The sequence below is a fragment of the Isoptericola croceus genome (assembly GCF_029382255.1).
GTDB classification, from domain to species: domain Bacteria; phylum Actinomycetota; class Actinomycetes; order Actinomycetales; family Cellulomonadaceae; genus Isoptericola; species Isoptericola croceus.
Window position 1 is genome coordinate 1195989 of record NZ_JARLLG010000001.1, and the last position, 86312, is coordinate 1282300.

89 protein-coding genes (1 of these 89 only partly in view) are annotated in these 86312 nt (G+C 70.0%); 30 read left to right on the plus strand and 59 right to left on the minus strand.

Features of this window, described 5'->3' with window-relative positions:
• Positions 1–625, plus strand: partial view of an FG-GAP-like repeat-containing protein gene (locus tag PZC42_RS05525; protein WP_277209138.1) — the end only. It extends 3542 nt beyond the left edge of the window; 625 of the gene's 4167 nt are visible here — the last part of the coding sequence; its start codon lies beyond the left edge, outside the window; it ends in the stop codon at positions 623–625.
• A gap of 81 nt (positions 626–706) precedes the next feature.
• On the opposite strand, the gene PZC42_RS05530 is transcribed toward PZC42_RS05525, so the two are convergent.
• Positions 707–1735, minus strand: coding sequence for a LacI family DNA-binding transcriptional regulator (locus PZC42_RS05530; protein WP_277209141.1), 1029 nt, complete (start codon positions 1733–1735; stop codon positions 707–709).
• Positions 1736–1891: 156 nt separating this feature from the next.
• On the opposite strand from PZC42_RS05530, the gene PZC42_RS05535 reads away from it, so the two are divergent.
• The 7 genes from PZC42_RS05535 to PZC42_RS05565 all read left to right on the plus strand — a co-directional run bounded on the left by PZC42_RS05535 (position 1892) and on the right by PZC42_RS05565 (position 8106).
• Complete coding sequence (locus PZC42_RS05535) at positions 1892–2272, plus strand: FCD domain-containing protein (protein WP_277209143.1); 381 nt, start codon at positions 1892–1894, stop codon at positions 2270–2272.
• 93 nt (positions 2273–2365) lie between these two features.
• Complete coding sequence (locus PZC42_RS05540; RefSeq protein WP_277209145.1) at positions 2366–3340, plus strand: tripartite tricarboxylate transporter substrate binding protein; 975 nt, start codon at positions 2366–2368, stop codon at positions 3338–3340.
• Entirely contained in the window at positions 3340–3846 is a 507-nt protein-coding gene (locus PZC42_RS05545; RefSeq protein WP_277209147.1) for a tripartite tricarboxylate transporter TctB family protein, read from the plus strand. The genes PZC42_RS05540 and PZC42_RS05545 overlap by 1 nt, the downstream gene beginning before the upstream one ends.
• Complete coding sequence (locus PZC42_RS05550) at positions 3843–5369, plus strand: tripartite tricarboxylate transporter permease (RefSeq protein ID WP_277209149.1); 1527 nt, start codon at positions 3843–3845, stop codon at positions 5367–5369. The genes PZC42_RS05545 and PZC42_RS05550 overlap by 4 nt, the downstream gene beginning before the upstream one ends.
• A 38-nt stretch (positions 5370–5407) precedes the next feature.
• Positions 5408–6508, plus strand: a complete 1101-nt coding sequence (locus PZC42_RS05555; protein ID WP_277209151.1) for a sialidase family protein — start codon at positions 5408–5410, stop codon at positions 6506–6508.
• On the plus strand, positions 6505–7362 hold the full coding sequence (locus PZC42_RS05560) for a dihydrodipicolinate synthase family protein (RefSeq protein ID WP_277209153.1): 858 nt from the start codon (positions 6505–6507) through the stop codon (positions 7360–7362). Before PZC42_RS05555 ends, PZC42_RS05560 begins: the two co-directional genes overlap by 4 nt.
• Before the next feature lie 435 nt (positions 7363–7797).
• Entirely contained in the window at positions 7798–8106 is a 309-nt protein-coding gene (locus tag PZC42_RS05565) for a hypothetical protein (RefSeq protein ID WP_277209154.1), read from the plus strand.
• A gap of 61 nt (positions 8107–8167) precedes the next feature.
• Here PZC42_RS05565 and PZC42_RS05570 read toward each other — a convergent pair whose 3' ends face one another.
• Positions 8168–8893 (minus strand): SDR family oxidoreductase, encoded by a 726-nt coding sequence (locus PZC42_RS05570; protein ID WP_277209155.1) that lies wholly within the window; start codon positions 8891–8893, stop codon positions 8168–8170.
• Positions 8894–9029: 136 nt separating this feature from the next.
• On the opposite strand from PZC42_RS05570, the gene PZC42_RS05575 reads away from it, so the two are divergent.
• Together PZC42_RS05575 and PZC42_RS05580 are read left to right on the plus strand one after the other, a co-directional pair.
• Positions 9030–9476 carry a MerR family transcriptional regulator gene (locus PZC42_RS05575; RefSeq protein WP_277209157.1) on the plus strand — a complete coding sequence of 149 codons (447 nt, stop codon included), beginning with the start codon at positions 9030–9032 and terminating at the stop codon, positions 9474–9476.
• A 139-nt stretch (positions 9477–9615) separates the two neighbouring features.
• Positions 9616–10563, plus strand: coding sequence for a GlxA family transcriptional regulator (locus tag PZC42_RS05580; protein ID WP_277209159.1), 948 nt, complete (start codon positions 9616–9618; stop codon positions 10561–10563).
• Between the two features lie 31 nt (positions 10564–10594).
• Here the strand turns inward: PZC42_RS05580 and PZC42_RS05585 are convergent, their stop codons facing one another.
• Both PZC42_RS05585 and PZC42_RS05590 read right to left on the minus strand, forming a co-directional pair.
• Positions 10595–10888, minus strand: coding sequence for a DUF1330 domain-containing protein (locus PZC42_RS05585; RefSeq protein WP_277209161.1), 294 nt, complete (start codon positions 10886–10888; stop codon positions 10595–10597).
• Between the two features lie 46 nt (positions 10889–10934).
• Positions 10935–11942, minus strand: a complete 1008-nt coding sequence (locus tag PZC42_RS05590; RefSeq protein WP_277209162.1) for a zinc-dependent alcohol dehydrogenase family protein — start codon at positions 11940–11942, stop codon at positions 10935–10937.
• 455 nt (positions 11943–12397) lie between these two features.
• On the opposite strand from PZC42_RS05590, the gene PZC42_RS05595 reads away from it, so the two are divergent.
• The 4 genes from PZC42_RS05595 (at position 12398) to PZC42_RS05610 (ending at position 16607) form a co-directional block, all read left to right on the plus strand.
• Complete coding sequence (locus PZC42_RS05595) at positions 12398–13660, plus strand: TadA family conjugal transfer-associated ATPase (protein ID WP_277209164.1); 1263 nt, start codon at positions 12398–12400, stop codon at positions 13658–13660.
• On the plus strand, positions 13660–14304 hold the full coding sequence (locus PZC42_RS05600; protein WP_277209165.1) for a type II secretion system F family protein: 645 nt from the start codon (positions 13660–13662) through the stop codon (positions 14302–14304). The genes PZC42_RS05595 and PZC42_RS05600 overlap by 1 nt, the downstream gene beginning before the upstream one ends.
• A 243-nt stretch (positions 14305–14547) precedes the next feature.
• Positions 14548–16047, plus strand: coding sequence for a recombinase family protein (locus PZC42_RS05605; RefSeq protein ID WP_277209166.1), 1500 nt, complete (start codon positions 14548–14550; stop codon positions 16045–16047).
• Positions 16048–16352: 305 nt separating this feature from the next.
• Entirely contained in the window at positions 16353–16607 is a 255-nt protein-coding gene (locus tag PZC42_RS05610; RefSeq protein WP_277209167.1) for a hypothetical protein, read from the plus strand.
• A 328-nt stretch (positions 16608–16935) separates the two neighbouring features.
• On the opposite strand, the gene PZC42_RS05615 is transcribed toward PZC42_RS05610, so the two are convergent.
• On the minus strand, positions 16936–17754 hold the full coding sequence (locus tag PZC42_RS05615) for a hypothetical protein (protein ID WP_277209168.1): 819 nt from the start codon (positions 17752–17754) through the stop codon (positions 16936–16938).
• Between the two features lie 52 nt (positions 17755–17806).
• The gene (locus PZC42_RS05620; protein ID WP_277209169.1) at positions 17807–20389 is read right to left on the minus strand and encodes a M15 family metallopeptidase; all 2583 of its coding nucleotides are present in this window, start codon (positions 20387–20389) and stop codon (positions 17807–17809) included.
• 302 nt (positions 20390–20691) lie between these two features.
• On the opposite strand from PZC42_RS05620, the gene PZC42_RS05625 reads away from it, so the two are divergent.
• On the plus strand, positions 20692–21384 hold the full coding sequence (locus tag PZC42_RS05625) for a hypothetical protein (protein ID WP_277209170.1): 693 nt from the start codon (positions 20692–20694) through the stop codon (positions 21382–21384).
• 9 nt (positions 21385–21393) lie between these two features.
• Complete coding sequence (locus PZC42_RS05630) at positions 21394–21903, plus strand: hypothetical protein (RefSeq protein ID WP_277209171.1); 510 nt, start codon at positions 21394–21396, stop codon at positions 21901–21903.
• Positions 21904–21920: 17 nt separating this feature from the next.
• Here the strand turns inward: PZC42_RS05630 and PZC42_RS05635 are convergent, their stop codons facing one another.
• The 4 genes from PZC42_RS05635 to PZC42_RS05650 form a co-directional block, all read right to left on the minus strand.
• Positions 21921–22646, minus strand: a complete 726-nt coding sequence (locus PZC42_RS05635; protein WP_277209172.1) for a hypothetical protein — start codon at positions 22644–22646, stop codon at positions 21921–21923.
• Between the two features lie 288 nt (positions 22647–22934).
• Positions 22935–23894, minus strand: a complete 960-nt coding sequence (locus PZC42_RS05640) for a RelA/SpoT-related domain-containing protein (protein WP_277209173.1) — start codon at positions 23892–23894, stop codon at positions 22935–22937.
• A gap of 2 nt (positions 23895–23896) precedes the next feature.
• On the minus strand, positions 23897–24892 hold the full coding sequence (locus PZC42_RS05645; RefSeq protein ID WP_277209174.1) for a DUF262 domain-containing protein: 996 nt from the start codon (positions 24890–24892) through the stop codon (positions 23897–23899).
• 639 nt (positions 24893–25531) lie between these two features.
• Positions 25532–25723 (minus strand): hypothetical protein, encoded by a 192-nt coding sequence (locus PZC42_RS05650; protein WP_277209175.1) that lies wholly within the window; start codon positions 25721–25723, stop codon positions 25532–25534.
• An 853-nt stretch (positions 25724–26576) separates the two neighbouring features.
• Here PZC42_RS05650 and PZC42_RS05655 point away from each other — a divergent pair.
• The 4 genes from PZC42_RS05655 (at position 26577) to PZC42_RS05670 (ending at position 30382) form a co-directional block, all read left to right on the plus strand.
• On the plus strand, positions 26577–27524 hold the full coding sequence (locus PZC42_RS05655; protein WP_277209176.1) for a NaeI family type II restriction endonuclease: 948 nt from the start codon (positions 26577–26579) through the stop codon (positions 27522–27524).
• Between the two features lie 70 nt (positions 27525–27594).
• Complete coding sequence (locus PZC42_RS05660; RefSeq protein WP_277209177.1) at positions 27595–28902, plus strand: DNA cytosine methyltransferase; 1308 nt, start codon at positions 27595–27597, stop codon at positions 28900–28902.
• A 49-nt stretch (positions 28903–28951) separates the two neighbouring features.
• The gene (locus tag PZC42_RS05665; protein ID WP_277209178.1) at positions 28952–29896 is read left to right on the plus strand and encodes a hypothetical protein; all 945 of its coding nucleotides are present in this window, start codon (positions 28952–28954) and stop codon (positions 29894–29896) included.
• 54 nt (positions 29897–29950) lie between these two features.
• Positions 29951–30382: a very short patch repair endonuclease gene (locus PZC42_RS05670; protein WP_277209179.1), complete on the plus strand. Its 432-nt coding sequence runs from the start codon at positions 29951–29953 to the stop codon at positions 30380–30382.
• 3 nt (positions 30383–30385) lie between these two features.
• Here the strand turns inward: PZC42_RS05670 and PZC42_RS05675 are convergent, their stop codons facing one another.
• Positions 30386–31288, minus strand: a complete 903-nt coding sequence (locus tag PZC42_RS05675; RefSeq protein WP_277209180.1) for a hypothetical protein — start codon at positions 31286–31288, stop codon at positions 30386–30388.
• A gap of 203 nt (positions 31289–31491) precedes the next feature.
• Between PZC42_RS05675 and PZC42_RS05680 the strand changes: the two genes are divergently transcribed.
• Positions 31492–32187 (plus strand): hypothetical protein, encoded by a 696-nt coding sequence (locus PZC42_RS05680; protein WP_277209181.1) that lies wholly within the window; start codon positions 31492–31494, stop codon positions 32185–32187.
• A gap of 109 nt (positions 32188–32296) precedes the next feature.
• Here PZC42_RS05680 and PZC42_RS05685 read toward each other — a convergent pair whose 3' ends face one another.
• The 20 genes from PZC42_RS05685 to PZC42_RS05780 form a co-directional block, all read right to left on the minus strand.
• A complete protein-coding gene (locus PZC42_RS05685; protein WP_277209182.1) occupies positions 32297–32464 on the minus strand; it encodes a hypothetical protein in 168 nt (55 codons plus the stop codon).
• A gap of 50 nt (positions 32465–32514) precedes the next feature.
• The gene (locus PZC42_RS05690) at positions 32515–33813 is read right to left on the minus strand and encodes a hypothetical protein (protein WP_277209183.1); all 1299 of its coding nucleotides are present in this window, start codon (positions 33811–33813) and stop codon (positions 32515–32517) included.
• A gap of 33 nt (positions 33814–33846) precedes the next feature.
• Complete coding sequence (locus tag PZC42_RS05695; protein ID WP_277209184.1) at positions 33847–34518, minus strand: hypothetical protein; 672 nt, start codon at positions 34516–34518, stop codon at positions 33847–33849.
• A gap of 24 nt (positions 34519–34542) precedes the next feature.
• Positions 34543–37479 carry a hypothetical protein gene (locus PZC42_RS05700; protein ID WP_277209185.1) on the minus strand — a complete coding sequence of 979 codons (2937 nt, stop codon included), beginning with the start codon at positions 37477–37479 and terminating at the stop codon, positions 34543–34545.
• Positions 37476–38102, minus strand: coding sequence for a hypothetical protein (locus tag PZC42_RS05705; protein WP_277209186.1), 627 nt, complete (start codon positions 38100–38102; stop codon positions 37476–37478). Before PZC42_RS05705 ends, PZC42_RS05700 begins: the two co-directional genes overlap by 4 nt.
• Positions 38103–38115: 13 nt before the next feature.
• Positions 38116–38406 carry a hypothetical protein gene (locus PZC42_RS05710; protein ID WP_277209187.1) on the minus strand — a complete coding sequence of 97 codons (291 nt, stop codon included), beginning with the start codon at positions 38404–38406 and terminating at the stop codon, positions 38116–38118.
• 106 nt (positions 38407–38512) lie between these two features.
• On the minus strand, positions 38513–38899 hold the full coding sequence (locus PZC42_RS05715; RefSeq protein ID WP_277209188.1) for a hypothetical protein: 387 nt from the start codon (positions 38897–38899) through the stop codon (positions 38513–38515).
• 46 nt (positions 38900–38945) lie between these two features.
• Positions 38946–39983, minus strand: a complete 1038-nt coding sequence (locus tag PZC42_RS05720; protein WP_277209189.1) for a hypothetical protein — start codon at positions 39981–39983, stop codon at positions 38946–38948.
• 158 nt (positions 39984–40141) lie between these two features.
• Positions 40142–40903 carry an HNH endonuclease family protein gene (locus PZC42_RS05725; RefSeq protein ID WP_277209190.1) on the minus strand — a complete coding sequence of 254 codons (762 nt, stop codon included), beginning with the start codon at positions 40901–40903 and terminating at the stop codon, positions 40142–40144.
• Between the two features lie 51 nt (positions 40904–40954).
• Positions 40955–41770, minus strand: a complete 816-nt coding sequence (locus tag PZC42_RS05730; protein WP_277209191.1) for a hypothetical protein — start codon at positions 41768–41770, stop codon at positions 40955–40957.
• On the minus strand, positions 41767–42252 hold the full coding sequence (locus PZC42_RS05735; RefSeq protein WP_277209192.1) for a hypothetical protein: 486 nt from the start codon (positions 42250–42252) through the stop codon (positions 41767–41769). Before PZC42_RS05735 ends, PZC42_RS05730 begins: the two co-directional genes overlap by 4 nt.
• A 45-nt stretch (positions 42253–42297) precedes the next feature.
• Positions 42298–42468: a hypothetical protein gene (locus PZC42_RS05740; protein ID WP_277209193.1), complete on the minus strand. Its 171-nt coding sequence runs from the start codon at positions 42466–42468 to the stop codon at positions 42298–42300.
• Positions 42468–43547, minus strand: a complete 1080-nt coding sequence (locus tag PZC42_RS05745) for an ArdC-like ssDNA-binding domain-containing protein (RefSeq protein ID WP_277209194.1) — start codon at positions 43545–43547, stop codon at positions 42468–42470. Before PZC42_RS05745 ends, PZC42_RS05740 begins: the two co-directional genes overlap by 1 nt.
• A 292-nt stretch (positions 43548–43839) precedes the next feature.
• Positions 43840–44328: a hypothetical protein gene (locus tag PZC42_RS05750; protein WP_277209195.1), complete on the minus strand. Its 489-nt coding sequence runs from the start codon at positions 44326–44328 to the stop codon at positions 43840–43842.
• Between the two features lie 22 nt (positions 44329–44350).
• The gene (locus tag PZC42_RS05755) at positions 44351–45124 is read right to left on the minus strand and encodes a deoxynucleotide monophosphate kinase family protein (protein WP_277209196.1); all 774 of its coding nucleotides are present in this window, start codon (positions 45122–45124) and stop codon (positions 44351–44353) included.
• Positions 45125–45213: 89 nt separating this feature from the next.
• Positions 45214–45717, minus strand: coding sequence for a hypothetical protein (locus tag PZC42_RS05760; RefSeq protein WP_277209197.1), 504 nt, complete (start codon positions 45715–45717; stop codon positions 45214–45216).
• Positions 45714–49043 carry a hypothetical protein gene (locus PZC42_RS05765; protein ID WP_277209198.1) on the minus strand — a complete coding sequence of 1110 codons (3330 nt, stop codon included), beginning with the start codon at positions 49041–49043 and terminating at the stop codon, positions 45714–45716. Before PZC42_RS05765 ends, PZC42_RS05760 begins: the two co-directional genes overlap by 4 nt.
• Before the next feature lie 162 nt (positions 49044–49205).
• On the minus strand, positions 49206–49913 hold the full coding sequence (locus PZC42_RS05770) for a hypothetical protein (protein WP_277209199.1): 708 nt from the start codon (positions 49911–49913) through the stop codon (positions 49206–49208).
• A 37-nt stretch (positions 49914–49950) separates the two neighbouring features.
• Positions 49951–50487 carry a hypothetical protein gene (locus PZC42_RS05775; RefSeq protein ID WP_277209200.1) on the minus strand — a complete coding sequence of 179 codons (537 nt, stop codon included), beginning with the start codon at positions 50485–50487 and terminating at the stop codon, positions 49951–49953.
• Positions 50480–50950, minus strand: a complete 471-nt coding sequence (locus PZC42_RS05780) for a hypothetical protein (RefSeq protein ID WP_277209201.1) — start codon at positions 50948–50950, stop codon at positions 50480–50482. The genes PZC42_RS05775 and PZC42_RS05780 overlap by 8 nt, the downstream gene beginning before the upstream one ends.
• A 94-nt stretch (positions 50951–51044) precedes the next feature.
• Between PZC42_RS05780 and PZC42_RS05785 the strand changes: the two genes are divergently transcribed.
• Genes PZC42_RS05785 through PZC42_RS05795 form a run of 3 tightly spaced genes read left to right on the plus strand, consistent with a single transcriptional unit; the run spans position 51045 to position 52430 of the window.
• Positions 51045–51404, plus strand: coding sequence for a hypothetical protein (locus PZC42_RS05785; protein ID WP_277209202.1), 360 nt, complete (start codon positions 51045–51047; stop codon positions 51402–51404).
• 16 nt (positions 51405–51420) lie between these two features.
• Positions 51421–51612, plus strand: a complete 192-nt coding sequence (locus PZC42_RS05790; RefSeq protein WP_277209203.1) for a hypothetical protein — start codon at positions 51421–51423, stop codon at positions 51610–51612.
• An 8-nt stretch (positions 51613–51620) separates the two neighbouring features.
• Positions 51621–52430 carry a TPM domain-containing protein gene (locus tag PZC42_RS05795; RefSeq protein WP_277209204.1) on the plus strand — a complete coding sequence of 270 codons (810 nt, stop codon included), beginning with the start codon at positions 51621–51623 and terminating at the stop codon, positions 52428–52430.
• A 10-nt stretch (positions 52431–52440) separates the two neighbouring features.
• Here PZC42_RS05795 and PZC42_RS05800 read toward each other — a convergent pair whose 3' ends face one another.
• The 9 genes from PZC42_RS05800 to PZC42_RS05840 all read right to left on the minus strand — a co-directional run bounded on the left by PZC42_RS05800 (position 52441) and on the right by PZC42_RS05840 (position 65207).
• A complete protein-coding gene (locus PZC42_RS05800) occupies positions 52441–52761 on the minus strand; it encodes a hypothetical protein (protein WP_277209205.1) in 321 nt (106 codons plus the stop codon).
• Between the two features lie 41 nt (positions 52762–52802).
• Positions 52803–53621, minus strand: a complete 819-nt coding sequence (locus tag PZC42_RS05805) for a metal-dependent hydrolase (RefSeq protein ID WP_277209206.1) — start codon at positions 53619–53621, stop codon at positions 52803–52805.
• A gap of 75 nt (positions 53622–53696) precedes the next feature.
• A complete protein-coding gene (locus tag PZC42_RS05810; RefSeq protein ID WP_277209207.1) occupies positions 53697–57890 on the minus strand; it encodes an FtsK/SpoIIIE domain-containing protein in 4194 nt (1397 codons plus the stop codon).
• Positions 57891–57919: 29 nt separating this feature from the next.
• Positions 57920–58642, minus strand: a complete 723-nt coding sequence (locus PZC42_RS05815) for a nuclease-related domain-containing protein (RefSeq protein WP_277209208.1) — start codon at positions 58640–58642, stop codon at positions 57920–57922.
• A complete protein-coding gene (locus tag PZC42_RS05820) occupies positions 58639–58788 on the minus strand; it encodes a hypothetical protein (protein ID WP_277209209.1) in 150 nt (49 codons plus the stop codon). The genes PZC42_RS05815 and PZC42_RS05820 overlap by 4 nt, the downstream gene beginning before the upstream one ends.
• A 55-nt stretch (positions 58789–58843) precedes the next feature.
• The gene (locus PZC42_RS05825; protein WP_277209210.1) at positions 58844–60208 is read right to left on the minus strand and encodes a T6SS phospholipase effector Tle1-like catalytic domain-containing protein; all 1365 of its coding nucleotides are present in this window, start codon (positions 60206–60208) and stop codon (positions 58844–58846) included.
• Positions 60205–62634 (minus strand): type IV secretory system conjugative DNA transfer family protein, encoded by a 2430-nt coding sequence (locus PZC42_RS05830; RefSeq protein WP_277209211.1) that lies wholly within the window; start codon positions 62632–62634, stop codon positions 60205–60207. The genes PZC42_RS05825 and PZC42_RS05830 overlap by 4 nt, the downstream gene beginning before the upstream one ends.
• Positions 62635–63424: 790 nt before the next feature.
• Positions 63425–64348 (minus strand): hypothetical protein, encoded by a 924-nt coding sequence (locus PZC42_RS05835; RefSeq protein ID WP_277209212.1) that lies wholly within the window; start codon positions 64346–64348, stop codon positions 63425–63427.
• A gap of 160 nt (positions 64349–64508) precedes the next feature.
• A complete protein-coding gene (locus PZC42_RS05840; protein ID WP_277209213.1) occupies positions 64509–65207 on the minus strand; it encodes a DUF6308 family protein in 699 nt (232 codons plus the stop codon).
• A 181-nt stretch (positions 65208–65388) separates the two neighbouring features.
• Here PZC42_RS05840 and PZC42_RS05845 point away from each other — a divergent pair, with 181 nt between their 5' ends.
• The gene (locus PZC42_RS05845) at positions 65389–65775 is read left to right on the plus strand and encodes a hypothetical protein (RefSeq protein WP_277209214.1); all 387 of its coding nucleotides are present in this window, start codon (positions 65389–65391) and stop codon (positions 65773–65775) included.
• 78 nt (positions 65776–65853) lie between these two features.
• Here the strand turns inward: PZC42_RS05845 and PZC42_RS05850 are convergent, their stop codons facing one another.
• The 9 genes from PZC42_RS05850 to PZC42_RS05890 all read right to left on the minus strand — a co-directional run bounded on the left by PZC42_RS05850 (position 65854) and on the right by PZC42_RS05890 (position 71864).
• Complete coding sequence (locus PZC42_RS05850; protein WP_277209215.1) at positions 65854–66324, minus strand: helix-turn-helix domain-containing protein; 471 nt, start codon at positions 66322–66324, stop codon at positions 65854–65856.
• Positions 66325–66444: 120 nt separating this feature from the next.
• Positions 66445–66768 (minus strand): hypothetical protein, encoded by a 324-nt coding sequence (locus tag PZC42_RS05855; protein WP_277209216.1) that lies wholly within the window; start codon positions 66766–66768, stop codon positions 66445–66447.
• The gene (locus PZC42_RS05860) at positions 66765–67010 is read right to left on the minus strand and encodes a hypothetical protein (RefSeq protein WP_277209217.1); all 246 of its coding nucleotides are present in this window, start codon (positions 67008–67010) and stop codon (positions 66765–66767) included. Before PZC42_RS05860 ends, PZC42_RS05855 begins: the two co-directional genes overlap by 4 nt.
• Positions 67000–67887 carry a hypothetical protein gene (locus PZC42_RS05865; protein WP_277209218.1) on the minus strand — a complete coding sequence of 296 codons (888 nt, stop codon included), beginning with the start codon at positions 67885–67887 and terminating at the stop codon, positions 67000–67002. The genes PZC42_RS05860 and PZC42_RS05865 overlap by 11 nt, the downstream gene beginning before the upstream one ends.
• Positions 67884–68336, minus strand: coding sequence for a hypothetical protein (locus PZC42_RS05870; protein ID WP_277209219.1), 453 nt, complete (start codon positions 68334–68336; stop codon positions 67884–67886). Before PZC42_RS05870 ends, PZC42_RS05865 begins: the two co-directional genes overlap by 4 nt.
• Positions 68333–69370, minus strand: a complete 1038-nt coding sequence (locus PZC42_RS05875; protein WP_277209220.1) for a hypothetical protein — start codon at positions 69368–69370, stop codon at positions 68333–68335. The genes PZC42_RS05870 and PZC42_RS05875 overlap by 4 nt, the downstream gene beginning before the upstream one ends.
• A 58-nt stretch (positions 69371–69428) precedes the next feature.
• Positions 69429–69989: a hypothetical protein gene (locus PZC42_RS05880; protein ID WP_277209221.1), complete on the minus strand. Its 561-nt coding sequence runs from the start codon at positions 69987–69989 to the stop codon at positions 69429–69431.
• Positions 69979–70347 carry a WhiB family transcriptional regulator gene (locus PZC42_RS23590; RefSeq protein ID WP_306574024.1) on the minus strand — a complete coding sequence of 123 codons (369 nt, stop codon included), beginning with the start codon at positions 70345–70347 and terminating at the stop codon, positions 69979–69981. Before PZC42_RS23590 ends, PZC42_RS05880 begins: the two co-directional genes overlap by 11 nt.
• Positions 70245–71864 (minus strand): nucleotide-binding protein, encoded by a 1620-nt coding sequence (locus PZC42_RS05890; protein ID WP_277209223.1) that lies wholly within the window; start codon positions 71862–71864, stop codon positions 70245–70247. The genes PZC42_RS23590 and PZC42_RS05890 overlap by 103 nt, the downstream gene beginning before the upstream one ends.
• A gap of 197 nt (positions 71865–72061) precedes the next feature.
• Between PZC42_RS05890 and PZC42_RS05895 the strand changes: the two genes are divergently transcribed.
• From PZC42_RS05895 to PZC42_RS05905, 3 genes are all read left to right on the plus strand, one after another.
• A complete protein-coding gene (locus PZC42_RS05895) occupies positions 72062–72934 on the plus strand; it encodes a hypothetical protein (RefSeq protein ID WP_277209224.1) in 873 nt (290 codons plus the stop codon).
• Between the two features lie 996 nt (positions 72935–73930).
• Positions 73931–77020 carry a toprim domain-containing protein gene (locus PZC42_RS05900; protein WP_277209225.1) on the plus strand — a complete coding sequence of 1030 codons (3090 nt, stop codon included), beginning with the start codon at positions 73931–73933 and terminating at the stop codon, positions 77018–77020.
• Between the two features lie 43 nt (positions 77021–77063).
• Positions 77064–77486 (plus strand): BRCT domain-containing protein, encoded by a 423-nt coding sequence (locus PZC42_RS05905; RefSeq protein WP_277209226.1) that lies wholly within the window; start codon positions 77064–77066, stop codon positions 77484–77486.
• A 292-nt stretch (positions 77487–77778) separates the two neighbouring features.
• Here the strand turns inward: PZC42_RS05905 and PZC42_RS05910 are convergent, their stop codons facing one another.
• From PZC42_RS05910 to PZC42_RS05935, 6 genes are all read right to left on the minus strand, one after another.
• On the minus strand, positions 77779–78966 hold the full coding sequence (locus tag PZC42_RS05910; protein ID WP_277209227.1) for a PIN domain-containing protein: 1188 nt from the start codon (positions 78964–78966) through the stop codon (positions 77779–77781).
• A 127-nt stretch (positions 78967–79093) separates the two neighbouring features.
• Entirely contained in the window at positions 79094–79462 is a 369-nt protein-coding gene (locus tag PZC42_RS05915; RefSeq protein WP_277209228.1) for a nuclear transport factor 2 family protein, read from the minus strand.
• 109 nt (positions 79463–79571) lie between these two features.
• Positions 79572–79793: a helix-turn-helix domain-containing protein gene (locus PZC42_RS05920; RefSeq protein WP_277209229.1), complete on the minus strand. Its 222-nt coding sequence runs from the start codon at positions 79791–79793 to the stop codon at positions 79572–79574.
• A gap of 146 nt (positions 79794–79939) precedes the next feature.
• Entirely contained in the window at positions 79940–80335 is a 396-nt protein-coding gene (locus tag PZC42_RS05925) for a hypothetical protein (protein WP_277209230.1), read from the minus strand.
• A gap of 68 nt (positions 80336–80403) precedes the next feature.
• Positions 80404–80643 (minus strand): helix-turn-helix transcriptional regulator, encoded by a 240-nt coding sequence (locus PZC42_RS05930; protein ID WP_277209231.1) that lies wholly within the window; start codon positions 80641–80643, stop codon positions 80404–80406.
• Positions 80644–80872: 229 nt separating this feature from the next.
• A complete protein-coding gene (locus PZC42_RS05935; protein WP_277209232.1) occupies positions 80873–81613 on the minus strand; it encodes a SprT-like domain-containing protein in 741 nt (246 codons plus the stop codon).
• A gap of 261 nt (positions 81614–81874) precedes the next feature.
• Between PZC42_RS05935 and PZC42_RS05940 the strand changes: the two genes are divergently transcribed.
• Positions 81875–82258: a DUF952 domain-containing protein gene (locus tag PZC42_RS05940; protein ID WP_277209233.1), complete on the plus strand. Its 384-nt coding sequence runs from the start codon at positions 81875–81877 to the stop codon at positions 82256–82258.
• A 38-nt stretch (positions 82259–82296) separates the two neighbouring features.
• Here the strand turns inward: PZC42_RS05940 and PZC42_RS05945 are convergent, their stop codons facing one another.
• The gene (locus PZC42_RS05945) at positions 82297–82809 is read right to left on the minus strand and encodes a GNAT family N-acetyltransferase (RefSeq protein WP_277209234.1); all 513 of its coding nucleotides are present in this window, start codon (positions 82807–82809) and stop codon (positions 82297–82299) included.
• Positions 82810–83006: 197 nt separating this feature from the next.
• Positions 83007–83663 (minus strand): hypothetical protein, encoded by a 657-nt coding sequence (locus PZC42_RS05950; protein ID WP_277209235.1) that lies wholly within the window; start codon positions 83661–83663, stop codon positions 83007–83009.
• 360 nt (positions 83664–84023) lie between these two features.
• Here PZC42_RS05950 and PZC42_RS05955 point away from each other — a divergent pair, with 360 nt between their 5' ends.
• Entirely contained in the window at positions 84024–84584 is a 561-nt protein-coding gene (locus PZC42_RS05955) for a recombinase family protein (RefSeq protein ID WP_277209236.1), read from the plus strand.
• A gap of 137 nt (positions 84585–84721) precedes the next feature.
• On the opposite strand, the gene PZC42_RS05960 is transcribed toward PZC42_RS05955, so the two are convergent.
• Positions 84722–84976, minus strand: a complete 255-nt coding sequence (locus tag PZC42_RS05960; RefSeq protein WP_277209237.1) for a DUF3892 domain-containing protein — start codon at positions 84974–84976, stop codon at positions 84722–84724.
• A 663-nt stretch (positions 84977–85639) separates the two neighbouring features.
• Positions 85640–86312: hypothetical protein (locus PZC42_RS05965; protein WP_277209238.1), on the minus strand; the 673-nt coding region annotated here is incomplete at its 5' end.

Here is an 86312-nt window from a genome sequence, read left to right on the forward strand (position 1 = left end):
CGTGGGGGACTCCCTGACCGACGGGCTCGGTTCGAGCGTGGGTGCGGAGCACACCTGGCCGGACGTCCTGGCCGACCGGCTCCTGCACGCCGGTGCCGACACCGCGGTGCTCAACCGCGGTGTGGCGGCCGGCCGGCTGCTGCGCGACGCCGCGCCGCCGGAGTCGAACCCGCTGTCACTACCGGGCGGCCTCCGCCGTCTGCAGCGCGATGCCGACGACGACGGGGTCTCCACGGTGATCCTCTACCTCGGGATCAACGACATCATCCGCGGCGGCGAGATCCCGTCCGAGGCCGTCACCGCCGAGGACCTCATCACCGGGTACCGCGAGTACGCCGCGCAGGCGCGCGAGCACGGCGTGCGGGTGATCGGGGCGACCCTCACGCCGTACGGCTCGTCGCGAGCCTGGACCCGGGCGGGCGAGGATGTCCGGCAGGAGGTCAACGCCTGGATCAGAAACAGCGGTGAGCTCGACGGGATGGTCGATCTGGACGCGGCGGTCCGTGCCCAGGACGACCCGTCGCGGATCGACCCCCGGTTCGACTACCGCGACGGTCTGCACTTCAACGATGCTGGCTACGCCGCCATGGCGGAAGCCGTCGATCTGGCACTGCTGGCCGGATAGAAGAGTCCGGGTGGCGAGCGCGGGAACGCTCGCCACCCGGACTTCTTGCCGGCACCGCTCAGCCAACCGGACGGAAGCCGGTCACCGAGCCGTCCGGGCGGACACCGTCGCGTCCTCGATCTCCTGGACGATGTGCCGGGCCGGAGCGTCGTCGCCGGCGATGCGCCCGAGCAGGAGCCTGGCGGCGGTCACGCCGAGGCTGCGCGGGCTGAGAGGGACCAGTGTGACGTCCGAGGTGCGTGAGGTCGCGAACGGCAGGTCACCGACGACGCCGACACCGAGCTCCGGACCGGTGACCTTGCCGCCAGCGCCGGCGCCCGGGCTCGGGAGCGGCCGGCCGTACCGGTCCGCGAGGGCGCGCAGCACCCCGACACCGGCGAGGTTGTTCGTCGCCAGGACCGCGTCGGCCGTCGGCGAGCGATCGAGCAGCACGCCCAGCGCCTCGTAGCCGCCGTCGACCCGAAAGTTGGCGTGGACGAGCAGGTCGTCGTCCGCGGCCAGGCCGGCGTCGCGCAGCGCGTCGCGCCAGCCGTCGGCGCGATCGACCGCCGTGCTGGTCGCCGCGGGGCCGGTGATGCACGCGATCCGGCGAAAGCCCCGATCGGCGAGCGCACGGGCGGCGCGGTAGCCGAGGGAGCGGTTGTCGAACGTCACCTGGTCGACCGCGTGCGTCACGCGGCGGTCGAAGACCACGACGCTGCGGCCGTGCCCGACCAGCTTGTCGATCGACGGTGTCGATGTCGCGGGAGCGAGGAGCACGCCGGCCATCTTCTCGTCGTGCACGACGGCGAGGTAGCGCTCCTCCTTGTCCGCCCGATCGTCGGTGTTGCAGAGCACGACGGACAGCCCTGCCTCGAGCGCCACGTCCTCCACACCGCGCGCGACCGCGGTGAAGAAGGGGTTCTCGACGTCGGGCAGCACGAGGGCGATCACCTCGCTGTGGCGCCGCCGCAGGGACCGTGCCGTGCGGTCGGGCGAGTAGCCCAGTTCCGCGACGGCGTCCCGGACCGCGGCCGCGAGCTCGGGCCGGACGTTCTTCCCGTTGAGCGCCCGGGAGACGGTCGCCGTGGAGACGCCCGCTCGGCGCGCGACGTCGACGATGCGTGCCATGAGAGCTCCTCCTGTTGGGCGCGCGGACCGGTCTGCGCCATCGCCGCCCACTGTACGGCGGCTCGACCTGGTGTGTTGCGCAGCTCGGCACGACGGCGTATGTTCGCGGTCAACAGTGAGCAGCAATCGATTACAGCAGGAAGGCGAGGAGGTCCGGTGAGCTCCACCGATGGTCACTGGCGACGCACGGCGATGAGCGTCCCAAAGGGCTCGTCGAGTCGCGCCGCCGCCGAGGCTCATCAACCGACCGCGTTCGCCACCGCCGACCTCGACTTCCACTCCGCCTTCTACGCCGCGTCCGGCAACCGCCGCCTCGACGCGATCTGGCTCCAGTACCGCCCCACCTTCGCGGGCATGCTCGCCGTCACGAACGCCGAGAACCAGGACCTGGCACCGACGTTCGACGATTACGCGGCGCTTCTGCGCTCCGTCCGGAGCGGCGACCTCCGCCACACGCTCGAGCTCATCGAGGAGCACCTCGACGGGTCGCACCGCCGGATGCTCACCGCCTACTCGCGGTTCGTCGCTCCACCATGACCCGAACCTGACCTCTCCCGGCGCCGTCGCCCGAGGTGGTCACCGAGGAATCCAGCACGAACCCCGCAGCCACGACAAAGGAGTTGTCACGACATGAACCGACGCAGCACGCACCTGATCACCGCCGGGGCGGCGGTAGCCGCCACCGCGCTCGCACTCTCCGCCTGCTCCGGAGGCCAGAGCGAGGGCGGCGGTGACGCCGACTACCCGAGCGATGACGTCACGCTCATCGTCCAGGCCGCTGCCGGCGGCGGGTCCGACCTCACGTCCCGGGCCCTCTCGAACGAGCTCGAGCCGATCCTCGACACCTCCATCGTGGTCGAGAACCGGCCTGGTGCCTCCGGGTCGACCGCCATGCAGTACGTCGCCGACCAGGAGCCCGACGGGTACACGATCGGCTTCGTCCCGGTCGAGATCGCGATGCTCGGCCATCAGGAATTCGACGTCGACCCGGCCGACTACGACTTCCTCGGGCAGCTCATGCTCGCGCCGGGCGTGCTCGTCGTCCCGGCCGACAGCCCGTACGAGACGCTCGACGGCTTCATCGAGGGCGCGAAGTCGGAGCCGGTGTCCGTCGCCAACTCGGGCGCAGGAGGGATCTGGGAGGCTGCGGCGCTCGGGCTCGCGGACGCCACCGGTGCCCAGATCACGCCCGTCCCGTTCGACGGCGGCGCCCCGACCGTCGCAGCGGCCATCGGCGACCAGGTCGACGCCGCCGTCGCAGGGAGCGGCGAGGTCTCGGCAGCGGTAGCCGAGGGCCAGGTCAAGGCGCTCGCGATCTTCCACTCCGAGCGGCACCCCGACCTGCCCGACACGCCCACCGCCGCCGAGGAGGGGTACGACGACCTCGAGTTCGGCGGCTGGGGTGGCATCTACGCGCCCGCAGGCCTTCCGGACGACGTCCGCTCGACCCTCGAGAGCGCGATCGAGGAGGCGGCGACCTCCGACGGCTTCGTCGACACGATCACCGCGTCCGGCGCCCTGGCCGTCTACAAGTCGTCCGACGAGTTCGCCGACTTCGTGAGCGCGGAGTACGACCGCTTCGGGCCGATCCTCGGGAACGGCTGATGGACTCCACCGGTGCTTCGCGGGTCACCCCGTCCTCCTCGGACGGGGTGATCCCCGCGCCGACGTCGAAGGCACTCGAGATCGCGTCGGCCCTCGGGGCACTCGTGTTCCTCGGCGCGCTCGCCTTCCTCGCACGGCGGATCGAGCTCCGCACGGAGACCGGTGGTATCGACCCCCGGTGGTGGCCCGAGCTCCTGGGGACGTTCGGCGTCGTCGTGGCCGTCGCCCTGCTGGTGGTGTCCGTCCTCCGGCGGCCGACGCCGCGAGAGGACGTGGAGCCATCCACCCGCGCCGGCTTCGTGCGCGTCGTGATCACGATCGCGCTCACCGCGGCCTTCCTCCTTGCGTGGCCGTTCGTCGGCTTCCTCGTCGCCGCCGCCGTCTTCCTCCTCGCGGTGACGGTCGTGTTCGGCGGCCGCGGATGGCGGGTGCTGATCCTGTTCCCGCTCCTCACGACCGCATTCATCTACCTGCTCTTCGACACGCTTCTCGAGGTGCCGCTGTGAACGTCGTCCTCGACGGGCTCGCCCCGCTTCTCGACCTGACGGTGGTGTTCTGCCTCCTGGCGGGGCTCCTCGTCGGCACCCTCGTCGGCACCTTCCCCGGAGTGACCGGGTCGATGGCGGTCGCCATCGCCGCCGGCTTCACGCTCACGCTCGAGCCGGTGCAGGGCCTCGCCGTCCTCCTCACCATCTACGTCGGCGCCAACTACGGCGACCGCATCCCATCGATCCTGGTCAACACGCCCGGCACGCCCGCCGCGATCGCCACCACGTTCGACGGCTACCCGCTCGCCAAGCAGGGCAAGGCCGGGCTGGCGCTCGTCGCGTCGTCGTTCGTCACGACCGGCGGGATCCTCGTGTCGATGGCCGTGTTCCTCCTCGCGGCTCGGCCCATCGCGCAGTTTGCGCTCAAGTTCGGACCCGCCGAGATGTTCGCGCTCGTGGTGTTCGGGCTCACCGTGATGATCTCCATCTCGTCGAGATCGCTCCTCAAGGGCGTCATCGCCGGGATCGTCGGCCTCGCGATCGCTACCGTCGGTCGCGACCCCGTGACGGGCGACGCGCGATTCGTCTTCGGCGTCAACGACCTCAGCTCCGGCCTGCCGTTCATCGCCGTCATCATCGGCCTCTTCGGCATCGCCGAGCTGTTCGACCAGCTGCTGACCCACCATCAGCACACCGTGCGGCCCATCTCGTCGCTCGGCCGGTGGTGGCCGACTCGCGGTGAGATCAAGCAGATGCGAGCGCCCTTCGCCCTCGGGTCGGTCATCGGCACGTTCGTCGGCGCCGTGCCCGCGGCCGGCGGCGACATCGCCGGCCTCATCGGCTGGGACCGGGCCAAGCGGATGTCGAAGAAGCCCGAGGAGTTCGGCAAGGGCTCCCTCGAAGGGCTGGCCGCGGCCGACACGTCGTCGAGCGCGACCCTCGGAGGCTCCCTGACGACGACCATGGCGCTCGGCATCCCGGGTGACTCGGTCATGGCCGTGATGATCGGGTCGATGGTGATCTGGGGCCTGCAGCCCGGACCGTCGCTGTTCAGCAACAGCCCGGACCTCGTCATCACGATCGCGGCGATCATGATCGTCGCGACCCTGCTGTCGCTCGCGATCAGCCTCGTGCGGATGCGCGGGATGGTGCGGCTCCTCGACCTTCCCGTGCACTACCTCTGGGCGGGCATCCTCGTGTTCTGCGCCGTCGGCACATACACCACCACGAACTCGATGTACACCGTCTGGGTCATGCTCATCTCGGGCGTGGTCGGGCTCGTCATGAAGCGCACCGGCTTCCCCGCAGGACCGGTCGTGCTGGGCCTGCTGCTCGGTCCGCTCGCCGAGGCGAATCTGCGCCGCGCGCTGCTGATCGACGGCCCGGCGTCGTTGGTCACCCAGCCGATCGCGGCCGTGCTGCTCGGGCTCGCACTCATCGGGCTCGTGACACCGCTCATCGCCAAGGTCCGTGTGGCGCGTCGTCGAGGCACCCACTCGGGAGGCGCGCGAGACACGGCGTCGAGCGGACTCGGTCAGTGAGTCCTCGTGGTGGCGGTAAGCGAGGCGTGCATCCGCGCGTGCGTCGCCGGTGGGTCGCGGTCGACCACGACGGGTGGAGCCAGGCGCACGGGTCGACGGTCCTGACGCACGCAGGCGACGTACTCGCCGCCTGGTTCGCCGGCACGCGCGAGGGCACGGCAGACAACCGGGTGTGGCTCGCGCGGCGCGGCCCGCGAGGCCCCTGGGAAGAGCCCGTGGTCGTCGACGCGGGCGACGTCGCGCGCTGGAACCCCGTGCTCGCGCACGGCCCCGCGGGCGACCTGTGGCTGTTCCTGCGTCGCGGCGCGCGAATCTCCGCGTGGACCACGTGGGTGCGCCGCTCGTCCGACGGCGGGAGGTCCTGGGTGGAGGTGGCCGAGCTCGTCACGGGCGACGTCGGGGGTCGGGGTCCCGTCAAGAACTCTCCTGTCACTGCCCCCGACGGCGCCTGGCTCGCTCCGGGGTCGACCGAGGAGTGGGGCGATCGGTTGCAGTGGCAGCCGTTCGTCGACCGCTCCGAGGACGGCGGGCGCACCTGGCAGGCGGCGCCGATCCCGCTCGACCGTTCCCGCCTGCGGGGCGCCGGTGCGATCCAGCCCGCCCTGTGGGTGCGTGACGGGCGGGTGCACGCGCTCCTGCGAAGTGCCGAGGGCCGGGCGCTCAGCTCGTCCTCGACGGACGGGGGACGGACCTGGTCGGTCGCCGACCTGACGGGCCTGCCGAACAACAACTCCGGGCTCACGGTGGTCTCCCTGCCCGGTGGTCGGGTCGCGTGCGTGCACAATCCCGTCGCGGGGGACTGGGGCGCACGGTGCCCGCTGGTGGTATCCGTCTCCGACGACGACGGGCAGACCTGGCGGCAGATGCTGACCGTCGAGGACGGGGTCACACCGATCGACGACGACCCGTTCCTGATCCCGTCCGCTCCGCCCCCGGGCCCGGCCTTCGAGCCCGCCGACCGCGGCGTCGGCACTGACGGCACCGGCGAGTACTCCTATCCCGCAGCCGTTCTCGACGGCGACACGCTCCTCGTCACCTACACGTGGCAGCGCCGGGGCATCGTCGAGGCCCTCGTCCCGCTCAAGGCTCTCGCGACGTACCCGACCACGTCCCTCCCGCCGACAGAGAGAAGACCATGACTGCTCGCATCATCAGCGCCGTGCCCGTCCCGTTCACGCAGGCAGGCGACCTCGACCTCGCGACCTACGACGCCGCTCTCGCCGCGATCGCTCCGCACGTCGGAGGCGCCCTCGTCGCCGGGACGACGGGAGAGTTCCCGGCGCTCGACGACGGCGAGCGGGTCGAGCTGTTCCGGCGGGCCGTGGAAGCGCTGGGCCCGGGGCGCGTGGTCGCGCACCTCGGGCACGGCAGCACGCGCCAGGTGCTGCGCCTCGCCGACGCCGTCGCTGCGCTGGGGATCCGCCGCCTCGCACTCCTGAGCCCGTACTACCTGCCGACCGACGACGCCGGCGTCATCGCCTTCTTCCGCGCGCTCACGGAGGCGCACCCGCAGGCCGAGGTCTATGCCTACCTCTTCCCGGAACGCACCGGCATGAACGTCTCGCCGACGGCTCTCGCAGCCGTCATGCGGCTGCCCGGGATGGTCGGTGTGAAGCTGTCGGGCGGAGCAGCGGCACGCCTGCCCGAGTATGCGGCCGTGCTCGCCCCGGGCCAGGAGCTCTACTCGGGCGACGACGCCACGCTGCCGCAGGTGCTCGCCGCGGGCGGGACCGGGGTGGTCTCGGGCGTCTCGAGCGCGTTCCCGGTGACCTTCGCCGCGCTCGCGCGGGCGCTCGACGCCAACGACCCGGCCGCGGAAGGCCTCCAGCAGGTCGTGCGGACGATCGTCCCGCTGGTCGGGCCGACCATCCCGCGGCTCAAGGCCGCGATGGCGGCCCGTGACGGCGCCGCCTGGGCGTCGCGCATGGCGCTGCCCGCCGTCGACGACGCGACGCTCACGGCGATCCGCGACGCCATCGCGGCGCACCACTGAGGGAGGTTGAACGGGTCGTCGATGCTAGTCAGGTGTCGCACCAGCTCGAAGGGCTCGGCGCGGTTCTGCGACCGGACATCCGCCAGCCTGGTGCCCGAGCGCGACCTCGCTAGCCGACGATGGCATCGATCGGTTGAACCCGCCCAGTTCGGATCTTGGGCCTTCACCACACGAGCCAGGGCCTCCAACCTCGTGCCCTCGATGGGATCGATCGGCGACTGCTACGACGATGACGTCATCGAGTGCCTCTGGTCCCGCAGGCAGGTCGAGTTCCTGAACCGCCGCCGCTGGCACACCCGCCTGGAGCTGGCCAACGCGATCCATTCCAGCAATCCGACCTCACGGAAGCCGGGGCACACCAGAGCCTCCACCGAACCCGGGGCGCAACATGCGGCGGCGGTTCGGTCGTGGACAGGTGGCGATAGCGTGCGGGCCATGGACGAGACCCACGCGGAGCAGGTGGTCGTCGACCGCCTGCTCGGACCCCAGGCCGTGCCGCTACGGCTACACCAGGGCGCCTACGTCGACGAGGCGGAGGTCGCGGAGCTCGTCGAGGCGCTGGCGTTCCTCGTGCAGGCGTACCGGGGTCGCACCATGGTCCCCAAGCCGATCGCCCTCGCTCTCGTGGACATCTCCGCCCGGTTCGAGAACCGGTTCTACACCCAGGAGCAGCAGGAACGGCTCGAAGACATCGCCCACGAGCTGCAGCGGCTCGCGGAGGAGCTCTTCGACCTGTCGGGGTAGGTCGACCCGCGCAAGAGGCGGCCCAGGGAATGCCGCCCGACCAGGATCGGGGCCGCGGCTCTCAGCTGGCCCCGAGCAGCGCGCCGAGCTCTGCGTAGAACGCCGCGGGGTCACCGGCGAGCGACGCCTTGACCATCGCGGTCCAGTCATCGACGACGACCTCGATCGAGCCGGTGGCCAGGCCGTCGAGCGACCTGCGCGGCACCTCGCGCGCGTCGATCTTCGGGCCGTCGTACCCGGCGGCGATGTCCGTGTCGGCAGCACCGAGGAGCACGCCCTGGACGAGCGTGCCGTGAGCGGCGAGCTCGAGGCGCACGCCGTTGGTCATGTTCCACTCGGCTGCCTTGGCGGCGGCGTACGAACCAGTGCCCGGGGCGACGAACCAGGACAGTGCCGAGAGGATGTTGACGATCGCACCCCCACCGTTGGTGGCGAGGACGGGGTGGAACGCGCGGATCATGTCGAGTGTGCCCCAGAAGTGGGTGTCCATCTCGCGGCGCACCTCGGCGCGGTCCCCTGTCACCAGGGACGCGCCGGTCGCGATACCGGCGTTGTTGACGAGCAGCGTCACGTCCTGCGCCACCGCTGCGGCCTGGGCGACGGACTCGTGGTCGAGCAGGTCGATCCGCAGCGGTACCACCCGGCTGTCGTCGAAGTCGAGGCTCTCGGGTCGGCGGGCCGTGGCGTACACCCTGCTCGCGCCGCGGTCGAGCAGCTCGAGCACGAACTGGCGGCCGATGCCGCGGTTGGCTCCGGTGACGAGGGCGATCTGACCGGTGACGTCCATGGTTTCCCAGCTTTCTGCGTGTGGTTTCTCGGGTGCCGACCGGTGCGTGGTCGGACCGGCATCGGCTACGCTAAAACCTGACGTTGACGTCAAGGGCAACAGCGCTTCAGGAGACATGGATCACGGGAGGGCACGTATGCGGATCGGCGACGTGGCGCAGCGGGCAGGCGTCAGCACCAGAGCGCTCCGCTACTACGAGGAGCAAGGGCTTCTCACGGCGGAACGGACCCCCGGCGGCCAGCGCACCTACCCTGAGTCAGCCGTCGAACGCGTCCGGCTGATCCAGCAGTTCTTCGCCGCCGGTGTGCCCAGCCGCACCATCCTTCAGCTGATGCCCTGTGTCGAGACCGGGCAGGGCACGCCCGAGGTCTTCCGGGTGCTGGCAGCCGAGCGGGACCGCATGACCGCTGCGATGGCCGAGCTCGCCGCCGCACGCGACGCCCTGGACCACATGATCGACATCGCCAGTCATCCGACCCCCGAGCACTGCCCCGGGCTGCGCGAGCCCGCCTGGTCCCCGTACGACCCGTCGGGCGTGACGGCGGATACCGGCAGCCCAGTCACCGCGTCCGCCGGACGATGACGGTGCGGTGCTCCGCCTCAAGCCACACGAGGGCGAGCGCGCCGTCGACCTGACGTGAGGCGGAGGCGGCCGATGGCGGTCATGCCCACCTGTGCAAGGATATTGACACGATGGGCACGCGTTGGATCGGAGTCGGGTGATGCAGCGACCGCACCGGGTGGTTGTCCTCGTGCTCGACGGGGCACGTCCGCTGGACGTCGGGATCCCCACGGAGGTGTTCCATCCGGAGACGGGGTTCCCCTACGAGGTGTCGACCTGCGGGGTCACCGCCGGGACGGTGCCGTCCTCCGGGGGCTTCGGCTTCGCGGTCCAGGGGGGCCTGGACGCGCTGACCGACACGGACACGATCATCGTCCCGGGGTACGCCCCGGCGGGTCGGCCGATACCGGCGCAGGTGTGCGAAGCGCTCCAGATCGCCGCGACCCGCGGGACACGCATCGCGTCGATCTGCTACGGCGCGTTCGCGCTCGCGGACTCCGGTCTGCTCGACGGTCTGCGGGCGACGACGCACTGGGACGCGGCGGAGAAGCTCGCGGCGCGACACCCGCAGGTCACGGTCGAGCCGAACGTCCTCTTCGTCGACGAGGGACCCATCCTCACCTCGGCAGGAGCCGCCGCCGGTCTCGACCTGTGCTTGCACATCGTCCGGCGTGACCTCGGGGTGAGCGCGGGGAACGAGATCGCCCGCGGGCTCGTCACCGCGCCCTACCGGACCGGGGGGCAGGCCCAGTACCTGCCACGGACCAGCTCCGCAGCCCGCGGCGAGACCCTCGCGGGGACGCGCGAATGGGCCTTGGCGCGGCTCGGCCAGCAGATCACGATCGCCGAGCTCGCCGCGCACGCGCGGATGTCCCCCCGCACGTTCCTGCGTCGCTTCACCGAGGAGACTGGCAGCACCCCGCTGCAGTGGATCCTGCGGGCAAGGGTCGACACTGCCCGCGAGCTCCTGGAGAGCACGAGGCTGTCGGTCGACCGCATCGCGGAGGAGGTCGGCCTGGGCACGGGGTCGAACCTCCGGCTCCACTTCCGCCGGCTGCTGGACGTGTCCCCCTCGGAGTACCGCGCCACCTTCACGGGGCGGAGCTGACCACCGCACCCACGCGGACCGTGCGCGTGGACTACGCGTCCGCACCGTCGACGAGCACGGCCCGGTAGGTCGCGCCGAGGAAGCGGTCCTGCACCACTTCCTGGTACTGCTCGCCGCGATACCACTCCCGTGCCGCGGCCGCGTCGGGGAAGCGCAGGACGACGACGCCTTGGATCGGGGGGCCCTCGAGCACCTCGAACGTGCCGTAGTCGACCAGAGCCTGCACGTCGTGGCCCGCGAACGTGCTGTCGGCGCGCTCCATGTAGCGGTCGAGGGCCTGCTGATCGGTGGTGGTCTCTCGCTGGAACACGATGTACGCGCTCATGTCTCTGTTCCTCCGTGGTTCCGTGGTCCTGGGGGTGAGGGTTCTGCTATGAGATGCGCGGGGGAAGCGTGACGGTCTCGCCCGCCACGTCGATCGCGACCTTGCCGCGGAGCGCGTACGACCGCCTGTTCTCCAGGAGCTCATGCGCCTCGCCCGTTCGAGCGAGCGGGAGCGTCGCGCCGATGACCGGCTTCACGAGACCGCGCTCGACCAACCTGGTGAGCGCGTCCAGCTTTCCTCGGTTCTGTCGTGTGAAGACGAAGTGGTAGGCGGCGTTCTTGCCCCAGGCCTCGAGGAGGTTCTGCGGCTGCGCGAGGTCGACGATGCTCACGACGCGTCCGGAGTCGGCGAGCGTCAGCGGACTGCGTGTGAGCGTGTCGCCACCGATCGTGTCGAGGACGACGTCGACCCCCTCGCCTCGCGTCATCTCGGCCACGGCATCGACGTAGTCCGTCGAGGTGTAGTCGAACGCCGCATCCGCTCCGAGAGAGCGCACGAACTCATGGTCACCGGCTCTGGCGGTGGTGATCACGCGTGCACCCATCGCCTTCGCGACCTGGATCGCGATCGTGCCGACGCCGCCGGTTCCTCCGTGGACGAGGATCGTCTCCGCCACGGTGAGCCTCGCTCGTGTCACCAGGGCCTCCCAGACCGTGCCTCCGACGAGAGTCAGGCTCGCTGCCTCCAGGTGACTGACGTTCTCCGGCTTCCGACCGACGAGCTCGACGTCGACGACGTGCTGCTCGGCGTACGAGCCGGGGCCGCCGAAGATCCGAGGCGTGTAGTACACCGCGTCGCCGACTCCGAACTCGGTCACGTGGGATCCGACCTCCTCGATCACGCCGGAGACGTCGTGCCCGATGATCGCCGGGAGCGGCACCTGGTCTACGTAGTCCCCGCGGCGGATCTGAAAGTCCAACGGGTTGACGGCGGTCGCATGGACGCGCACCCGCACCTGGCGGGGGCCGACGGGCGGTACGGAGACGTCGTGCAGCTCGAGAGCGTCGACCCCTCCGAAACGGGTGAGCACGACGGCCTTCATCTGATCTGACATGGGGTCTTTTCCTCATCGTGGTGGGGGAGGTGTGACCCGCCGGGCGGGCGGTTCCTCAGTGTTGCCCGCACGATCCACGCGCCGCCAGTGGCAACAACGCCACTCTTCGCGAGGATAGTGACACGACGGTCCGATGGTCGCCTGGCTCCATGCCGAAGACGGCGCGCCACAAGCAGGGGAGCGAGGTGCCGTCGTCGACGACTCGACCGTGTCCACGATGCGGACCGCGGGCGGGAGCCGGCCCCGGCGACGGCACTGGCCCCGGCGACGGCCGTCGGACCGTCGACCACGGCGCTGACCAGGGGTCTTGTCGCCCCGAGAGCGTGGCGGCGACGGACTGACCCTACTCGCGCGAGGTTTGTCCACAGGGCGGCAGCGCCACGACGGCGAAGTTCGCTACGCTCGGCGACGCCTGATGGAAGGCCCGGAATGTCCCCGAGGGAGAGGTTCGCCCGGTGACCATCGACGTGCCGCTGCGCGACGACGCCACGAGCATCCTGCAGCACGAGGTCCGCGAGCTGATCCGCCGCCGCGGCCTCGACCCCGTGACCGACCGGGCGGGTCTCGACCGGCTCGTGGCCGAGGCGGCCGCCGACTACGCCGAACGGGTGTCGTTGGGTGTCGTGCCCCCGCTCGCCGACGCCACGGCCTCGGTGCGGGCCGTGGCCGATGCGCTGGGTGGCCTCGGGCCGTTGCAGCCGTACCTCGACGATCCCGAGGTGGAGGAGATCTGGATCAACGCGCCCGCGCAGGTGTTCGTCGCCCGGCGAGGCGTCAGCGAGCTGACCACCACGCTCCTGACGGCCGACCAGGTGCGCGACCTCGTCGAGCGCATGCTCACGTCCAGCGGTCGGCGGCTCGACCTGAGCAGCCCGTTCGTGGATGCCACGCTGCCGGGCGGCGAGCGCCTGCACGTCGTGATCCCGGACATCACACGCGAGCACATGGCCGTCAACATCCGCAAGCACGTGGTGCGCGCCCATCACGTCGATCACATGATTCGGCTCGGCTCGCTCACCCCGCACGCGGCGACGTTCCTCGACGCCGCCGTCCGGGCAGGACTGAACATCCTGGTCGCGGGTGCCACGCAGGCCGGGAAGACCACGATGCTCAACGCGCTCGCCGGGTCGATCCCGGCCGGGCAGCGCGTCGTGTCCTGCGAGGAGGTCTTTGAGCTGAGGCTGCCCGTGCGTGACCACGTGGCGATGCAGTGCCGCCAGCCGAGCCTCGAAGGAACCGGAGAGATTCCGTTGCGGCGCCTGGTCAAGGAGTCCCTGCGCATGCGGCCCGACCGCATCGTCATCGGCGAGGTGCGCGAGGCCGAGAGCCTGGACCTGCTCGTCGCGTTGAACGCCGGGATCCCTGGCATGTGCACCGTGCACGCCAACTCCGCCCGTGAGGCGGTGACGAAGATGTGCACCCTGCCCCTCCTCGCCGGCGAGAACGTCTCCGACCGCTTTGTCACACCCACCGTCGCCTCCGCGATCGACCTGGTGGTGCACCTCGGGGTGTCGGCCGACGGCGTCCGGCAGGTCCGCGAGATCGTCGCCGTGACGGGGCGGGTCGAGGAGAGCCGGGTCGAGACCGCCCAGATCTTCCAGCGGCGCCCGGTCGCGCTGGGAGGCGAGCTCGTCCGCGCTGACGGGTTCCCCCCGGGTACGGAGCGCTTCGAGCGCGTCGGCATCGACGTCAACGCACTGCTGGCCGGTGATCGCTGATGGGTGTGCTGATCGGCCTCGTGGCAGGTGCAGGCCTCGTGCTCGTGTGGCTGTCGTGCTGGGAGCGCACAGTGCTCGTCTCGCGCCGGAGCCGGCGTCATCAGGCGCTGCAAGACGTGCTCGTCCAGGCAGGGGTGCCGACGGTCGGCCCGGGGGCCCTCTACGCGTTCAGCGCCGGGGTCGGCGTCATGGTGATGCTCGTGGGTCTCGCCCTGACCCGATCACCCGCGATCGCCTGCTGCTTCGCGCTCATGGCGGCCGCCGCCCCGGAGGTGCTGCTCCGCGTCCGGGCGCGACGTCGGCGAGAGGGGTTGCGGGACGTCTGGCCGGACGCCGTCGACCACCTGGCCTCGGGCGTCCGGGCGGGACTGTCCCTGCCGGAGGCGGTCGCGCAGCTCGGGGAGCGCGGCCCGGCGGAGCTGAGGGAGCCGTTCGCACGTTTCGCCGCCGACTACCGGGCCACGGGCCGGTTCAGCGAGTGCCTGGACCTGCTCAAGGCGCGGCTCGCGGACCCCGTGGCCGATCGCATCATCGAGGCGCTCCGCCTCACGCGTGAGGTCGGGGGCACGGATCTCGGCCGGTTGCTCAAGAGCCTCTCCGAGTTCCTGCGCGAGGATGCGCACATCCCGTACACGGTGAGGTGAAGTCGCAGGTCACCGCGTCGTACGGAGGTGGACGGTGACCATGGCGGCTCACGTATCGGCTTCACGCACCTGCGCTCGATCCATAGAGCAAGATGTGAACGGACTTGACGACGCTCAGCGGGCCGACGCACGCGAACTGGGACGCCGGCTTGGGCTCGACGAGCCACTGGACGACGCAGTCGCGCGGCGGATCCGCCAGGCGATGACTCGCCCTGATGCCAGAGATGACGATCGGGCGGCGTCGTGACGCGACACCTGCAGGCCGTCTCGGCTTCGACTCCGGCCGCAGAGCCCCTGCGGGCCGTGATCTACGCCCGCACGAGCCGCGACCGCCACCTACGGGCACGCTCCACGTCGAGCCAGGTCGACCACTGCCTACGCGACGCCGACGCCAACGGATGGGACGTCGTCGAGACGATCGTCGACGACGACCGGTCGGCATCGGAGCGGGCACGAAAGGCCCGCCCGGGATGGGACCGCGTCGTCCAGCTCCTGGACTCCGGGTCGGCAGACGTCTTGCTGATGTTTGAAGGGTCGCGTGCGACGCGCGCGCTGGACGTGTACGTCGACCTCGAGCAGACCCTACGGCGCCGTTCGGTGCTGCTGGCGTACGGCGGCGACGTCTACGACCTGTCGAGAGCATCCGACCGGCGCCGTGCCCGGCAGGACGCCGTCGACGCCGGGTACGAGGCAGACCGCACCTCGGAGCGCATCCTGCGAAGCAAGACGACGGACGCGGAGAGGGGATGGGTCGGTGGCCCGACCCCGTACGGGTACCGAAGGGTCTACGACGAGCGCACGGGCATTCTGCTGCGCCAGGAGCCAGATCCTCACCAGGCGGCCGTCGTGCGCTTCATGGTCGACGCGGTGCTGATCGAAGGACGGTCCTCGCACTCAGTCGCGATGGAGCTCAACGAACGCGGCGAACCGACACCGAAGCCGCCACGTTCCTCGCGGTCGGTCGGGTGGTCGTCAAAGACTGTCCAGCAGGTTCTTCGCGGCCCGGCGATCGCGGGCCTTCGACGGCATGCTCGACCGGGCCAGGAGGCCCGGCTCTACGAGGGTTCGTGGCCGGGGATCATCTCGACGGCGGAGCGTGATGCGCTGCTCGCTGCTACCTACGTACCGGCGCGCCGGACCCACGAGTCGAACGCGCCACGCCACCTGCTGAGCTGGATCGCGCTGTGTGAGTGTGGACGGCCTGCGCGCCACAAGGTCAAGCGCCAAAAGGGCGTCGCCTACGAGGCCTACGCGTGTTCCGATCCACGCTGTTCGAGGCTGTACATCGCGCAACCACCGGTTGACGAGTTCGTCGCGGAAGCCGTCATCGGATTCCTCGCGGTGCCGGCGAACCGGGCGGCGGTGGCAGGTGTACGGCCGTCGACGGGGCGGCTCGACGCGATCGAGGCCCAGCAGCGCGAGATGGAGCTCGAGCAGCGCAAGGATGAGCTGATGGCTGCGTTCACCCGCGGAGAGGTCTCGGCTGCCACCCTCGGCGAGGCATCCAAGGTCCTTGACAGGGAGCTCGCTGAGATCGCGGCAGCTCGACAACCGGCTCGCCCGACAGACCCGGCGATCCTGCGACTCGCGGGCGCCGACGACGTCGAGCGAGCCTGGGGCGGCCTCGGGCTCTTGGATAGACGTGCGGTCGTACGGGAGCTCTTCGAGATCGTTCTGCACCCCGCGCGGTTCAAGGGAGCGCGCCGGTTCGACCCAGACCGTATCGAGATCCGCCGCCGGTGACCCGGTGCGGCCCGGGCAGGCTCAAGCACCCGCCTGCAGGCCGCCTGATGGTCCACCGTCCGCGCGAGCGAACATCTGACTGCACACGAAAGGAAGTACGAATGGCACGGGCAGGATCAGCGCGGCGAGGGCTGTTCGAGCGCACACCCAGGAAGGCGCCCACTGAGAGGCCCCAGCGCGCCGACGTCGACGATGCTGGGGCACCTGGTACCAGCCAAGCGCAGGGCGACGCGCCTGCCGGCCGCACAGCGCCCACACCGGAACGTAAGACGAAGAGGCCCAAGCGTTCCGTGGTGCCTGGGCCTATGCCCTTCGCCGACGCGGTCGACCCCCGGCTGCTGCCCGCGCCGAGGGTCGTTGCGGCAGCGAGAGTCGCGTTCAACCACCGAATCTCGCCGGAGCTCAAGGCGCGTGTCGAGGACCACTGTGAGCGGACAGGCGAGTCGCAGGTCGATCTCGTCACCCGTGCGCTCGACGTGGTCCTCGAAGCATCCGAGATCGCATCGGGCGCCAGACCGCCGGGCGGCGAGGGTCTGCCCAACGAGGCGCACGGCAAGTAGCGGTTTGCGCTTCATCCTGTGCGGGCGAGCGCTGTTCGCACGCTCGTGCTGCGTGCGCGCGCGGTGGCTCGCATCACCAGCGAGGCCCGCCAGATTGCAAGCACGCCGAACGTCCGCGGGAAGGTATCTGCGCAGGCCAGCGCGATGTGCTAGCGCCGCCCATTCGAGCCCGCCCCGACCATCTGGCGGGGCGGAATGCGAAAGCCGGGACCCTCGAGAAGACGCCTGGACGTCGCTGTGCTGGACGCAGCCAGACCCGCGGGCACGGGAGGGCACCGGAGGCAAAAGAGGCCCTCAGATCGCGTTGCACGGAAGTGGTGGTTCGGGGTCAGCAGGCGCCCTCAAGCTCCTCGGAGACCTTCCACCCGTCGTCGGTGAGCTCGACCTGGAGGTAGGTCGCCGTGGCCGTCGGCTCCATCTCGTCGTTCGACGAGCTACCCGCGTGCGCCGTGATGGTTCGCCACGAAGCCAACGCGACCGCGTGCGTCTCGTCGACCGTGCCGCAGTAGCCCTCGGCATACAGCACGACGCTGTCCGCCGATCCGTTGACCTTCTTGATGTCCGAGTCCAGGAAGCCGGCTGACGGTCCGTCTCCGATGGCCCGGGCGTGTTCGGCGCGGTCGAGCAGCATCGTGCGCATCGGATCGATCGCGTACTGCGCGGCGCGCTCGTCGGCATCGTCGAGCCAGCTCTCGGCGGAGTAGGTGTTCAGGGTCTCGACGAAGTCGTTGCTCACGCGCGCGGCGGCGACGAACGTCTCGGAGTCCCAGCCGTAGAGCTCGGCGGCCTCGTGCTCCTCGAGGATGACCTCGGCGTTGTGCAACAGGTACTCGCTGGTGTTGTTGTTGAGCACGTAGATCATGCCCTCGGGAGGATCGGGCACGTCGTCGCCGAGTCGGTAGCTGCTGTCGTAGTCCACGTCGCCCGTGTCGTCGAAGCCCTCATCCCCGTCGGCGTCCGCGTCGTCGTCAGGGGTTGGCGACTCGTCGTCGTCGGGGTCCGGCGTCGCGTTGCCAGCCGACGGCAGCGAGGCGGACGCCGGCGGGGAGGTGCTCTCAGGCTCGGGCTCGCCGGTGCAGCCGGCCAGCGCGGTGACGGCCAGCGCCAGCGCGCACAGTGCGCCGACCCGCTTGGTCTTGATCTTCATCGGACTCTTCCTCCAATGTGGTGGTACTTCCCAGGACACGTTGGAGCGGCTGTCATGTCGTGCCCGCGAACTCCCAGTGCCATGCCTCGGGTTTGCGCCCGTTCGCCTGCGCCCACGGGGGGTGCACCCACCCGTAGGAGGGCGCGTTGGCCTTCATCCACTCGTGCTGGACCGTGCCGAACGAGTTCACGCCGCCACCGAGGTCCAGGGCGAGCCCCCACCCGTGGTTCGAGTAGCCCGGCGTCGCGGCCAGGAACCCCTTGGAAGCCTTGAGGCGCACCTGGGTGGCGAAGTCGCGGTAGGCGTCGGTGACCGCGATGTCGACGTTGAACCGAGCCTTGTACGCCGTGTTCAGCGCGACCAGCGCCTCGGTGGCGTCACAACGCAGGGAGTCCCCGTCCCACGGGATGATGCACATCTGCGAGCCGGGGATGCGCCCGTTGGAGTGCCCTCCCCACGCGCCGGTGGACTCCTTGCCCGCCGCGGTGTCGCCGCTGGGGGCCGAGCCCGGCGGGGGACAGCTCGAGCCGACCGAGGCCATGCCGGAGTAGATCTTCGGGTCGCCGATCGCCTCGATGAGTCGCTGGGCGAGGTCTCGCTTCTCGGTGTACGCGCCGGGGCGGGCGGAGATCTGCACCGCCTGCGCGGCCGAACCAGGCTCCATCAGTTGCCAGCCGTCGATGTCGAGCAGGCCGCGATTCGTCGTCGGCGAGTCCGGGCCGCCGTAGAACGCTCGCGCTTGCCACTCGACGCTCATGAGGTTCGAGATCAGCTCGGCCGGGTCGCCGCTGAGCGGACCTCCCCAGCCGGCGGAGGCACGCTGCTGGAAGACCCCGACCGAGTCGGCGTCATGGCCCACGGCCTGGTGCTCGTGATCCAGCGACAGCTTGGCCACGTCCAGCCAGTGCGCGGTTCCGGGGGAGGGGAAGCCCTGGTAGTTCAGGGCGTTGGCGCCGTCGTTGGCGTAGTTCAGCAGCCTGGACTCGGTCAGTGCCGTCATCAGTGCGACCAGGATGCCCTGCGGGGGCAGGTCGAGCTCTTCGCCGACGGCCATGACGGTCGAGGCGTTGCGGACCTGCTCTTCGCTGAACCCTTCCACCTCGGGCAGGTCACCTGCATCGTCCGACGCCGACGCCGACGCCGACGCCGACGCCGACGCCGACGCCGACGCCGGTGTCGCACTCGCCGAGGGGGCCGCCTCCTCGGGCTCGGCCTGCTCGTCAGCATCCGTGCCAGACGGACCGTCCTGCGGGTCGTCGGCCCCGCTGTCGCGGTCGGCGGAGGCCTCGTCGTGGTCGTGGGACTCGGTGACCTCGGGCTGGCACTGGCTCGGCGCGATGCCGGAGGCGATCTCGACGGCAAGGTCGTAGGTGTCCTGAGCCCACTGCTCGTCGACGCCGTCCAGCTCCAGCTCGGACAGCGGATCGGTCCACGTCTCGCGCAGCCGGTCCGCCGCGTCTTCGGCACCTGGAGCGTCGGAGACGGTCCAGGTGCCCGTGGGGGCACCGGTGCTCATGTCGAAGGCGAGCTCCCTGCCGATCAGCAGGTCGGAGACCTGACCTCCGGTGCTCGAGTCGAGCTGCAGCGCGATCCAGCGCCCGACGGCGTCTTCGTCGTCAGGATCGACGCCGTCGTCACGGGCAGCCTGCTCGTCGACCGCGTACGGACCCTCGCCGCCTGTTGCGTCCTTCTGTGCGGCACGGATCGCGGCCAGAACATGCCACGGGACCCCGGTGCCGTCGACAGCCTCGCCGACGGCGGACATCTCCGTGGAGTCCAGGTCGGCCGCGTTCGCTGCCAGCACGGAGTTCGACTGCACCTGGGCGTTCTCGTTCTGGGCACCGACGACGTAGGCCAGCGGAACCGCCACCATGAGGCACGCCAGGACCACCGCGATGCTGATCACTCCCGCGATGACCTTGCGTCCGGTGTGAGTGTTGGCGACGGTGACCGCGCCCTCGAGGACCGCTCCGGCGTAGTTTCCGGCTGCGACGTTCGCCGTCGTCTTCACCACCCCGGCGGCCGCCTGCTTGCGTTCGGCGGCCTTGTCGCGCGGCTGGTCGGAAGGGCTCGGCGTGCCTGGCTTGGCACCCATGGCCGAGCTGGCGGCAGCCTGGCGCACCGAGCCTGCAGCCTGGCCCAGCGAACCGGCTGCACCAGCCGCCGTGGACGCGGTCTTCGACGCCGCGCCGGCGGCCCGGCTCGCCGCCCCGGTGGCCTTCGAGGTCTTCGAGGCTGTGTCGGCCGCTTTGCCCGCTGCTCCGGCGGTCTTCGACGACACCCCGGCGGCACCGCGTGCAGCATCGCCCGCGCGTGCACCACGGCCAGCTGCATCGGCGCCCGACGTGCCACCTGCGCTGCCGGACGCACCGGACCGACCCGTGCCTGAGCGGGGCTCGGTCCTGGGCGACGGTCCACGGCTCGTCGGCGCCTGCGAAGACTGCTGGGACCCGAGTCTGCCGGCACCCGGCTGGCTTGCGGGCGGGCGGGCGTGGGCTGGACGACCGGTGTTGCGCAGACGGTCCGCTGCCCGCGCGGGCGCGGGCGCCTGCTCGGACGCAGGTGTCTGCTCAGGCGCGTCCAGCTCCTCGGGCCCGATGTCCGGACCGTCGCCGTCGGGCAGTTCGTCGACCATGACCTGGTCCATGCACGCGAACAGTCCATGCACGCGACCCGCCCCACCCGGGCGGGACGGGGCTACTGAGGGACACCTTCGCGGCAGACGGCAAGTCCGGCCTGATCCCGGCTGAGTGGTGGATGGCGTGGCGGTCGTATGAGCTGTCGGAGGGGCGGTGCGGATCTCTTCGTAACGTTCCTCGACCTGGCAGGGCCTCCCGCATTCACCAGGCAGAACGCCGCGTGCTGGCCTACCCTCATCGCTGGAATGTCTGCCCCGAGGAGCGGCCGCGGCCGTCGACAGCAAGAGAGGTACCACCGATGAGCGTCTGGAAGACCTTGGCGGCTGTGGCCACATCGATCGCCGTGCTGGCTCCAGTGCTGACCATCGCGCCAGCCGCTCAGGCGGCCGGACCGGCCGTGGTGGGGCGCTCGGACGACCGAGAGCCCGGCCAGGGGGCCGAGTCGTTCAGCATGCTGGGAGACCTCGACGCGCAGGTCGGAGACGTGCTCACACCCGGGCAGATGCGGCGCAATGGCGTGGACCCGACGACGATGCGAGCGCTCAAGAATGACCGGGTCGCAGCGGAGTCGCCTGACGAGCCCGACGGGCAGTCGGGTTCGATGCTTCTGCGCGCCACCAACGCGCCCGTGCTGTATAGCTGGCGTGACAACAAGGGCAAGACGGTGAACCTGCGCCGGAACATCAACACGAAGATCGTCGACAAGCACAACCTGACGTGGCGCGTCCCGCGCGCTGTGACCCAGCACCCGAACAAGCGCTGGTTCGTCAGCGGGAAGAAGTACAGCTACCAGACGAGGGTTCTGAACGTGCGCTGCACGGGACGTCTGTGGTGGCGCAAGTGCAAGGTCGTCGGATCGACGCAGGTCTTGACGAGCGTGGACTTCCGGACCAACACCTCCGACGGACGCGCATTCGGGGTGACCACGGCATACTGTCTTGGCTACGCTGGCCGTTGCCCCAGCTACGTGAAGAACGCGGTCAATGTCTAGGAGACAGCGGTGAGCACCGACATCACCCCAGCCGGCCGCTTCCTGTGCGAGCTGTCGCAGGTGGAACGCGCGCAGCCGCGTGCAACCGTCTCGCGAATCGCATTCGGCGACGCCTACGCGGCGGTAACGATCGACGGTCAGGACATCGTGGTGCCGTTCTCCTGCGACCGGACCGCGATCGTCGAGCGCTCCCAGGCACAAGGCATTGCGCTGCACCCGCCGGCTGTCGGCGAAGCAGACGGCCCGATCCCGGCCGAGATCGACGAGCACACGAAGTGGGTCGAGCTCCTCGACGACCTCGGCTCATACTCGGGCCACCTGAACCACGCCGATCCAGATCTGACGCTCGAGGCGATCGGCCGACGAGTAGACGGCGTCGCTGTCGTCGAGGCGAGCAACGGGCGCACCTCCTTGCACTTCACGATCAACCTCCGCGACGGTGAATTACCCGTGGCCGTCCCCGTGGACATCGCAGCCGACTTTGGCATGCCTGGCACCCCGAGGAAGGTGACGGGCTGAGCCGTGCGACCGCAGCCTCACCCCGACGGCGTTGCGGACGAAGCCAGCTCGTCGCCGAGGCATGAACGGACGGCACGCAGGTAGGTGGAGACCGTCTCACGGCTGATCCCGTATTCGGCCGCCAGCGCGCCCGTACGCTCCCCGGCGCCTGTACGAGCGACGAGCGCGACCGCCTGCTCCGGCGTCAGGGCTGTGCGGCGACCCTTGTACACACCGCGGGCTTTCGCCGCGGCGAAGCCCCCGGCCTGCCGCTCACGCAGTAAGAGGTCGCCTGCAGCTTGCTCAGCGAATCGCGGGCTGCTGGCGGCCATGAGCCTGGCGCCCAGATCGCCGTCGCGGTCTTGCTTGCGAAGGTACGCCAGCTGCACCTGGGCGACTGTGGCGACGAGGTCTGGGCGCCGTTCATCGATCATCGTGAAGACGTCATCCGGAAAGCAGGCCTCGTGGGGCAGCCGGTCCGAGCTTCTCTTTCGAGTCTGAGGAACCCGCTGTCGTGGGTCATCAGGATGTCCACCTGGCACCGCAGCTGCGTGGACGTGGTGATCACCGATGTCCGCGATCGGCATGTCGGGGCGAGGTTCGTAGTCCTCGATCTTCTCGGTCATCGACCCCTCGATCTTCTCGCGGAGTCGGGCGATCGCGCCGCCTGGAAGATGTGGGTACGCATCGCGCACCCTGGCGATCGCCTCAGCAGCGATGTCCTCGGTCCAGCACGTGGGGAAGATGCCGGCCTCAGATTCCACCTGGAGGATGAACAGTCAGTCCCGCAGCCTCCTCGGGAACAGGACGAGAACTGCTCCACCGTCCGCGCGGGCAACGCCCCCAGGTCATGGCGAGCCTGAGCAACACCGCGATCAGCATCCTGCGCCAACCGGCACGGTGTGGTGGTCGCGTTCGGGCCGACGGTGCCCCTGCGGCGGCAGGAGATCCGCGAGACGATCTCGGGCCGCAGACGGAAGTGTCATCAGAACATGAGGTTAGCGAGGTCCACTGGTTGCGGACGTGCGTCGGGGCGTGAGCTTTTCGGCGAGTCAGACCGGTACCCGCTGGGCAGAGGGGAGCGCGCCGAGGGCCGGGTAGGCCCCGAGGAGCTCGTCGGTGATGAGCACCCGCTGCTGCGTGGTGGCGAGGTTCGGGAAGATCGTGGTCCCTCCGATGAGGTGGCAGGCGATCAGGATCACCTGGATGGGAGTCAGATTCGGTGCGGCGACGAAGGTAGCCAGGTCACCCGCGGAGAATCGCTCGGTAATCGCGTCCGCGTCCACTGCGGCGGCAGCGGCGATCGCGGTGGCGGTGGATGCGAAGCGAACTTCGTCGGCGGGCCGTCTCCGGCGCGGCCAGTGCTGCAACCAGCCACGCACGCTCTCCCCGGGATCGTCGTCCAGAGGCATGGTGGTCTTCTGCAGCCGGGCCGCGGCTTCGAAATCGGCAAGGACACCGTCGACGAGTTCAAGGGACGCCCGCGCTTGTCCTGATGCGCGCTTCGCGGCCCAGGAGCGACCAGCGGGACTTGAGCCTTTATAGATGTCGTCGTGGGTGGCTCGCCACCACGCATACTGTGCGCCAGTGTGAATCTGGATCTCGAAGGGTCGGTCGAGAACGGCCGGGTGGGGCACTGCGCGGGGGCTGACCTTGCCGCGCAGTGTGGCAATGATGTGCATGTCGTCGTAGACGAAGGAGGATGCTTCCATCGGCCGGGCGGGGCGGATCTGGGCGGTGAAGGACTTGAGAACGGCTTCCGATGCCGACTTGACGTGCTTCTGGGTGGGAACGACGAGCATGGCGGCATACAGGTCATTCATATCCCGCAGGCATGCGCGGCCAGTTTCCAGTTTCGACAATGCGCTCTCGGCAGATTTGATCCGGTCGTCGAACAACCAGGCGTTGTCAGCGGCGAGGATCCTCAGCCGGGTACTTGCGTGGTTGCGGAGCGGCTCGACGAGGGCCAGTTCTTCTTCGTAAGCGCGGGTAACGCTGTCAGGGATACGCATGGTCAGATGTCACTCGTGAGCACCCTCTGCAGGATGTCAGTGCGGGTTTTGCGTGAGGTGTCCTTGTTGGTTCCCTGCCGTACTGCGTCGCTGTATTGGCGCTCTTCGTCTTTATCGGGTTCGGCGACGTGCTCGCCGAACGCCCGCAGTCGCCTCACGGCGTCACGCGGGTCTGGCAGTTCGTCCCGCTGCATGAGTTCTTGCGTTGCAGCCCACAGGGAGTAGAAATCACCGAGGTTGGTCCAGCGACTGCCGGACAGGCCCAGCCCGCTGACCCATTCGAGAATGCGGGTGTAGATGGCTTCCACGGTCTCGTCGCCGGGGATCTCCTCGTCGTACTCCGCGTAGTACCCGTCCAGCACCGCAGGGCTGCCATCGAGAATCCCGTGCATTGTGAGCAGGTAGATCTCGGAGATGTACTCCACGTCAAGCATCCGTGACACACGCGCCCGACTGGCGACGCCGATCGTGCCCCAGAAGGGGTGCTCGGCGAGCACTGACATCTTGCTGATGAACGCGCCCTCGTACTGCGCCTTGCGCAGTTCCTGGTTGTTGAGTTTGGCCGTGTTGCGGTTGAGGCGCTCGAACGCCGACTTGATCTCGTCCGGCGTGGTGCGGGAGATGTTCTCGACACTCAGGACGTAGTCGGCGAGCTCCTCCTGTAATTCCGGGGACAGATCGGAGTAGTACGGGTTGGAGTACCCTTCCGCGGTGAAGTAGTTACCGAGATGGAACTCGTCCTGAGTGAAGGAGATAAGGGTTTCCAGCCGCTGTTTGCCGTCGATCACGTGGTATACGGTTGGGACGCCGGGCCGCGTCTCGACCTGCAGGTAGATCGCCGGGGACGGGTAGTCGCGCAGAATGGTGTCGATATAGAACCTTCGATATGCGTCGTTCCAGACAGAGCGTCTCTGGTACGGCGGGTCCAGGTCGAGCTGTCCTGACGCGTGCGTCTCCAGGAACCATTGAACGGTCTGGGTATTGGGCCTGCGCTGCACGGCATGCTCCGTTCGGCTCTCTCCTGAGCGGCTAGTCCGCTCCACGGGTAGCTCGACAGTACCGTCCCGGGGGTTCCGCCAGGCCTACGACGTTCCGGCCCCGGCTCGGCGACGACGGGGGCGCGGAGCTGCGTGGTGGCCCTAAGAGACCGGCGTAGCGGGAGGTCCTAGCCTCGATCTCTCATCGGACCGCTGAGCATACTGGTGACGGCGTCGGTGCCGTTGCTCGGGCGTAATTCTGGCGGCGGGGTGTGACCGATCGCGGCAGGCCACCTGCCAGGGCTCCGGCAAAGTCAGTTGAGCAGGGCGCGTAGCGGTGTGATCGGTGCCGAGGAGCGCGGGCGTGCCCTTGACCTGGACCTGGGAAGATGGAGGTTCTCACGCCGATCCGTCTGCCAGGCTGGAGTACGCCCGCTTGTTCTCATCATCCCAGGTTCCGTCCGGTGCGACGACGGCCACGCGCCGTCGTGCTCAGCTCCTTGATCTGCTTGAGCATCTTGCGGTCCCGCGCGACCGTCGCGGGATTCGTGACCGCGCCGCCGGGCTCGTCGCGGTGGCGGTCGCCGCGAAGTGCGCGGGTTCACTGCGACCGGGCAATGGGTCGCGGGTGTAGATCCATCGGTCCTGGCCGAGCTCTGCCTAGTCCGGCGACCGGATGAGTCGACGTTCCGTCGGTTGTTCGCCGCGCTGGACGCCGACCTTCTCGACCGTCTGCTGGGCGTCTGGGCGGCGACCCGCACCGGTGTGGTCGACGGGCGCCAGGTGATCGCGATCGACGGCAAGACCGTCCGCGGTGCCCGCGAGCCCGGTGAACACCGGCGCCGGGGGCATGGTCGCGTCCTCGGCCAGCAGCACACTAAGGACAAGGGCAGGGGGGTTGCCGCCGCCCGGGACTTGCTGGACTTCCAGCACGCCACCGCCGCCCATATCTCCGCGGCCCAGGTGCGGACTGTGCGTGAGGGAGGCAACCAGCCCACCCTCTTCGGCCTGTTGAAACGGTTGCGTGGGACCACGTGCCCGCCCCAACCCGTACGGAGCGTTCCTGCGGACGCAGGGGCATACGCACCATCAAGTTCGTGGGCGTCCAGGACTGGATCGAGCTCACCGATGCTGTCCAGGTCGCCCAGCTGCGCCGCACCGTTACCAGCAAGAGCAGCAAGACCGTCGAGGTCGTCTGCCTGGCCACCGGCGCCGACGCCCGCACCGCTCGCCCCGAGGTCCTGGCGGCGTGGGTGCAGTCGCACTGGCACCTCGAGAACCGCCCGCGCCGGGTGCGCGACGTGACCCTCGCCGAGGACGCCTCACGCATCCGTACCGGCACCGCCCCGCGCGTCACGGCCACACTTCGCAGCATCGTCATCGGGCTGCTGCGACATCGCCGGATGGACATACATCGCCGCCGGGCTACGACATCACGCCTGCCACGATCGAGCCTCGGTCGGCCTCCTACTCACAGCACGACCAACGACCCTGCCGAAGCCTTGGATGCTGTCCCCGTTTCAGGTAGGCGTGGGGGTCGAGAAGTGTCGCGACGTAGTACGCGAGCCGGGAGCAGAACGCGATCTCGAGGTCGCGCAGTCCGTCGGACAGGATGAGGCGCAGTTCGCGGTCGAACTGGCACGCCCCACCTGCCTCCGGCGCGTCTGGGAGGAGTTGACTCGGTACCTCGGTAGCCTTCCGTCGCGTGACGCTCCACCTTCCCGTTGACCTTCCCGTCGATCCCGCCCGCGACAGCGTCGTTCGCGAGATGGAGCGACTGGACCCTGGGGGCATCATCACGGGCCAAGTCCTGCGAGACACCTTCGACCAGCTTTACGACGGTGCGCGGACCCGGCGCTACCGCTGGGACCAGCTGTTCAAGACAGAGAAGACTCACTTCGGGACGCTGGTGGAGATCAACCTCCAGCGCGAGTTCGAGTACCCCGACGGCGCGAAGCTCGACTACTGCATCGTCGGCCACGAGGTCGACGCGAAGTACAGCCAGACCGCCGGAGGCTGGATGCTCCCGCCCGAGGCCATCGGTGAGCTGTGCATGGTTGTCACCGCCAGCGACAAGAAGTCGCAGTTCTCAGTCGGCGTGGTCCGCGCCTCGGAGGGCCTGCTCAACGGCGGGCGGAACCGGGACGCGAAGCGCACGCTCTCGCTCGCAGGCAGGTTGACGATCGTCTGGCTGCAGAAGGACGCCGACCTGCCGCCGAACACGCTACTGCACATGCCTGAGGACGATGTCGCCGCGGTCTTCGCAGCCGGGGCGGGCACCTCGCGGGTCTCAGAGCTCTTCCGCCGCTCCGCCGGCCAGGTCGTCGGGCGGGCAGCCGTGTCGACTGTTGCTGCGCAGCTCGACGTCACCCGTCGCGTCCGGGGCGGCCAGAGCGGCTCGCGCGACCCGCTGGCGTCCGAAGGCATCGTGGTCCTCGGGGGCGCGTACGACTGGCAGCGGGAGGCTGCGCGAGAGCTCGGCTTACCGGTCCCGCGCCGGACCGAGTACGTCGCCGGGCACGTGGCCCCCGCGCGTCCGGACTGGGTCGGCCGTGTCGCGCTCGGCCCGTCGGGACTGGCGCTGCGGGCTACAGCGAGGGAGGCTCGAGAGCCGTTCGACCCCCTCTGGTACGGGAGCCGCGCGAGCCGCTGAATCTGCTGACTCGCCGACTCTCGGCGTGCGTCCCAGGGGAGTCGGCTGGTCCTGTCAGAATAGGCGCATCATGGATGGGACGACACGCGCCACTGAGCTGACAGCCGTCGAGATCTGCGCTGGTGCTGGCGGCCAGAGCCTAGGCCTCCACCTCGCCGGGTTCCGGCACACACTTGCGGTGGAACTGGACCGCGACGCGGCCGAGACCCTCAAGCGCAACCTGTCGCGACTCGCGTCCGACGAAGGGCACCGGGAGCCGGTCGTCGCTGTCGGTGACGTCGCGGACGAGTCGGTGTGGGACCCCGCCGACCACGCGGGCGTCTCGCTGCTCGCAGGCGGCGTGCCGTGCCCGCCGTTCTCGATCGCCGGCAAGCAACTGGGCTCGTCCGACGAGCGCGACCTGTTCGCCTGGGCCGTCGAGGCGTCGGGGCGAATGCAGCCGGACGCCGTGCTCCTGGAGAACGTCCGCGGGCTGTCGATGCCGCGCTTCGCCGGGTATCGCCAGGCTGTGCTCGACCGGTTTGCCGAGCTCGGGTACCGGGCCGACTGGCGGCTGCTGGAGGCCAAGGACTTCGGAGTCCCGCAGCTGCGGCCCCGCTTCATCCTTGTTGCGCTGCGCGAAGAGTTCGCCCCGTACTTCTCCTGGCCCGAACCGACCCCGGCTGTGCAGACGGTGGGCGCTGCGCTGTATGACCTGATGGCGGCGAATGGCTGGGCGGGCGCGGAGGCCTGGGCGAAGAAGGCCGACCGCGTGGCCCCGACCATCGTCGGCGGTTCGAAGAAGCACGGCGGGCCCGACCTCGGCCCGACACGGGCGAAGCGCGAATGGCGCTCATTGGGCGTCGACGGGCTCGGGATCGCGGACGCAGCACCCGGTCCCGACACGCCGACCGACTTCGTCCCCAAGTTGACGAATGAGATGGTCGCGCGGATCCAGGGCTGGTCAGGTCCTGGGTACGAGTGGGACTTCGCCGAGCGCAAGGGCCGCAAGACGGCGACCTATCGCCAGATCGGCAATGCGTTCCCCCCGCCCGTGGCGCGCGCCGTCGGGATCGCCATCGCTTCGGCACTGCGCAAGGAGGGAAGCTCGACCGGCGACCACGGCGCTGGCAGCCACGACGAGGTGTACCGGGCGCTGCGCGAGCGCGGAGACTTCGTCTCGCTCGCGGTGCTGCGCAAGGCGCTCGGCGGAACCCTGGCCGACAGCGAGATCGAGCGCAGGATCGACTTCATCCGCCACGACTTCGAGGTCGAGGTGCGCTTGCGCGGCGGCACGCCCACATACAGGCTGGGAGAGTGGCGCGCCTTCCGGGGGCAGGAAGACCACGCCCGCCACGAGGCGTTCGCGGTCGACCGGCTGCGCTCGAAGATCAGCTAAGCCGGCTGGCCTCCGGCACCGGGCGAGCGACAAGTGGGAGAGTCCGGCCGTGGCGAAGAAGTTCAAACTCCCGGTCGGCTGGTACCGCTCGACCATCATCGACCTGGTCGACAACTCACTCCCTCCGCTGCTCGGCAAGCTGACAGGCGACAATGCGTGGGCCTACGTGTACGCGATCACCATGTGGGCGGAGAGCGTCGGAGGGAAGGACTACCTCCACATCGTCGAGTCCGACAAACTCAAGGCGCAGGCCGGGCGTGACCTCGCTGACCGCGCGGCGGGCTATCTCGCCGCGCACCTTGTCCCCGGCCGCAAATGCGACCCATTCAAAGTGGTCGACCAGATCGGCAAGGCGTACCTCGCCGAGCGGTCGACGCAGGGCTTCGCGCCCCCGCAGAAGAAGCGCGACCCGAACGTCACCGGCGCGGCATTTGAGACCTCACTCCAGGTGATCATCGGCAAACTTTGCGGAGTCACCCCGTCGCGTACGCCGGAGCTGCACACGTTGCAGGGCTTCGAGCTAGCCCCACAGGGGTATCACTCCCGGCCCGACCTCGTGCTCTTCGGACCCCGCGACTTCCGTCTTCTCATCTCGACGAAGTGGACGCTGCGCAAGGAGAGGATCGGCACGTATCTGCACGAGTCGTACTTCTACCGGCGACGCCGGCCCGATCTCCAGATCGCGTTCGGGATCAACGAGTTCCAGCCGAACATCCTGCGCCACCTCAGCACCGATCCGCTCGTCGACCGCGTGTACCACGTGAACAAGCGGATGCTGCTCGACCTCTACGCGCCGTTCTCCGGCGTCTCTGCCGGGACAGACATTCCTCAGTCGGCGCTTACCGGGAATCACCGCCACGCAACGGAGTACCGGCGGTGGCTCCACATGCAGGACCACCTGTTCGACCTCACCGACCTGTTCGCCGACATCACCGTCCTGATGAACACGCCCGCTCAGGTGCTCGACCCGGACGCGGACTCGACGGACGATTGAGGCATGACCGGGCGGCCGGAGTCGAGCGTGCGCACAAGACGCGCGGAGTCTGCCGTGACCTCGTATGCGTCGACGCCCGGCGTGCGCAGCAGGATGCAATTGCAGCGCACCCGTGACACCGCACCCGAGTTGGCCGTTCGCCGCGTCCTGCACTCGCTTGGCCTGCGGTACCGCGTCGACCGTGCCCCGCTGCCGGGACTGCGGCGCAGGGCCGACATCGTGTTCGGCCCCGCGAGGGTTGCAGTCTTCATCGACGGGTGCTTCTGGCACGGCTGCCCCGAGCACGGCCGACGGGAGACGCGGGCGAACCCTGGCTACTGGTCGGGCAAGATCGCACGGAACCGCGAGCGGGACGCGGACACCGACTTGCAGCTCGCCGAAGCCGGCTGGGCCGTCGTGCGTGTCTGGGAGCACGAGCCTCCGGCCGAGGTTGCGGAGCTCGTGGCGACGACGGTCGCGGCGAAGCGGGGCGAGATGCGCGGGTAGCGCTCACGCTGCACCGTCTTCGGGTTCGGGGCTCCATCTGAGCAAGGCCGGATGACAGTCGGCCCACTGCTCGAGCGGTGCGTCGTCGAGCTCTAGGTAGCTGATGACGTGTTTGGCGGCCCTGTACACGCTGCCGCTTGCCGCTGCCAGCTGCCACCGGACCACGCCGGGCTCCGCGGTGAATCTGTGGTAGCGCCGATCATCTAGCTCTGTCACCTGTGTCTGGGCGCCGAGTTGGTACAGGGACGGGTGCGTGAACGTCGAGAGCATGTCGTAGAGGCCGCGCGCGCCCATTTGGGCCTGGCCGAAGTCGTTGACGGCCTTGCGCAGGCCAGAGTATGGCTCCCCGCCGATCGCCCAGTTGTTGAGCTCGTCGGCCTTGAACATCTCGGCATCGGGGAACACCTGCCGGGCCTGGCCGAGCACGGCCGTGCGCATCCCCTTCAGGGTCTTCGCGCGCTCACGATTGCCGAGATGCGTTTCAGCCGTCTTGGCCATGTGCAGGCTGACGACCCGCTCCATGTAGAACCGGGCGACGCGGCCCAGCGGCGTCGCGTCGGGACTCAGCAGCCAGGACGTGCGGCCGCAGTACTCCTCGAGGGACCTCGTCAGTGACCAGCCTGCGATGACGATCTCTGGGCCGAGCAGACGGGCGAGAGCGCGGAGATGCTGCACGGCAGCGGTCACATAGACGACGGCGTCCTGAGCGATCGCCCGAGTCAGCTCCTGAGGAGCCTCGACCCCGGGCGGGAACAACCCAGCCTCGTGGGCGCACCGGCTCGTCGCGGGTGTCGCGTCCCCGCAGTGGGCCGCCACCGCGTCCCATGCCGACGCGAGCTCGAGCATGCCCTCGGCCAGGTCCTCGTAGGAAATGCTCCTCTCGTCACTCTCTCGCCCGTCCTTCATGCTGACCATCGTGGCACCGAGCCCGGGCGGGCCTGCCTGCCGCCAGTGCCCGACACCTTCTGGTCGGAACGGGTCCCTGACCGCTGGGTTCGAGCGGACGGCTTCCTACCGCCCCGTGTAGTAGTCGTCCCGGTCGTACAACCGCATCCGCTCCTCGTCGTACCGGGAGCGTCCAGACGGGTCGCGCCACTACGCTCCGGTTCGTGAACCTCGATTGGCCGAACCTCGTCGCGGGCCTCGTGCTGGGTGTCTGTGGAACACTGCCGTTCTGGTACGCCGAGCGCCGAACTCGTCGCCGGGGAGTCGAGGCCGAGTGGACCGCTGCGGCGCGACGCATTGAACTTCTGCTGCATGACCGCCCGACTGCACGCGAACTGGAGTCGGTGACTAGTGAGTACCCACTTGACGACTGGCGCCGGACCCTGGGGCCAGCGGACTTTGAGCTGCTCGACGGCCTGCAGAACACGCTGTGGACGATCGAGGTCTTGGCAGCGAAGCACCAGAAGGCTGCTCAGTACTACTACAAGGCTCGTGGTGTCACCCCGACGTTCATCGACGTCCAAGCCTGGGCGTTCAAGATGAGCTACGACGCGGCGAAGAGCGCCGTGGCGGACCCTGAGGTTCCCACCGCGCTCAAGGAGGAGATTGACCAACTTCAGCGGGATCCTGAGTACCGCGAGGCGGAGGGTCGCCTGCTCGATACGAATCTCCGGCTCGACGTCCTGTTGGTCGCGTTCATCAACAGAGCCAGGGAGCTCCGTCGAAACCAGTTTGCGGACGTGACGCGGCGGGAGCGACGCGCCGACACACGCCGACATCCAATCCGTACGATCTGGAGGAGCCTTTGTGGTGTCGGCAGAAAATTGCGCGACCGGCGGTCGACCCGGCAGAGGGCCTGATCGGCGGGTCGACCCCGACATTGAGAAGGGGGAGCACTGATCCCCACACCGCGCTCGGCGGCTGCCAGTTCCGGGCACTCCGCAGCGGCGCGAAGCTGACCGCAGCCTGCTAGCGGATCTTCCGCTGGGACTTGGCCACGGTGGCTTCGCGAACCTTCCGGAGGTTGCTCTCGTAGGCAGTGCGATCACTGCCGCGGACCACGCTGGGCTTCGCCTCGACGGTGGTGACGCGGCCATAGGTCGAGTACCTGCGCTTGCCCTGGGTCTCGCCAGTCATCATCGCAACCTCCCGTCTGTAGTGGCCACCATAGCGTGACACCCTGACGTTCACCTCCGCCTGAGCCAGCGGAGGAGCAACCCGAAACACACAGCAACTGCAGCAGCGGTGGAGGTGGCGAGTCCCGTCCACCAGAACATCGTGAACCACGGATCCCGCAGCCCCCATGAAAGCGATGTGGCACTGAGCGCAAGAAGAGCTGCACAGGCCCCGATCACGACCCGGATCGGGCCTAGCAATGTGGAAGCGAGGGCGTGCTCGCGAACACCGAGGAAGATCGTCAGCAGCGCCGCCGGAAGTGCGAGGAGCAGGGTGCTCGGGTCGCCAGACGTCCGCAGGACGTCTTGGGCGCCCGGCAGTGTGAGCCCCAGCACGAAGAATGCCGACGTCACGACGGCCGTCATCGCTGCTACGCGGCTCGTTCCGCGGGACGTGGTCGTCAGAGCCGCGTACGCGGTGAAGGCATCTTTCGACTGGGTGCCAAACCGGCGGTCCGGATAGGAACCATGCACATGTGGCACCGGGCCATGGGGGCGCTCGATCCGCCCACCGGACGCGTGCCCCGCCGCTGGTAGCTCTAGTTGGGCGCACTCGATCTCGGCCGGCAGGTGGAGCTCGAGGTGGTACGACTCTGCGTCGCCGATCCCGTTGACCGGAATCTTGAGCTCTGCGGGATCGACTCCGAGGCTCCCGCGGATCACGGAGAGCCATTCGAGGTCTTCGACCGTCGAGTACGTGGAGAACTTCACCACCTGTCGGTGCCCTTGGAACTCCTCCGGCACGAGCGCGAACAGGAAGTACCCCGTGGCGAGGTCGTCGATCAGCGTCCAAGTCACGAGGCCGACGCGGTCTCGGGCCCCATCGTCCAGGACGGGGCGGCCGTCGAACTGCCCTGTGCAGTAGAGGTCGTTCGCGAGATCAGCTCCACTGGCCTCACTCATGACGATGCCGAGCAGAGCATCCAGCAGAGCTTCGTCGACGACCACATCGTCGATCTCCTGGAGCAGGAAGACTACGACCTGGAGTGCGAGCACCGCACTGTCGGTGAGCCCCAGGACGCTGAGCGCGCGCCCGTCTGCGTCAGTGATGTCGAAGTCGCGAAGCGGACCTTTGTCGAAGTGGGCGAGAGGTATCACCGTCGTCCCTGGCGTGCCGTCCCACCCGATCCGGCCGTCGACCGGCACGGTGAGGTCGATTGACATCCTGCGTCGGCCACGATCGCCAGAGTCGAGCCGCAGGCTATCGACGCGGCGGTGCTTCCACCCTTCAGGCGTGATGATCAGCCACGCAAGACCAGCGGGGCGTTGGCCGTCTGTGTCGCGGACGCGGTCCGCTAGCGAGTCGGCCATCATCGGATCGACCACCGCCCGGGCCAACGAGCCTCAGCGCCCCGTGTAGTAGTCGTCGCGGCCGTACATCCGCATGCGCTCCTCGTCGCGGACCTCCTCGTACCGGGAACGAGGCCGCAGCTTCTCGTTGATCTCCGACCAGACGTTGCGGTCGTTCTCGTCCATCCACTCCGTGCCCGGCGCGCCGGCGTTCGGGTTGGTGGCCGACAGCAGCCAGCGCCGGTCGAGCTCGTCGAGCGTCGCCGTCTCGCCGGGGGCGACCTCGATGGGTGTGGCACGCAGCGCCTGGCGCTCCGGTTCGGGCAAGAACTTGGAGTCTAGGAGCATCTTGTGCAGCCGGAAGACGAGTCGGTACTCGGAGCCGTCGGGCTGCTGCTCGAAGGGCAGACCGCCCAGGCCCGCGTCCTCGTGACGATAGAGCGCGCCGTTGTACCAGTCCGTGTTGTGGCCCACCGCGTCGTCGGGGACCGGGACCGACAGCCAGAACCGACGCACCTGCTCGGCCGAGCGCGGCCGAGGCGGGAAGCGCAGCGAGCCTTCGGCGTTGTACCGGTCGATCGGGTCCTCGAGTGCTGCCATGCCGCCGTCGGCCTCCTGTACGGGCAGGGTCCCGAACCGGCCGTCACGCTGCCGCGGCTGTGTCGCGGATGCGTCCAGTCCGCCGCGCTCTGCGCGGGGGGCTGGGTGCTGGCGGGGCTGCTCCATCGTGTGCATACGTCCTCCCGGAGACTAGATGAAGCGGGCGCGGTCGGCATCCGCGGCCTCGGCGGCGCGCCGGTTGGCGTCCTTGGTGACCTCGGCGCTCTTCTCCGTGGCGTCGTCGCGCTCCTTGATGACCGTCTCGCGAGCCTTGTCGATCGGCATTCCTCTCGTGCGCGCCAGGCGCTGCGCCGGGTTCTCGATGTGCTCCCGGTCTGCCTGCGCGATCCGCTCGCGGGCAGCCTGGGCGTGCGCGGGGTCAGACGTGATGCGCTCCTGACGGGCCCGCACCCGCTTGGCCAGTGCCTGATCGGCCGTGTACTGCCGCTTCTCGCGGCGAGCCGTGGGGATCTGCCGGGCAGAGCGGCTGGCCTTGGCCGCCGCCATCCCGCCAAGGATCGGCGCGGCGACCACGGGTGCAGCCACGAGCGCAGCGCCCGCCGCACCGACCTTCGCCGTGCGGCGCAGGCCAGCGATCGCGGCGGCCTTCGGGTCCTCGGCGATGGACGCCCGCGTGTTCGACCAGACCTGGCCGGCCTTGCCCCTGGCCAAGCCGGCCGTGCGCGCCGCCTGGTCGCGCAGGCGCACGCGCCCGCCCTCGGTACGTGCGCCAGACCAGCCACCCGACTGGGCGAGCTGGTCCCGCTCGGCCCGGCGAGCGACCTTGGCGTCGGCGCGGGCGGCCTTCATCTCCTGAGCGGCCTCGGCCCGGTCGGCGACCCGCTGGGTCGGGGTGCGCGTCGCAGCGATCTCGCTGGCGCGGCGAGTCTCCTCGCGGCTCATCGCCCCGTGAGCCTGCAGGCGTGCGGCGTGCGAACCCCGGCGCCCCGCAGCCGCGGCCAGGCCGCCGGCGGCCGCACCAGCCGCACCGCCGCGCGCAGTGGCACCTGCCTGAGAATCGACCAGGCTGGATCGGCCTGCGCCGGCCGCGCGGGCCGTCTGCCCGCCACGGCCTGCACCAGCACCCTGCCCACCGCCGCGCACTCGCTGGGTCGCGCCGCGCGCCGCGTTCCCGGCAGCCTGCTTGCCCCGCTGACCCCAGGCGTCGACCTTGGAGGCGGCGACGCCGCCGACCGCACCGGCCGCAGCACCGAACGCCAGGGCCGAGTTCAGCTTGAACGGGCTCGGGCCGCCGGCCGCCTTGATCACCATGTTGATGACGAGCAGCGCAATGAGCGGGCCCGCACCGGTCCACAGCACACCCATCAGGGTGCCACCGCCGAAGATCGACGTCCCTGCCCCGACGATCACGCGAGTGAGCACGGCCAGCACGGCGAACAGCAGCGCACCGACGGCGACGAACACGGTCACACCCAGGAAGTTGCGTGCGTACTTGGCCACGATCATGTCGTCGGCCTTGCCTGCCCACAGCGAGGCGACCAGGGCGAAGATCAGCAGCAGCATCATCACGATCTGGACGACCTTGCCGATGATGATCGCCACCGCGAGCAACGCGAACGAGCCCAGGATCGCCAGACCGGAGAACACGTATGCCAGCGAGGCGAGCTGCCCGGCGGTCGTCTCGTGCCCCTGCAAGTTCATCAGGAACGAGCGCGCCTCGTCGTTGTCCTCGCCCTCGGTCGCCTCGCGGATCTGCTCGGAGTTCTCGAACTCGAGCGCGGACTTGTTCGCCGACCAGCTCGCGTCCTTGTCCCCCACCCCGAACCAGTCCTTGCAGACCTGCTCGGTGATCTTGCCGCCCTTGGAGCCGGCGTCGCTGCCACCGCCCACGTTCTTGAACTCGTCGGCGACCTTCCATCCGTTCTCGGTGGCGCGGCAGGCCGCCCAGCCGATCAGTGAGTTGTCGGTGGGGATGGTCCCGCGCGGGTTGAAGGCGACCGAGTCGCCGTCGGCAGGCGCCTTGACGTCGCTGTGCGTGATGCCCGCTGCCTCGACCGCCTCGTTCCAGATCTTCGCGCGGTCGGAAGGGCTGACACCCGCACGCATGTCCAGCTGGTGGCACGAGACGAACTTCGTCCCGGCGTCCGAGGCGATGCCGTACTGCGACTGCGCCCAAGCGGCCTTGCCGGAGTCGACCCACATCTGCGACATGATGCGCGGCACCGCGCTGGCTGCCGCGAGCCGGTCGTTCTGCGGGTTGGCGGACCTCGCCGAGAGCACCGACTCGTAGGTCTCGCAGTTGACCGTCCGACCGGAGGTGGAGTCATCGACGCTGGGGATCGCCAGCGCGGCCGCAGGCCCCGACAAGACCTTCGAGACCACCGAGTTCGCCTTCGAGACGAACCAGCCCGGCGAGAACATGCCAGGCCGGTAGGGATCGCCGTCGCCGCCGGTGGAGGCCATCGACCCGGCGACCATGGTCACCAGCACACCGGCGATGATCAGGACGGTCAGAACTTTCTTCCACGGCCGCTTGCCGGAGCGCGCGGCCCGCACGAACAGCATGATGAAGCTGAGGGTGATGATGATCGCCGCCAGAGTTCCGCCGCTGTTGCCCTTGCCGATGCCGAGCACCGCCTTGCCGATCGAGGCGAACGCCTCGTCGACCTGGGCGCCGGCAGAGTCGAGGATGCAGAACCTGCTCGCGGAGTTGGCCAGGTCGGTGCTGGTCGTCCAGAAGAACGTGCCGACCGTGACGGTGCCCGACTGGGCGAAGCGCTGGACCTTGTTGTCGGGGTCGTCGATCGCCTTGGCCCCGAGCCGGTTGTGGAACCCGGTGGTGGCGTCCGACCAGCGGTTCACCGGCAGGTAGGCGATCTGGAAGCGGCTGGCACCGACACCACAGGTCGGCTCGGAGGTGAATCCCGAGCTGCCGTCGTAGGGGCGCATAGGCACAGACGCCGTGACGGCGGTCGCCGGGTGACCGGCAACCGCGTGGCTGGCCGTCGGCTGAACGCTGGTCGACGCCGCGGCCGACTGGGCCAGGCCGAGCACGGCGGCCACGGTGAGCAGCAGACCGACCAGGGCGGCCTGCCACACACCGGTTCGCTTCCGTGTTGCGCTCACGCGTCCTCCAGGGCGGTGTCGATGCCGGACGCAGCGGGTTCGAGGCTGAACAGCGTCGAAGGGTCCGACTCGGCAGTGGTGTCGGGCGCGACCGCCAGGCGCCGCGCGGTGTACGCGACGCGACGCGCACGGGGCCTGGCTGCTACGGGACGGTTGAACGCGGCGATGTCGATCTCACCCCGTGACGTGCGGCCCGCCAGACCGAGCACGACGTCGGAGTCGGCTTCGGTGTTCGAGGCCTTCACGGGCAGGCTGTTGCGCACGACGAACCCGGTCTCGCACCCGATGGGGTCGATGGGGTGACCGCACAGCGTGATGTCGGCGTCGCGGTAGCGCATGCGGTCACGCAACGTCTTGAGGTTGCGCTGACGCAGGCCGCCAGATCGTCCGAGCAGGAGCCAGATGCCCAACCCCCAGACGATGATGATCACGACCAGGGCGACGACGATGCCACCCACCGCACCGGCCAGCCCACCGAGCATCAAAGCGGGCAGCGCGGCGACGCTGCCCGCCTTGACGAACGGCAGGCTCATCTCCACCGTTCCGACCACGACGGGGCGGTCGGCATCGGCCTGCGCACCGGTCAACGCGGTGAGCATGGTCAGCTCGGGGTAGGTGGTCATCGTCGTCGCCGGCTCAGGCGAATCCGCCGAAGAGCCCGATGATGAAGTTCAGCACGAAGCTGAGCAGGCGCAGCAGGAGCGGGATGATGAAGTTCGGCAGGGCGAGCAGCGCCGCCAGGGCGAGCAGCCAGCCGAGCTGCTTGGGGTTGGCGCGGTTGTTGCGCTTGCCGTTGATGAAGCTGATGACCGCCCACACGGCGAGTGCGGTGGCGAGCACAGCCAGGATGGACTGCAACGTGGGGACCGCGCCGGTCAGCGCGGACCAGAGGGTGTTCCACCCCTCGTCGAGCTTGAGCTTGTTCATCGTGGAGCCTCTCGGTCGTGCCGGCGGTTACCGGTCTGCTGGTGCCTCACCCGGGTCCATGCACGCGAAGCGAGCTGGACCGATGCGAGGACGTCTGTGCTGCGCGTCACGCCGCGCCCATGAGGTCGAGCACGCGACCAACCTCCTGGTCCTGGTCGAGCCGGCGCCGATCAGCGACCGGCAGGTCCCACGCCTGTGTCGAGGCGGCGCGCACGACCGGATCGGGGTCGCGAGAGGCGATCACGCCGATGCCCGAGACGGTGGAGGAGGTGGCCACCGTCAGACGGCTGCGAAGCGGCGCGCCCGGTGCAACAGCGGCCACCAGGTCCTCGTGGTCGGCGCCTGGGTCAGCGAGCAGGTCGGTCGTCGCAGCCACCTCGGCGTCGGGCTGCGCGCTGAAGACGTCCAGGCCCCCGGCGGCCTCGTCCACCGCCTTGACTGCGAACCTGCCGTCTGCTGCTCGCGGGTGCAGGGACTCGTCGTGCGTGCTCATGACCGGGGTGTTGACAGCGAACGGGCGAAAGTGACAACCGCGCCGATCATGACGCCCACCGTGTGTTCGAGGACTCGATCGCTGACAGCCACAGGTCGCCCGCGTACGACCGGTGTTCGTCCAGCAGATCCACCGCCGCGTTGCGCGAATCGGTGTCCGTCCCGGCGAAGGGCGCCAGCATCGCAGCGGTGTAGTCGTCCTCGATGCCGCGGTTGTAGGTGTCCACCGCGTGCGCGACGGCGCCGGTGACTCCGTCGGGGTGGCTGGACATGATCTTGCGGGCCGCGGTCACCTTGTGCTTCGACAGGTGCGGGCGGACGACGGCCGCATCGGCCGTCGTCGCGAGCGTGTTCCAGGCGTCGCGGCGGATCTTGGTCATGTCGGCGTCCTGTCCAGCAGCGGCCTCGGCGACGTCCTTGAGCCGGTCCGCACGCTCGACCCGGGTCGCATCGCGCTCGATCGCCTCGGTGAAGTCGTCGTTGACGCTCATGCGGCCCGGGTCGAAGCCCTGGCCGTGCTCGGTGAAGTCGCCGACGGTGATGACGCGAGTCTCGCGATGGAAGGTGCGAGAGGGGCGCTTGGTCCCCTCGGGCCACGTCCGGCGGATCCGGTCGGCCATGTCGTCGATCTCGGTGGAGGTCGCCTCGCGGCCGTGCTCGGCCTCGAAAGCGGAACGCGCGGCGGCGAGCATCTTGCCGGCCTGGCGGTCCTGCCCGGAGCGGTGGCGCAGCGGGTTGAGTCGGCTGGAGGCAACGGTGGCGACGAACGCGCGCGAGACCGTCTTGCCCTTGGCGAGCTCGGCCAAGCACTTCTCGGCGACGTCGCCGGCCGCGTCCTCAAGGTCCACAGGTGCCCCGGTACGCAGGTCGTCGGCCCAGCCCTCGCGCCGTGAGATGTTGCCGACGACCTCGTGGATGATGTCCATCAGCTCGCTCGAGGCGTCGAGCGGCTCGTAGCGCAGCGCGTGGGTGCCGCCGTCGGACTCGTCGGTCGCCTTGACCTGGAACGTGCCGTCGCCTGCTCGCGGGTGCAGGGACTCGTCGAACAGGGCCGTGCCCGCGGCGTCGTGAGTCGAGATGCTCATGCCCGGCCTGTTGACAGGCGGGGCATGTGGCGAACACCACGGTCATAGGCCCTGCGACGGCGCAGGTCAGGCGGCTACCTCACGGTGAGGGCACACAAACAGCGACGGCGTCGTCCCCGTGGTGGGGACGACGCCGTCGAGATGGGCGAGGAGCTAGGTCAGCACTTCTCGAGTACGCGGGCCATGGCGTCGTGCTCGGCCTGGGTGACCGCCAGGTCGTAGTCGGCCTTGACACGGATCTGCGCGGCGATGTACTGGCACCGGAAGTCCTTGTTGGGCGGCAGCCACTCGGCGGCGTTGGCAGCACCCTTGGAGCGGTTCTCGCTGGGGTCGACCATCAGCAGGTTGGCGGGGTCGTTGGCGAACTCCTCACGCAGCTCGTCGTCCCAGGCGTGCGCCCCGGAGATCCACGCGTTGCCGAGAGCGACCAGGTGCTCGGCGTCCAGTGACACCGACAGGTCGGAGTTGCCGCGCTCGAACTGGCGGGCCGTGGCACCGGTGTACGGCTCGTAGGTCAGGGTGCCCGACAGCACGGTGCAGCCGTCGTCGTCGACCGTCTCGCCGGTCAGGTCCCGGGCCAGGGTGTCGTTGCGGGCGTCGCAGCCGTTGCCGTCGGGGTCGGTCCAGTGGGCGAACGCGTCGCGGTCGTAGCCGGTCTGCGGGGCCTTGCCCTTGACGGTCAGCTCCCCGAGTGTCTCGGTGGCCTGTGCGACGTCGACCGACCCGTCCGGGGTGACGGCAGAGTCAGAGTCGGCGCCGTCGGTGGCAAACGCGAGGCCGTCGCCGAACGCGTCCGTGGCCCCGGACACCACGGTGCCCAGGTCGAGGTCGAGGCCGAGCTCCTCGTCGAGACCGGTGAACTGGATGACGAGGAAGGCGGCCAGTAGGCCCGCGGCCCAGCCGATGATTTTGCGTCGCATGCCCATACCTCACCAGGTTGGATCGTCGTGCGGGTGGCGCCCACGCCGGTGTCAGCCCTGGTCACGGGCCAAGTCAGCGAGCACCTGCGTCAGCCGGGACCGTGCCGCGGACGACGCCGCGCTGGGGTTCATCCGCCGGGAGATCTCGCCCCAGGCGGCCGTCGCCTCCCAGCGCGGCACCCCGCTGCCGTCGCTGCGGTGCAGGAACACCTCGCCGGCGTCGCTGCGGCGCACCCGGTAGCTCGCCTCGTCGCCGATGGACAGCGACACGTCCTGGCCGCGGCGCGAGACGTGCACGCCGTCGCCGAACCCGCCCGCTGCGGACACCGCGGCGTCGAGCGCGGAGTCGGGCTGCGGGCGCCCCTCGGCGTCGTAGCCGATCTGGCCGGCGCGGGCCACGATCTCGGCGTGGGCGTGGTGCATCGCCGCGGACTCGACGGCGTGGACTGCCATCTGCGCCCGGGAGTGGAACGCTTCGGCCCACGCCTCGACGGCCTCGCGGGTGTCGGGGTCGTCGTCGTACGCACCCGCGTCGGTCCAGTAGGTGTCGGCACCTGACTCGTAGCCGGTGAACCCGGCCACCCGCACCACGGACCGGTCGGTCCACACGGTGGCCGTGATGTCGTCGGCGTCGTTGTACTCGATCGCGGCCCGCGGCTCGGCGCCTGCCGCGGTGGGCCACGGCGGCAGCTCCTCGGCGTAGCGCATGTTCGCGTCGGCGGCCACGTGCACCGGGATCGGCTCGCTGGCGGGCTGGTCCGGCTCACCGCCGAGCGCGTCCAGACCGCCGGCGGACTCGGACACGGCCTTGGTCGCGAACTTCCCGTCGCCAGCTCGGGGGTGAAGGTTCTCGTCGTGGGTGCTCATGCTGCGGGTGCCTCGCCTCGGTTGTAGGTGCACTTGGGGCAGGTGGAGGTGACGTAGGAGGCGTCGCGGGCGCCGCCGGCGACCTCCTGGTCCAGCTGCTCACCGCAGCGCGGACAACGCCCCGGGCGGCGCACCGCCTGCGGGTACGTGCCCTCCAGACGTGAGCGGACCTTGGCCAGCAGCGGGTAGGCCTGCCGGGCCCACAGCTCGGCCTCGTCGCGCGTGTAGTGCGGTATCCGCCGCCGCCGCTGGGACGCGGGGATGACAGGCTCGTTGGTGGCAGCGTGGTGCAACGCCCAGGTCCCGTCGGGCTCCTGGCGGGCGACCAGCCCGTTGATCGGCTCCCCAGCGGGGTCAACCACGTCGCCCAGCGCGCCGGGCGCGCCCAGCGCGTCGGTGCCGCCGTCCGCTTCGGATACGGCCTTGACCTGAAACCTGCCGTCCCGGCGCCGCGGGTACGAGGCCTCGGTGAACGTGCTCATGACCGTGGTGTTGACGGCGACGCCGGGCCGATGACAACGACGTCGTCATCGGCCGCCTGCGGTCGCGAGATCGCTCGGCTCGGCGGGCCAGGCCCACAGGTAGGACTGCGCGCCCTCGAGAGCCCACTCCTCGTGGTCGTCCTCGCCGGCGAAGCCGTAGACGAGCCGGTCGACCTCGCAGATGATCTCGATCGGCGCCTGCGGTCGCGTTGCCATCAGTCAACCTCCTTGGCATTGGTCCATGTGCGTTCGGTCAGCAAGGTCTTGACGACCTTCGAGACGGTCTGGGACGACGCGCGCACCACCTCGGCGTCGCGCTCGGTGAGCGCCCACCCCTTGACGTACGACCCGGCGGTGTCGGCGGTGGAGTCCATGCCGTTGGAGCGGCACAGCACGTGCGCGATCGACTCGGCCTCGACCTCCATCGCGCCTCGGTGCCCACCGGTCGCCGTGTGATACTCACCGGCGCGCTCCAGGTGTCCGGCCTTGATGTGTCCGAGCTCGTGGGCGAGCGTGGCGGCCTTTGAGCCGTCCGACAGCCCGGCATCGATGACGACCCGCTTGTCACCGGGGGAGGTGTATCCGTGGTGCCCCGGTGTGCTCAGCGGCTCGTAGGACACGGTGAAACCCTCGGCCTCGATCGCGCCGTGCAGGTCCTCGACGAACCCAGGTGGAGGGGTCTCGGACAGCTCGGTCTGGATCTCGGGCAGCGGGTCACCCGAGGTCTGAGCGACGTCGAACACGCTCGCAGTGGTGAAGCCGACGATCTTGCGCTCCTTGACCGACTTGCCATCGTCGCCCTTGACGGGGTTGCCGGCGTCGTCGGTCTTGGTGACGCGGACCGCCTTCGGCGCGAGGATCTGGATCGACTTCTGCCCCTTGTCGACCTGGCGGCCCATCTGCTGCCAGCGGCGGTAGCCGGCCACCTTGGTGGCGTCGGGACGCTGGATCGAGATCAGCAGCTGGTTGGTCGGCGAATAGCGGGGGAACTTCGCCATCGCGTCGAGGTAGGCGTTCCACTCGGCGTCCCCGTCGAGGGCGGACACACGCTCGTCGAGCTCGCTGTGGAACGCGGCGAGCTTCTCCTCGAGCGTGTCGTACCGCTGGTTGAAGGGTGAGGTCTGCTCAGCCGGCGCGGCCAGGGCGTCGAGCCCGCCGTCGGGATCTGCCACGGCCTTGGTCGCGAACTTCCCGTCACCTGCGCGTGGGTGTGAGACCTCGAACGGGGTTCGATGTCTCATCGCATCACCGCGCTCCGCGCGGAGATGCGACAGGTCCTCGGTGAAGGTGCTCATGCCCGGTGTGTTGACAGCGCCACGACGCGGACGACGGGACGCTGCCGCGCCCGTGGTCCGCCACTCAGGGGGCGACGTCGTGCGGCACTTCGGCGAGACAGGCCGCTGCAGGGCCGAGAGACGGCGAGTCCTCGGGCTCGAGGTCGGGCTGGGCGCATCGCACCCGGCCGTCGGAAGCCAGGTTGTCAGGCCGCGGTGCGACGTCGAGCGTCGGACGACGCCGTCGTACCCGCACCTCGGTCAGCCCCGGACTGCGCCTTCTCCGTGTCCCGAGCCCACGAAGCCGTAACGGCTACCGGGCGCCCGTCAGCAGCGAGACGATCCCCAGCTGGGACAGTGTGGTCAGCAGCTCGCGTTCACCGGACGGGTCGATGAACCACACCTGTCCAGTGGGTTCAGGGGTGGCACTGAACGGGGCGTAGTCGGTGCGCACCAGCACCAGCGGCACCGGGCCGGCCCACGACCCGACGGTGACCGGCACCTCACGCGGGGTGAGCAAAACCTGCAGCACGCTCTCGTCCACGTCGGCGACGTCGACCCCGGACCGGGCCAGGAGCACCTGCTGCTGCACCGTGGCCGCGGCCGCGGCGTACGCGCAACGCGCCACGAACGCCTCGTCGTCGTCCATGCGTGCGTAGTCCGGGATCAGCGTCCCGACCAGCTCGGTCAGGGAGTCGGCGAACGACGTGGTGGTCGCGCCGACCAGTGCGAACGGCCAGCTCGCTCCCGGCGTGGGGTGCTGCGGCGCATCGGTGGCGACATCGGTGGTGGTCACGAGCATGGTGGGCTCTCCTCGCAGAGGATCAGGCCGCTGCCGACAGCCGGCGCAGCGAGACGGCCAGGTCGTCGACCCGGGTGTGCAGGGCGGCGATGGTGGAGTCGTTGACCAAGACGTCGGCCACCAGGGCCTCGTCGATGCCGGCCTCGGTAACGTGCCCGTTCGCGGGGCCGGTGCCGGGCCGGTCCACGCGCCACAAGGTCGCGCCGCGGCCCAGCAGCACGTGGGCCTCGTCGTCGCGGCGCACGTCGCCGACGACGACCGGTCCGACGCCGTCGGTGGCGAACGACTCCGCGATGCGGGCCAGCAGCTCACGCCCGAGGATGTCCGCGCCGAGGTGCTGGTTGATGACCTCGCTGCCCAAGCGCTGCAGCAGGCGGCGTACCTCGGGGCCGTGCACGCGGTCGGTCTTGGCCTCGTCCCACCCGACCTCAGTGACCAGCTCGCGCAGCGAGATGCTGCCGTCCACGCGTGGATTCAGTACCCGCATCAGGTCCAGTGCGTGGTCGGTGGTGACCGGCTCGAGGTCGAGCGTGACCCCCATGACGTCGGTGACGAACGCCCCGACCAGACGGCGGATCTCGCCGCCGTGCAGCAGGTTCTCGGCAAGTTCGAGCCACGTGCCGGGCACCTGGGACAGGTGGGTGTGCCCGTCCAGGAACGGGTCGAGCTCGAACAGCGACTCGCGCAACACGTCGGCGTGCGCGAACTTGCGGTATCCGTGAGCCTCGACGAGCCGGTCGGCCACAGTGTCCTTGCCAGCGCGCGCGTACCCGCTCAGCGCGACGATCGTGCTCATAGTGGTGGTCCCTTCATCGGTCCTGCGGACGCGGCCGCGTCCTGGTGTTCCTGTGGGGCAGCGGGCGGCGGTGAGCCCTGCGGTGGCGATCACGCAAGCACCCGAACGGTCGTGGCACAGGCGGCCAGGTCGCCGGACAGCGCGTGCTGGTTGGCAACCACGACGTCGAGGTCGGCTCGCTCGGCGAGCTCGCAGAAGGCGTGGTCGCCGCTGGCGACGGTGAAGGCGGTGAACCCGACGCTGAGCAGGTGCTCGGCGACCTCCAGGAGCATCCGGTCTGCAGCGTCAGGGGCGTTCGGGCACACGCGAAGCGGCAGCACGTCAGCGCCGACGACGCTCGACCGGCCCAGGTAGGAGGCGACCAGCCCTGGGGCGCACACGCCGAGCCGGAAGTCGGCCTCGACGTCCAGCACGCGGCGCAGCCGCCGGTCGGCGTCCTGGGCGGAGACCCAACCACCGGTGTGCGTGCAGTGCAGGAAGTTCTCGAGGTCGACCAGCAGCCCGCGGCGCCCCGACGGCACGGCGTGGCCCAGGCTCGCGACCCGCAGCAGGTCAGTGCGGCGCGGCATCATCGCGGGCGTCGGCGCGGTCATGATCCGACCCCCGACCGTGCGTGCTGGGCGGCATCGACGGCCAGCTGACGGGCCGCGGCCGCGGCGCCCTTGAGTCGCGGCTCGGGGGCGTCACGACCGTCCGGAGCGCCGAACCCTCCCGCGTCCAGCCCGGAGCGCGGCGGGCCGTCGTCGGCGAGCTCCTCGGCGATCTGTGGCACCAGGCGGCCCACCTGGGTCGCGCTCGGCTCGGGCCTGGAGGCACGCGGGAGTTCGATCGCCGTCATGCGCTCGAGATAGGTCTCGGTCGTGGCGAAGAACCCCTTGAACACCTGCGGCGTCTGACCCTCGAACTCCGCGATGCCCACGCCGCGCGCCGCGTCGTCGTCGGCCACGATGTACTGGGGGATGGTCGGCAGCTTCTCCGGCACCTGGAAGGCGTGCCCGAGCTGTTGCTTGGACGGCTTGGACCCGAGCAGCACCCGGTGGGGCAGGTTGACCTTGATCTTGGGCCCGATGCCGAAGTTCGCCTGAGCCTGCTGGGTCAGGTACAGCACGCGGATGCCGGCGGCGCGCATCTCGGCGGGGATCTTGGCAAGCGTGACGGCGAGCAGGTCGGACTCGAGGTTCTCCTGCTGGACCTCCAGACGCTGCGGGTGTTCCCTGGGCAGCCCTTTCGGCTCGGCTTCCTTCATCAGCTGGGCGGCGAGCTCGTCGCCGACGAGCATCAGCGGAGGGTTCTCGCGGCGCACGTCGGCGGGCAGGTCCTGCCACTTCGAAGCGCTGTGCTCGGCGAGGAGCCGGCCGCGCCGGACGCCCTCTTCGTGCACGAGGCGGGCGACCGCGACGGCCTCCCGCTTGGACTCGCATCCCCAGCCGTGCTCTCGCACGTACGGCTTGGCCCACTCGAAGTCCGTCTTCTTCTGCGGGGCGTTGATGATCGCGACCTGCCAGCCACGCCGGAACAGGCCGAACAGGAAGCTCTGTGACCAGACCGAGTTGTGGGTGGGGATGAAGCCCTCGACCAGGAACAGGTGCTCAGGGTGGGCGACCTTGAGGCAGCGCATCTGGACCGGCTCGACGACCTCGATGCTGGTGATGTAGTTCCACTGCTGGGTCTGGCGCAGGCTGCCAGGCACGGGCAGGCGCTCGGCCTTGCGCGGCAGGCGAAACACCGGCAGGTCGGTGGTGAACGCCAGCCGGTACTTGCCCGAGCACTCCACACGTTCGCCGTCGGCACTCGTGTAGTGCGACGGTGCCCAGACCGGCGCGGTGGCCTTGATCCCTAGGGACCGCACCAGCTCGAGGACGCTCATGACCAGGTCTTTGTGGACGCCGCCCTGGACGAACTCACAGGTGCCGTCAGCACCGACGTGCCCGTCGGTGTCCATCAGGCCTTGCAGCAGTGCGAGCCGTTGCGCCTTGGACGCCCGCAGGTAGGCCGCGGGGATGTGCTTGTCGCCCAGGACGCCCGCGGTTCTCAGGTCTCGCGACAGTCCACCACGCACTCCGACGAGAAATACGTTGCTGGGGGTGGGGGTCGCTTCGTACCCGGCGGCCGTCAGGTGTGCGATCAGGTCCGGCTGGTCGTCCGGGTGACTGGCCACCTGCCCGCCGCCGACCGACCCATCACCCAGCCAGGCACCGAGCACGTAGGGGTCTACGGGCAGGTCCACTTCGGGCCCGTCGACGGCCTCGGTGACCCTCACAGCCCAGTTCGCGCGCTGGGCCTGCCCGTAGCGCAACGACTCGTACATCTCGCGCGTGGTGACGACCTTCTCGACCGGCGCGGCGTGCTTCACGTTCGCCTCGAAGTGCTCGGCGAGCAGCACCAGAACCTCGTCGACGGGATACGTGGTGACCGTCCGGGGGACACCAACGTGCTTGCGCTCGGCACCCACCCTGCGAGCGATGGTTCCCAGCTTCTCGGTGGCGTCAGCCGACATGGCGGACCGGTCCGCTCCGCGCGCGACCAGGTGCTCGACGAACTCGATCCCGGTCATCCACGTGCCGCGCACTGACTCGATGTCCTGCGGTGTGAGCGCATAGCGCGCGAAGCGCGGCGCGTCACAGGGCGCGGTGTCCCAGTAGCTGGCCAGGGCCGTCATATCGAACGCGTACCCGGGCCGGCGCGTGTCGTATGCACGTACTGGGGTCGCAAGATGCTCGAAGTCGGCTGCGTACCGGTAGAGGGTGACCGGGTTGTAGCCGATGAGCCGCGCGATGTCGCTCAGCGTGCCCATCGTCCCGGCGCCGATCTGAGTGGCGAGCGAGCGCAGCTCGGCAGCCTTGTGCGCTACCGCTGAGGCGCTCATTGAACGCTGGCGTGGCTCGGCCAGGGCGCGCGCCTGAGCCTTGCGCACCTGGAGCGGCGTGGCGGTGGTCCGGCTGGCGGCGCTGGAAGCCTTCCAGAGGTGACCGGCGTCCGCCGTGACGGTCTGCCCGTCGCTGAACGTGACTCGATACCCCGGGGCGGACACGACGTCGGAGAACCCGACAACCGTTGTGACCGATCCGTCCACGGCGTAAACCTGGTCGCCTTCGATGAGGTCACCGTTGCGCGCCCAGCCCGTCGGGAACCGGTCGGAGACCGGAACCGGGATCAGACCGGCGAGCTCGGTCGCCTTCCCAGAGCCAGCAAGCCCGGTAGCCAGAACGCCGGCCGTGCCGTCCAGGTCCACCACCGCCGGAGCGTTCGGTCGCCCCTGGCCGCCGAGCCCGACACCCACCGGGATCCGGAACTGCGCGGAGGCGTCGTCGTCGAACGGGTAGGGGTACATCGCCGGGAAGGTCGGCAGGTCCGCCGGGATCAGCGAGGCGGTGTTCGTCGCAGCGTCGACCTGGACGTACCAGCCCGGCTTGCCGACGATCTCGGTGGCAACTTCCTCGAGCTTGGCGCCGTGCTTCGAGGGGGAGTAGGTCGGCAGGTCCAGGTCGAACCCGCCGTCACGGCGTCCGGTCACCGACACCTGCCACGGCTTGACGCCCAGCGCCAGGGCCACCGCGCCGCGGCAGCGCGCCTCGTCCGGGGTCAGCTTGGTCAGCGTCGCCTTGCCGAGGTACGGCTCGAAGCTGGTCAGGTAGAAGCCCGGGTGCTGGTCCTCGAACCGGGCGGCCATCTTGTCGCCGTCAGCCGGCTTGGTCCCGCGCGGCAGATTCACCGCCTTGGTCGGTGAGGTCGGCTGGCTGGCGCGCACCTCGGTCAGCGTCACCTGCCGGGTCATCGTCGCGGTGCCGTCGCCAGGGTCGATGGACTCCAGCTCCCAGCCCTCGCCGTGCTTGCGGGACACCAGGGCCACCAGAGCGCCACCGTGCTTGCTCGCGTCGAACCCGCTCGGCAGCGGGACGTTCAACCTCTCGATCGCCATGTCGCCTCCAGGAGTCCTGGGGCGCCGGACCTTGACGCCCCTCGTCCTGGTCCATGCACACGAAGGCGGTGCGGCCGGCCGAGGCAAGTACTGATGTAATCCCGGCTCAAGTCGGCCGGGCGCCCGACCGTGCCGGGTGCCCGGCCTGCGGACACGGCGGACTCACCGCATCTCGTCGTCGACCATGTCGGCGATCTGCTCGGCACAACGCCCGACCCGCCTCGAGACGGGCCCGGCGGTCGGATCGAACATCCGGTGCGACAGCGCCCGATCGTTCTCGCGCAGCAGGCCGTCAGCCGAGTAGTCGGCGAACACCACATCGACCTCGCTCGGGCTCGGCTTGACCAGCGCGTACTCGGCCGACCGCCACGGGTCGGGCAGGCTGGAGTCCAGGATCGCGACCGTCGTCGGCCCCGACCCGGTCACCGACGGGGCAGCCTGCACGACGATCTCCGGGCGAGACGTCATCCGCACCGCGCGGTCGGTCGGCACGAAGTCGGTGCCCGAGTCGGGCACCGGGTCGCACGGCTGCCATCCCTCGGTGCGCGCGAGGGTGTCGACGACGCCATCGGCCACCGCGGCCAGATGCTGCGGGTAGCGAACCGACAGCGGATTGGCCACCGGGCGCAGCTTGCGTACACCCAGCGCGCGGTCGGACATTCCGGTAAGCGCGGGTTGCGCCGCAGCCGCCGCGGCGGACGGGTTCTCGTGCGGGGCGCGACGGCCGAGGATCGTCTCGGCCGCCCTGGTCGCCTCGCCCAGGTGCGCCGCCTCCAGTGCGGACATGCCTCCTGACGCCTCCGAGACCGCCTTGGTCGCGAACTTCCCGTCACCTGCGCGCGGGTGGAGCTGCTCGGTGTAGGTGCTCATGCTCGGTGTGTTGACGGCGCACGCGCCCGGACGACGATCAGCGCAGTCGCTGCGGCAGCCACCGCTGCATTCCGTGCACCTGGGCCGTCTGGCGAAGGACGTCGTCGGGGCTGGCTTCGGGTCTGTACAGGCCGCCCGCGCTCACACCGTCGACGCCCGCGACCGTGAAGAGTCGCCGAGCGTTCGGACCCCACTGGGCGGTGTAGCCGTCCCACATGGCCTGGTAGTCGTCCAGCAGACCGCGCAGAACCTCGACGTCGGGGTGTGCCACCCACACGTGGCGGGCTGGCACGTACTCGGGACGCGGCCAACGGACCAGGTTCGGCGAGCTGGACACCTCCACGATGACCGGGAACCCGTCCGGCAGCGTCAGGTCGCTGCGCAGTGACTCCAGGATCGCGGCGGCACGTACCCGGTCAGCCCAGTCGTGGGACTCGATCATGGCGGGCAGGCGTGCGGCCCGCTCGACGGGCGATCCGTCCAGGGTGGGCTCGCCCGCGAACTTGCGCGCACCGTGGCTCGGGTCGTAGCGGTGATCCGACGACCTGTCGTAGACGGGAGCCGACTCAGCCATGGCGGGCAGTCTCCTGCTCGAGCATCCAGCGGGCGTACTCGAGGCTGCGCTGGGCCGAGGCGACCTTCTCCTCGGCTTCGCTGACACGCCGGCGGGCGTTGTCGATCTGCGTCTGGCCGTCCGGCTCGGCGCCCTTGCGCACGAACCGGTGCACACGCAGGCCGTGCTGGGAGGTGTACATGCGGCGGTCGTCCGGGTGGAACGCCTGCCACGGCCAGCGGCCGGGGATGTCCCGTTCGGCGATGAAGTCGTCCAGGTTGAACTCCACCTGTGCGGTGGCGACCTCATCGCCGGTCAGCACGTGGCTCTCGGACCCAAGGGCCCAGAACGTGTCGAGCAGGACGATGCGCCCGTCCCCGCGACGCCGCGCGATCGCGAAGCCCTCCCGGCACCAGCGGTCCGGTCGGCTCAGCGTGTCGTAGCGGACGACGTCGTTCTCTCGGAAGTCGATCGTGGTGGTCATCGTGCGCGCCCCTTCCTGGCTGTCTGTCTGCTTGCCAGGTTGGAGCGTCGCGCCGATGGTGCCTGGCGGGCTCCCGCCAGGCATGATGTCCGCTATGAGCGGTGCAACCGAGCACGGGAGAGCTGGGAATCTCGACGGGTCCGAGAAGTTCCGCGGGCTCGACGCCACGGTCATGGACTTCTGGCGCTTCGCGATGAGCGACTTGCGGATGAACAACGTGCGCGGATATCTCGGCGAGTTCCTCGTGGCCCGAGCACTCGGCGCCGCCGGGAACCGTGTCGAGTGGGACGCCTACGACGTGCTGACACCCGACGGAGTGCGCGTCGAGGTCAAGGTCCGCGCCCACCTGCAGGCGTGGGCGCAGCGCACCATCAAGCTCGGCGACTTCAAGATCAGCCAGACCAAGCCGTGGGACCACACCACGGGCCTACGGCGCCAGGGGTTGGAACGCTGACGTGTACGTACTGTGCGTGCACACCGTGTCCGACCCTGAGCGGTACGACGAGCTCGACCTTAGCCAGTGGGAGTTCTACGTCCTGCCGCGCCAGGTCGTCGCTGACCGGGACGGGCGCAGCATGTCGCTGACGTGGCTGCAGGAGCACGCCGGACCGACGCCGTATGGCGAACTCGCTGGTGCCGTCGACGAAGCGGCGGCCCGGTGAGGGGCGTCATGAAGGTCGCCGGGCGCTTCGCGGTGGCGACGGCGGCTGTGTGCCTCGTGGTGGCCTGTGCTTCCGTCCCCGACGAAAAGCTACCGGGGCCCGCGACTGATGCCGCCTCGCCGCGGGCCGAACAGGCTGTGGCGACGTCGTGCACCCTCTACGAACACGGGCACCCGACCGAGGTGGCGGTCAGCGGCGTGGGAGCAGACGAGGTCTGCGCACAGATCGCTGAGGCGTGGTCGGGTAGCGCCGCATTCTGGACGGCGAACGCCCCCGAGGGCTATGAACCCGGCCCATTGGTGTGCGACGTCCGCCAGGAGGGTCTGACCGTCACGGTGCGCGATGGTGGCCTGCGTGACGCTGGCACGAGGGCATGCGGTTTGTTGGTCAGCAGCGGCTGGGTCGAGGAGCCGCGGGTCGCGCAGAACGCGCCCACCGTCGAACCAGCTGCGTCTCTCCGTGATGAGGCCGATGTGCTCGGACAGCATCATGGTGAGGTCGCCCAGGCGCTCGGCCGGGTGTCCGAGGAGACACCCTTCGAGCTGTTCGTCGTCTACGTCGACACATTCGACGGGCAGGACGGGCGTTCGTGGGCTGAGGCTGATGCGGCCGCCATGGGCCTCGGCAGGCACGACCTGCTCCTCGCGGTCGCCGTCGACGACCGGCTCTACGGCATCTCCTGGGACGCGCACACAGACCTCACCGTCGACCAGCTCGACGCTGTCAAGGATGCCGCTGTCGAGCGGTTGGGGCAGGACGATTGGCCCGGGGCGAGCATCGCCGCCGCGGACGAGCTCATCAGCGAGACCCGCGGCTGAGTCCGCCGTCCTACGTGGAGCGGACCGTGTCGAGCGCCTGCCCGAGCCGTGTGCGGGACAGCACCTCCGCCGGCCCGGTGGACGCCATGACCAGTGCCAAGCCGCCGGCCTGACCGTTGGCCAGTCGGCTGCTGATCCACGCCTCGACGTCCGCCACGAGGTGCGCCCAGACGTTGTCCGCCTGGCGCGGGTGCATCGTGCTGGCTGCATGCGGCTGTCCGGTGTGGTCGGTCCAGACCCCCGAGGCGAACCGCGGCTGGTCGGCCACCAGGGCGTCGGCGATGACGTCGGCGCAGAGCCGGTCGGCGGTGGTGGTGCTGGTGTCGTACATCGTTGCCTCATGCTTGGTAGGACATGGCTGGGTGGCGTTCGTTACGCAGGTCGTCCCTCAATCAGTCGCGTGATGGCCTCGGCGACGACGCCGTCGGCCATGCCGACCCCGCTCGCGATCGCCGAGACGACGCCGTAGACGGCGTACAGCGTGACCGGGATCAGGAAGACCCACTCGCGCATCGAGCCCGCGTTGCCCAGGACCGGGACGCCCATGTAGCCGTTCGGCTGCCAGCAGCGGTTCAGCACCGGGGTGGCGGCCCACGCCTTGGGCGGCTTGGGCACCCACGGCCACAGCAGCGGCACACCGCCGGTGGTGAGCATGTCCCCGGCGATGTGGATCGCCGCGCCGAGGCCGACGGCAACCGGGAGCCACGTGAACTCGCTCGGGGCCGCGAACATGATGAACGCCGACAGTGCAGCGGCCAGCAGCCACGGACCGAGCTTGCCGCCTCCGCGGGTCAGCTTGAGCGCCTTGGCGGCGAACGCCACGAGCAGCAGCGAGAACACGCCCGCGCCCACGGCGAGCTCACCGACCGGCGATTCCCAGGTCAGCAGCCCGGCACCGAAGGCGATCAGCACCGCGGCCGCGATCCCGACCAGGGAGTGCGTGCCGTGCCGGTGCCCACCTGAGACCGCGCCGACGCCGGAGCAGATCACGTTCGACACTGGCGGCAGCGAGTGCGCGATGGTCGCGTTGTGGTGGTCGGCGTCCGGCAGCAGAGCCGCACCGGCGCACACGATCGACCCGGCCACGACCCCCAACGGGGAGACCTCGTACAGCCCGAGCGTGTACGGCGCACCCGAGGAGACCGCGACCCAGGCCGCGGCGCCGGTGGCCGCGTGGTGCCCACCCATCATGGCCGGGCTCCGATGACGTTCACGTGCTTCATGCCCGGCAGGTTGGAGCGGACGGCAGTCCGCGCCCGGACGGGATCACCCCGTCGCCATGTCCCAGTCGTCGACGGCTCGCGTCCGGCTCGCCGGGGCGGCCGAGGGCGTCGCATCCTCGTCGGCGAACGGGTCGTCGTCGACGGTGTCCTCATCCGGTGCGAACGGGTCCTCGGCCGGGGTCGCACCCCGCGGCGGTCCGGGTGGGTCTGCGGCGAAGTCGTCGACGTCCGTCGGTGCGACGTCGTGCTCGCCGGCCGCAGCCGCGACAGCAGGCTTGGCCGGGGCCACCGCGGCGACCTCGTCCGTCACGCAGGCCAGGTCTGCGGCGACCAGACCGGTCGATGGGTCCACGCGCGGGGCCACCAGCTCGACGCCGCAGGCCTCCAGCAGATCGGTGGCGTACTCGGCGTGCGTGATGCCCAGGTCCGACTCGTCGTGCGCCAGGGCGTCCAGCCACACGATGCGCTCGACGGCTCGGTCGTTGGCCAGCCGCTCGAGCGCATCCAGCTTCCACCAGCCGTGCTGGGAGTCCTGGGTGGACGGCGCGACGGGGGTCGCACGTCCGGTGAGCTCGTTGGCTCGGTGCGCGGCACCGACTTCACCGGCCCACACCATCGGGTGCGCCAGTGTGGCCAGCCGACCGACCAGCGCGCCGTCGGGCCCGTCGTCGGGCGCGTCCAGGACGACCAGGGTGCCTGTCGGGTCCGGTTCGTCGACCAGTTCGGGTGTCGGGGTTGAGTGCGGGGTGTCTGCCGGGGTCGAGTCGTCGTCCGCCTCGGACTGGGTCGGGGCCGGCTGGCCGGACCCGTCGTCGGTCAGGGCCAGCAGGTCTTCCAGGCTGAACTCCTCGGCCTGCCGTTCGATGACTTCGTCGTCCGCCGTGGCCGGCGCCAGGTCATCGGCCTCGTCGACGACACCGAACGACTCGCGCTGCGGCATGAAGGGGGCGATGTCGAGCAAGTCGGCCTCGCCCGGCGGCGCCACGGCGTTCTCGAGGTGGGCGCGGTACTCGGTGGTCGAGGCGTACCAGAACTGCACCAGCTCGGCCGGGGCCATCGTCGACTCCCACACGCCGCGTCCCTTGGGCACGTCCTGGCCCGGGTCGGGCGCGTTCTCGGGGTCGCGCAGCCCCGACATGCGCTCGCCCTGGTTGGCCTTGCCCAGCAGGATGCGGCCCATGTTGGTCTTCAGGTCGCGCAACTGGTCGTCCAAGCTGGTCGTGGTCAGCTTCTGCGTCATCAGCACCAGGTGCACGTCCGCCGACCGGGCCTCGGCCGCGATCCGCCCGGCGAGGAACCCGATGTCCTTCTTGGCGTTGTACATCTCCATCTGCTCGACTCGCTGCGCCTCACGCTCCGGGTCGTCCTCCGGCTGCCGCGGCGGCTTGGTGCCGGCCATGATGACGCCGAGGAACTCGTCGATGAACACACAGATCGGTTCCGGACGAACGTCCTCGGGCAGGTCACGCACCGACCCGGCGCCGTGCTCGGCGTTGAGGTCGGCGCGGCGCTGCACCTCGGCGTACAGGGCCCGCATCGTGGCCGCCGACTCCACCACCGAGGTGGCGAACGCGATCGTGCGGTCACGGGCGAACGTGAAGTCCGCGCCGCGCTTCTGCACGTCGATGATGGCGACCTTCGCTCCCGTGGACAGCGCCGAGGTGACCAGTCCCTGCGCGGCCGCGGACTTTCCCGAGCCGGACGTGCCGAGCATCAGCAGGTGCGGGATGTCCTTGAGGTCGATGGTCGCGTACCCGCCGTCGACTTGGGTGGCGAACGGCATCGCGCCCTTGGGGTCGCGGTAGTTGAAGTCGTAGGGCACCAGCGACGGCATCGGTGACTCGGGGCAGGCCAGCACCCGCACCGAGCTCGCCCCGAGTACCCCGGGGCGGAACTCCAGGAACAGGTTGCCCGTCGAAGTCTGCAACCGCCCCGTGGCCGCACGCGCCTGCGCGACCGAGACGCCCTGCGGAAGCTCGAAGTCGAGGACCTGCACAGTGTCGTTCATCGGCATGCGGCTCGCCTCACGCAGCACCGGTACCGCGCCGGTGACCCGGTTGACGACCTTGGCGTCGACCCACGCCTGCTCCCAGTCCAGGGAGGTGACCAGCTTCTCGATGCGGTTGGCGTCGGCCAGACGCACCTCGGACGGCTTCGCGCCGGCGTACAACGTGATCGTGTCTCCGTCGCCCGGACCCAGGCGCAGCCACGGTGCGCCCCATGTCTGGGCGAACACCTGCGACTTGGCGCGCACCTGCGGGGTGGTGACCCCGCCGTACAGCCGCAGCGTCACCGACCAGATGTGGTCGCTCGAACGAGGATGTGTCAGCGCGGCGACGTCGACGACCTCCGGGCGGGCCAGTCTGGACGCGTCGAACGCTGCGTTGACCATGCCGGTCAGCACCCACCGCTGGGCCAGGTTCGCCTGCGGCCCACCGCGGCGAGCAGGAGCCAGCGCCTGCGGCGAGGTAGGTACCGCACGGGCCGAGTGCACCAGCGTCAGCGCGAGGTTCTCCCGGTCACCGGGCCGCGACGTGCGCGACGGCATGCAGAACCCGGTGGTGGTCATGAATTTCTGCCCCGAGGCGGTGGCCAGGCCGACCTCGTAGCCGTAGTAGTCCAGCGGGTCCTGCCCCTTGCCGACGGCGAACGGGCGGAAGTGCACCTCGGTGCCGTCGGCCAGCTCGGCGACGCGGTGCACGCGCGGCTGGACCACTGGCGGCTTCATGTTCTGCTTGATCGCCGCGGCCCACACTCCGTTCCAGTGCGACTCGAGCAGCAGGTCCTCCAGCTGGCCTGCACGGTCGCCGGTGACGGCCTCCAGGTCGCCGAAGAACAGCTCGCCGCGCCGGGCGTCGACCATCACCGGCACGCCGAGCACCTGCGCGAGGCCGCCCTGAGCGGACTGCAGGTCGCGGTAGGAGCCCCCGTCGGGGAACGTGAACGCGGCCAGGTAGGCCAGGCGCGCCGTCGGCTGGTCCGGCTGTTCATCTGCCGGCTCGGCCCCGGTCGTGTCGGTGATCGGGGCGACGTCGGACAGCATCGGGCGGGGCAGTTTCATTGCGTCGGCGACCGTGACCACGGTGTGCTCGACCATGAGCCGGACCAACGCCGGGTCGGTGTCGGCCGCGGCGACGTCGACCTCGCCGCCGGTCTGCCAGGTCACCAACCGCAGCTCGTGCGGGTGGACCTGATCGGGGATCGGCTGGCCGGTCGAGTCGGTGTTCAGGCACGCCAGAACATCCAGGGCCACACCGGCGCCGAGTGCGTTGGTGATCTGCTCGCGAGACTTCGGCGTCCAGTAGTCCGCCGCCCCCGTGGTGGCCGGGGCGCGGAACGTGTCCACGGTCGCGTGCCCGACGACCTCGTGGGAGATCAGCGTCGGTGCGGGGTCGCGCTTCATCATCGACCAGCGCGGGATCCAGGCGTCCGCGGTGTCGACGAGGTCGCGCCACTGCGAGGCGACCTGGTTGCGCAGGCCGGCGCGGACCACCAGCAGCATGACCGAGACACCGACGACGACGCTCAGGACCAGCCGGTGGTCGTACGACGAGGGTGTGTACCACAGGGTGACCAGCGTGACCACGACGCCCAGGGCGCCGCCGCCGAGCAGCAGCCGGACCACCCGCTGGCGGTGCTCGGCGCCCAGAGCGACAAGGTGTACGACCTGCACGGCCGGGCGCGGGTACATCGCGTGCGCAGCGCGACGGGACGAAGCCGTCAGCTGGGCGACCACCACGAATGCGGCCAGGCCGTTCAACGGAGCCAGGTCGGCTGCTCGCTCGTCGAGCGGCTGGGTGGCGGCCGCGATGCCGGCGCACACCGCCAGGGCGAACGTCAGCCGGGTCGCCGTGGCCGCCAACGGCACCTTGAGGTACCAGGGTGCCTGGCGCGCCCGGTCGGGCGTCTCCGTGGCCGGGTCGAACGGCGCCCAGTCCCACGTAGGGATCAGCGGGCGCCAGGCGAGCTGACGGTAGAACAGATGACGGCGCATCCCCTCGGACTCTGCGCCGTTCGCGGCCGTGGGGCGCTTGGACGAGTCGACCGGCCCGGTGTAGGTCGGCGCCTGGGTCATGAACCCCGAGGCGAGCACCCCGGCCCACAGCACGATGGCGGCGGGCCAGGAGTACCACAGGGCCACTACAGCACTGATCGATGCGACGACGAGCGTGGCCACGGGCAGCGCCCACGCCGCCTGCGGAGGAGTGGGCTGTGTCGCGGTGCGTGCGGCAGGCATCTACGTCAGTCCTTGTTCGATCAGTCGGGTCAGGCGAAGCGGTCCAGGCCCGGATCGTCGAAGCCCTGGGCGGCGACGCTGGGCGTGGTGGCGATCGGCTCGTCGGCGAAGTCGTGGCGGTCAGCGCCGGGCGGCGGACCGACCGGTGCGGGTAGCAGCTGGGCCAGGGCGGCCACGACGTCGTCGGCTGCGCCGGCTCGGCGACGGCGCATCATCCGAGGTGGCCGCGAAGCGAACGAGGTGCCGGTGGTGGCGCGCACCCCACCGGCACCTCGGTAGGTGCCCACACGCAGCCGGGCGCGGTCGCTGGAAGGCCACACGACCAGCCGCATCGGGGCGACCGTCGCATACCGGTTGACCGGCTCGAGGTAGGTGCGCAGTGCCGACACGATGAACCGTCCGGTCGCCTTGTCGGCGTGCGGGACCCGCTCCAGGCCGCGTCGGGTGGTGCCGGCCAGCGTCCAGTAGCGGCCCGGCCTCCACACCTTGGAGTCGAAGACGAGAACCTGCAGCCCGCAGACCACGACGTGGTCGAAGTTTGCCCGGGATCCGGGCGTGGGCACCGACAGGTCGTGCAGCACCGTCGGCCCACCGGGTCGTCGGGCCAGGCCGTCGAGGATCGCGGCCGTGCGCACCTCTCCGTCCCGGCCCACGCGGGCGACGTCGGCGTTGACCGCCCACGACACGTCGCCGTTCAGCCCTCCGCCGGGCGTGCCGAGCACCAGACCTTCGGGCAGCACGCGGACACTCACAGGAAGATCCCGGCGACGATGTAGCCCCCGGTGAGCAGTGCCACGGCGGCGAGGGCGACCCCGAGCAGACGTGACCCGGAGTCCGAACGGATCCAGTCGTCGACTTCCTGGTCCGCCCGCTGGCGGTCCTCGCTTCGATCGCTCATCGGTTGCTCCGTTCCTCAGGGGTGCTCCACCTGGATCCATGCACGCGAACCGCGCTCAGCGGCCGTCGACCGCGGGCGGAGGGAGGGTGGACGACACCGCACCTGACGGGGTACCGAGCTGAGGGCGTGCCTGCCCGTCGCGACGGGCAGGCACGGGGATGGTCATCGACCCAGACGACGCCAGCGCCAGCGGCCACAGGTGAGGCGTCGCATCGTCGCGGCGCAGCCAGTGCGGGGTCGACCACAGCAGGTTCGCGTTGCGGGCCAGCGCGGTCGCGTCGTGCTCAGCTCGCGGGGTGAAGGGCAGGTCGTCTCCCGCGAGCAGGTTGCACGGCTGCCACGGGTCGCCGTGCTCGCCAGTAGGGCGCGCAGCACCCAACGACAGGAACTGCCCGGTGACGGCGTGCGCTCCCGGAAACCAGTCCGTCCACTCGACCACCGCCATGCGCTGCGCCACCCGGTCTCGCACCGAACCGGGGAACGCCTTGACTGCCGTGACGACCGCCTGACGCACCGAGCGCACCAACGACACGTCGCGGTGACGACGATCCGGTCGGGGAGCAACGACGAACACCACTGCCAGCCCGCACGTGTCCCACGGCGCCTGCGAGAGCACCTGGGCCCAACGGCGGACCTTGTCGTTGAACTGCTGTGACGCGCTGGCAGTGAGCTCGACAGCAAGCCGGGCCCCGTCGTTGCGCACGATGGTGGCGTCGGCCATCTTGTCCCCGGCCGCCTCGACGCCGTGCGGCATCCGCGACCATGCGGTCAGGCCCGCCACGGGCGAGTCCTTCTCGCCGAGCACCGTCGCGACGTCGCAGAACTCAGCGACCCGCAGGCACAGCTCGGTGGTCAGCATGTCGTGCCGGTCGAACTGGGTGTTGAACCGCCACGGTCGCCCGCCGGTGGTCCGCACCCAGTGGGCGTAGGTCAGGTCCGGGGCCACTCGGCGGTCGAACACGTCGTTCGCGGCAGCGCGCAGCAGCCTGCCGCGCCGGCGTCCCTCGGCGGACAGGGTCAGGCTCGAGCCCGGCTGTCCGATCTCGATCAGGTCGGCGTTGAACGCGTCGGCCAGCAAGGTGTTGGCCGACGCCGTCAACGCTGGGTGGCCGACGATCGCCGCGACCTGGTCGACCGAGCAGGTGCGCCAGGCGTCCACGGCCGCGAGGATTGAGAGACGCTTGGCGCGCATCGATCCGGTCAACACCCGGTGCAGCGCCCGGGCAGGATCGCCGCGCAGATGCACCGGGATGCTGGCGAGCCCTGCCTCGGCCATGCGGCGGGCCGAGGTGCGTGAGACCCAGGTGGCCGTCGAGCCGGACTGCCAGGTGCCCGACCAGTAGGGGTCGACGCGGTCGGCGGCTCCCGGCCCGGCCATACCCGGGTGGGACTCGAGGTCGGCGAGGTCGATGGCGCTCACGATGCCGGACCCTCAGGCGTGGACACCCAGCCCTGCCTGGCCGCAAACGCGGCCGGGTCGTCCTCGAAGTACGCCGCCGCGAACGTGAACGCGGGCAGGCGGCGCTGACGGTACGTCGAGCGGCACACGCCGGTGAATGGTTCGAGGTTGACCACGTCGTGCGGTGCCCACGTCGACCCGTCGGCTGCGAGGTCCTCGACGATGGGGCGCGCTGCCTCGGTGTTGGCCTGGTTGAACGCGATCAGGGTCGAGAAGTCCATGGCGGCCTCGCGCACCCGAGGATCGAGCTGGGTGGGGCGCTGGGTGGCGAACACGGTGCGTACCCCGAACGAACGGCCCTGGTCGTGCAGCCAGGTGATCGTCTCCGGTGAGGAACCAGCCAGCAGCGCCAGCTCGTCGGCGTAGATGTTCACCCCGCGGCCGGCGGCCTGCCACCCGGTGCAGCGTCGAGCGATCGCATCACGCAGCGAGTACATGACCATGCCGGACAACTGGGTGGTGATTTCCTCGGTCAGCATCGTCGCGGCACCCGACACGGGCGGGCCGGTGTTGATCACGACCGAGCGGTGACCTTCGAGCACCTGCTCCCAGGTGACGCGACGACGCTGGGGCGAGAAGAAGTGGTCGACGGACAGCAGTGCGTAGATCTTGTTGCGCGGCGGGGCGACGGCGTCACGACGAGACGAGGGGGTGTTGCCGCCGTAGTACGGGCGCAGCTGGGCGGCGGCGAAGGTCAGCGCCTCGACCTCGGCTGAGCGGCTGGCTGCCGCGACGGCCTCCGAGCGCACCTCGGCGTCGAGCTCGACGGCAGCGTCGTCGCCGCGCCCACCGACCAGGACGTACATCAGCTCCAGGGGGCTCATCTCGGCGCGGGTGTGTTCGAGCCGGTTCAGCACCGCCCGGCCCTCGGGCGTCTCGGTCAACGCCAGGGCCGCCGCGCCGAAGGACGACAACGCCATGAACGAGGAGTTGCCCACCGCCCCGTCGGTGAAGATGTACTTGAGCATGTTGGCGAAGAAGTCGCCGCGCTGGGACCAGGTCCCGCCGGTCGCGAGCAGGTCGATGGCGTAGCTGTCGGGGTCGGCGGCGTCGATCAGCAGCGTTCGGTCGCCGACCGTGGACGCCCAACGCAGGTAGGTCGTCGCACCCTCGCCCTTGTTCTCGAACGCGATCTGCGACTGCTGGGCGCCGAGGGTGCCGGGCAGCCCGCTGGGCCGCACCCGGTCCAGGCTGTCGTAGGCGAAGACCGAGCCGAGCAGCATCGACTTGCCCGAGCCCTTCCTTCCCACGAGGAAGCAACCCCCGGGGCGGTCCTGGCTGGACAGGTACACCGGCGTGCCGTGGGTGTCGTGACCGATCAGCGGGCCGATGCGTTCGCGCAACGGCGGGGGCACCGGACGTGAGCTCGTGGCCGACGACCCGGACATCGCCCCGGTGTGGGGGACCACCAGGCCGACCGGCAGGTGGGCGCCGAGCCGGAACGTGGTCGGGTGCATCGGGTAGTCGCCGTCGGTGGCGCCGTGGACCTTGCCCTCGGCGTCGGTGTGTTCCTTGGTCGGCGGGCGAACGCGAGACCACCACGGGCGTCGAGCGGGGGCGGGGAAGCGACCCCGGGCCACCGCGCGGGACAGCGCGCGCCCCGTCGGGTCGAGCAGACCTGCGCGTGCGGCCAGGGCTACCAGGATTCCGGAGGCGCCGAGGCCCAGCCCCCACCACGGGCGGTCGAGCACCAGGGTCAGCGTCGCCCACACGGTCACGGTCGCAGCCAGGACGAGCCAGCCGCGCGCCCGGTCGGCGTGGGTGCGCATCACCGTGCGGGTCAGCAGGTCGAAACCTGGCATGGCGGCCGCGACCTGCGAGCCGAGCGAGCGCACGTCGGCGGCCGAACTTGCCGCGACGTGCACCGTGGCGGACACGGCTGCCGACGACATCGAGTGGTGGGTCGGGGTGGCGGTGCCGAGCCGGGCGGCCAGCCATGCCTGGTGGCGCTTGGCCTCGGTGGAGGTCGCCGTGCGCAGCGTGATCGCGACCCACTGGCCGGGTGTCATCGCGCCCTGCAGCAGGCGTGCCGCCTCACCTGGGTCGGTGCCTGCCTGCGTCTCGCGGGTGACCGCGCCACCGGGACGGAACGACAGGGTGCCGATGCGCTGGCCTGTCAGGTCCGGCAGGTCGTCGCGCACCAGCCGTGCCCCGACGGCGCGGCCGAGGTGCTCGGCTGTGGTGGCGGCCGCGGCGGTGTCCGGCGTGATCAGGAAGCTGCGGTGCTCGGCGGTGGTGCGCACCACCAGCAGCGTCAGGCTCGCGGCGGGCGACCCGAGACCCGCGGCGGTGAACATCCCGGCGCGCTGGGTGATCGTGGCGGGGTCCAGGTCACCGGAACCGGCGGGGGCGAGTCGCCAGATGGCCAGGTTGTCGCTCGTCGTCATGACCTGTGTCATGCACGCGAGTCGCTATTGAGGGATTCCCAGCGCCAATTCTTCGCACATCCCGGCAAAATCGGACGAAAATCCCTCAATAGGTTCCCCGCAGCCCGCCCCCGCTCCACCTCGCCTCACCTTCTGCGGGTAGGGGGCAGGGGCGTGTTCGGCTCGGTGCGCCTGCGGCGGGCTGCTCCGGCCTGGGGGCCGTCGCTGCCACGACTTCGTCGCGGCGCGCGACGCGCTGGGCGCATCGCGAAACCCGGTGTCCGGCCGCTGGGCGGCCTCTACCCGGTGTGTTGACAGCCGAGACGCGCAGGCGACACGGCGCCCGTGACGGCCACGCCACGCCGGCTCGATGCCCCCGCGCGCACCCTCACCTTGCCAGGGGTGCCCACGGGTGCAGGCGTGCAGAACGACGCACCGCATCCGCACAGGACCACACGGCCGGGCCACCACGCCGCCGGCAGGCCCCGAACCTGCTGGCAGAAAGGCGAGCACGACGACGAACACCACGACGACGGCGACGAACAGAACCACGAGAAGAACGACGAACAGCCAGTGGACGCGCAGCGGCCACCAGAACCACGACAAGCACCACGACACGACAACCACAACGACCGGCGAGGACGCAGTCCGAGCCGAGCACACGACACGCGACCCCCACAACGACAACGCCACGACCAACGAACCGAACAGGCGAGGCGCGCAGCGCCGAGCCGTCTCCTGGCAGTTCTGGTCGGGCCCACCGCACTCGGTCGCCGTCTGATCAGTGGCTCTCCGGCTACCGCCGTCCCGGTCAACCTCGCGCGATCGCGCTCGGTGGACGGCTGATGCGGCTGCCCAGTCGCCAGCGGTGGGGGTCGAGGGCACCCTGTCGGAACCCGGCGCGGTGGTACCAGCGGGCGAGGCGGTGCAGGTCGTTGTCGCTGGCTCCGTGCGGAGGGACGAGCTCGCCGTGGATCGGCTTGCCGACCGCGTCGGCGTACCGGCACAGCTCCAGCAGCGCCTCGGTGCCTATGCCGTGCCCCTTCAGGCCGGGCGGCACACCGATGTCGTGCAGCGTGATCGCGCCGACCTCGCCGAGCTCGGGCAGTGCCCCGTCCTCGCTCACCCAGAGCTTCACCGGGCGTGAACGCTCAAGGTCGCCTGCGGTGGCGGCCAGGGGCCGTCGGCCGGCGGGCAAATGTTCGAGGAGGCGGCGTCGTGCGTCTCGCTCGACGGTGGGCGCCTGCGCGAGGGCGAGTATGGCGTTCTCGGCCTGGGTGCGGGCCTCGGGGTCCTGGTCGAGCTCGGTCAGGACCCTCATGGCGGGCAGGGCGGTGAGCGTAGACCGGGCAGTGGACAAGACATCGTCGCCGAGGCCGGTGGTGCGCAGCAGACGGGTGAGGGTCTGCTCCACGGACGTCTCGGGGCCGTGGGAGTCCGCGGCGCGAGCGACCGAGAACACGCCCCAGTGGGGGCCTGCGCCGACGGCGAGGTCGATCAGCCGGTGCTGGACGGACCGGTGGGCACGGAGCAGCTCGGGGTAGCGGGCTTCGGCTGCCCGGCGAGATCGGTAGAACCCGACCCAGGACAGCGGCCGGTACCACGGGGGTGCTGGGGCGCTGGCTGTTGCGGTATCGCGCTGGACGACCTCGACGAGCTGCACCCAATCGTGGGCGGCGGTGCGCTTGCGCGTGGCGAGGTCGGGCTCCTCGGACGACGCGAAGACAGCAGGCATGTGGACTCCCGGTGTCTGGATGGTTCGTGCTCTGGCTCGCCAACCGGTAGGGCATGCCGCTCTCGACCTCCTTGTAGTTCTCGCCACGGTCCAGCCCGGCCACTGGTCGGTCGCCGTCGGCGATCGCGCTCGGTGGTATCGCGGCGGCGCGATGCCCTCGCTATCGAGAGCGGGTGGCGTGCCACCACAGTGCGACGTCGAGCAGTCGCAGCGGCTCGGTGTCGAACATGCAGACGCGGCCGTCGGCCTCGGCGGACGCCTGGGCGCGGGCCAGCGCCGTGTCGATCGCGCCGGAGATCACTGGGTCGGCGACCAGGGCGCGGATCACCTGCAGCTCCAGGCGTCCGTCCTTCGGGCCCGCCAGCCCGAGGACGCGGCGCACCTCGCGGTCGCGCACCGGCAGCAGACGCGGCCGCTTGCGCGCGGCGAGCTTCGCCGCCGTCACCCACGGGTCGGACCGGGCCGCACGCGGGTCGGCCAGCGCGGCCTTGATCTCCTGTTGGAGCTCCCACGCGAGCTCGAGGTCGTCGGATCCTGCGGCAGCCAAGGGCACGTCGGTGGGTACGGCCGCCAGCGCGGCCAGCACCCGGTCGCGGTGCGGGCCGTCGTCGAGCAGGCGACGCGCAGCCGGTGCCTTGACGTCCACGCTCAGCAGCGTCACGGCGAACAGGTCACCTGCGGTGATGTCGCGGGGCACGTTGCCCGACGCCGTGGCGAACGTCGCTCCGGCGTAGCCGCTGGCGGTGTCGTAGTAGGACTCGAGGGGGACGAACGACAGTGCATCGAGGGCAGTGCGACGTGCCGCGTCGAGCACGCCGTCACCCAGCGCGGGCCAGCCGGCCGGTACCTGTTGGGTCATGGCCTGACCGTAGCTGTGGGGGCTGACGGTGTCGGGACGCCACGACGGGACGGCGGTTGGCGCACTCGACCTCGAGCGGGATCTGGGTCTGCTGCACGGATAGGCAACACCTCATCTGGCTTGCCCGGTAGGCGGGATGGCAGGCTTGGCCCGCTATCTCAGTTTGAGGGGTCGGTGTGCTGTGGCGGCGGAGATGGAAGCGGCGGTCGAGTTCTACTCGCACCACGGGTGCCTGGTGGTCCGTGACACCGAGTCTGATGGCGACGTGTCTGACTGGGATCCAGAGGAGAGCCTCTGGTACGTCGACGGTGGCTCGGTGATCTTCGCCGTTCAGCCCGGTGTCGACGGGCCGGTCAGGTGCGAGGTGTGGGATGGACTGCCGGATCGCGTCCTGCCACAACAGATCTTCGAGGCACGGCTGCGTATCGAGGGCGAGCTGCAGGTCGAGGATCCCGCGGGTGTGATCGACATTCGGCTCCGATGGTTGCGTGGTGACAAGCGCCTGGCGGTGTTCGCCGACGACGCCGAGTTCGCAGCCCGCGTCCAGATCGTCGTTACCCCGAGGTGAGTTGGCCGATCCCGTATGTGTGCCTGGGAGGCCTCGGAGGTGTGCCTGGCGTGCAAGTCTCGGTGGTCGATGTGCTGGTCAGGGAGATTCGGGGACCGCCCTCACGAGGGGGCCGGAGGCCGTCGGTCGCTTGCGGGCCAGGGCGGCGTCCAGGCGGCAGCGCCGACACCGGCGCCTACCATCGGCGAAGACGTAGGTGTTCTCCAGGGTGTACTCGTGGCCCTTCGGGCAGTGCGTCTTGGCCCGCTGATGCGCGGCGCCGTCACGCGGTTCAAGGTCGCCGTAGCGGCGCAGGCGTTTGCGATGAGCGGGGCACAGCCCCGAGCGAGCCCCTGCCGGACGCTCGCACCCCTCCACAGGGCAGGGCACCGGTGGACGCGCTGTTCGTGCTTGCCGGTAGTACGCCTCGATCTCGGCTGCGAGGAAGGGATGGATACGCCACCGGGTGCCGAACTTGGTGAACCCTCGGCGCGCGAGCAGCTTGCGGACCGACTCCGCGCTGACACCCGCACGCTCGGCCAGTTCGCGCGGCGTCGTCACCTCATCCACACAGGCAGGGTAGTGCGCGGTGCAGAGTGCGGCACCTGCCGCTTCGGCTTCGGTGGGGGACGGCTGAGGTCCAGGACTTAACGTCGCCGTCGGGGCTCCCAACGCCGCCGGACGGTGAGCTCAGCGGGCGCGGCGTCCGTGGGCGACGTCGACCAGCTCGGTGGGGGAGTGCACGCCGTGCGACAGGGCGACCAGGATCCGTGAGGTCGTCTCGGGCACCGACCGGTGCTCACTGGTCAGGACCGACAGCGCGGTGGCGTAGCCCTCGCGTGCGCCACGCAGGACGTCGTCGCGTCGGCCCGTGGCCATCCACCGCTGGTGGGTGCGCGCCAGCAGGTCGGCGATGGCCAGCTCGTCCGGGTGGTGGCGGGTCAGCGAAGCCTCGAAGTCGTCGCCGTCGCGCGGCTGGATCGGGAAGGCGATGACGTTGTCGCCGCGGCTCACCTCGTGGCCTCTTGCTCGAACTGGCGACGCGCGAAGGTCTCGACCATTGTGTCCAGGCCGCGTGATCCGCAGGTCGCCTCGACCGCGACCAGTGCTGCGTAGGCGACAGCGTCGAGCAGCTCGTCGGCGTCGAAGGCCATGTGCAGGTCGTCCATGTCCTCGGCGAGACCATCGCGGTGGGCACGCAGGTAGGTGGCACCGATCAGGATCGACTGGGTCTCGTCCAGCGGTTCAGCGGCCATCGCCGGGCTCCATGAGGTCGTCGGGGGAACCTGCGGACTCTGGTGCGACCCGCTCAGGGTCCTCGATCCCGAGCTCGGTGACGATCATGTTGCGGGCGAACTCGCGCAGGTCATCGACGATGCGGCGCACCTTCCAGATGGGTAGGGCGAGTTCGTCGGCGATCTGCCGGTTGGTCGCTGGTTCGCCCGTCCCGGCGGCGTACATCCCACCGAGCCAGGCGATAGCGACGGCCGCCTGGTTGGCGTCGCCGGCGCGGCGGACCGAGTCGATGACACGGGAGATGAAGGACGCGGCTTCGTGCGGGTGCAGCAGGTGCTCGGAGTTGTCGATCCACTCGACGTGGTGGTGGTCGGCGATCTCGTTGGCGCTCAGGTCGACGAAGTCGGCCACCCGGGGCTGACCCGTGCCGGGGTACCTGGCGACCAGTCGCTCCTCGAGCTGGTCGCGGCTCGGCTCGTGTCCCAGTTCGTCGGCGAGCTTGCTGCGCTCGGCGGCGACGACGCCGCGACGACGCAGGACCCCCGCCATGCCGGCGGCCGGGGCATGTCCCGACTCGGAGTGGGCGTGCGAACGCACCTTGCCGGCCACGGCGGAGTAGAGCAGGCCGGCGAAGTGGCCGACGCCGAGCAGCTTGTCGGGGTGTGCGACGTAGTCGGCAACCATCGTCCAGGCGTGCTCGGTCACGATGGAGGTCACGTCGTCGCGGTGCTCGGTCACGGGCAGGCCGTAGCGGCGGCACAGCTTGACCGCGATGCGCGTGAACAGCGCCATGCGCTCGGTCAGGAAGTCACCGACCATCCGCTCATGGTGGGCGGGGTCGGCGCAGGCGATGTCGTCGATGGCCTGCAGGTCCGGGTCGCTCCAGGGGCCGGTCATCGTGTCGCCTCCTCGTCGAACGCTCTGAGAGTCGCGGCCCAGGTCGAGCGAGGTCCTGGGGTGTGGGGGAACCCGGGCCACGGCGGCTGGGTCCGGTCGGTGCGCAGCGCCTCGCACCAGGCGAGGTAGCGCGAGCCGTCGCTGCGGGGGTCGAGCAGCCATGCGACGGTCAGACGGCCTCGCGGTGGCAGCTCGGCGCCGAGCGCGCCCGCCAGCCGGGCCAGGGTCCGGTCGGTGGTGGTGGTGCCCCAGCCGGGCTGGGCGAGCAGCACCTGGTGCAGTCGCAGGACCAGCAGGGGGTGCCCGTCGGGGGCACTGGCTGCCTTGATCAGGTCGCCGACCTCGAGGAGACCTTCGGTGATCGACATCAGGTACTCGGCGCGGTGGCGGCGCGCGGCGGCCAGGGCGGAGCGCGCTTGCGTCACGGAGGCCGGGGCGAACGTGCTCATGCCGCCTCCCATGTGCTCGAGGTCGCGCGGTCGACCTCGCGCGACATGTCGGAGGGGATCACCTGGGGTGTGCTCATCGGGTTCAGAGCCGCCAGGGCGGCGGTGCGTGAGATACGACGCGACGGGTAGGTCTCGTTGTAGGCCGCGACGAGATCGTCGATGCTGTTCAGCTCGCGCTCGCGCAGCATGCGGCGCACGATCCGGCCGTGGCGCGGGTCGCAGATGTGTTCGCGCAGCCGGTGCTCGGCGGTGCGGTTCAAGTCGCGCGAGATGTACATCAGCGGGTCGACGCCGGAGAACGTGGCCGGGATCAGGCAGCGGTCGATGAGCCGGTCGATGTAGGTGCGCTTGTCGGTGGCGGCGGGGTGGGCGCGACCGGTGGGGGTCTCGGGGGCCGTGTCTCGGCTGTCGCCGAGAGTCATGCGGGTGGCGACCGTCTGCAGCGACTCGGTGTCCAGGACGTGCCGGCGCTCGGCGTCCTCGGCGAAGACCTCGGCGGCCACGATGCCGTTGGCGCGAACGAGGGCGCCGGTGACCATCGGCTCGAAGCGCTCGCGCAGGTACCAGCGGGCGGTCTGCCCGGCTTCGACGAGATCGCGCAGCCGGGCCTGCAGGTCGCGGCGGCGAAGCCTGGGTGCGGTGATACGCGCCGGGGTGCCGTGGGCGTCGTGGTCGGTGAGCTGTTCGTCGGCGAGGGGGTCGATCCGCACCGTGACCGTGCCGGTGCCGGTGTGTCCGAGCCCGGCGAAGACGAAGTGCAACGAGGCGGGGTCGCCGTCCGCGTCGACGACGTGCACGGTGCCTTCGGTCCAGTCCAGGCCGACGGGCAGCTGGAGCCGGCCGCCGGTGTCGGTGTCGCGGTCCTTGCGACCGACGCTGATCGCAGCGATGCGCCACATCCATGCCTCGCACACCACGACGGCGCCGGCGGCAGGTGTGGGTGCGTCCAGGAGCGCTGCGGCGTCGCGGCCGTGGCGCACGGCGGCGATGAGCTCGCACGTACCGTCGAGCCATGTGTGGCGCTTCGCGTTCATCGGTGTTCCCTCCAGGTCGCTGCTGTCTCGGCGGGTAGACGCCTGCGGGTGGCAGATGTCACAGGTTTTGCGGGTCGGATGTTGTGCGGTCGGATCGCGCCCAGGCGGCGGCGATCGCGGCGGCGGCTAGCGGTACGACGCCGGGCGCCCACCAGGTCACGACGACGACGGTCGCCACCGCGCCCAGTGCGACCGCCGTCAGGTGGCTGATGCGCCGCCAGCGCATCCAGACCGCGATGAGCACCAGGGCGCCCACGACGGCTGCCAGCGCGCCGTAGGTGCTGTTGGTGCGGGTCGAGGTCGTGGCAGCGACGGCGCCGACGGAGACGAGGGACAAGGCGAGGGGCGCGACCCAGGCCGGTGCCTGGCGGTCCGTACTGGTGGCGAGGGCGTGCCCGGCGGGGCGCAGTGCCGTCGGGCGGGCTGAGGGGGTTGGTGCGCTCGACGGGGTGGACGGCATCGTGGCGGGCACGTGTGCTCCCGGGGTGCTGGTTGCCTCGAAGGAGGGGGCGGCGACGTCGAAGCTGTAGCGCGGACCCTTGCGGTGGGACCGGGCGAGCCGGGCGGCCTTGCGCTCGTCACGTCGGAACAGGTCGGCGACGTCGGGGTCATGCGGCATCGGCCGACCTCCTGTCGGAGTTGCGTCTGGCGGAAGCGCGGCGGCGCTGGGCGGCACGTTGCCGTTCGTCGAGCCCGCCCCAGACGCCCCACCGCTCGGGCACCTCCAGCGCTTGAGCGAGGCAGGGTTCGGTCACCGGGCACGTCCTGCAGATCTGTTTGGCCCGGTGCTCGTCGGGGTTGGGTGGAGAAGAACAGCTCGTGGTCCTCGGTGAGGCAGGCCGCCTGGTCGCGCCACCGCTCGGTGGCCGCCATGTCAGCGGCCCAGGCGACGAAGGCGGGCCAGCAGCCCACGGGGTTCGGGCTCGGGGATCACCCGGTCCGGGTCGAAGTCGGTGTGCCCGGTGACGGCGAAGCAGATGTGGTCCAGCACCCCGGACAGGGTGGGGATCTCGGCCGGGGACTGCCCGGAGTTCATCGCAGCCATGACCCGGGTGTCTTCGGTGACGTGTCCGGCGTAGGACCCGATGCCGCTGAACAGGGCTCGCAGCTGGGCGGGGTCGACGGCCAGGTCTGCGCCGATCCGGTTGAACGTCACCAGCATCCGGTCGGGGTCGACGCCGGCGGCACGGAATGCCTTGAACCTCGAGATGAGGTTGTCGATGCCGGGCTTGGAGGTGTCGGAGATCCCCACGGCCCAGGCGCCGGAGCGCAGCAGCGGCACGACCAGACCGTCGATGAGTCCGGAGGTGTCGGTGGCCTCCACGATCTGGGTGTCGATGACGACCAGGTCGTAGGCGGCGCGGGCGGCCTGGACGGCCTGGGCGTAGACGTCGGTGGTGACGACGTCCGGGTCGGACAGGTGCTCGGGCGGCGCGAGCACGACCGAGAACGTCAGCGGGTCGGCGATGGCCGGGCGCACCGGGTTGAGCCGGTCAGGGGTCAGGATGAGGTCGTCGTAGCTGATGTGCCCGACGGCGGCGTCGTAGATGCTCGGCACGGACTGCGAGGCGGGCACGCGCAGGTACTTCCACTGGTCGCCCTGGCCGCGGTTGGCGTCGATGACGACGGCGCGCAGCCCGGCGGAGGCTGCCTTGGCGGCGATGGCGACGGCGAAGGAAGACTTGCCCACGCCGCCCTTGCCCGCGACGGTGATCGCGACCTGTCCGGCGGCGGGCCGGCGGGTGGTCGCGGCGGTCGTGAACATCGCACCGGTGTCGATGGGCTCGTCGTGCACGACGGCGGGCGCGGGTGCGGCGGGGGCTGCCGGCTCCGGGCGCACCGGTGCGGCGGCGTGCTGGCCGGGGGTGCTTGTGTGAGCGGGCGGCGGGGTCGGGGCGAGGTCCTCGGGCAGGTACGGCGACGGGCTCGCCCACGGGTCGGCGGATGCGGCCGGTGCGGGCGCCGGTGGCGCGGGAGCAGGCTGGTCGTCCCACGGGTCGCTCGCAGGCGGGGCGGCGATGGCGGGCTGGGCGGGAGCCGTAGCCGGAGCAGTGGGCTCGGTCGCCCACGGGTCGGACGCGGGAGCGGTGGAGGGACCGGGCGCCGGGACGTCCAGGGAACCGTCGGCGCTGATCGTGGCAGCGCCGACCGCGCCACCGAGCATCGCCAGCTCGGCGGTGGCCAGCAGCTCGTCGACCTGGGTCGGCAGTGCGACCTGGTCGGCGCCGGGGATCTCGACGCCGGAGCCGTCGGCGACGCGAACCAGCGTCACGGGCGTCCTGGCGGTGGCGTGCTTGGTCAGCCACGCGCGCATCCCGGGGGCGGGGGCGTCGGCGGCGATGATGGTCAGCGGACCGGACGACAGCGCCTCGCGGGTGGCGTTGGCGTCCGCACGGAAGTCGTCGCTTCCGCCGACGATGTCGAGCCCGTGGGCACGCAGGACGTCGGCAAGCTGGGGCAGGCAGATGAGTGCTGCGCGGTCTGAGGTACTCATGCCCGTTCCTGGGGGACCGGGTCGTGTGGGTGAAGACACGCGCATCGACGGAGCGTTCGTCTGTCCTGTGCGGCCGCGGTCGTGGATCATGGTTGAGACCTTGTACAGGAGGGCATCCGGCCCATGGCGGCGCAGCGGGGAACGGTCCCCGCTCGAGGGCCGGTCAGCACGCCACAGGAGAGTGGAGCTCGAATCGAATGACGACGCCTGGGCAGGAGGCGGGCCAGCATCCGGGGCCGGACCCCGTGCGGTGGATCGTGGCGCAACACGATGCGCTGGTCCCCGCACTGGACCGCGCCGAGTTGGATTCGGCGATGTTGACGTTGTGCTCGCGAAGACCCGTGTGGTCGCGGTGGTGGTTCGCCGGCGTCGTTGCCGACGTGCTGGCGACGCTGCCGGCGTCTGACCCGTGGCGGCATCTGTCGGCTCGGATGGTCGGCGACGGTCAGCAGATGACCCACGGTGACATCCCGCGTCCGCCGGATCGCACCGGCGCGGTCTCGCCGCGTACCGGGCGGCGGTTCGGCACCGTGCAGGACGCCACCGACGTGCTGGGTCCGATGGCCGGCGGGGACCTGCGTGCGGACATCGCCTATGCGGCGTTGGCGCAGCCGCTGCGCGCGAACGCTGCCGCGGTGCTCGGGTTCGCCGGGGCGGGTCGGCGCCAGGCGGCGGACGCGTTGGCGGTGGTCTACGACCGGGTGCTGGCTGATGGCAGCCGTGACGCCGACGATGCTGCGGCGCAGTTCGTTGACGACCGCGAGATGTTGTTCGCCACCGCGCGGGTGGTCGATGACCTGGTGCCGCAGGGTCGGCAGATGCGCGCGGGCGGCGAGCTGTTCGTCGCCGGGGCGCAGGCGGTGCGGTGGGCGATGCATCGGCGCCGGTCCTATGTCGGCGGCGATGATCCGTTCGCGGTCTCGCGGGGGATGGCTCACTCGGTGGTGGCGGCGATGGTCGAGGTGGGCCGGACGGTCGATTGGGGGCCGCTGGACGAGGCGGTGGGTGCTGCGGCGATCGACGACGGCGAGTACATGGACCTCGATCCCGATGGTGACGAGGACTTCTGAACGGTTTGCGCAGCGGTCGCACGAGGTCCGCTGCGGGTTGTTGGGCGAGTGCTCGTCGGGCGTCGGCGAAGACCTTGCAACCGGACGCCTCTGTCCGGTTGTCCGCTTTGCGCAAGATGCCGTTTGCATTCGGGCGACGGCCTCTGGGCTGCCGTCTGCGAGTCGCTGTCCGAATCTCCCGGTTCCTCCCAGAACTGTGGTCCGCGGGGCGTCTGCTGCCGCGGGTAGCGCCGCGGAAGGGCCGGTGTCCGAATCTCCGGGTTCCTCCCAGAATCCGTCTGCGGACGTGCGCGGGCCTCGCGCGTCGTCGCGCAGCCCGGCGGCCCGTCCAGTGCCCGCCATGTCGTAGTCGCCCCCGCTTGGGCGCTAAGTCCGATTGGGCACCCTGACGGAGCATCTTCGCCCAGGTCACACGCGGTTTTCGCGCCCCGACCGGCAGAGGGTGCCCAGTGGTGCCCAGTCGCCGCTGGGCACCCATCGCCGCAGGTCAGACAGCAGAAACATGCCCAAAAACGGGGGGTGCCCCGCTGCCCAGTCGCCACAGCAGATACATAGAGACCCAGACATCATTCATTCTTTAGTGAGTCAGACAGGGACACGGACTGAATGAATGATGCGAGAGTCTCTTATATATATATCTACTAACTGGTCAGACTGGTCATCTATCTATCTATCTATCTACGTCACCTCCAAATATGTACTCTGACCTGCAGCAACAGGTTTGCCAGGAGTGTGTACCAACATGCCCAGTCGCACGACACCCGCGCTGGGCGCCCCTCCGCGGTCCCAGCCAGGTTTGCGGCCCCACCTGCAAAAACACCCTGCCCGGCTTGCCCAGTCGCGACTGGTCACCCCCACACGCCGCCACCAACCGCACCAGTCACCCACGCCGAATCGCTGTCAACACCCCGGGCATGAGCACGCCCGAGCACCCCCGGACACCACGGGCCACCGGCCGGCGCCATCACCACCGCCCCCGGCCCCACAGGGACGCACATGACCAACCACGACCGCCTGCTGACGCCCTGGACGCCCGAGGACTACGCCGTCGTGGCGACGGTGGCCGACCCGGACACCGACGCGGCGACCCGGCTGCCCGGCGACGGGCTGACCGGCTCGGGGGCGTACAAGCTCGCCAGCTCCGGGGTGGCACCCTTGGTCGCTGCCGCCCGCGGCTACCGGACGTTCGACCCGTCCACCGTCGCCGCGGTGGCGGCGAGCCTGGGCACCGACGGGCGCCAGAGCGACGGGCGCCAGCTCAAGCTGGCAGCCGCCAAGGGCGATGCGCTGCTGATGCCCTGGTACCGGATGAGCTCGCGCGCCGCCGAGGAGCGCGCAGTGACCGCGCCAGTGCCGGACACCCACCAGCTGCGCCCGGCCGCACCGCTGATCAACGCCAAGGGCGAGCCCGCCAAGTACGTCTTCCTCGCCGGGGCGAGCACCGCGCTGGACGTCCACCCCGCGGTACCGAGCAAGCGCATGGACACCGCCGGTCCGATCGCGTTCGTCGAAGGCCTGCTCAAGGCTGACTCGCTGCTCAGCGCGATGCTCCTCGACGTCGTCGACGACCCCGAGGACCTGGCCTACCCGGCCTCGCCGACCGCGCCAGGCGTGCCGGCCACCGCGGCCGAGGCCCGCACGATGCTCGCCCGGCTGATCGAGCTGCTCGACCCCGACCAGCACCCCCTGGTGGTCGCCGTGGCCGGGGTCGGCAACTGGCGGTCCCACCCCGAGTGGAAGTCGCTGTCGATGGCTGGCCGCGACGTGTGGATCACGTTCGACGGTGACGTCGCGACGAACTACAACGTCTGGAAGCAGGCCGACGAGCTGTTCGACTTCGTCGCCGCCAAGAAGGGCACACCCCTGCTGGTCGACCTGTCCGGCGTCCAGACGCCCAACGGCGAGAAGGTTGGTGTCGACGACTACCTTGCGCTGCACGGGCACGTGTCCGACCTGCCAGAGATGCTCACCGGCCGCCTGCCGGAACAGCCGGCCCGGCCGGCCGACCTGCAGATCGGCGAGTGGCGGGTGAACGAGGAGGCCGCCACCGTCGAGGAGTGCGCACAGCGCACCGACCCGATCTCCGGTGCCTCGACGGGGGCCGGCTGGGAGACCCGGGTGGCGATCGCCGGGCGGGTGCGTTCGATCACGATCCACCGGGCCCCCTCGCCGCGGGAGATGGACACCGGCGCGGTCGACAGCGAGCCGGTCGGCGGCTTCGAGACCGCCTGCGAGATCGAGCTGTTCTGGCGCTCGTCCGACGGCCAGGTCATCACCTGCGTCGTGCGCGGTCCGGTCACCCTGCTCTCGGACCCGCCCGGCGAGTGGCACCGCCGCGGCGGTGAGGTGCCCGCCGAGCTGCAGGCGCACCCGCACTGGCCGCCGCGCAAGGGCGTCGACTGGCTCTCCGCGATCAAGGCCCACCGCGCCGACGAGACCCTGACACGCACGGCCTGGTCGCGCATGGGCTGGGTGCCCAACGCAGGCGGTTCGCCGGTGTTCGTCGTCGGCGACCAGGTCCTCGGCGCGACGGGGCTCGAGCCGGAGGCGGCGGCCAGCGCGGTCAACGAGGCGAAGCTGTCCGGGGCGAGCAAGTTCGGCCTGCAGCTGCCGGCCGCGATGCCCGGCACCCCCGAGGGCGACGCGCTGCTGCGTGCCAACGTGACCAAGGTGCTGGACGTCTACGCACGCAGCGGGGCCTGGACGAACCGCCGTCACGCCGCCGCGGTGCTGGCCGCCGCCCTGCGCCCGGTCGCCCCGCAGCGCTCGCGCTGCTCGGTGTTCTGCGTCGGGCCGAAGAAGCAGGGCAAGTCGTTCACCGCCTCGATGATCATGTCGCCGTGGCAGCCTTACCCGGGTATCTGGACCGAGAACCGACTGCCGGGTGCGGCCAAGGACACCATGGCTTCGATCGAGCATGCCTTGAGCCTGACCCCGATCTGGGTGGCGGACGACTTCGCGCCCTCGACCGACCCGCGACAGGCCGACATGGAGATGTCACGCCTGGGTGACCTGGTGCGCTCGATCCACAACGGCACCGGCAAGCGGCGCATGACCCAGGACCTGACCAGCCGCCACACCCCGGACCCGCACGCGCTGTTCGTGGCGACCGCCGAGAACGACCACCCGGTGGCCTCGGTGCGCGACCGGATGGTGATACTGCGCATCGGCCGCGGCGCGCTGTCGAGCTCGCGCACGCCGACCGACGAGCTGGTCAAGATGCGTGACGACACCGGCGAGCTGTCGCAGGTCGTGGGCCACATGGTGATGTACCTCGCCCAGATGGCCGCCACCGAAGGGTGGGACTACGTCAACGAGGTCTCCCGCGAGGCGCAGGAGGCCCTGGCCCGCAACGCCGAGCAGCGGATCACCGCACGCTTCGCCCACATCGCCCACGACAACCCGACACGGTACGCCGGGCTTGCCGGCGACCTGGCGCTCGGGCTGTGGTGGCTCAAGGTCATCGCCGACCAGGCCAACATCGACGCCGCTGAGCTGCGGCTGCTCAACGAGCTGCGCGACGACGTCGCCGACCTGCTCGCCGAGACGAACGCCGACTCCCAGGACCTGAGCCCAGGTGCGTCCCTCGTGCGTGCCCTGGGTGCGACGCTCGCGGCGGGCAAGGCGCACGTGCTGGCCGGCGACGACGCGACCGCCGCGCCGTACCCCGAGGACCCGTACGCCTCGACCCGGCTGGGCTGGCGCCCCTCGGGCACCGACGGTGACCTGCGTCCCTCCGGGCCCACGATCGGCACGCTGGTCACGGACAATGGCGGCGACGACGTCGTCATCTTCGACAAAGCGGCGGCGTTCCGCGCCGCGATGGCGGCGCACCCTGAGCTGATCCCGCACGGGACCGCTGAGCGCACCTCATGGTCGGCCGTGGTCGACGAAGAGCTGACCAGCCCGACGGTCGGTGAGGAGGTCGTGTCCAAGGGCAAGCAGGCCTCGGGGTCGGTCCGGGTCCGGATCGGTCAGGGCACCCGGGTCTCCGGCGTCCCGGTCTCGGTGGCGGTACTGCAGAGCGCCGGCACGACCGACCAGGCCGGACTGGCCGACATCCCTGAGGACGAAGAGCGGTGGTGAGCGCCGCGGTCGCCGTCGCGGCGCAGCCGTCAACACACCAAGCATGAACACCTTCACCGAGTCCGCGCACCCACGATCGGGTGACGGGAAGTTCGCGACCAAGACGGTAGCCGAGGCCGACGGCGGAACGGATGTCGTGGGCGAGCCGTTGGCGGGCCTGGCCGACCAGGTCCGCGCCCGGGTCGACGACCACCGCGTGTCGTGGTCGCGGTCGATGGCCGACGGATCGGCGAGCGTGGTGCTCACCCACGACGACGGCGCCCAGCGGTACTACACCCAGCCCGGACCGGGTCAGCCGTGGTCGTCCCGCGACGTGGTGCGTGACGCGGCGGGCACCCACGCCGGCTGGGAGCGACCGGTGGCCCTCGGCCCGGACCGCGACGACCCGGACCAGCTCGCCGCCGCGATCACCCACGACATCGTCGAACGTCCTGTAGACGCCCCCCAGGTGCTGCGCGAGACGTGAGCGGAATGGTGTGCCAGGCGCACGTGACCGGTCCTCGGCGTCCTCGCCTTGCCGAGCCGCGACCTGACGGCCGCGGCTCGAGGCTCGGACCAGCGCTGACTCAGGACCCGGCCGAGCGAGCGGAGCGCAGGACGACGACCGGCTGCTGTGCCACGAGTGCGGACGCCGGTGACAGCACCAGGCCACGCGCCACCGTCCGGCAGTGACTGCGCCGATACACGGCGCCGTGCCAGGATTTCCCGTGATACTGCGGCCCGCGCTCCCGGCAGGATTCTGTCCGACGGCCTGCGGGTCAGCCCACCCCATCGCTTCCGCGGTCGTTCTCCGACTCGTTCTCCGACGGCTCCTCGCCGCTGGGGCGCTCGTCCGCCTCGGGCTGGTCGTTCTGCTGCCTGCGCTCATGTCGGTCTTTGGGCACCGGGAGGTCGATCTTGGGCACGAAGTCGAACAGCGGTTCGTCTCCGATGATGCGGCTGATGAAGGACCTGCTTATGTCCGGGTTCAGTCCTGTGATCGCCTTGTAGTCGAGTGCTTGCGAGTAGATCTCTCGCATCTCCCTGAGCTGCTGTTCGAGGGCGGCTTCGGCCGCGCTGGCCGCGGCCTGGATCGCCTCGACTTCCTCGACGTCTGCATCGCTCACGTCGACGTCGAGTGCCGCGGCCTTCTTGAGGAGTTGGGAGGTGGTGAGCTGGAAGTAGTCGTAGCCGGTCGAAGCGGCGAACTCAGAGACCAGGCTGGGGTGAGGGACTGTGGGGCTGCCGTTGCCACCCTTGCGCCACCAGTCCGGCTTGATGTCGTCCGTGACGAAGATGACGTCCTGTTCCCGGCGCTTCGCGCAGGCGAGGAGCTCCTCCCAGATCAGGTAGTCGCCGGCCGCCCGGGCCGGGTCGCTCTTCCGCTTCGCGTCCTCAAAACCGGGCGGAAGTTCCAGCGGGACTCGGACTTCGACGAAGTCGCGCACGAGTCGTGCAAGTTTGCGCGGCTTCGGGGCGCGCCCGACATGGCCGTCGAAGGCGTCCTCCAAGCGATCACGGATGTGGTCATTCGAGGGTTCGACGCGGTGCGGATCCTGGTCGCGCCGCTTCTCGAGCTCGAGGCGGAGGCTCTCGGTGGCTTCCTTGATGAGCCCGCGAACATCGTCCACGGAGTCTGCGTCGCGACGCTCGCGCCCTTGCGCGAAATTCCGCCCGGCGTCGGCGAGCTCCTCGCCCTTCCTGATGAGCGCGTTGTACTCGGCGTCGATGTCCTGGATCGCCTTGACGCGGTTGCGGTGGTACTCGACGCCGACCTGGTGCGGGAGCAAGAGGCGGTCTCCGAGCGCATCGAGCACCCGGAAGAACGAGTCCCGCACCGACTGTGAGGCTTGGTAGAGGTTGAGCAGGACGTTCGTGTCGAACGCGACGATGGCGTCGCTAGCGAGCGCCGCCTCCAGCTGGCCCTTGTCGGGAGGCAGGTAGTGGTGGCCGAACGTCGAGCGCACCAGGCAACTATACGGTCGCGGAGGTTCGCCGCGGTCAGGGTGTGGCCGGTGAATCGACCCACGGGCGACCATGCCGCCATCCTGGCAGCCGCGGCGCCTGTACCTCGCCGGGGAACCTCGGTGCGGCCTACCGCCACTCGCCGTGCCAGTCGTAGAGGGCGGCTGTCGTCTGGAATTCCCTGAGTTCGACGATCAGGCCCTCAGAGCTGCGGGACACGGTCGCACCCTCGAAGCGGCTTCGATTGCCACCCCAGGTGCACTCGAATTCCCACTGCGCGGCCTCACGACTCCCAGAGGCGAACTGGTCGGTGATGGTCCAACCGTGCACGATGCCGCCTGCGGCCAGCCAGGTCTCGGCCCACTGCCTGACCCGGTCCCGGCCGCTGTAGACCGGCCCGTAGCACTCCGCAATGGTGCACTCAGTGGCAACGGCCGCGGCGATCTGCGAGGGGTCGTTGGCCACCCAAGCCTTCATGTACCGGACGAGTGGGGACATGGTCCGAGCCTAGGCGGACCGCACCACAGGGCGTTGGCGTCCACCTCCGTATGGAGTCGCCCTCTTGTGAATCTCGACAAGGCTTCACCCTGCTTCAGAACCGACCGGATTAGCCGTCGAGTCGGTTTGCCCCACGCGGTCGTCGGGGTGTGCCAGTGCGGTCCAGGCTCCGGCGGATCGCCGTCTGGGTGCGACCGGTGAGCTCGCCGATCTCCCGCAGCGATCGGCCCTCCCGGTACTGCTCGGCGACGAAGGTGTCGAACCGCCGCAGCTGGAACGGGTTGTAACCGTTCTTGAGGTCGCCGCGGAACGCCGGCAGTACCTCAAGCACGGGGCGCCCCGGGTATGCCACCGCTCAGGCCATCCGGTAGATGCGACGTCCCTCGCCCTGGGCGAAGCCCGCGCGGACGTAGGCGCGGAGCAGGTCATCACTTCCGGTGACGGCAACAGCAACGTCACCCGGCGGCAGACCCTCGATCAGACGCCGGGCCAGCAGGACGGCCGAAAGCCGCGTGCCAGACCGCTGGGCAAGCGCGCCGACATGCCATCGCCGCCCGCCTGGGGTCTCACCGCCGACCTCCCACGTTCCCAAGGGCTGCCCGAACTCGCGATGATCACGGCGCCGAGGAGCACGACCAAGAGCGGGATGAAGGCGCTCAGCACCGCACTGACCGGCAAGAGCTGCGGACCCAGGAACCCGAAGATCGCCACCAGCGGGGCGAGCACGATGAGAGGGAATGCTGCCTCCAGAGCCGGTCGCCACCGGGCCAGGATCATCATGCCGTCGCCGTCGTCTGAGACGTAGAGCGACCGGGTCAACGCGTACGGCACGAGGACCACCGCACAGGCCGCCACCGAAGCGACAGCCGCCAAGCGAGAGGAAGTGAAGGCTCGAGCCATGAGCCACGCGAGCCGCGGGATCTGAACCAAGCTCGCCGGCATCAGTCCTCGCCCTCTTCGTCCGCGACATCGCCCGCGGCGACCGCAGCCCTCGTGGCGGCGTACTGCTGCTCGATGTACTCCTCAAGCTTGACCCGCTCGATCCGCCACACACGCTTCGGCCCGACCTGAATCGCCGGCATCTCACCGCTTTTCAGGAGCGTGTAGACCTGCGCCGGGGTGACGGCGAGCTCGTCGGCGACCTGCTTGACGGAGAGGAACCGCGGAGGCTTGTCGGACACGGCTCGATCTTGACAGACCAGGAGCCGTCGGCGTCGGCGCTAGCCTGCGCCCGGGGCAGTCGTTCGGCACCCAGAAGGGCCTCGCCCGTTTAGCGGTTCGTCAAGGCTGCACGGGCTGACATTGCTATCGACCGGGCAGCGCGCGGTGGCCAAAGGTACCGATTTCAGGGCTGCGGATCGGTAGCTTGCGGTCGCCCGTCATGTTTGACTCTCGGCGGGGCATGCGCGGTCACTCGGCGGGCGCGGCGGCGACTGCCTCGAAGTCCACATTGAAGTCCTCCCCCATGTCAGCATGGTGAGCGACGTACTGCCGCGCCTTCACCTCAACCACAGTCATCGGGGCGTTGTCGAGCTTGTGCCCGAACGGGACGAGGTAGACCGTCTCCCCGACGCTGAACGCTGGTGCGGGGGGCTCGGGTTCGGGAAATTCCTCGGCCATCCTCTTGACGCCGGGGTCGAGGGCCCGAGACTTGGCGTTCTTCTCCCACCATTCCAGTTCGACGGGTTCGTCGTGGGAATCGTCCCTGCAGGTGAATCCGGTCGAGGCTGGCGGGCGGACCGAGGTGAAGGCGTGGCCGTCGGGACATCTTCCGTACCACGGGTACAGCAGCGCGCTATGGGTGAGCTGCGCGAGGCCAGAGCCGCCCAGCTCGATGGCCTTGCTCCTCCATGCTTCTGAGTGCCCGGCCGCGGCTCCCACGATGGCGTGCGCGACCTCATGGCGAACCGTGTCGCGTCGCTCGGCCGGGGCCAGTAGCGCGATGTGGGCAGCGCTGAAGACGATGCGCTTCGTGTGAGTGCGCGTGGCCCCGCCGCCGTTACTGTTCTCCAACGACTCTGCCCAGAAAACTGACCAGATGTCGCTCAGGCCGTGCTGGGCAAGGAGGTCCTTGGCGAACCGGTGCACCTTCGCAAGATCGCGCCCGACAGGCGTTGCGCGCTGCGGGGGTTTCTTGGTCGTTGCACCCATCGGCTGATGATGGCACGCCGTACCCCGCCAGGCATGTCCGGAAACGATCGTTTCCGGGGAGGCTGTCGCTGGGGCGCGGGGAGGCGGACCGGAACCCGTGCTCACCCGGAACGTGGTTTCGGCCCGCCGCGGTTCCGGTCACGGGTTTCGGTCGATGGCTCTGCGCTGTGGATCGCTACAACTGGGCCCAGAGGTATGGCGGTTGCCCCACGTGTCACGGATCACCCGGGCCAGATCCCGTCGCACCTCTAGTGTGGTCGGATGCCTACCGTCTGGCACCTGACCGACCCTGACACCTGGATGCAGGCCCAGTTGCGGGGTGTGTTCAGCGAGTCGACCCGCGGCGCGTCGATCGAGCAGGTGGGCTTTCTCCACGGCTCCTACGCCGACCAGCTCGCGCTGGTCACGAGCTTCGTCTACGACGACGTCACCGGCCCGATGGTCGCCCTCGGCATCGACCCCGTACTGCTGTTGGAGCACGGGCTCGAGGTGCGTGAGGAACCGGGTGACCCCGACGACCCGACGCCCTTCCCCCACGTCTACGGCGGCGACCTGCCGCTGGCCGTCATCACGAAGGTGATCCCGGTGACGGTCACCGACGGGGTCCTCGTGGGATGGGCGCTGTCCACGGGCCCCGGAGACTGAGCCCAGGGTCGACCGAGACTGGCGATTAAATGACGTGGTTACCGGGTCAGCTCGCCCGGCAGCAGCCCGTAGACAAGGCTGTCGCGGCGTCTGCCCTGGAACGAAAGGTGTGATCGCAGCAGACCCTCGCGTCGGAAGCCGCACCGCTCGGCGACACGTTGGGACGCGACGTTGTCAGGTCCGCAGGTGAGCTCGAGACGGGACAGCTCCAGGTCGGAAAACGCCCAGCCGGCGACGAGGCGTACGGCGCGCGTTGCGACGCCGCGCCCTCGGGCAGCGCTGGCCAACCAGTACCCCATGCTCGCTCGTCCGTGCTCGTGGTCGATGCCGTTGAGTGACACTTCACCGAGCACATCGACCGCCGCAGTCTCGACGATCGCCCAATTGATGCCCGTGCCTTGTTCGCGCTGGCGATGGACGGCGCGGATCCGGTTCACGATGCCTTGGCGGTCGGACGGGGCCCAGTCGGAGAACTGACGGAAGACCGGGTCGTTGAACGCGGCGAGCTGCGCGTCGGCGTCGTCCTCGCGCCAGGACCGCAGACGGATCATGTCGTCGGACAGGGATGGTGACGTAGTCGTCGGCACTAGCCCAATCTAGCTAGCCGAGCACCGGAAGCATGCGCGTTCGCGCGCCAACCCGGACCGCAGACATCGGAGCCGACCGTTCGGACGGCACCAGACAGAGCTCTTGTGTGACCAGCCCCGCTCAGCGCTCCAAAACTGGCCGATTCCGAGCGCAAACCTGTCTACCGCGACGGGGCCGAACGACCAGAACCATGCAGCCCGGTGGCGTACACGACCGGCGCGGCCCGCAGGTACCCCTCGAACACCGGCCCACCGGCCACCTCGAGAGTGTCCTTCGCGAGAGCGACCAGCGCCTCGCCGTCGTCCCGTGCTCCGAGCCAGCGCACGGCCCAGACCGGGTCCCACGCGCGCAGCTCGCGCAACAGCCACTTCCCACCGCCGTCCCACCGCCCCATCGCTGCCAGGGCCAGATGCGCCGTCCGCTCCCACAACAAGTGCCGCATCACGGTCGCCTCCCCGGAGTCGCGGACGTAGGCAAGGTCGTCGAGCAGATCGGTCATCGAGTACCGCAGGTCCTCCAGCGCCGTGTCCGACGGCGTCGGGCCAGCCTCCAGCAGCGCCCCGCACTCGGCCTGGTACATCTCGGCCGCCCCTGGCGCGCCTGCGACCTGGACACCGGTGGCGATCATCCGCGCAAGCGTCGGCTTCCGCTGAGCCGTCTCCTTCTCAAGGAACCACCGGTGGCCCGCCTCAGGGTTCGCGAACACCTCGACCGGCCAGCCGCGCCACCGGAACGACGCACGATGACCCGCCGCATCGTCCGGCAGGCACACCACGATGTCGAGGTCCGACCCGGCCGTGCGTGCAGACTCGTCCATTACGGATCCCGTCACCAGAGCCCACCGGGCAAGCGGGTATCGGTCGGCGACGAGCGCAGCGGCATCAACGAGAGGATCCACGCCCCGATCCTCTCCGACGGCCTGGCTCCGTGGCCACGGCATTCCGGCCTCCGCGTCCGCCAATCCGAGGGCCGCGACGTCACCGCGGACCATCCCCTGCTACGGCGCTTGCGCTCGCGCCGGCGACCGCTCGCCCCGACTCAAAACCGACCGTTTGTGACGGACGTCGGCCGTCGCTGCGCGCTCGTTGGCGTGGCGGGCAGGCGCATCCGTCAAAAGCCGGCGTCCAAAGGTGTTTCGGTCAAAACCCCACGGAGGCGTTTTCGGTAGAGTCCCGGCATGGCGATGACGTTCGGCTACGCGCGGGTCTCGACAGCGGGCCAGACCCTCGACTCTCAGCTCGATGCGCTCATGGCGGCGGCCGTCGATCGCCGGCAGATCATGGTCGAGACCGCCTCTGGTGCGCGGGACGACCGCCCGGTGCTAGCCGAGCTCGTCGAGCAGGTCCAGGACGGCGACACGATCGTGGTCACGAAGCTGGACCGATTGGGCCGATCGGTGGCCCATCTTGTCGAGCTCACGACACGCCTCGACGCTCGAGGTGTGGCCCTGCGGTCACTCTCCGAGCAGATCGACACCTCGACCGCCGCAGGCCGGTTCATGGTCCACATGCTTGCCGCGCTGGCCCAGATGGAGCGCGACCTGATTCGCGAACGAACCATCGCCGGCCTGGCGGCCGCCCGGGCTCGAGGGCGAGTTGGCGGCCGCCCCACCGTCATGACTCCCGACCGACGGGCGGCAGCGGCCTCCTTGCTCGCCGAGGGCCAGTCCGCGGCCGTCGTGGCGCGAGCGCTTGGCATCAGCGAGTCGACCGTCCGTCGACACGCTCGTGGAGGCTGACACCCTGAACTTCTGTGACGAGGGCTGAGTTGCCGGGAAGACCTCGGGGCCACCCGCCTAGGCGAATGGCCCCGAGCTGTACTACCGTCCTGCCAGGACGAGGTGGTCCTGCCGACTAGGCCTCGGCAGGACGCCCGTCACAGATCAGGCAGGTCATCCAGGTTGTTGCGCGCGGTACCGTCACGGTCCGTCCGAAGATACTTCCCGGTGGTGCCGTTGACGACCTTGATCCACGTCGAGCCGCTCTGCCACGGCACGTAGTACCGTGCCCGCCCCAGCTCAATGTTCTTGATTGCGGTCTCCGCGGATTCCACCCACTGGTCCTTCACCCCGATCGAGATGATGTCGCCCTGCCGGTCCTTGCCACTGTGCGTCACACGCATGTCGGTCATGTGATTCCTCCTGTTGGTGGTACGTGGACCAGGTGATCCACGCATCACCACATAGTGACAGCCGGCGCCGACATTAATGTAGTGGCATGGGCGGATCCTGAGGACAGAACTTGTCGATACCGTGAGGGTGCTCGTCGGCTGCTGCAATCTTGTCAAAGGGTAGATTCTGGAGATATGAGCGAGAGTGTGGCGCAGAGCGACCCTCACCTGCGGGTACGCATCGGATGCCAACATGACGTGCCCGCAATCGCTGACCTCGCACGCCAACGCCTACCGACTATGACCCACCTTCACGACCAGTCGACGTGGGACTAGTCCTACCGCTTCGGCCCAGGCCACCACTTGCGAGACCGGTTCTTCTCCGTGGTGCACAGACCTCGGCTCGACGGAGCAGGCGAGCTCGTCGCCTTTGCATGGGTGGCCGCCGCGTTGGCCGACGACAACGGTGTGGAGGAGCCCTGGTGGTGCATAAATGCGCGCCCGGCGGCCTCCTGGCCTGAGAGCGCAAGGTTCCGATCCCTGGCCGCAGTATGCAGGGGATGGTCCTGACCGCGGAGCCGGGTCAGCATTTCTTCGTGAAGCAGATCGACGGGGCCGATGGGGTGCGCCTGAGGGTCGCTCAGCGCGATACGGGGCAGTACCGATAGGGGTCGTTTTATCCGACTATGCGTCTTTAGAGTCGCCGTCCGAGTCCCCGAGTCTCCCTGTCAGCGCGGCTGCCACGACGTAGGCCACCGGGAGCGAAATGACGGCACCAAACTGGCTGACCGAGGCCTCACCGGCGAACTCATCGCCGATCGCGCGTTCCGCAAGCGACATGATTGCGCTAAAACAGGTGTACCAGTAGATGACGAACTGCACCAGAAACGTCCACTCTGACTTCGTCAAGCGCCGGCTCACAGGGAGAAGTAGCACCAGCTCGCGCAGTGCTGCCAACGGACTCATCGCTGCTCCGTGCGTCGGCGCGGTGGCTGCTGCGGTGTGCCCGTGTTGCGTCTTGCCCAGCTGTGGGTAGAGGTCCGCGACCATCTTGCCGGCCAGGCCGGCGGACGTGAGGGCCTCGGCGAGTGCGTTGTGTCGGGCCTGCTGGGCCTTGAGGATGCTGCTCATCGGGTTGCTGCTGACAGCGGTGGCGTACTTGCTCACAAGTCCTACCCCGGAAGCAGCGGCGAGCTGGTTGGCCAGGTCGGTGTGGCCACGGATGGCGGTGGCTGCTGCGGTGAGCCCGTGTTGCGTTTTGCCCAGCTGTGGGTAGAGGTCCGCGACCATCTTGCCGGCCAGGCCGGCGGACGTGAGGGCCTCGGCGAGTGCGTTGTGTCGGGCCTGCTGGGCCTTG

Excerpts from the sequence above, each read along its gene's own strand:
- PZC42_RS05945 (WP_277209234.1), bottom strand. The coding sequence starts at position 82,809 with ATGATCCGTCTGCGGTCCTGGCGCGAGGACGACGCCGACGCGCAGCTC.
- PZC42_RS05540 (WP_277209145.1), top strand. The coding sequence starts at position 2,366 with ATGAACCGACGCAGCACGCACCTGATCACCGCCGGGGCGGCGGTAGCC.
- PZC42_RS05575 (WP_277209157.1), top strand. The coding sequence starts at position 9,030 with ATGCGGATCGGCGACGTGGCGCAGCGGGCAGGCGTCAGCACCAGAGCG.
- PZC42_RS05725 (WP_277209190.1), bottom strand. The coding sequence starts at position 40,903 with ATGCGACGCAAAATCATCGGCTGGGCCGCGGGCCTACTGGCCGCCTTC.
- PZC42_RS05900 (WP_277209225.1), top strand. The coding sequence starts at position 73,931 with ATGACCAACCACGACCGCCTGCTGACGCCCTGGACGCCCGAGGACTAC.
- PZC42_RS05760 (WP_277209197.1), bottom strand. The coding sequence starts at position 45,717 with ATGACCGCGCCGACGCCCGCGATGATGCCGCGCCGCACTGACCTGCTG.
- PZC42_RS05620 (WP_277209169.1), bottom strand. The coding sequence starts at position 20,389 with ATGGTCGACGAACTGCCCGACGGCGACGGTCCGGACATCGGGCCCGAG.
- PZC42_RS05860 (WP_277209217.1), bottom strand. The coding sequence starts at position 67,010 with ATGGCCGCTGAACCGCTGGACGAGACCCAGTCGATCCTGATCGGTGCC.
- PZC42_RS05780 (WP_277209201.1), bottom strand. The coding sequence starts at position 50,950 with ATGACCACCACGATCGACTTCCGAGAGAACGACGTCGTCCGCTACGAC.
- PZC42_RS05560 (WP_277209153.1), top strand. The coding sequence starts at position 6,505 with ATGACTGCTCGCATCATCAGCGCCGTGCCCGTCCCGTTCACGCAGGCA.
- PZC42_RS05935 (WP_277209232.1), bottom strand. The coding sequence starts at position 81,613 with ATGGGTGCAACGACCAAGAAACCCCCGCAGCGCGCAACGCCTGTCGGG.
- PZC42_RS05565 (WP_277209154.1), top strand. The coding sequence starts at position 7,798 with ATGGACGAGACCCACGCGGAGCAGGTGGTCGTCGACCGCCTGCTCGGA.
- PZC42_RS05940 (WP_277209233.1), top strand. The coding sequence starts at position 81,875 with ATGCCTACCGTCTGGCACCTGACCGACCCTGACACCTGGATGCAGGCC.
- PZC42_RS05870 (WP_277209219.1), bottom strand. The coding sequence starts at position 68,336 with ATGAGCACGTTCGCCCCGGCCTCCGTGACGCAAGCGCGCTCCGCCCTG.
- PZC42_RS05905 (WP_277209226.1), top strand. The coding sequence starts at position 77,064 with ATGAACACCTTCACCGAGTCCGCGCACCCACGATCGGGTGACGGGAAG.
- PZC42_RS05915 (WP_277209228.1), bottom strand. The coding sequence starts at position 79,462 with ATGTCCCCACTCGTCCGGTACATGAAGGCTTGGGTGGCCAACGACCCC.
- PZC42_RS05740 (WP_277209193.1), bottom strand. The coding sequence starts at position 42,468 with ATGGCAACGCGACCGCAGGCGCCGATCGAGATCATCTGCGAGGTCGAC.
- PZC42_RS05880 (WP_277209221.1), bottom strand. The coding sequence starts at position 69,989 with ATGCCGCATGACCCCGACGTCGCCGACCTGTTCCGACGTGACGAGCGC.
- PZC42_RS05820 (WP_277209209.1), bottom strand. The coding sequence starts at position 58,788 with ATGAGCGATCGAAGCGAGGACCGCCAGCGGGCGGACCAGGAAGTCGAC.
- PZC42_RS05640 (WP_277209173.1), bottom strand. The coding sequence starts at position 23,894 with ATGCGTATCCCTGACAGCGTTACCCGCGCTTACGAAGAAGAACTGGCC.
- PZC42_RS05840 (WP_277209213.1), bottom strand. The coding sequence starts at position 65,207 with ATGACCCAACAGGTACCGGCCGGCTGGCCCGCGCTGGGTGACGGCGTG.
- PZC42_RS05710 (WP_277209187.1), bottom strand. The coding sequence starts at position 38,406 with ATGAACAAGCTCAAGCTCGACGAGGGGTGGAACACCCTCTGGTCCGCG.
- PZC42_RS05785 (WP_277209202.1), top strand. The coding sequence starts at position 51,045 with ATGAGCGGTGCAACCGAGCACGGGAGAGCTGGGAATCTCGACGGGTCC.
- PZC42_RS05735 (WP_277209192.1), bottom strand. The coding sequence starts at position 42,252 with ATGAGCACGTTCACCGAGGCCTCGTACCCGCGGCGCCGGGACGGCAGG.
- PZC42_RS05715 (WP_277209188.1), bottom strand. The coding sequence starts at position 38,899 with ATGAGCACGCACGACGAGTCCCTGCACCCGCGAGCAGCAGACGGCAGG.
- PZC42_RS05810 (WP_277209207.1), bottom strand. The coding sequence starts at position 57,890 with ATGCCTGCCGCACGCACCGCGACACAGCCCACTCCTCCGCAGGCGGCG.
- PZC42_RS05590 (WP_277209162.1), bottom strand. The coding sequence starts at position 11,942 with ATGTCAGATCAGATGAAGGCCGTCGTGCTCACCCGTTTCGGAGGGGTC.
- PZC42_RS05805 (WP_277209206.1), bottom strand. The coding sequence starts at position 53,621 with ATGATGGGTGGGCACCACGCGGCCACCGGCGCCGCGGCCTGGGTCGCG.
- PZC42_RS05530 (WP_277209141.1), bottom strand. The coding sequence starts at position 1,735 with ATGGCACGCATCGTCGACGTCGCGCGCCGAGCGGGCGTCTCCACGGCG.
- PZC42_RS05675 (WP_277209180.1), bottom strand. The coding sequence starts at position 31,288 with ATGAAGGACGGGCGAGAGAGTGACGAGAGGAGCATTTCCTACGAGGAC.
- PZC42_RS05875 (WP_277209220.1), bottom strand. The coding sequence starts at position 69,370 with ATGAACGCGAAGCGCCACACATGGCTCGACGGTACGTGCGAGCTCATC.
- PZC42_RS05755 (WP_277209196.1), bottom strand. The coding sequence starts at position 45,124 with ATGAGCACGATCGTCGCGCTGAGCGGGTACGCGCGCGCTGGCAAGGAC.
- PZC42_RS05730 (WP_277209191.1), bottom strand. The coding sequence starts at position 41,770 with ATGAGCACCCACGACGAGAACCTTCACCCCCGAGCTGGCGACGGGAAG.
- PZC42_RS05800 (WP_277209205.1), bottom strand. The coding sequence starts at position 52,761 with ATGTACGACACCAGCACCACCACCGCCGACCGGCTCTGCGCCGACGTC.
- PZC42_RS05830 (WP_277209211.1), bottom strand. The coding sequence starts at position 62,634 with ATGACGACGAGCGACAACCTGGCCATCTGGCGACTCGCCCCCGCCGGT.
- PZC42_RS05745 (WP_277209194.1), bottom strand. The coding sequence starts at position 43,547 with ATGAGCACCTTCACCGAGGACCTGTCGCATCTCCGCGCGGAGCGCGGT.
- PZC42_RS05795 (WP_277209204.1), top strand. The coding sequence starts at position 51,621 with ATGAAGGTCGCCGGGCGCTTCGCGGTGGCGACGGCGGCTGTGTGCCTC.
- PZC42_RS05895 (WP_277209224.1), top strand. The coding sequence starts at position 72,062 with ATGACGACGCCTGGGCAGGAGGCGGGCCAGCATCCGGGGCCGGACCCC.
- PZC42_RS05690 (WP_277209183.1), bottom strand. The coding sequence starts at position 33,813 with ATGGCCGACTCGCTAGCGGACCGCGTCCGCGACACAGACGGCCAACGC.
- PZC42_RS05775 (WP_277209200.1), bottom strand. The coding sequence starts at position 50,487 with ATGGCTGAGTCGGCTCCCGTCTACGACAGGTCGTCGGATCACCGCTAC.
- PZC42_RS05580 (WP_277209159.1), top strand. The coding sequence starts at position 9,616 with ATGCAGCGACCGCACCGGGTGGTTGTCCTCGTGCTCGACGGGGCACGT.
- PZC42_RS05705 (WP_277209186.1), bottom strand. The coding sequence starts at position 38,102 with ATGACCACCTACCCCGAGCTGACCATGCTCACCGCGTTGACCGGTGCG.
- PZC42_RS05545 (WP_277209147.1), top strand. The coding sequence starts at position 3,340 with ATGGACTCCACCGGTGCTTCGCGGGTCACCCCGTCCTCCTCGGACGGG.
- PZC42_RS05720 (WP_277209189.1), bottom strand. The coding sequence starts at position 39,983 with ATGAGCATCTCGACTCACGACGCCGCGGGCACGGCCCTGTTCGACGAG.
- PZC42_RS05960 (WP_277209237.1), bottom strand. The coding sequence starts at position 84,976 with ATGACCGACATGCGTGTGACGCACAGTGGCAAGGACCGGCAGGGCGAC.
- PZC42_RS05750 (WP_277209195.1), bottom strand. The coding sequence starts at position 44,328 with ATGCTCGTGACCACCACCGATGTCGCCACCGATGCGCCGCAGCACCCC.
- PZC42_RS05650 (WP_277209175.1), bottom strand. The coding sequence starts at position 25,723 with ATGCCCCCGGCGCCGGTGTTCACCGGGCTCGCGGGCACCGCGGACGGT.
- PZC42_RS05600 (WP_277209165.1), top strand. The coding sequence starts at position 13,660 with ATGGGTGTGCTGATCGGCCTCGTGGCAGGTGCAGGCCTCGTGCTCGTG.
- PZC42_RS05685 (WP_277209182.1), bottom strand. The coding sequence starts at position 32,464 with ATGACTGGCGAGACCCAGGGCAAGCGCAGGTACTCGACCTATGGCCGC.
- PZC42_RS05865 (WP_277209218.1), bottom strand. The coding sequence starts at position 67,887 with ATGACCGGCCCCTGGAGCGACCCGGACCTGCAGGCCATCGACGACATC.
- PZC42_RS05615 (WP_277209168.1), bottom strand. The coding sequence starts at position 17,754 with ATGAAGATCAAGACCAAGCGGGTCGGCGCACTGTGCGCGCTGGCGCTG.
- PZC42_RS05625 (WP_277209170.1), top strand. The coding sequence starts at position 20,692 with ATGAGCGTCTGGAAGACCTTGGCGGCTGTGGCCACATCGATCGCCGTG.
- PZC42_RS05570 (WP_277209155.1), bottom strand. The coding sequence starts at position 8,893 with ATGGACGTCACCGGTCAGATCGCCCTCGTCACCGGAGCCAACCGCGGC.
- PZC42_RS05610 (WP_277209167.1), top strand. The coding sequence starts at position 16,353 with ATGCCCTTCGCCGACGCGGTCGACCCCCGGCTGCTGCCCGCGCCGAGG.
- PZC42_RS05835 (WP_277209212.1), bottom strand. The coding sequence starts at position 64,348 with ATGCCTGCTGTCTTCGCGTCGTCCGAGGAGCCCGACCTCGCCACGCGC.
- PZC42_RS05770 (WP_277209199.1), bottom strand. The coding sequence starts at position 49,913 with ATGAGCACCTACACCGAGCAGCTCCACCCGCGCGCAGGTGACGGGAAG.
- PZC42_RS05660 (WP_277209177.1), top strand. The coding sequence starts at position 27,595 with ATGGATGGGACGACACGCGCCACTGAGCTGACAGCCGTCGAGATCTGC.
- PZC42_RS05585 (WP_277209161.1), bottom strand. The coding sequence starts at position 10,888 with ATGAGCGCGTACATCGTGTTCCAGCGAGAGACCACCACCGATCAGCAG.
- PZC42_RS05695 (WP_277209184.1), bottom strand. The coding sequence starts at position 34,518 with ATGGAGCAGCCCCGCCAGCACCCAGCCCCCCGCGCAGAGCGCGGCGGA.
- PZC42_RS05950 (WP_277209235.1), bottom strand. The coding sequence starts at position 83,663 with ATGGACGAGTCTGCACGCACGGCCGGGTCGGACCTCGACATCGTGGTG.
- PZC42_RS05890 (WP_277209223.1), bottom strand. The coding sequence starts at position 71,864 with ATGAGTACCTCAGACCGCGCAGCACTCATCTGCCTGCCCCAGCTTGCC.
- PZC42_RS05765 (WP_277209198.1), bottom strand. The coding sequence starts at position 49,043 with ATGGCGATCGAGAGGTTGAACGTCCCGCTGCCGAGCGGGTTCGACGCG.
- PZC42_RS05955 (WP_277209236.1), top strand. The coding sequence starts at position 84,024 with ATGGCGATGACGTTCGGCTACGCGCGGGTCTCGACAGCGGGCCAGACC.